The sequence below is a fragment of the Magnetospirillum sp. LM-5 genome, from assembly GCF_902729445.1.
GTDB lineage: Bacteria > Pseudomonadota > Alphaproteobacteria > Rhodospirillales > Magnetospirillaceae > Magnetospirillum.
Window position 1 is genome coordinate 1 of sequence record NZ_CACVCE010000073.1, and the last position, 112985, is coordinate 112985.

Below are 112985 nucleotides of genomic sequence, written 5' to 3' on the forward strand. Positions count from 1 at the left end.
AGCAACGCCGAGTTTTTCCGCAGCCTGTCAGCGCAGCGCGGCACTTTGGCTGGCGACAGCCAGCGGACCGTGCTGATGGGGCGAAAAGCCCATGCTGGGCGAGAACACCACCGCGAAAAAAACCGCGCCGGCATAAAACGACGTCAGCAGCAGGACCCGAAGGGCGTTGTCGGCCGAGAGGCCGTTGCGCGAGACTGGCGGCGAGACATCCTGGGGCATGACTTACTCTTAGGGTGTAGGTTCGTTGGGTGAAAACTTACCCTTTAGGAGTAGCGCCTGTCAATATCCTCATATTGCGAATGCGAAGCCGCCGGTCAGTCGCGCCGACGTTCGATCTCGATGCCGACCGAGGCCGCCTCGGCGTAGACGTCCAGCTTTTCCACCCGCACCCGCACCGAATTGACGCGGTCGTCGGTCAGGCACAGGGCGGCGATCTTGTCGGCCAGGGTCTCGACCAGATTGATGTGGCCGTTGGCCAGCATGGTCTTGATGCCCTCGATGATGTCCTCGTAGGACACGACGTTGGCGATGTCGTCCGATTGCGGGCCGGCCTGTTCGAACACCGCCATATCGACGTTGACGCGGACCCGTTGGGGGGCCAGCAATTCATGGGCATGGATGCCGATCGAACACTTCAAGACCAGGTCGCGGACCAGGATACGGTAAAGCTGGGTGTTTTCGCCCTTTGCGAACATTTGTTCCTCGTCTTGCGGTCAGGCGACCAACTCGCGCATCGCCATCTCGTCGGCCAAGCGGACGCCGTCGTCGGCGGGCAGGGCGTCAAGCAGTGTGCGGATGGTTTGGCGGTGGGTGGGGTGGATCGTCGATGCGGCGATGTCGGCCAGCGGGATCAGGGCGAAATGGCGCTCGGTCAGGCGGGGGTGCGGGATGACCAGATCGGGGCTGTCGATCACCATGTCGTCATAGAGCAAGATGTCGAGGTCGATCAGCCGCGGCCCATAGCGCACCGACGCGACCCGGCCGATGGCCGCTTCCAGGCGCTTCAGTTCGGCCAGCAAGGCCGGTGGCGTCAAGGTGGTCGACAGGCGCACCGCCATGTTCAGGAAGGCCGGCTGGTCGGTGACGTAAAGGGGCTGGGTTTCGTAGACCTTCGAGCGGGCCTCGACCCGGCCCAGCGCTCCAAGGGCGTCGATTGCCGCCCGCAGATTGGCCGGTCGGTCGCCCAGATTGGTGCCCAGACCCAGATAGACGATTGCCATGCCTTCTCACCGTCGGAATGAAGGGCGCATTAATCGGTCAGATCGAAGCCAAAGGCAAGCGCCGTGGATGACGGTCGTTCAGACCTGCATCGGCTGGGGCTGGGGCTGGGCGGGTGCCCAACCCGACGACATCGCGATGCGGACCGCCTGGGCGCGATTGGCGGCGCCGATCTTGCGGTAGACGTTGCGCAGGTGCACCTTGATGGTGATTTCCTGCAGGTCCAGGGCGATGGCGATTTCCTTGTTGGTCCGACCCTCGACCAGCAGCAGCAGGATTTCCGCCTCGCGCTTGGACAACTTGTCGAAGGGGGCGGGCACGCCGTTCGGCCGGCACAGATTGGGCGACGGCGGCATGCCGTTCAGGCCGCCCGGCGTCTCGAAGAAGGTGCTGGACGGCAGGTATTTCTCGCCCGACAGGACCAGGCGCAAGGCGTTGACCATGGCGGTGCCGCTGACCGTCTTGGGGATGAAGCCCGAGGCGCCGGCCTGGACGGCGGCGACGACGTGATCGCGGGTGGAAAAGCCCGACACCACCACCACCGGCACCGCCGGGTACTTGGTCTTGACGCGTTCGATCCCCTTCAGGCCGTCCATGCCGGGCATCATCAGGTCCAGCAGGATCAGGCCCAGACGGTCGGCCGTGGCGGCGGCGGTCAGGGCTTCGTCCAGGGTCGCGGCGTCCAGAATCTCGGCGGTCGGATCAAGCTCGTGCAAAAAAGGCTTCAAGCCGTCGCGCACCAGCTTGTGGTCGTCGGCGACAAGAATTTGCATGGATCGCACCTCCGCTTTCCGCCGCACCCGGCGACGGCGTAGCCGTACTATACTGGTGCGTTTGGGGGATGCCAACCAAAAGGAACGGCGTTTGGCGGCGGGGCGGCCCTATTCGCCGGGAGGTTGAAGGAAGTCGATGACGATGTCGCCCAGGCGGGCCAGGGCCACCGGTTTCTTCAGCACGGAGCAGCGATCGTCCTGCAGGTTCTCGGCCAGCCGCTCGGTGGCGCCCAGATGGCCGGTGACGATGATGATCGGCAAGAGCGGGTCGAAATCGCGCAGTCGTTCGACCAATTGCTCGCCGCCGCCGGCCGGCATGCGCAGATCGGTGATCACCACGTCGGCCGGGTCGCGCATGAAGGTCTCATAGGCCTGGCTGCCGCTGGTGCACAAGGTGACGCGGTGACCCAGTTCCTCGAGATAGCGCCCGACGGTGGCGGCGGCGGTCTTTTCGTCGTCGACCACCATGATATGGCCGGTCGCCGCCATCTGGTGTTGCGGCGTCGGCACCACTTCGGGGTCGTGGCCGATGCCGGTCAGGTCATCGACGGGAAGCGTGATGGTGAAGCAGGCGCCGATGGCGCGGTCCTGGATTTCCAGTCGCCCGCCCATCGAGTTGATGATGCCGAAGCTGACCGACAGGCCCAGGCCGGTGCCGCGTCCGGCCTCTTTGGTGGTGAAGAAGGGCTCGAAGATACGGGACCGCACCGCGGGCGGAATACCCGGGCCGGTGTCCTCGACGGTGATGACCAGTCCGTCGCCGCGGCGCCTTGCCGACACCGCCACGGTGGCCACCCAGCCGCCGGCCTGGTCGGCCTGCTTTTCCTTCAGCGCGTGGTGGGCGTTGGACAGCAGGTTCATGATCACCTGCTCGAGCTGGACCCGGCGCCCACGCACCGGCACCATCGCCTCGGGCAGATCGGTCTCGACCTCGATCTCGTCGGGTCGCATCTGGCCTTCCAGCACGGCCAAGGCCGACCGCACCGCGCCGATGGCGTCGAACACCTGGATCGGCGACGAATCGCGGCGCGAGAAGATGCGGATGTCGTCGATGATCTCGGCGGTGCGCTGCGACTGCTCGGCGATCAGTTCGAATTGCTGGGCCTGCCATTCGGGCGTGGCCTTGCCGCGCTCCATGAACAGCAGCGCCCCTTCGGCGGTCAGGCGGATGATGTTCAGGGGTTGCGACAATTCGTGCACCAGGCCGGCGGCCATTTCGCCCAGGGTGGCCAGCTTCGAGGTCTGCACCAATTGTTCCTGCACCTGACGGCGTTCGGTGACGTCGCGGATGACCAGGAACCGGGCCGGGTGGCCGTGATAGGCCACCGAGCTGCCGACCACTTCGGCGTCGAAGGGGGTGCCGTCGATGCGGCACATCGGGTGTTCGGCCAGCACCCGGCCTGTCGGCGGGTTGGCGACGCGCCGCGCGATGGTGTCGCGCATTTCGGTCGGGACCAGATCGACGACGTTCAGGCCGGTCATCGGGCGGCCTTCCGCCCCGAACACCCGCCCGGCCGCGGGGTTGGCGTACAAGATGACGCCCTTGGAATGGACCAGGATGGCGTCGGGGGTCATCTCGACCAGCGAGCGGTAGCGTTCCTCGCTTTCGGCCAGGTCGCGCACCGCCTTGTCGTGCTCGGCCTTGATGCGAAGCGCGCGTACGCCATAGGTCAGGTTGCGGGCGACGTCTTCCAACAGGCGCACGGTGTCGTCGTCGAAGGTGGTGGATTCCCCGGCATAGATGTTCAGGGCACCGACGATGTCGCCCACCTCGCCCAGCGGCAGCGACACGACCGCGCGAAAGCCGTGGCGGGTGGCGGCCTCGCGCCAGGGGGCGAAGTCGGGATGGGTCTCGATGGACCGGACCACCTGGGTCCGGCCGGTGCGAATGGCGGTGCCGACCGGCCCGCGCCCCAGCGGCCCGTCATCCCACGCCACGCTGATTTCCTGAAGATAGGTCCGGCCCTGGCCGGCGGCGGCGACCGCCGACACCTTCCTGTCCGGGCTGTGCTCGGGCATGCCGACCCAGACCAGGCGGTAGCCGGCGACATCGACGGCGATGCGGCAGATGTCTTCCAGCAACGACACCTCGTCGGCGGCCTTCAGCAATGCCTCGGTGGCGCGCGTCAGCGTCGCGACCGCACGGTCGATCATATGCAATTGGTCGGCGACGCCGTGCGCGAGCATGAGCGGGGGGATGCCTTTCCGGCTGAAGCAGTTCGTCGAACATGGTACTCGTACCTGTGCTCGATGCGAAAGGGTTCCTAGGGGTTAATACCCGAGACGTTCGGAAGGATTTGCGATGCGATGGCTGCTGGTGCTGGTAAGCGTGCTGATGTCGTTGGGGGCGGTGCCGGCCATTGCCGCCGAGCGGGCGCTGGATCTGCTGGATCCGGCCGTGTCCTACACGGCCGATTTCACCGTTTCCAGCGACAAGGGCACCTATAGCGGATTGCTGTGGCACCAGCCCGGCCGCGAGCGCCGGTCCTACATGACCAAGGGCGGCAGCCAGACCATCCTGATCCGGCGCGACCTTGATTCCGCCTGGATGATGAAGCCGTCGGGGAAGTGGTATGTCGGCCTTAGCCTAAGGGCCTTGGGGGTCATCGCCGGTGGAATCGACAATCTGACCGTCAGCCGCACCCCCTTGGGCGACGAGGATGTCAACGGCCATCGGACCACCCGCTACCGGGTGGTCGGGCAGGGGCCGCGCGGCGGGCGCTTCGACGGCGATGCCTGGTTCACCCGCGAGGGCATCATGATCAAGGCCGCCGGCACCCTGACCGATCCCGACGGCCGCCACATCCCGGTCCAGACCGAACTGAGCCGCCTGATGATCGGCCGCGTCGATCCAAAGAATTTCGAGCTGCCGTCGGGCTGGATGGGAATGGACCTGCGCTCGGTCCCGGCGGAATCGCTGGCCCAGGCGCTGGAAAGCCTGAAGCCGCTGCTGGAAGGGCGGTAGGGTCGGTCTGAGTTTGGTGGAACCGGATTTTCCGTTTCCCTTTGTCGTCACACTCGGGCTTGACCCACTGCTGTCCGGTCTAATCTTAAGCGTCGCGGCGCAAACGCTTGTGGCGCGCGCCTTTCAGCGCCTGGAGCCCGGAAGGGACGCGAAGCCTTCGCCCCACACTCCGTCATGCCCGTGCTTGACACGGACATCCACGCGGCGGCGTAAAAATCGATTAAAAACAGCGCGTTATGCGGATGCGCGTGGACGGCCGGGTCAAGCCCGGCCATGACGGGTGGAGAACGTGCGCATCAGCCTAAACAAGGCCGACCCTAAGCGCCCGCTTACCAGGTCCGAACGCGGCCGGTATCGATGTGGACGAATTGCGAGGCCGGATAGGTGCCGACGCCGCCGGCCTTCAACATCTTGGCGGCGCGGCCGACGATGCGGGTGCTTTGACCGGGCATGCGGATATCCACCGCCTTGCCGGCCATGTGCAGGCTGCCATGGGCGACGCCGTCGGTGGCGGACGCCAGCATGGCGTTGGTCTGCGGCGAACGGTAGCCGGAAATGATGTGGATGGCGCCCTTGTTGCCCAGCTTCTTGTGCACGGCGACCATCAGGTCCAAAAGGCGCGGGTCCATGGGATGGGTTTCACCCGAACGATGGTCGCGCAGCATGCGGTTCACCTGCGTCAGCGCCTTGGGCAGATAGCGCCCTTCCGCCCAATAGACGGTCTTCAGCCATTCGCCGGTATGAATGTTGTAAAGATGCAGCCCGCGTTCGGGCATGGCGCGGACGGCGGCCTCCACCGGGGAAACCAAACAGGCTCCGGCGATCGCGGCCAAGCCGCCCGCCAGAAACGAACGACGCGACAGCGCCCCTTCGTCTTTGTCTTGACCTTCGAAACCCATGACACCCCCCTGAGGTGAGGCGAAATTCATACCATCGATTGCGGGGTCTGAGTCAACCTCTCAGGTGAGTACCTTAGAGATGTTGCGCACACTCTAGTTGGCGGGGGCCAGCCGGGCCGGGCGTTTCAGGGCGGCCTTCAGGCGGGCATCATGGCCGTAAAGGTCGTCGCGGAAATGGACGGTGCCATCCTCGTCGGCCCAGGCGGTGAAATACATCAGATAGACCGTCAGCGCCTTGTCCAGCTTGATGGTCTTGGTGTCGGCGGCGCTGATCATCTCGGGCACCTTGTCGGCCATCTCGCCGCCGATCAGCGACTTGGCCAGGTCCAGCGGACGTTCCAGGCGCACGCAGCCATGCGACAGCGCCCGGAAGATGCGGCCGAAATATTGCCGCTTGGGGGTGTCGTGAAGATAGATGTCGTCGGAATTGGACAGGTTGAACTTGATCTGGCCCAGGGCGTTGTCCGGCCCGGGACGCTGGCGCAGTCGGCCGGGAAAGCGCGATTGCCGCGACCAGTCGATGCCGATGCCCTGCTGCTTGGCCGAATCGCCGTCGAAGGCGTCCAGGATGACCATGTTGTTGGCCACCAGATAATTGGGTTCCTTGCGCAGCTTGGGCAGGATTTCCTTGGTGGCGATGCCGGGCGGCACCGTCCAGGTCGGGTTCAGCACCATCGAACTGAGCGTGGTGGCCATGGTCGGCGTCGGGCTTTTGACGTCGCCGACGACGACGCGCATGGCCAGGTCGATGCGGCCCTCGCGCACCAGTTCCAGGTGGGCGGCCGGCAGATTGACGGCGATGTGCGACGAATCCAGCCGGTGCGGCATCCAGCGCCAGCGTTCCAGATTGGCCTGGATCTGGCGCATCCGCTCTTCCGCCGGGACGTTCAAGGCGGTCAGGGTCTGCTTGCCGACGAAGCCGTCGGGCTCGATGCCGTGGCGGTTCTGGAAGGTCTTCAACGCGTCGGCCAGCGGCTTGTCCAGGCGCTTGCCCTTGTCGTGGGTGGCCGCCAACTCGCCGGTCATGATCAGGCGGCGGCGCACCAGCAGCAGGCGTTCGTCCTCGGCCTCGGCCTTGATCGAGGTGCCATCGGGGATGACCGGCCAACCGCCGGCGGCGACCAGCTTGCGATAGCGCTCTAACGCCACCTTCAGGCGCTGATAGCCGGCATAGGGCGGCGGCAGCACTTCCAGCAGGGCGGCGACATCCTTGCCGGACGACAGGTCGATCAGGAAGCGGGTGGCGTCGAAGCTTGGCCGGGTGTCCGGCCCCATGCCGCCGACCGAGCGGGTGGGCGCGATGCGCCCGGTCGCCAGGTCGTGGCCGAAGCGGGCCAGGGCGTCGCTGATCAACAGGTCGCGGTCGATCGCCGAATTGGTGGCGGGAATGGCGTAATTGTCGGCCGACAGCCCCTCGCCGTCGGCGACGGCCAGGATATCGCCGACCACCCGCTCGCCCTTGCCGTCGGTCCAGGCCAAGCGGTGTCCGCGCTGGCGATAGAAGCCGGTCAGCGGGGCAGGGTCCAAGGTGCGGTCGCCGATCTTCGGCGCCGCCTCGGATTCCAGCCGCTTCTGCAGGTCCCCGGGCGTTTCGGCGGCGGACGCCGGCCAGGCGAACGACGCCAGGGCCAACGACAAGCCGATCAGGAAAGGACGAGCCAGGGACACGGGAAAACCACTCGGCATGAATAAGGATGGCGGCGCGGTTCATGGGTATCCGCCCCCTGCCGCCCGAAGTCAATCCTTGTGACAATTTTGCCCATTTACGCCGGTCGGGTGCGGCACAAGTGCCACATCCGACCTAGGTGGAAACCCTTATCCCTGAATCCACGGCAGTCCAGCCGCCTTCCAGCCCTGGGTGGCGCCGCGATGACGGGCTGTGTCCAGCGGGCCTTCGAATCCGTCGGTGATGTTCCAGCATTGGCTGTGGCCCAATTGGGTCATCAACTCGGCGGCGGCCTTCGACCGCACCCCCGACCGGCACAGGAACAGCAGCACGTCGTCGGCGGCGATGCGCTGGTTGACCAGCTGCTCGGCAAAGGATTCGTTGCGGAGCATGGCCGGAAACACCTGCCACGATATCAGGATCGGCTGCTTTTCCAGGGCGCTCAGGTCGGGCAGGCCGACATAGACCCACTCCGCCTGGGTGCGCACGTCGATCAGCTTGGCATTGGGGTCGGCCTGCAGGCGCGCCCAGGCGTCGGCGGGGGTGATTTCTCCGGCATAGGTCATGATGCTCTCCAGATTGTACGTTTAGTCTAGTGTTATAGGGTGTTAAATAACACAAAAACCTGTTGACTTTATAGACTGTGCAGCGCGATAACGTGAATACGAAATCAACATACACCTTGCGTGTGTGAAATAGAAGAGGACATCTCGATGCTCGACGCCGCCATCTCCGACCTGCCGATTTCCGAGCCGTTGGTTCGCCTGTCGGACCTGGACGAATACCGCGCCGGCTTGGCCCGGCACTTGTCCGGCGAATGGGACGGCGAGCGCTTCACCGCCCATCGTGTCCGTTTCGGCGTCTACGGCCAGAAGCAGCCGGGCGTGCAGATGGTCCGCATCAAGATTCCCGGCGGTCGCCTGCCGGTCGGCTGGCTGCGCACCCTGGCCGCGGTCAATCGCGATTTCGCCGAAGGCGCCTCGCACGTCACCACCCGCCAGGACGTGCAGATCTATTCGGTGGCGCTGGAAAAGACCCCCGACCTGCTCGAGGCGCTTTATTCCAACGGCATCACCACGCGCGAGGCCTGCGGCAACACCATCCGCAACCTGACCGCCTGCGCCCTGGCCGGGGCCTGCCCGCGGGAACTGGTCGATGCCGGTTTGGTCGCCGACCAGCTGTCGCGGGCCTGGCTGCGCCACCCGCTGGTTCAGCACATGCCGCGCAAGATCAAGATCACCGTGTCGGGGTGCGCCACCGATTGCGGCCATACCGCCATCCACGATCTGGGCTTCATCGCCATCACCAAGGGCGACCGTCCGGGGTTCCGGGTGATGGCCGGCGGCGGCTTGGGCTCGCAGCCGCGCGCGGCGGTCGAGATCGCCGACTTCGTCACCGAAGATGAGCTGCCGGCGGTGCTGGAAGCGGTGGCCCGGCTGCACCAGCGTTATTCCGATCGTCGCAACCGCAACGCGGCGCGCCTGAAGTTCGTGGCCAAGCGTTTCGGCGACGACAAGTTCCGCGCCCTGTTCGCCGAGGAATTCGAGCGCCTTCGCGGCCTGCCCCAGCGCCACTGGGCCGGTCTGGACTGGAACCATCCAGCCGAGGCCGCCATCTCGCGGGCTCCGGTCGGTCTGATCGACGCCCATGACGGGTCGGTCGCGGTGTCGGTGTCGGTGCCGCTGGGCATCGTGTCGTCCGAACAGTGGGAAGCGCTGGCCGATATCGCCGACCGGGTCGGCGTTGCCGAACTGCGCGCCACCCGCGACCAGAATTTGGTGTTCCTGGGGGTCGCCCGCGAGCAGACCCAGGTGGTGGTCGATGGCGTCCGGGCCATCGGCTTCGATGTGCCGGACCAAGCCGCCGACATCGCCACGGTGATTTCCTGCCCCGGCACCACCACCTGCCGGATCGGCATCACCAACTCGCAGGGTTTCGCCCGTGAAGCGCTGAATGCCGCCTTGGCCGATCCGCTGGCCAAGGGGACCAGCGTCCACGTCTCGGGCTGCCAGAATTCCTGCGGCCTGCACCATGTCGCCGATTTCGGCCTGCACGGCATGGCCAAGAAGATCGACGGCCAGCCGGCGCCCTATTACCAGCTGCATTTCGGCGGTGACGCCGCCAGTTCGACCATCGGCCTGACCGGTCCGATGATCGCCGCCCGCCATGCCGTCGCCGGCCTTGGTCTGCTGCGCCAGGCCTGGGCCTCGGGCCGCAAGGACGGCGAAGGAGTCAGGGCCTGGGCCGAGCGCCAGGGCAAGGACGGCATCGATGCCGTCCTGGCCGGCCTGGGCGAGGGTGGCGCCGACGGCCTGTTCGTCGATTGGGGCGACAGCCACGATTTCGCCGGTGCGCCGCAGGCCAAGGGCGAGTGCGCGGCGCCCTTCGCCGCCGCCGACCTGTATGAGGATCTGGCCGACGATTCCCTGATCACCCTGGACCGCGCCCTGGCGGTCGGCAACCAGGCCATCGCCGCCGAAGCGGCCGACACCGGCATCGAATATGCCGCCCGCCGGTTGCTGCACCTGAAGGGCGTGCCCAGCGAGGACGGCCAGAACCTGGCCGCCCACATCGCCGCGATCGGCGCCCATTGGGCCGATCAGGCCGACGTGGTCGATGCCGCCCGGACGGCTTTGGCCGCCCGCGGCGAGGGGCTCGAAGCCTTGCGCGAAGCGGTGGCCGTGCTGATCGACACCGCCCGCGACCTGGCCGCCAACCCGGCCCCGGTCGCGGCGGCGGTCGGCGACATCAACGCCTTGCTGGGAGCCGCCGAATGACCGTGATTGACCCGCGTGCGGCCTATGGCGCCCTGGAAGGCCGCGAACTGATCGAGGTGATGGCCAAGGACGTCTTTCCCGGCCGCATCGCCGTGACCTCGTCGTTCGGTGCCGAATCGGCGGTGCTGCTGGATCTGGTGGCCCAGGTCGATCCGGACCTGCCGGTGATCTTCCTCGATACCGGCGAGCTGTTCGACGAGACCCTGGAATATCGTTATCAGCTCGAGCGCAAGCTGGGCCTGACCAACGTGGTGGTGGTCCGCCCGACCGACGAGGATCTGAAGGCGGCCCAGGATCTTTGGCGCACCGATGCCGATCGCTGCTGCGAGTTGCGCAAGGTGTGGCCGCTGGCCCGCGCCGTCGCCCCTTATTCCGCTCTGATCGACGGCCGGAAGCGCGGCCACAGCCTGGAACGCCAGACCATCTCGACGGTCGAGCAGGCCGGCCTGGTCACCAAGATCAGCCCGCTGGCCAACTGGAGCGAAGACGCGATCGAGACCGCCTTCAAGCTGCGCGGCCTGCCGCGTCATCCGCTGGTCGAACAGGGGTACCGCTCGATCGGCTGCTGGCCCTGTACCCGGCCGACCAAGCCAGGCGAGCAGGCCCGTGCCGGTCGCTGGGCCGGGTCGGCCAAGTCCGAATGCGGAATCCACACTTTGAATTTCGGCACCGACGGTGCCGGCATCTGACGAGAAAGCGATGATCATGAACCATCTGGACCAATTGGAAGCCCAGTCGATCTACATCCTGCGCGAGGCCTTCAACCGCCTGGACAAGATCGCCATGCTGTGGTCGATCGGCAAGGATTCCAACGTCATGCTGTGGCTGGCCCGCAAGGCGTTCTTCGGCCATGTGCCGTTTCCGGTGCTCCATGTCGATACCCACCACAAGATCCCCGAAATGATCGAGTTCCGCGACCGCGTCGCCAAGGAATGGAACCTGCCGCTGATCGTCGGCGAGAACCGCGCCGCGCTGGATGCCGGCATGGGCCCGCACCAGGGCCGGGTCAATTGCTGCACCGCCTTGAAGACCGAGGGCCTGAAGGCGCTGCTGGCCCAGCACGGCTATACCGGCGTGATCGCCGGCATCCGCCGCGACGAGGAAGGCACCCGGGCCAAGGAACGGGTGTTCAGCCCCAGGAACGCCCAGGCCGAATGGGACGTGCGTGACCAGCCGCCCGAATTCTGGGACCAGTTCAAGACCGACTTCGCGCCCGGCACGTCCTTGCGCATCCACCCCCTGCTGGCCTGGACCGAGCTGGATGTGTGGCGTTACATCGCCCGCGAGAACATCCCCGTGGTCGATCTTTACTTCGCCAAGGACGGCAAGCGGTACCGCTCGCTGGGTTGCGCGCCGTGCACCGGCTCGGTCGCCTCGACCGCCTCGACTGTCGAGGAAATCATCGAGGAACTGGAAACCACCCGGATTTCCGAACGTTCGGGCCGCGCCCAGGACAAGGAATCCGAAGACGCCTTCGAACGGCTGCGTGCCGGCGGCTACATGTAAGCAGGGACAGGGATAAGATTATGAGCAATTCGCCCTTGAAGATCGTCGTCGTCGGCCATGTCGACCACGGCAAGTCGACCCTGGTGGGTCGCGTCCTGCACGAAACCGGCGCCCTGCCCGAAGGCAAGGTCGAGGCCTTGCGCGAGGTCTGCGACAAGCGCGGCATGCCGTTCGAGTGGGCCTTCGTCATGGACGCCCTGCAGGCCGAGCGCGACCAGGGCATCACCATCGACACCTCGCAGCTTTATTTCCACACCGGCGAGCGGCCGGTGCTGATCATCGACGCCCCCGGCCACAAGGAATTCCTGAAGAACATGATCACCGGCGCCGCTTCGGCCGAAGCCGCCGTGCTGGTGATCGACGCCCATGAAGGCGTCCAGGAACAGTCGCGCCGTCACGGCTATCTGCTGCATCTGCTGGGGCTGACCCAGATCGCGGTGGCGGTCAACAAGATGGACCTGGTCAACTGGGATGAAGCCCGCTTTAGGGAAGTCGAGGCGGAAATCCGCGCCTATCTGGCCGGAATCGGCGTGACGCCGACCCATGTCATCCCGGTGTCGGCCCGCAGCGGCGAATTCGTCCGCGAGAAAGGCCAGGCCGCCTGGTACAAGGGCCCGACGGTGATCGAGGCGCTGAACGGCTTCAATGGTGCCGCCCCGGCCACCGACCAGGCGCTGCGCCTGCCGGTGCAGGACGTCTACAAGTTCGACCAGCGCCGCATCGTCGCCGGCCGCATCGAATCCGGCCGCTTGAAGGTCGGCGACCGCCTGGTCTTCTCGCCGTCCGGCAAGTCGGCCCGGGTCGCCACCATCGAGGATTGGGCCGGCGAGCATGTCACCACCGTCGCCTCGGCGGCCGGCCGCTCGGTCGGTTTCACCCTGGACGAGCCGATCTTCGTCGAGCGCGGCCAGGTGGCGCACCTGGCCGACAACAGCCCGGTCCTGGCCCATGAAATCCGTGCCCGGGTGTTCTGGCTGGGCCGCGAGCCGCTGGTCAAGGGCGACCGCCTGAAGCTGAAGCTGGCCACCGCCGAGTATGCGGTCGAGGTGTCGGCCGTCGAACGCGTCGTCGATGTCGCCGATCTGGCCAGCCACGAAGCCGAGGTGGTGCAGAAGAACGCGGTGGCCGAGGTGGTGCTGCGCTCGCGTGCCGCCATCGCCTTCGACGCCTTCGGCGCCAACGCCCGCCTGGGCCGCTTCGTCCTGGTGCATGGCTTCGACATCGTCGGCGGCGGCATCATCGCCGAGGCGGCGGCGGCCAGCCGCAACATCTATGCCGTCGATCACAAGGTCACCGTCGATACCCGCGCCGTCGCCAACGGCCACAAGGGCGGCGTGGTGTGGCTGACCGGCCTGTCGGGCGCCGGCAAGTCGACCATCGCCATGGAACTGGAACGCCGCCTGTTCCAGAAGGGCTGGCAGGCCAGCGTGCTGGACGGCGACAATGTCCGCCACGGTCTGTGCTCGGACCTGGGCTTCTCGCCCGATGACCGCGCCGAGAACATCCGCCGGGTCGGCGAGGTCGCCCATCTGATGGCCAAAGCCGGCCTGCTGGTGGTGACCGCCTTCATCAGCCCCTATCGCGCCGACCGCGACCGGGTGCGCGCCATCGATCCCGACGCCTTCCACGAGGTCTATGTCGCCACCGACCTGAACGAGTGCGAACGCCGCGACCCCAAGGGCCTGTACAAGAAGGCCAGGAAGGGCGAAATCCCGGAATTCACCGGCATCTCGGCCCCTTATGAGCCGCCGGCCGAGCCCGAGCTGCACCTCGACACCACCGGCAAGTCCATCGACGAATCGGTGGCCGAGCTGGTGGCCTATATCGAGGCGCGTTTCGGCAATCTTGCGCTGGTGCAGGCCAGCGCCTGAGTTCGCCTATTAACCGAAAGAGGGGGCGGAGGTATTCCTCCGCCCCGCTTTTAATTCGGGTCTCGCGACCTTACCTTGACGTATGGATGGGTGAGCGAGGTGACGGCGGATGAGTCAATGCGGACCCCGCCACGGCAAACCGCCACGGACGACCGGGGCGCCATCCCGGGCGATTACCCGGCTGCGCGACCGGGTCAGCCAACTGGAACAAGCCAGGGCTGAGTTGCAGGCGGCCAAGACGGCCTTGCAGCAAAGCGAGGAACGCTACGCCCTGGCCATGCGCGGCCCCAACGAGGGCCTGTGGGACTGGAACCCCGTCACCAAGGAGCTTTACCTGTCGGCCCGCCTGCTGACCATCCTGGGATTCGGCTCGGACAATGTTCGCACCACCTCGAACGAGTGGCTGGAAATCGTCCATCCCGAGGACCGAGGGCGCTATCAGTCCGATCTGGTTCGCCACCTCAAGGGCCTGGACGAACATTTCGAATGCGAATATCGCGTCCGCGACCGGGCCGGCACCTATCGCTGGATGCTGGCCCGCGGTCTGGCGGTCAGGGGGGCTGACGGCATCGCCACCCGCATGGTCGGCTCGATCGGCGACATCACCGAAAGAAAGCAGCGCGAATCGATCCTTCGGGCCAGCGAGGCTCGGTTCCGCTCGCTGGTCGAGGCCGCCGCCAGCGTCATCGTGGTGATCGACGGCACCGGCCTGCTGCGCGAATTCAACCGCGAGGCCGAGCGGGTGTTCAATGTCCGCCGCGACGCGGTCGTCGATCAGCCGTGGAATGATGTGCTGACCATGACCGGCGGCGATTTCGGCGCGCTGCTGGCGGCGGTGCGGCGCGGGCATAGCGTGCGTGAGCAGGAATTGACCACCGCCGACGGCACCGTGTTGTCGTGGAACCTGGCCCTGTTGGACGACGGCGCCGGAATCATCGGCGTGGCCCAGGACGTGACCCGGCGCCATTGGGCGGAAAAGTCGCTGAGTTATGTCAACGAAAGCCTGGAACGCCGGGTCGCCGAGCGCACCCGCGAATTGGAGCGGGCCCGGGAAGAGGCCGAACAGGCCAGCAAGGCCAAAAGCGACTTCGTCGCCAATATGAGCCATGAATTGCGCACGCCGCTGAACGCCATCATCGGCTTTTCCGACGTCATGCGGCTTGGCGTGATGGGGCCGCTGGGCAACAGCCATTACTCCGATTACGTCGAGGCGATCTGGGATTCCGGCACCCACCTTTTGTCGTTGATCAACGACATCTTGGACATGGCCAAGATCGAGGCCGGCGAGTTCGTGGTGCGCCGCGAGCCGGTCAATCCGGTCTACATCCTGCATTCGGCCTGCCGATTGGTTCGCGACAAGGCCCGGGCGCACGAAGTCACCATGAAGCTGGCGGTTCACGACGATATCGGAACGGTCGAACTGGACCCCTTGCGGTTTCGCCAGATCATCTTGATCCTGGCGTCGAACGCCTTGAAGTTCACCCCCAACGGCGGCGAGGTCGAGGTGGTGCTGCGCCGCGACGACGACTTCCTGCACTTGAGCATCGCCGATTCCGGCATCGGCATGACGCCGGACGAAATCGCCCAGGCCATGCGCCCCTTCGTCCAGGTCGATTCCTCGCTGGCGCGGCGCTTCCAGGGGACCGGGCTGGGGCTGCCGCTGACCCAGAAGTTCGTCGACATGCATGGCGGCACCTTGTCGATCGAAAGCTGCCCCGGGACGGGAACGAAGGTGACGGTGGTGCTGCCGGTCAAGGATTCGGCTATAGTCGGGGTATGATCGACTACGACTTCCCGCTGTGGCGGCCACCATCCGAGGGCGACAACCTGATCATCCAGGCGACGCTGGGGTGTCGCTACAATCATTGCGCCTTCTGCTCGATGTACAAGGGCAAGACCTATCGCGCCCGACCGCTGCCCGAATTGTTCGCCGACATCGATGCGGCCGCCGCCGACTGGCCCGAGGCGCATCGCGTGTTCCTGGCCGATGGCGACGCCTACAACCTGCCGACCGAGACCCTGGCGGCCATCTGCGATCATCTGGCGGCCAGGCTGCCCAATCTGCAGCGGGTGACCGCCTATGCCACGCCGTTCAATCTGCTGGCCAAGTCGGTCGAAGAGATGCGGGCCTTGAAGGACAAGCGCCTGACCCAGGTCTATCTGGGCATCGAGACCGGCAACGACCGCCTGCTGAAGGTGATCGCCAAGGGCTCGCGCAAGCAGATGGCGGCGGCGCTGGCGCGGGCGCGGGAAGCCGGCCTCAAGGTGTCGGCGACGGTGATCACCGGCCTGGGCGGCCAGGCCCATTGGCAGGATCACATCGACGACACCGCCAGTCTGGTGAATCTGGCGCCGCCGACTTTCCTGTCGGTCCTGCAACTGGGGCTGGAGGAATCGGTCGCCAAGACCTTCTTCGCCCGCCAGGGCGAAGACTTCGCCTGGCAGGATGACCGCGCCGTGCTGGTCGAACTGCGCCGCCTGATCGAACGCCTCGACCCGCCGGCTCCGGTGATCTTTCGCTCGAACCACGCCAGCAACGCCCTGGCCCTGGCCGGCACCCTGCCCAAGGACAAGGACCGCCTGCTGGCGCAGGTGGACATGGCCCTGGCCGGCCAGGCCCGGTTGCGGCCGCGATGGATCAGGGGATTGTAGCTTCGGACGAAAGTCAGCTCGTCGCCGGGGCGACGTCGCTCGACAGGATTTGGCGCACCCGCGTCCGGGCCTCGCTCTCCAGGCTGCCGATCCGTTCGGCGTCCTTGGCCTCGATGGTGGCGATCTTGGCGGTGCGGATCACCGAAGGGGCCGGCAGGCCAGCCCGGCCGAGGTCGGTGATTTCCACGTCGCCGGGCCAGCCACGGTTTTCTGCGCTGGTGATCATCAGTACCCACAGCAATCCGTGGTGTTGTTGAACATTCCCGGCGGCGACGACCAAGGCCGGGCGCCGCTGACGAACCGGTCGGTCGGTATAGGGGAAGGGAACCTTGACGATATCCCAGGCATCAAAGGTTGGCATAGGCCCGCTGGTCCGCTTCCGACGACCACTCGCCGAAGGTGGCCAGCGGATCCTCTACCGGTTCCGTCGGCGCCCGCGTCAGCACCACGCGGCCAGCCTCGATCGAATAGGCGATTTCATCGCCCTCCTTCAAATGGAGCGCGATCCGCACCGGCTGCGGAATGGTGGTCTGTGCCTTGCTGGTCAATTTGCTGGTGATCACGGCAAAGCCTCGTAAGGAAATTCCTTCCTTGCCAGGGTAGGACGGTTCGAGCCGGTTATCAAGACATGATCGGGCGGTCAGCCCAGTTCGGGCAGCCAGCTGGCAGGCTTCTGGCCGCTTTGCGGCTTGGCCGGGGCGGCTGGCTTGGCCGCTGCCGGGGGGGCGCCGGGTGCCGGCGCGGCCGATGGGGCGGGTGTTCCCGCTTCGCCGTCCTTGGCGTCCTTGGCATCGCGGGCGGCCTGAACGGCCGCCGCCGCTTCGCCACCACCGCCACCGCCACCACGGCGCAGGCGGGCTTCCAGGGCGGCGATGGTGGCGCGGTCGGCTTCCACCGCCTTCTGCCACTCGGCCCGTTCGGCCTTCATTCCCTGTTCCAACGCCTCGATCCGGCCCAGCAGGGGCGCGGTGATGTCGTTCAGCTTGCTGGCATTCTCGGTGAACAGGTTGGTCTTGACCCGGTCGATATCTTCCAACAGGTCGCGCTTGATCCACTTGGACTTCTTGTCCAGGTCCTCGCCCATCTTGGACAGGCGTTCCTCGACCTCGGAATTGATCTGGACCTTGATCTCATAGGCCGACCTGACCAGGTTGGCCATGTACATCATCAGGCCGCCGCCGACCACAAGGATGACGCCGGCTGCCAGGCTGATGATAAGGACCGTCGAAAAACCCATGTTCGCCTGTCATATAGCAGGGCAGGGAAGCATTTCCCCTGTGTTTATCTAATTTCGTCCATGCGGCCTGGCAATGCAACAGGCTATGAAAAAAGTCGTGCGATTGGTTCACCGGATGCGAAGAAAATAGGCGCGCCCCCTTTTCGCCGTCGGCGCGAGCGACGATACTGGTGGCCAAGACAATCAACGACCGAGGGCTTCATGAACGTGTTCGCCGACTGGATCAAGGCCAACGGGGTCTCCGAGGTGGAATGCCTGGTGCCCGACATGGCCGGCATCGCCCGGGGCAAGATCGTGCCGGCGCAGAAGTTCGTTCACGCGGCGCAGTCCAGGGGGCTGCGCATGCCGGAGAGCATCTTCGTGCAGACGGTGACCGGCGAATATCCGGAAGAGGACGTCACCGGCGTCGCCAACGGCGACATCTACCTGATGCCGGATGCCTCGACGCTCCGCCGGGTGCCGTGGGTCGAGGAACGCACCGCCTGCGTCATCAACGATTGCTCCTATGCCGACGGCCGCGCCGTCGAGATCAGCCCGCGCCATGTGCTAAAAAGGGTGCTGGCCCTTTATGAAAATGCGGGCTGGCGTCCGGTGGTGGCGCCCGAGCTGGAATTCTTCCTGGTCAGCCAGAATACCGACAGCGACTATCCCTTGGTGCCGCCGACCGGCCGGTCGGGCCGGCCCGAGACCGGGCGGCCGGCTTACGGCGTCGATGCCATCAACGAGTTCGAGGGGCTGTTCGACCAGCTCTACGATTTCTCGGAGACCCTGGGCCTTGACGTCGATACCTTGTCGCACGAGGCCGGCAACGGCCAGATGGAGGTCAATTTCGACCACGGCAACGCGCTGGACCTGGCCGATCAGGTGTTCCTGTTCAAGCGCACGGTGCGCCAGGTGGCGCTGCGCATGGGGCTGTACGCCACCTTCATGGCCAAGCCGATGCAGAACGAGCCGGGCAGCGCCATGCATATTCACCAAAATCTGGTGGATTCCGTGTCGGGCCGCAACCTGTTCGCCGATGAAAACGGCGCCGACACCGAATTGTTCCGCTGGTATATCGGCGGGCTGCGCAAGTATTTGCCGCAGGCGATGCTGTTGTTCGCCCCCAACGTCAATTCCTATCGCCGGCTGGTGCCCGACTACGACGCCCCCATCAACGTCCATTGGGGCCGCGACAACCGTACGGTCGGCCTGCGCGTGCCGGAATCCGGCCAATCATCGCGCCGGGTCGAGAACCGCCTGGCCGGCGCCGACGCCAACCCCTATCTGGCCATCGCCGGCTCGCTGGTGTGCGGCTGGCTGGGCATTCAGAACAAGGTCGATCCCGGCGAGCCGATCAACGGTTCGGGCTACACCCGCGCGCATTCGCTGCCACGCCACCTGCCCGACGCCCTGGAGAAGCTGAAGGCCGCCCGCCAGGTGCGCGAAGCCCTGGGCGAGGATTTCTGCGCGGCCTTCATGTCGGTCAAGGAAGCCGAGTGGGATGCCTATCAGCGGGTCGTGTCCAGTTGGGAACGCGAGTATCTGCTGTTGAATGTATAGTCCCCACCCAGCCCGCGATGGTGTCGGCGTTTAATTATCGTTTAAATACGCACTTCTTGCGCACACATTAAACTTCCGTTAATGTATCAACGGGATGGGAGGGCGCATGTTTGCGCCATGGAGGGGCGTGCATGGGTGACGAGGCCGGAATGGTCGAGAAGCTGAAGGCGCAGCGCGATCGCTTCATCGCGTTCGCCTTCGCCGGCGCCGACCTGCTGTTGGAAGTCACGGAACAAAATCAGGTCGCCTATTCGGCCGGTGCCGGCGAAGCGCTGTACGGACTGACCGACAACGACCTGATGGGCAAGCCGCTGGGTGACCTTGTCCACCCCAAGGACCGCAAGCGTTTCGACGAATCGATGCAGCGGCTGAAGAATACCGGCCGCCTTGATCACACCCCGCTGATGCTGGTCGGCTCGGCCGGCACGGTCACCCGCATGCGCATGGCCGGCATCCGTTTGCCGCAATTCCCCAAGACCTATCACGTCGTGCTGTCGCGCGTGCCGCCGATCGCGATGGCCGAGGCCGACCGCGTCGTCGGTGACGTCGATCACAAGGCCAAATTCATCGAGATGGTGCGGACCCGTCTGAACGAGGCCAACCGCATCGGCACCGACTACACCTTGACCCTGTTCGACCTGTCGGCGACCAATTTCAACGCCATCGAGCCGGCCATCGCCCAGACCTTTCTGGCCACCGTGCAGCACACCTTGGACGAATGCTCGGTCAAGGGGGCCTCGGCCGGGGCGCTGTCGGCCTCGTCGTTCGGCCTGGTCCACGACGACAAGACCAGCGCCGCCGAGGTGCATAAGCGGGTGTCGGCGGTAGCCGACAAGTTCGCCGGCAAGACCAACGGCGCCGCCTCGGTCAAGATGCGCACCGCATCCTTGGAAATGGAAGATTCCGCCCTGTCGGACGAAGACATTTCCAAGGCGCTGACCTATATCGTCAACGGCTTCGTCAAGGACAGCGCCCGCTTCGCCCTGAAGTCGCTGGCCGAAGGCGCCCGCGTCGCGGTCGAGGACACGCTGATCCGCGTGCGTAATTTCCGCAAGATGATCAAGGGCGACGACAAGCTGATCTTCCTGTTCCAGCCGATCGTCAACGTCCGCACCGGCGCGGTGCTGCAATACGAGGCCTTCAGTCGCATCCAGCACAACGGCGCCTTCTTCACCCCCAACCAGATCATCCCGTTCGCCACCGATGTCGGGGTGATCGGCGAGTTCGACCTGATCGCGGTGACCAAGGCGCTGAAGATCTTGAAGGAACCGGGCGAGGTGTCGAGCCTGGCCAACATCGCCGTCAACATCTCGGGCCAGTCGCTGGGCAATCCCGGTTTCTACCATTCGCTGTTGAAGCTGATGGACCAGTACAAGTCGGTGCTGGGCCGTCTGGTGCTGGAAGTCACCGACGCCACCGACATCTATAATCTGGACGAGGCCAAGCGTCTGCTGATGCGCATCCGCAAGATGGGCACGCGCATCTCGCTGGACGATTTCGGCTCGGGCGGGTCGGCCTTCGACCTGCTGCGCATCCTGCCGGTCGATTTCGCCAAGTTCGATCACGATTATGTGCGCGGCGCCCACGACCCCAAGGGTCGGTCGGTTCTGAAGGCGATGACCAGCCTGTGCCACGATTTGGGGATCGTCACCATCGGCGAATGCGTCGAGGACGCGGGGATGCTGCGGAATTTGGCCGATATCGGCGTCGATTACGCCCAGGGCTATTATTTCGGTCAGCCGGCCGCCGACGCCGCCAAGCGCATCAAGTATTTCACCGACCACGTCAAGCAGGCCGGCACCGCCCAGCCCGGTCTGGCGATGGGCGGCTGACCCCTGGTCAGGGCCGGCGGCTGACGGTATAAAACGCGCATGCGCGCGCCCATCCCCGTCTTTGACCTCACTCCCTTCGAGGCCCGTATCGAGGCCGCCACCTTGCGTGAGCAGGTGGGGCGCTGGGATATCGCCTATCACCGAAACGATGCCCCCGAGGTGGACGACGCCACCTACGATGCCGCACGGCGTCGCCTGGGCGAGATCGAGGAACGTTTCCCCGAACTGGTCACCGGCGATAGCCCCATCGGCCGCGTCGGCGCCGCTCCGGCCGAAGGGTTCGGCAAGGTCCGCCATGCGGTGCCGATGCTGTCGCTGGACAATGCCTTCTCCGACGACGACGTGCGGGAATTCGAAGGGCGCATCCGCCGCTTTCTGGCCTTGACCCCCGATCAGGCGATCGATTTCGTCGCCGAGCCGAAGATCGACGGATTGTCCATCAGCTTGCGCTACGAGGACGGTCGTTTCGTCCAGGCCGCCACCCGCGGCGACGGCGCCGAGGGCGAAGACGTCACCGTTAATATCCGCACCCTGATCGCCCGGGGCAAGCTGCCGGAAACCATCGATGGCGCCCCGCGCGTGCTGGAAGTCCGGGGCGAGATTTACATGGCCAAGGCCGACTTCCTGGCTCTCAACCAGCGCCAGGAGGAAGCCGGCGACAAGCTGTTCGCCAATCCCCGGAACGCCGCCGCCGGCTCGTTGCGTCAGTTGGACCCGGCCGTCACCGCCAGCCGGCCGCTGTCGCTGTTCGTCTATGCGCTGGGCGATTGTTCCGATCAGGTGGCCGACAGCCATGCCAGCTTCCTGGACCGCCTGCGCGGTTGGGGTTTCCCGGTCAATGACCGGATCGAAACGGTGACGGGTGCCGACGGGCTGTTGGCGGTCTATGGCCGATTGGGGATCGACCGCGCCGGGCTGGATTACGACATCGACGGCATCGTCTACAAGGTTGACCGGTTCGACTGGCAGGCCCGGCTGGGCTTTGTCAGCCGCAGCCCGCGCTGGGCCATCGCCCACAAGTTCCCGGCCGAGCAGGCGACCACCCGGCTGGAAAGAATCGAGATCCAGGTCGGCCGGACCGGGGTGCTGACGCCGGTGGCCCATCTGCAGCCGGTCAATGTCGGCGGCGTGGTGGTGTCGCGCGCTACCCTTCACAACGAGGACGAGATCGTCCGCAAGGATGTCCGGGTTGGTGACGTCGTGGTGATCCAGCGGGCCGGCGACGTCATCCCCCAGGTGGTATCGGTGGTGCTTGACCAGCGCCCGGCCGACAGTTCCGCCTTCATCTTCCCCGACACCTGCCCGGTCTGCGGTGCGCATGCCGTCAGAGCCGAGGGCGAGGTGGCCAAGCGCTGCACCGGCGGCCTGTCGTGCAAGGCCCAGGTCAAGGAGCGGCTTCGCCATTTCGTGTCCAGGAACGCCTTTGATATCGAGGGATTGGGCGACGAGAACATCGAGTTCCTGGTCGAGCGCGGCTGGGTCAAGGGGCCAGGCGATATCTTCCGCCTGGACGCAGTGAACACCGCCAGCCTGACGCCCTTGAAGAACTTCAAGGGCTGGGGCGAGAAGAAGGTGACCAAGCTGTTCGCCGCCATCGATGCCCGGCGCACTATCGGGTTGGAACGCTTCATCTTCGCGCTGGGCATCCCCCAGGTGGGCGAGGCCACCGCCAAGCGGCTGGCCCGTCATTACGGCAGTTTCACCCGCTGGCGCGAGTCCATGCTGGCGGCGATGGCGCGCGAGAACGAGGCCTATCACGAGCTGACCTCGATCGAGGATATCGGCCCCAGCGTCGCCGGCGACCTGCTGGCCTTCTTCGCGGAAGAGCATAATCTGCGGGTGCTGGACGAATTGTGTGGCCCTGCCGTGGATTGCCGGGTCAAGCCCGGCAATGACGACACGTCAGATACCGTCATGCCCGGACTTGATCCGGGCATCCCGGCACCGCCGTTGTTGACCATCACCGACGCCGAGATCATCGCAGCCTCCAATTCTCCGGTCGCCGGCAAGGCGGTGGTGTTCACCGGCGAGTTGGTGACCATGACCCGGGCCGAGGCCAAGGCCCGCGCCGAAAGTCTGGGCGCCAAGGTGGTGGGATCGGTGTCGAAGAAGACCGATTACGTGGTGGCCGGGGCCAATGCCGGCTCGAAGCTGACCGACGCCCAGAAGCTGGGGGTGACGGTGCTGACCGAGGACGAGTGGCAGGCGCTGGTAAAATAAGCGCCCGCCGGGTTTCCCAGGCGGGCGCCAGTGGGGCTGGCCGGTCTTAAGCGGCCATGACCTCGATGTGGTGCTCGGTGAAGAACCGGGCCATGTCGTGGTCTTCATGGGCGAAGTGGGCGCGGGTCCATCCGGCCAGGAAGTCGAACAAGGCGGTGGTCGAATCCGGCTTGCCTTCCTCGATGGCCCGTTTCAGCGCGACGAACTTTTCGACGAACAGGCGATGGTTGGCCTGATGCTCGGCCAGGGCCGGATAGGCGGCCCGGGTCATGGCCCGCTCCTCGTTGGCGAAGTGGGTCTTCATGTCGCCCAGCAGGGTCGGCAGCACGCGGACGATTCCCTTGCCGCCGTCGCCGGTCATCATGTCTGCGAACAGTTTGTTGATCTGTTTAAGGTAGGCGCGGTGCTCGGAATCGATCGCCGGGATACCGGTTTCATACTCGTCCTTCCAGGTCATCAGTTCCATCTGATCCTTGTCGGAACGAACCTGATCCAGGAAGCGTTTGACCTCGCCTTGCAGATATTCCGCCTGCTCGGACAATTCGGTCGCCGACATGCGGATCTGCTCGGCGGCACCGCCGGTATCGTTGGCGGCCTGCTGGACCACCACGATATTGGCCGAGACCTCCTGGGTGCCGAGCGAGGCCTGTTCGACGTTGCGGGCGATCTCGCCGGTCGCTGCGGACTGTTCTTGGACTGCCGCCGACACGGTGGCGCTGATCTCGTTGACCTCGCGGATGACCTTGGAAATGCTGTCGATGGCGGTCACCGCTTCGCGGGTTCCGTCCTGCACCGCGTGGATATGCGCGGTGATTTCTTCGGTCGCCCGGGCCGTCTGGCTGGCCAGGCCCTTGACCTCGCCGGCCACCACCGCGAAGCCCTTGCCGGCGTCGCCGGCACGCGCGGCCTCGATGGTGGCGTTCAGCGCCAGCAGATTGGTCTGGCCGGCGATGGCGTTGATCAGTTGCACGATCTGACCGATCTGGCCGACCGCGGTCGCCAGGTTCTCGATCATTTCGGTGGTATGGCGCGCTTCGCTGTCGGCCTTGGCCGCGACTTGCAACGAACGCTCGACCTGATGCGAGATTTCGTTGATGGACGCCGCCAATTCCTCGGTGGCCGACGCCACTGTCTCGACATTGGTCGAGGCCTGCTGCGACGACGCAGCTACGGCGGTGGCCTGATGGCTGGTCTCGGTGGCGGTAGCGGCCATCTGGCTGGCCGACGCCTGCAACTCGGTCACCGCACTGGTCACCGTACCGACCACCTTGCCGACGCTGGATTCGAACGCATCGGCCATGTGATGCATGGCGGCGCGGCGATCGGCCTCGGCCTGGCGTTTCTGTTCCTCTTGCTCCGCCTCAAGCTGGCGGACGCGGATCATTTGCGCTTTGAAGTGATCGACCGACTTGGCCATGGCGCCGATTTCGTCGGCGCGGTCGGTGAAGTGGACCTCGACGGCCAGGTTATCGGCGGCCAGCTGCCCCATCACCCCGGTCATGGCGGTAATCGGCGCATAGATCGAACGGGCGATCACGGTGCCGATCAACACCATCACCACCAATCCACCGATCATCACGCCGACCATGGTCCGCCCGGCCAGAGCCTCGATCGCATGGGAATCGGCGTTAGCGGCATGCATCTGTTCTTTTGACGCAGCTTCCAACTGGTCGATCAGCGGATCGACGGCAGCATAGATTTCGGCCAGCGACTTGGTCTGGGTGGCGACGTCCAGCGCCCCATTGGCGGCGGCGGTGAAATCGCGGTGATAGGCGGCCAAGGCGGCCAGCATGTCGGCCCGGTCCTTGACCGGAACCGCCGAATTGGCCAGGACCTTTTCAAAGTCGGCGACGTTTTGCGTCATCTCGTCGATGTATTTAGGGTCGAGACGGGTGAAGAAGTCCTTCTCGTCTCGACGCATCGACAACATCGCCACCGACAGGCGCAGATCCTGGTGTTCCTGCAGCTCGGCCTCGATGGCGTGTACCGACGTCCGCAAGGCACCCATCAGCCCATCGGCCGGGGTCAGCCCGACCCGGGTCTGGGTGGCGGTCACAATATTGAACGCCTCGGCATAGCGATCGACGCCTTTGGAAACGAGATCGATCTGCTGCTGACGGGAATCGGCGGGGTCCATCGCCGCCAGGATTGCGGTGACGTCGGCCCTTGCGGCCTCAACCGCTTCGTTCTGCTTCTTGGCGTCCTTGACGTCCTTGCGCAGCAGGAAGTCCTTTTCATGCCGTCGGGCATTCAAGAGATCGATGGCCAGGGTGTCGGACTTTTCACCGATGACGGATTCTCGTTCCGCGACCGCTCCGGCCTTGTCGATGGCGGATTGGCTGACGAGATTGACCGTCAACAGTGCCGCCAGGATCAACCCGGCCAGGGCGACCAGCGAACCGATCTGGATTTTCAGCGAAAATCGCGAGAGTGGGTTTTGCATGGCACGCCCCTATGAACTGACGCCGGGGCGGGCTGGGGTCAACGGGGCATTGACGGTTCGAATTCCACGGGTCCCGGCGGCGGTATTATCCCCAGGAAAGATGTCGTCATTATACCCTGAATTGATTGTCTGCTAAACAGACGTGCGTGCAGATCAGCCGTGTGGGGATAGTGAATACAAACGCCCGCCCGGCAAAACCGGGCGGGCGTCTGCGACGGGAGGGCTCAGGCGGCGATCACATCGATCCTTCGTTCGACGAGGAACCGGGCCATGTCGTGGTCGTCGTGAGCGAAATGCTCGCGGGTCCAACTGGCCAGGAAATCGAACAAGGCGGTACCGGCATCCGGTTGATCCTGCTCGATCGCCCGTTTGCCCGCCTGGAACTTTTCGACGAACAGGCGATGGTTGGCCTGATGGGCTTCCAGTTCGGGATAGGCGGCCCGGGTCATGGTCCGCTCCTCGTTGGCGAAATGGGTCTTCATTTCTTCCAACAGGGTCGGCAGCACCCGGACGATGCCCTTGGCGCCGTCGCCGGTCATCATGTCGCCGAACAGCTTGTTGATCTGCTTGAGGTAGGCGCGGTGTTCGGAATCGATCACAGCGATACCGGTTTCATACTCGGGCTTCCAGGCCATCAGTTCCAGATTGTCCTTGTCCGAGCGGACCTGATCGAGGAAGCGGCCGACCTCGCCGCGCAGATATTCGGCCTGCTCGGACAATTCGGTCGCCGACATGCGGATCTGTTCGGCCGCGCTGCCGGTGTCGTTGGCGGCCTGCTGGACCACCACCACGTTGGCGCTGACTTCCTGGGTGCCGACGGCCGCCTGTTCGACATTGCGGGCGATTTCGTCGGTGGCCGCCGTCTGTTCCTGCACCGCCGAGGCCACCGTGGTCGAGATCTCGTTGACCTCGCGGATGACCTTGGAAATGCTGTCGATGGCCCTGACCGCTTCCTGGGTGCCTTCCTGCACCGCATGGATGTGGGCGGTGATCTCTTCGGTGGCTTTGGCGGTCTGGCTGGCCAGGCCCTTGACCTCGCCGGCGACCACCGCGAAGCCCTTGCCGGCGTCGCCGGCACGCGCCGCTTCAATGGTGGCATTGAGCGCCAGCATGTTGGTCTGGCCGGCGATGGCGTTGATCAACTGCACGATCTGGCCGATCTGACCCACCGCGTCGGACAGGTTTTCGACCATGGCGGTGGTGTGCTTGGCTTCCTCGTCGGCCTTGGCGGCGACTTGCAGCGACCGCTCGACCTGATGCGAGATTTCGTTGATGGACGCCGCCAGTTCCTCGGTGGCCGACGCCACCGTCTGGACATTGGTCGAGGCCTGTTGCGAGGACGCCGATACGGCGGTGGCCTGCTGGCTGGTCTCGGTGGCGGTGGCCGCCATCTGGCTGGCAGACGCCTGCAGTTCGGTCACCGCGCTGGTCACCGTACCGACTACCTTGCCGACGCTGGCTTCGAACGCGTCGGCCATGTGGTTCATGGCGGCGCGGCGATCGGCCTCGGCCTGGCGTTTCTGTTCCTCTTGTTCCGCTTCCAACTGACGGACACGGATCATTTGGGCCTTGAAATGATCGACCGACTTGGCCATCTCGCCGATTTCGTCGCCGCGGTCGGCATAGGGAACATCGACAGCCAGGTTGTTGGCGGCCAGTTGGCCCATCACCCCGGTCATGGCGTTGACCGGACCCACGATCGAGCGGGCGATCAGGAAGGCGCCGGCCAGGCCGGAGGCCAGGGCGCCGACCACGACGACCATGGTGACCATGCTTTGGGTCGCCAGCAGATGTTCAATCCCCTCGCGAAGCGTGTCGAGATAGGCCTGCTGCGATTCTCGCGTGGCCGTGCCCAACTCACCAAATTCTTGACCCAACTTCGGCATGGTGATGGTCACCAGCTCGTTGCGGGCGATGATCGTCTGCGCGGTCTCGCGGAAAGCGTCCTCATAGGTGTTCAGTGCGGTCATGGCCTCGGTGATCTTGGCCCTTTGCACCGGGTTGCGAGCCTCGGCCAGGGCGGCTTTGGCATCTAGAACGGCATCGGCCTCGAATTTCTCGACCTCGGCCATCAGGGCCGGGTCGGGGTCGGCCAGGAACTTGGCGGCGTTCAGCCGCGTCAGCAGCAGCGCTTCCTGGATCAGTCCGACATGGGCGGCGACGTCGTATTCGTTGCGCGACATCGCATCATCAATGACGCCGCTCAAAAGTTTGCGGGCCTCGGCGCCGAGCGGGTTCAGCGTGCCATCGACCAGGGCGTCGCCCTTCTCACGCAATGCGGACAGCTTATCGAAATTGGCGGCATACTCGTCAACCAGCCGCATCATGCGTTCCAAGTTGGCCTTGCGGCCGGGATCGTTGGTTGCCGCGATGGCGGTCGGCAGATCGCTTTTCAACCCCGCAATCAATTCCTTGATGCGGACCAGATAGCTCTTGTCGCCGGTATGGCTGTAGCCCAGGACGTTGCGTCGCATCCCGACGACATTGCGTTCGATGGTCGCCACGCGCAACGCGTTATCGACGACGGTATCAAAGGCGAGGACGTCGTTGGTGACCTGTCGGCCGCCGACGATCGAAAATCCTCCGACCACCAGCAGTAAAACGAGAATTAGACCATCGAGCCTTTAATCTGGTTCACACCCTCTGCCGTCACCCCCGGACTTGATCCGGGGGTCCATGCTGCCGGAGGCAGCTTCGCCACCATGGATTGCCGGGTCAAGCCCGGCAATGACAATCAAGAAAGGCTGATCCGGGCTTTATGCTCGCGGCTCTAAGACACAGATGAACACAGATAAACACAGATGAAATTATTTACTTTTCATTTCATCTGTGTCCCGCGAAGCGGGTATCTGTGTTCATCTGTGTCTGAACTCCCGCCCTCTACGACGAGATGGTTGAGCCTTTAATCTTCTATGGACGTGATCCAGTGGTCCATGGATTGCCAGGTCAAGCACGGCAACGACGATCAAGAAATGCTGATCCGGATTTTAGGCTCGGCGCGATAACACGAAGCCGCCCCAAATCCGGGCCTTGACGGACAGTGTCTTAGAGATAGCCATCACAGCCTCCCCAGGTCGGCGCCGGGGCGGGGGGATCAACGGGGCATCGATCAACCCACGTCCGAGGTCCCGGCGCGAGAAACGCCCCCACGGTGATGGTGGGTATTATACGAAGTATTGGCTGGACTCAGTATGTACTGGCTGGGCAGGGCTGACATGCAGCCAGGGCGTGGGTATTCAATGCACCGTGCACACCATGCAGGGGTCGAAACTTCTGACCACATGCTGGACGGCGACCGGATTGGCGTCACCCGAAGCGACCGGGGTGTTGACCAGAGCGGCCTCGAGCGGGCCGGGGCGGCCCATCACGTCGCGCGGGCTGAAATTCCAGGTGGTCGGCGCGATGATGCGGTAATCGGTGATCTTTCCGGCCTGGATGGTCAGCCAATGGCCCAGGGCGCCGCGCGCCGCTTCCACCAGCCCGATTCCGTCACCGCGCAGCGGCAGCGGGCTTTCGACGCAGAAAGGTTCGGCCGGATGGATCGCCTTGATCCAGCCTTCCATGGCGACGACCAGGCGGGCCAGTTCGACCAGGCGCATCACCACGCGGCCCAGCACCGAGCCGCCGCCGGCGGCCAATTCCAGCGCCAGCGGGTCGCCGGCCACCGCCTGGCGGGCCAGGGCGCCGACCTCGGCGGTGGCACCATTCAGGCGCGGCGCCTTGCACCAGGTGTAGGCGCCGTCCTTGTCGGCGTCGGGCAGGGTGGGGCCGGCCATCCAGGCATGGCTCAGATCCTCGGAAACTGCGGCCGGGTCGAACGGCCCGACTTGGCCGGCGGCCAGGATGCCGGCCGGCCATAGCCCGAAAGAGCCGTGGGACAGGAAGGTGGTGGGCCCGCGCCCCAGATCGGCCAAGGCCAGGTCACGGGCGATATGCAGGAACAGCCGGAAATCGCCGTGATCCTGGGGGGCCGCCGCGGCCCACGCCCACAAGGCGTCGGCCGAGCCCAGACCTGCCACATGCTCCAGCCGGTCGGCGAACAGGTGGGTTTCCAGCGCCTCGCGGAACTCGGCCAGGATCGACAGCAAACGGATGCGTTCGCCGGAATCGACCCCCTTGGTCACGCCGCCCGGCTGTAGCGCCAGCGAATGCGGCCATTTGCCGGCCAGCAGGCCCATGATGTGGAGAAAACGCGCCCGGGCCGGCAGCAGGGCGCGGGCACAGCCACCATCCTGCGCGGCAAACCGCTTGCGGGCGATCTCGAACCATGGACGCTCGGCATAACAGGCCCGGGCGAAGTCGGGCATGAAGAACAGCATGAAATGGGTCAGGTGGTCGGCGGCGTTTTCGGTCGCCAACACCAGATCGGCGACCAGGCGGCCATTGGCCGGCATCGCGACGCCGGCGATGGCGGCCAGCGCGCGGGCGGCGGCGGTCGATTGCGACACCGAGCAGATGCCGCAGATGCGCGGCGCGATCACCAGCGCGTCCTCCGGCGCGCGGCCGGCCAGGATCTGCTCGAAGCCGCGATAAAGCGGTGCGGTGACGCGGGCCTGGCGCACGGCGCCGTCCTCGACGTCCAGTGTCACCTCCAGGTCGCCCTCGACGCGGTTGAACGGGCCAAGGATCAGGCGGCGGGTCTGTTCGGTCATGGCAATTTCGGCGGGCGGCGGGCGGGCGGGACGATGACGTGGTCGGCGTGGGCGTTGGTGCGCACCCGCTGCGGCGTCGCCGATTTCGACAAGGCCGCCAATGCTACGAACCACGCCTTGGGCATGTCGACCGGCAGGCCGACCGGAATGCCGGCGATCTTGGCGGTTTCCAGGAAGGGCGCGCCGGAATCCTGGAAGCCCGGGGTGGTGCAGCTGATACAGGCATAGCCGGCATCGGTGCACGAGCCATAGCCGTTCCAGCGACGCAGATTGCAGTCGCCCGGCGCCTGGGTCGCCTTGCAACCCAGATTTTCCATCAGGCAGCCGCGATCCGATGCCCGTGCCGCCGAGGCCTTGAATTCATAGAATTCGTTGCGGCCGCAACCGTGATGGGCCAGATGGTCGGCGAAGGCGCGCGGCCGGCCCAGGCTGTCCAGGGCGCAGGTGCCGCTCATCGACAGTTCGACCAGGGTTTCGACCAGCCAGCCGGGATGAGGGGCACAACCGGCGACGTTGATCACCGGCAGGCCGCCCTGGCCCGTGAAGGTGCGCGGCAGCAGGCCGGCGCCGTCGAAGCCCTGGAACTGCAGGCCGACCGCGTCGGTAGGGTTGCCGCCGGCCATGGGAATGCCGCCGAATGCCGCGCACGTCCCCACCGCCAGCACATGGCGGGCATGGACGGCGATGGTGGCGATCCAATGGGCCATCGAGCGGTTGGTGCCCGACATCATCTGGAAGCGCCCGGTGCCGTGGGGACCGGTCAGGACCGAGCCCTCGACGCACAGGGCATCGACGGCGACCCGTCCCTCGGCCGCGTCGGTCAGGATGGCCAGGGCCTCGGGCCCGGATTCCACCGACAGCGACGGGTGCCACAACAGGCGGATGCCGAACCGTTCCAGCGAACGCACCAAGCCGACATCGTCGGCGGCCAGCGCCGACATGGTGCAGCCGCCGCAGCTTCCGGCTTGCAGCCAAAGGACATTGAAGGAACCGCTCATGGCCGAAGCTTAGACGGGCCAAGCTTCGCCATGCAAGCCCGCGATCACTCCGCCGGGTGCGGCGTGGCGCCGTGCGGGGCCGTTTCCCCCGGATGGGGCTTCGACGGCAAGGTCGAGATGACCGAGGCCACCAACGCGGCCAGGAACGGCATCGACTGCACCACCAGCACGAAGGCCCACAGACGGACCTCGGGGTCATAGAAATTGTGGCGCGGGATCAACACGGCGATGGCCAGGACCCAGTGGGCGGCCATCAGCGAGGTTTCCTCCAGCGTCATCATCACCGCGTCCTTCAGCCCGACCTTGTCGGCCATCTTGGGCGTGCGCATGAAGGGGGTGTGCTTGGTGAAGATGCCTTGCCACATCGCCCAGGCGATGGCGTAGGTCAGGCCCATGCCGGCCACCGCCGACAAGATGCGCCGCTTCCACGAACATTTGACCCGGGTGGTGTACAGGAAGATGTGGTGCACGATCTTGGCGCAGAACACGCCGACCGTCGGCAGGATGAAGAAGGCCAAGGGGGTGTCGAAATAGCGTGGCGCCAGGATCATGCCGATGGTCCACAGCAACGCGGTGATGCAGAACATCAGATAGAAGCCGTCGGCGAACCACGGCAGCCAGCCCGACACGAAATGGTATTTCTGGCCGGCGGTCAGGCCGGTCTCCTTGAACGGGATCAGCGAGCGCCAGTGCGCCTTCAGGATCTGCACCGCGCCATAGGCCCAGCGGAAGCGCTGCTTCTTGTAGGCCATGAAGCTGTCGGGGACCAGGCCGTGGCCCATGCGCTCCTGGATATAGACCGATTCATAGCCCAGCTTCATCATGCGCAGGCCCAGCTCGGCGTCTTCCACGATGCACCATTCGGCCCAGCGGCCGGCATCCTCCATCGCCTTCTTGCGCACCAGGGTCATGGTGCCGTGCTGGATGATGGCGTTGGCCTCGTTGCGATAGACCATGCCGATATCGAAGAAACCGGCATATTCCCAGTTGATCATTTCCTTGAACAGGTCGCGTTCCCAGTCGCGGTGATCCTGGGGGGCCTGGACGTGGCCGACCTTCTCGTCCTCGAAATAGGGAATCAGCGACGACAGCCAGTCCTTGCGCACCTGATAGTCGGAATCGACCACGCCGATGATCTCGGCGTCCTCGGCGGTCTGGGTCAGGCCGAAATTCAAGGCGCCGGCCTTGGCCCCCGGCCACGGCGCCAGGTGGAAGAACTTCACCCGCTCGCCCAGGGACGCGCAATATTCCTCGATCGGCTTCCAGACCTCTTCCTTCTTGGTGTTGTTGTCCAACACCAGGATCTCGAAATTGGGGTAATCCAGCGCCATCAGGGAATCGATGGTCAGCTTGACCATCTCGGGCGGCTCGTTATAGCAGGGCAGGTGAAGCGATACCTTGGGGAAGCGCTTGATGGTCCCGGGCGGATGCGGTTTGTGGCCGCGTTTCAGGCGCCCGGCCCAGGTCAGTTCGGTCAATTCGATGCCGTTGATCAGCACCACCGCCAACAATAGGGCCAAGGCTGGGAACAGCACCCCCATCATCAGTCCGGTCGAGGGGGCGAGGTCGCGCACCACCGGGGTCGACATGGTCCAGATGACCAAGGTGGCGGCGAACTGGACCAGCATGGCGAAGAAGATGCGCCCGGCCAGACGCAGTTCCTTCCACTTGCCCAGGAACCAGATCACCGGCAGCACGGCGATCAAGGTGGCGGCGACGGCCTGGAACGGCCATTCCTTGAACTCGATGACCGGGCCCATCCAATCGAACTTGGGCTTGCGTTCGACGGTGAAGACGCCCCAATGCTTTTCCGACGCCGTCCCGTCCAGGTTGATCTTCCACGGCTGGTCGAAGGCCTCGACCACGTTGTAATCCAGGCCTTCGGAATTGGCCCAATTCAGGAACTGACGCAGGAACAGGGCCTGGTTGACCAGGCTGGGCTCGGCGCGGCCGAAGCTTCTGCCCGCCGATGGCCAGCCCACTTCGCCGACGAACAAGGGCTTGTCGGGATAGGCCGCCTTGACCTCGCGCACCATGCGCTGGGTGAAGGCCAGCGCCTCGGAAATATCGACGCGTTCCCAGAAGGGCAGGGTGTGGATGGTGATGTAATCGACTTCCTGGACGACCTCGGGATGTTCCAGCCAGATCGACCAGGCTTCTGCCGTGCTGATCTTGACGTGCGCGGGGATGGCCGCGCGGACCCTGCGGATATAACGGATCATCTGCTCGGGCGTCAGGCGGTGCAGCGTCAGGTTTTCGTTGCCGACCATGACGCGGTCGACTTCCGGATTGTCGCGGACGATGCGGATGATGTTGGCGATCTCGCGCTCGTTCCTGGCCAGGCGTTCGTCCAGCCAGGCGCCGGGCAGCGCCTTCAGCCCATGCTTGGCCGCCAGTTCCGGCACCTGGTCCAGCCCCTCCAGGGTCGAATAGGTGCGGACCTGGCCGACCTTGCCGGCCAGCATGGCCAGATCTTCCTCGATCTCGGCGCGGGTCGGCAGCAGGGTTTCGTCCAGATGGGGCATTTGACGCACCACTGTCGGGTCGTCGTCGGCCCGGCTGGGGCTGAACGACACCGAGGCGATGGAACCGGCCCACGGCAAACCGGTCTTGGGCTGGTTGATGGCCGCCCAGAAACCGAGATTGGCGAGAACGATGGCGAGCAGGACGAGAAAGCCCGAAAGGCGCATGGGGCGGAAGTCCAACTTGAAAGAGTCATCAGGGCCAAGCCCCGCTGGCGAATCATCGCACCAACCGGGCCTTGGGGAAAGAGGCCGCGAAGAGTAGCGCCTTGGCGCCGAAGTGTTAAGGACCAAAAGTATGTCGTTGTGATGGTGCGCGGTTGGCGCTACATCCTGGCACCCCCTTCGTCGCCGTCAGGAGCCATGATGCCAGTGCTGCCCCCCGTGACCGTCCGTATCGCCACCGAGCTTGGCGTCCGCGATTCCCAGGTCGAGGCGGCGGTCCGGTTGTTGGACGAAGGCGCCACGGTGCCGTTCATCGCCCGCTACCGCAAGGAAGCGACCGAGGGGCTGGACGACACCCAGCTGCGCAACCTGGAAGAACGGCTGACCTACCTGCGCGAGCTGGAAGACCGCCGCGCCGCCATCCTGAAATCCATCGACGAACAGGGCAAGCTGACGCCTGAACTGAAGGCGCTGGTCGAGGCGGCCGAAAGCAAGGCACGGCTGGAAGATTTGTACCTGCCCTACAAGCAGAAGCGCCGCACCAAGGCGCAGATCGCCCGCGAGGCCGGGCTCGAGCCCTTGGCCGATTCCTTGCTGGCCGATCCCGCCCTGTCGCCCGAGGCCGAGGCGGCCAAATACCTGAACGAAGCGGTGCCCGACATCAAGGCGGCGCTGGACGGTGCCCGCCAGATCCTGATGGAGCGCATGGCCGAGGACGCCGAACTGCTGGGGGCTTTGCGCGAGCATCTGTGGCAGACCGGCGTGCTGGTGTCGTCCATGGCCGAAGGCATGGCCGAGAAGGGCGCCAAGTTCAGCGATTATTTCGATTACCGCGAGCCGCTCCGCCAGATCCCCTCGCACCGCGCCCTGGCCTTGTTCCGCGGGCGTAACGAGAACGTTCTGCATCTGAAACTCTTGACCGCCGAGGAAGCGGCGCGGGCGGAAGGCGCGGTTTCCAGCGTGATCGGCGCCGCCGAGCTGAAGATCGCCCGGCGCTTCAACGTCGCCGATCACGGCCGCCCGGCCGATGCCTGGCTGGCCGAGACGGTGCGCTGGGCCTGGCGGGTCAAGATTCATCTGCATTTGGAGTTGGAGCTGACCGGCCGCCTGCGCGAGGCCGCCGAGGAAGAGGCCATCCAGGTGTTCGCCCGCAACCTGCGCGCCCTGCTGCTGCAGGCCCCGGCCGGTCTGCGCCCGACCCTGGGCCTTGATCCGGGCATCCGCACCGGGGTCAAGGTGGCGGTGGTCGATGGCACCGGCAAGGTGGTCGAGACCAGCACCGTCTATCCGTTCCCGCCCAAGCAGGATGTGATGGGGTCGTTGATGGCCCTGGCGTCCCTGTGCCGCAAGCACAAGGTCGAACTGGTGGCCATCGGCAACGGCACCGCCAGCCGCGAGACCGACCGCCTGGTCGCCGAGTTGATGAAGCGCCATCCCGAGTTGAATCTGTCCAAGGTGGTGGTCAACGAGGCCGGCGCCTCGGTCTATTCGGCATCGGAACTGGCGGCGCAGGAATTCCCGCAGATGGATGTGTCCTTGCGCGGTGCGGTGTCCATTGCCCGGCGCCTGCAGGACCCGCTGGCCGAACTGGTCAAGATCGACCCCAAATCCATCGGCGTCGGCCAGTACCAGCACGACGTCAACCAGCAGCGACTGGGCAAGTCGCTGGACGCCGTGGTGGAAGATTGCGTCAACGCCGTCGGCGTCGAGGTCAACACCGCCTCGGCCCCGTTGCTGGCCCGTGTCGCCGGCCTGTCGGCCTCGGTGGCCGCCAACATCGTCGCCTTCCGCGACGCCCACGGCGCTTTCTCCAGCCGCGACCAGCTGAAGCAGGTCGATCGGCTGGGGCCGAAGGCCTTCGAACAGGCGGCCGGCTTCCTGCGCATCCATGGCGGCGTCAATCCGCTGGATGCCTCGGCGGTCCACCCCGAGGCCTATCCGGTGGTCGAACGCATCGTCGCCCGCACCGGCCGCAAGGTGGCCCAACTGGTCGGCGATGCGGCCTCCGTGCGGGGCCTGAGGGCCGCCGATTTCACCTGCGACCGCTTCGGCGAGCCCACCGTCAAGGACATCTTGAAGGAACTGGAAAAGCCCGGCCGCGATCCGCGGCCCGAGTTCAAGACCGCCACCTTCCAGGACGGCGTCGAAGACATGAATGATCTGAAGCCGGGCATGGTGCTGGAAGGCACGGTGACCAACGTCACCAATTTCGGCGCCTTCGTCGATATCGGCGTGCACCAGGACGGGCTGGTCCACGTCTCGGCCCTGGCGGATCGCTTTGTCAAGGACCCGCACGAGGTGGTCAAGCCCGGCGATGTGGTCCGCGTCAAGGTCATCGAGGTGGATTTGAAGCGCAAGCGCATTGCGCTCTCGATGCGGATGGGCGACAGTCCCGGCAAGGAACAGGCCCCGGCCCGGCGCGAACCGGCTCAGGCCGCCCCCCGGGCCAAGGCGCCTTCGCCCGCCCCGGCCGGCGGCGGCGCCTTCGCCGAGGCCTTCGCCCGGGCCAAACGGAAATAGGATCACCGATGCGGCGTGCCGCCCTTGCCGTGATGTTCGCCGTGCTGACCGTGGCCGCCGGCCCGGCCGCCGCCAGCTCGGGCGCGCGCGACCCGTCCATCGTCGTCGGCATCCTGGCCACCCTGACCGGGGCGGGCGCCATCGCCGGCCAGGATGTGGTCGATGGTTTCAACGTCGCCCTGAAGCAGGTCGGTGGCCGCTTCGCCAACCAGGAAGTCCGGGTGGTGGTGGCCGACGACAAGGGCTCGCCCGATGTCGCCCGCCAGCAGGTCAAGCGCCTGCTGGAACGCGAGCGCCTGGATCTGGTGGTCACCGCCGTCTCGTCGGCCTCGCTGGCTGCGGTGCTGCGCCCCCTGATCGAGGCCAAGCTGTTCGTCTTGAACGTCGATAACGCGCCTTTGGCCCTGGCCGGGCCGGACTGCAGCCAGTGGGTGTTCGAGATCGGCGCGCCGCCCTCGAGCCGGATGGAGGTGCTGGGGCAATACCTGACCCAGGAACGCATGCGCCGGGTCATGGTGGTCGGCCCAGACTTGCCGCCGACCGCCGAGATGGTGGCGGAACTGCAAAGGACCTTTGCGGGCGAGATCTTGCTGCACAAGGTCAAGCCGGGCGAGGCCCGCTATGGCGATCAGATCGAGCGGGCGGCCAGCCTGCAGCCCGACGCGGTGGTGTCGCTGCTGTCGGGCGGCATGGGCACCGCCTTCCTGCGCGCCTGGGGCGAGACCAATCTGAAGCGGGACATTCCCGCCTTCGCCCCGTGGCGGTCGCTGGAACGCACGGTTCTGCCGGCGCTGGGCGACGGCGGATTGGACGTGATGGCGGTGGCGACCTGGAGCCCCGACCTGGACAATCCCGCCAACAAGCGGATGCAGACGGAATTCGATGTCGAATATGGCCGCCCGTCCACCACCTGGTCGGCGCGCGGTTACGACGCGGCCGTGTTGCTGGAAGGTGCGCTGAAGGCCACCGGCGGGCGCACCGCCGATCCCGACGCGCTGAGGGCCGCCCTTCGCCGTGCCGACTTCCATTCGGTGCGCGGGCCGTTCCGGTTCGCCAGCAACCATACCCCGATCCAGACCTATGTGCTGCGCAAGGTCGCCCGCGACGCCAAGGGCCGCCTGACCAACGAAACCCGCCAAGTTCTGGCCAAGGATTGGCGCGATCGCCAGGCTGGGTCCTGCCCGATGCGCTGGGAAGAAGAAGTCCCGCCGCCGCCGCCCCCTGCGGCCAAGAAGCCGGGATAGGCGCATAAGAAAACCCCCGGGGGCAAGCCTCCCGGGGGTTTCTTCATTTCCGATGATCAGGCCGCGTCAGCGGCCGCGGGCATGGGCCTTGGCGCCGTGGGGCTTGGCGCCCGGGGCGGCAGCGTGCGGCTTGGCCCCGTGGCCGCCCAGCGGCTTGGCGCCTTGCGGCGGCCGGGGCTTTTGCTGGCCGCGCACCGGCGGGCGCGGTACCGGGCCGCCGGGACGGGCCGCCGCCGTGGCCAGACGGGCGATCGGCTCGGCATGCCAGGCGTGGTCGTGCTCGACCGGCACCGACTGGCGGATGGTCTTCTCGATCTGGCGCAGATAGGCCACTTCCTCGGCGTCGCAGAACGACAGGGCGATGCCCTCGGCACCGGCGCGCGCGGTGCGGCCGATGCGGTGGACATAGCTTTCGGGTTCCACCGGCAGCTCGAAATTGACGACGTGGGTCACGCCGTCCACATCGATACCGCGGGCGGCGATGTCGGTCGCCACCAGGGCGCGGACCTTGCCGCTGCGGAAGTCTTCCAGGGCGCGTTGGCGGGCGTTCTGGCTTTTGTTGCCGTGGATGGCGTCGGCGGTCACGCCCGACTTGGCCAATTGCTCGGCGACGCGGTTGGCGCCGTGCTTGGTGCGGGTGAAGACGATGGCGCGGTTGACCGAGTTGCCCTGAAGCACGTCCAAGAGCAGGTTGCGCTTGTTCTCGCGCGTCACGAACATCACCTTCTGGTCGATGCGATCGACGGTCGAGGCGACCGGGGTCACCTCGACGCGGACCGGATCGCGCAGCAGGAACGAGGCCAGATCGGCAATCGGCTTGGGCATGGTGGCCGAGAACAACAGGGTCTGACGGCCCACCGGCAGCTTCGAGGCGATTTTGCGCACCGCCGGGATGAAGCCCATGTCCAGCATGCGGTCGGCTTCGTCCAGGACCAGGGTGGTGACCTGGTCCAGGCGGATGTGGCCCTGGTCCAACAGATCGATCAGGCGGCCGGGGGTGGCCACCAGCACGTCCAGGCCACCGGCCATGGCGCGCACCTGCGGTCCCTGGCCGACGCCGCCGAACACCATGGCGCGGCGATAGCGGATGTTGCGGCCGTAGGTCCCGAAACCGTCGGCCACCTGGACCGCCAACTCGCGGGTCGGCACCAGGATCAGGGCGCGCACGGTGCCCGGCGCGGCGCGGCGCTTTTCCAGGGTCAGGCGATGGAGAATCGGCAGGGCGAAGGCAGCGGTCTTGCCGGTGCCGGTCTGGGCGATGCCCAGAACATCATGGCCGGCCAGCAATTGCGGGATGGCCTGGGTCTGAATCGGGGTGGGGGTGGCATAGCCCTCGGCTTCGAGGGCGAACAACAACGGCTCGGCCAGGCCGAGCTCAGCAAAAGTGGTCATGGAACTCTTTCAAACAGGCGACCGGCCGCAATCTGGTCTAGCGGCGGCGGGTCTGCGGGCGAGGCCCGGCCGTGGGAACGGCGCGCTCGTCCTTGTGGCGGAAATTGATCCGGCCCTTGGTCAAATCGTACGGCGTCATTTCCACGGTCACGCGGTCACCGGCCAGGATACGGATGCGGTTCTTCTTCATGCGTCCCGAGGCATAGGCCATGATGTCGTGACCGCTATCCAGCGTCACCTTGAATCGCGAATCGGGCAGCACTTCCGCCACCACGCCCTCGAACTCAATCAGGTCTTCCTTAGCCACGAGGCGCCTTTCCTAAACGCCCGAGCAGGCCGAAATCGGCCGAAAGACGGGCGGTTGCAGGGAGTCGAACCAAGGCCGATGGGAAAGACCGGGGTGGCCGTTTGAACGGCCAAGCGATCGACGGGCAAGCTTCGACGCCCGGAACATGAAGGTTTCCATGCGAAGAAGCAAGAGAAAAGCGACGGCTGCCTATGACTTCGCCAGCACCCGGACAATCTTTTCCTTCAGGGCCGGCGGCAGGATCGGCTTGGCCAGGAAGGCACCGATGTCGAGTTCCTTGGCCCGCGCCACGGTTGCGGCGTCGGTATGGGCGGTCAGCATGATCACCGGGGTATGGCTGACGGCCGGTGTCGTCCGCAGCATCTTGATGAAGCCGAACCCGTCCATCGGCCGCATCTGCACGTCGCAGATCACCAGATCGGGTGCGTCGCGCACCACGGCGGCCAGGCCGCTGTTGCCGTCCTGGGCTTCCAGCACCGCCTGGACACCCAATTGCTGCAGCATTTTCTTGACGATGGTGCGGACGAATTCTTGGTCGTCGACCACCAGAACTTTCAACGACGTGAAATCGACCTCGTCGGCCATCGCTCCATCCCCTTCCTGCACCGCCCCGAACAGTACCAGCGTCGCGCGCAAAGCGAAAGGGGGAGGCGCAGGCCTCCCCCTTGTGCAAAGGAATGAGCCTGCCCTATCCGTTTGCCGCCTTCCCGAGGGCGCTGGCGGCCCGTTCGGCGGCGGCACGGCCCATTTCGAAGGCCTTCTGGTTGGCCTCGACCATGGCCGGCTTGCGCGCCCGGAAGCGGCCGATGATCTGTTCCTCCAGATCGGCGGCCGGGAAGGGCAGGTAGTCGGCGATGGCGCCCAGCATTACGGTGTTCACCAGCTTGAGGTCGCCCAGTTCCCGGGCGATGGCGCCGGCGTCGAAATCATAGACGGTGACGCCGGCGGCCCGCATCTGCGCCACCGGGTCGTCGGGATACTTGAACAGGCCGATGGAAACCACCGGCGGGGTCAGGCGAATGGTGTTGACCATCGCCACGCCGCCCGGGCGCAGCATGTCGGCCCAGCGCGAGCCTTCCGCCACCTCGAACCCGACCAGGATGTCGGCGGTGCCGGGCGTGATGACCGGCGACCACACTTTCTTGCCGAAACGGACGTGGCTGGTGACCACGCCGCCGCGCTGGGCCATGCCGGCGACTTCCGACTTCTTGACGTCGTAGCCCTTGGCGATGGCGGTCTGGGCCAGGATTTCGGCGGCGGTCATGACGCCCTGGCCGCCAATGCCGCAGACCAGGATATTGGTGATGACGTCGTTGTTCATGAAGGCCATTCCTTTCACTGCACCAGGACCGGGACCGCCGGCACGATGGCCTTGGGTCCGCAGGATTCGACACACATGTGGCAGCCGGTGCACATGGCGGTGTCGATGGTGGTGAACTTCAGTTCGTTGACCTTGCCGTCCGGCCGGGTCTTGGATTCGCTGCGCGAGACGGTGATCGCCGGACAGCCGACATTGATGCAATTGCCGCAGCCGGTGCAATCCTGATCGACCACCTTGTAGGGCTTGAACTTCTCGTAGAACTCGGAGAGCACGCAGGGCTGGTCGGTGATGATCACGCTGGGCTCGTGCTGTTCGATTTCCTCGCGGATGGCCTTGAACAGGACCGGCAGCTGATAGGGGTTGACCTTGCGGACCCGCTCGGGCTTGACGCCCAGGGCCTCCACCAGCTTGACGAAATCGACCCGGGGGGCCTCGCCGCCGTCCAGGGCCTTGCCGGTGCCGGCATGGTTCTGGCCGCCCGTCATGCCGGTGGTGCGGTTGTCGAGGATCAGGGCGGTGACGTTGCCCTTGTTGTAGACGATGTCCAAGAGGCCCTGCATGCCCATGTGCAGGAAGGTGGAATCACCGATGACGGCGACCACCGCCTTGTCCTTGGTCTCTTCCGAGCGGGCCTTGTCCATGCCCAGAGCGATGCCCATGCTGGCGCCCATCGAGATGGTGGAATCCAGCGCGTTCCACGGATGGCCGGCGCCCAGGGTGTAGCAGCCGATATCGCCCGAGATCTGCACCCGCTTCCTCAGTCGCGACAAGGTGTAATAGACGCCCATGTGCGGGCAGGCCGGGCACATGGTCGGCGGACGGGGGAAGGGGTCGATCTTGGGATAGGTGGTGGCCGGCGGCGGCGTCTCGCCCCGGAAGCCGAAGATAGCCGGGATCAGGATGTTGGGGGTCAACTCGCCCAGGCGCGGCAGGATGTCCTTGCCATGGACGTTGGTCAGGCCGGCCGCCTTCAACTCGTTCTCGATCAGCGGCTCGGTTTCCTCGGCCACCACCAAGGTCCCGACGCTGGCCTGGAAGGCGCGGATCTTCTCGACCGGGACCGGATAGGTGAAGCCCAGCTTCAGGACCGGCGCCTCGGGGAAGCTTTCCTTCAGATGCATGAAGGCCGGCCCGGACGTGACGAAGCCGATGCGGCGGTCCGAGCCGTCGTCGATCACGTTCAGGGGCGAAATCTCGGCGGCGGCGCGCAGCTTGCCCTCGCGCTCCATCTGCTTGGGCAGCATGCCCTTGGCGTTGGCCGGCGTCATCACCCAGCGCTTGGCGTCCAGCTTGAAGCCGGAAATGGCGCGCGGATCGCGTTCGCCCACCGTCACCATCGCCTTGACGTGGCAGACCCGGGTGGTCAGACGCATGATGACCGGAGTGTTGAATTCCTCGGACAGGTCGAAGGCCAGCTTGACCATGTCATAGGCTTCCTGGCTGTCGGCCGGTTCCAGCACCGGGACATGGGCGAAGCGGCCCCAGAAGCGGGAATCCTGCTCGTTCTGCGACGAAGACAGCCCGACATCGTCGGCCACCGCCACCACCAGGCCACCGACCACGCCGGCCAGGGTCTGGGTCATGAAGGCGTCGGAGGCGACGTTCATGCCAACATGCTTCATGGCGCAGAAAGCCCGCGCCCCCGACATCGAGGCGCCGATGGCGACCTCCATCGACACCTTCTCGTTGACCGACCATTCGGCATAAAGGTCGGGATAAAGGGCGACGTTTTCCAAGATCTCGGTGGACGGCGTTCCGGGATAGGCGGCGGCGACCTTGCAGCCGGCCTCCCACACACCTCGGGCAATGGCTTCATTACCGGACAACAGCAGGCGGCTGGCGGCTTTGGCCTGAACGGCAGCGGACATGGACTCTCCTCACCCTCTTTGACAAAGGCTGCCCCGTCCTGCACCGTTTGCCGACGTCCGCCGATGCGGCGTGTCATCGAAAACGGCTAAAAACAAGGGCTTGGCCCGGCTTGACGTCCGTAATGACGTGATACGGATTTCGCGGCGACGACACTATCATCGTTGCACGCTTGCTCCCAAGAGGAATGCGCATCGGCCAAGGTCGCCTTGATTTCAGGCAAGGGGAGGATCAGGTGAACCGCTTCAGGGCGCCGAGTTCAGACACCAATTCCTCGAAGGTGGTGCGCTTGTACAAGGAGGCGGCGGCGCCGTTGGCCAGGAATTCCTCGCGGTCGCGCTGGCGTTCCGAGCCGGTGACGATCACCACCGGCACATCAGGGCGCACGGAATCGGTCTTGATGCGGCGCAGGACCTCAAGGCCGGGCTCGCCGTCCAGGATGCCGTCCAGCAGGACCAGATCGACCGGCGCCGCGCCTAAATGGGCGATGGCTTCGTCGCCATTGATGGAACGGTGAACGATCGAAGGAAAATCCTGCTCCGCCAGGGCGATTTCCTCCAGCAGCGCGTCGCCGCTGTTGTCTTCGATGATCAGGACGTTCAATGGAGCCTGTTCCATCGTCCCCACCACATAGTCGTATTTCCATCCCCAACAAAAAAGGTACCCCCGAAAGAATGGGGTGTGAACCAAATTGTTGAGGAAGCATGGCGGCAATGCGCGTAGCGCAACTGTCGGTGTGGCGGGCATAAGAAAAACGCGCTGCCTTGCGGCAGCGCGTCGTTTTCGGACCGGTCTTTCCTTCGCGGGCGTTTAGCGCGAATAGAATTCGATGACCAGGTTGGGTTCCATCTGGCAGGGATAGGGAACGTCGGAAAGCTTGGGGGCGCGGATGAACTTGCCCTTCATTTCCTTGTGATCGACTTCCAGATATTCCGGGACGTCGCGCTCGGGGCTGCCGGCGGCTTCCAGGATGATGGCCAGGTCCTTGGACTTCTGCTTGATCGAGACGACGTCGCCGTCCTTGATCTGGTAGCTGGCGATGTTGACGCGCTTGCCGTTGACCTGCACGTGGCCGTGATTGACGACCTGACGGGCCTGGAACGGGCTGACGGCCAGCTTCATGCGATAGATGACGGCGTCCAGGCGGCGTTCGAGCAGCTCGATCAGGTTCTCCGAGGTGTCGCCACGGCGGCGCACGGCCTCGTCATACAGCTTGCGGAACTGCTTTTCCGAAATGTTGCCGTAATAACCCTTCAGCTTCTGCTTGGCCATCAGCTGGGTGCCGAAGTCGGAAGGCTTCTTCCGGCGGGCGCCGTGCTGTCCGGGCGGGTTTTCCTTGCCGCGAGCCAGCGGGCTCTTGCCGCGGCCCCACAGGTTGACGCCCAGGCGGCGATTGATCTTGAACTTTGCTTCAGCGCGCTTGGTCATTCCAAGGGCTCCTTATAAGTCTGTCCCGGCTGTCGCCGGTTGGGGTTTGTCCCGATAGGCCTTGGTCCGGCATCCCTGCCGGGGCGGGATGGACGCATGGCTGCGCCACCCTCGTTCTCGGGAATGAAGCGCGGCTTATAAGGGGGCGGGATGGGGCTTGTCAACAACAACAGGCAGGGCGGCGCGGTCCGGAGCCGGGCGGACCACCTGCTCATTTCGCAACTGCACAATGAATGAGCATGACCCCCGAACGGGTGGGCGCACAACAAATTGGCATTTATTTCTGTTGGGCGGCAGTCAATACATGCCTTCTACCCGAAAAGGCAGGTTCACTGCAGTTCATGCTTCGAATATGGCAAAAAAATGTCTAGTCTTCCTGCGGCGAGTCTTGCAAGATGGCGCTGCATTGCAATACGATACCGAAATCGGTACCGGAATGCTGAATTTATGTATTGATGCTGAATCGCATCGCGCTGCGTGACGGCCTTCGGGGGCTGTCGTTGGTTACTTAAGGTCTGGAGGGTTGCCGTTCATGTCCGTGACGTTCACTCGCCGTCGTGCGATTACCGTGCTGGCCGCCGCCGCCGGTCTGCCGCTGTTGCTGAAGGCCACCGGCGCCGAGGCGCGGCTGGTTCGCTGGGAAGGCACCACGCTGGGGGCCAAGTCGACCATCCAGCTGTATCATAAGGACGAGGCCAAGGCCCGCGCCGCCATCGATGCCGCCCTGGCCGAGCTGGCCCGGCTGGAAGCCATGTTCAGCGTCTATCGTGCCGATTCGGCGCTGTCGGCCCTGAACCGCGACGGCGTGCTGGCCGACGCGCCGGCCGAGTTCGTCGAGATGCTGACCCGCGCCCTGCACCTGGCCGAGATCAGCGGCGGCATCTACGACCCGACCATCCAGCCGGTGTGGCAGACCTATTTCCGCCACTTCACCAGCCCCGGCGCTTCGGCCTCGGGTCCGACCCAGGCCGATCTGGCCGCCGCCATGGCGCTGGTCGACTGGAAGGGTGTGAGGATCGACGGCAATCGTGTGTCGTTCGCCAAGCCGGGCATGGGCCTGACGCTGAATTCCGGCGCCCAGGGCTTCATCACCGATCGTGTCGCCGCCGTTCTGCGCGACCACGGCTTTTCGCAGATGCTGGTGGACATGGGCGAGCCCCGCGCCATGGCGCCCAAGCCCGACGGTTCGGCCTGGCGCATCGGCATCGCCAATCCGGCCAACCCGGACCAGGCGATCACCCATCTCGACGTGGTCGATGCCTGCGTCGCCACCTCGGGCGGCTATGGCACCGTGTTCGACGACGCGGCCCGCTTCACCCATCTGATCGACCCGCGCACCGGCGCCACCGCTCCGGCCCTGGCCAGCGTCTCGGTGGTGGCCAAGACCGCCACCCAGGCCGACGGCCTGGCCACCGCCATGCTGCTGGCCGAGCCCGAGAAGCGTCAGGCCATCCTGAAGGCCGGCGGCGGCGAACGGGCCCTTTACGTCACGCCGGCGGGCGTGGTCGCCTCGGTCGAGGCGTAAGACGGATGCAGGCCTCGGGCTCGACCCTGCCCAGTCCCGACGATCGCGAACTGATCGAGGGCTTCGCCCGCGTCGTTGCGGTCGAGCCGGGCCGGGTGTGGCTGGAGCCCGAGCAGACCAGCTCGTGCGGCGGCTGTCATTCGGCCGGCCTGTGCGGGGTGGGCAGCCGCAACCCGAAGCGGCTGGAACTGCGCCGGTTCGCCCTGGGCGGCGATCTGGGCCTGAGAATGGGCGAGCGCGTGGTGGTCGGCATCCCCGAGACCTCGCTGTCCAGGGGCGCGCTGGTCGCCTTTGGCGTGCCCTTGGTGTTCCTGGCGGCCGGCGGCATCGCCGGTCAGGAATTGGGAAGAAGTGACGGCCTGGCGTTTGTCGGTGCCGTGGTCGGTTTGGCGGTGGGATTGCTGGTGTCGCGTGTTCTGGCTTCTGTGATGACCGCGCGTGGCCAGTTGACGCCCCGGTTCCTGCGGCGGGCCTATCAGCCCGCCCAAGGGGCGAGCTGTACACCGGATCAAGGATAAGGGAAGGTCTTCGATGGAACATTATATCCTGCTGTTCATCAGCGCGGCCTTGGTCAGCAACGTCGTCCTGATGCGGTTTTTGGGTCTGTGCTCGTTCATGGGTGTCACCACCCGGGTTGACACGGCTCTCGGCATGGGCGCCTCGACGACCTTCTGCATCACCATTTCGGCGATGATCGACTGGGGCATCGAATATTACCTGCTCGAACCCTATGGCCTGGGCTATCTGCGCACCGTCACCTTCATCCTGGTGATCGCGGCCGCCGTGCAGTTCACCGAAGCCACCGTGCGCAAGGTGTCGCCGACGATGTTCCAGCTTCTGGGCATCTATCTGCCGCTGATCACCACCAATTGCGCGGTGCTGGGCGTCAACCTGCTGCTGGTCGAAGGCCATATGAACTTCATCGAGAGCACGCTGTTCGCCCTGGCCTCGTCCTTGGGCTACAGCCTGGTGATGGTTCTGTTCGCCGGCCTGCGCGAGCGTCTGGCCCTGGCCGATGTGCCTAGGCTGTTCGCCGGGCCGCCGATCGGCTTCATCACCGCCAGCCTGCTGGCCCTGGCCTTCATGGGCTTTTCCGGCATGAGCACCAACTAGGAGGACCGCGATCATGTTGTTGGATGTTGGAAGTTTGGCGGTCATGGGTGTGACCCTGGGGGCGGTGCTGGGAACGGCGGCGAAGCTTTTGGCGGTGCCGACCAACCCGCTGGAGGACGAGTTGCAGGCCCTGCTGCCCGGTTCGCAGTGCGGTCAGTGCGGCTTCGTCGGCTGCTCGCAATATGCCGCCGCGCTGGCCAAGGGCGACACGCCGATCACGCTGTGCGCGCCGGGCGGCAAGGGCACCATCGAGGCCCTGGCCAAGAAGCTGGGCGTCGAAGCCAATGCCGACGACCACGAAGAGCAGGCCCCGCAGCACGCCCACATCAAGGAAGATCTGTGCATCGGCTGTCTGCGCTGCGTGCAGGAATGCACCTCGGACGCCATCGTCGGTGCCAACAAGCAGCTTCACACCATCATCGTCGACCAGTGTCACGGCTGCGCCAAGTGCTTCAAGGTCTGCCCGACCGAAGCCATCGAGATGTGCACGGTGCCGGTGACCATGGCCGCCTGGCACTGGGGCAAGCCCCAGTCCGAGTCGGCCCACCACTGACGGGAGCGTTGTAAGATGAAACTGTTTCCCGTTCGCGGCGGCATCCACCCCGAATATCGCAAGGAACGCACCGCCGAGCAGGCGATCGTGACCCTGCCGATGCCGGCCGCCCTGTATATCCCGCTGCAGCAGCATATCGGCGCCGCCTCGGAAGCGATCGTCGCGGCCGGCGACACCGTCAAGAAGGGCCAGGTCATCGCCAAGAGCGGCGGTGTGGTCTCGGCCACCGCCCACGCGCCGACCTCGGGCAAGGTGGTGGCGGTGACGGAAGTGACCGCGCCGCACGCCTCGGGTCTGCCGCTGATCACCATCATCATCGAGCCGGACGGCAAGGATGAATGGGCCAGCGACCTGCCGGCTCCGATTGCCGATCCCTTTGCCGCCGATTCCAAGGTGATCCGCGACCGCGTCGCCGCCTCGGGCATCGTCGGCATGGGCGGCGCCGCCTTCCCCAGCGCGGTCAAGCTGAACCTGGGCACCCAGCACAAGCTGGAAACCCTGCTGATCAACGGCGCCGAGTGCGAGCCCTATCTGACCTGCGACGACCGCGTGATGCGCGAATTCGCCGACGAGGTCATCGACGGTGCCCGCATCATGGCTCACGCCCTGGGTGCTCCGAACATCGTCATCGGCATCGAGACCAACAAGCCCGCCGCCATCGAGGCGATGGGAAAGGCCGCCGCTGCCCACACCAACATCACCGTGGTCGGCGTGCCGGTGCAGTACCCGATGGGGTCGGAACGCCATCTGGTCCAGGCCATCACCGGCCTGGAGACTCCGGCCCGCAAGCTGACCGCCGATCTGGGCGTGGTGGTGCACAACGTCGCCACCGCGCGCGCCGTGCACAAGGCGGTGCGCTTCGGCCAGCCGCTGGTGCGCCGCGTCATCACCGTCTCGGGCGGGGCGGTCGCCAAGCCGGCCAATGTCGAGGTGCCGCTGGGCACCATGGTCGCCGATCTGGTCGCCTTCTGCGGCGGCTTCACCCAGCCGCCGCGCCGGGTGGTCAATGGCGGCCCGATGATGGGCCAGCCGCTGCCCAGCCTGGAAGTGCCGGTGGTCAAGGGCATGTCGGGCATCCTGGGCCTGACCACCGAGGAAACCGGGGAAGAGCCCTCGAAGCCCTGCATCCGCTGCGGTACCTGCGTCACCATCTGCCCGTGCGGGCTGGTGCCGGTGGAAATGGCCCGCTTCATCAAGCACGACAAGCTGGACGACGCCGCCAAGTGGGGCGTGACCGATTGCGTGTCGTGCGGCAGCTGTTCCTATGTCTGCCCGTCGCACATTCCGCTGGTCCATTACTTCAACTATGCCAAGGGTGCGCTGTCGGCCGCCGACCGCGAACGCCGCCGGCTCGACACCATCAAGGGCCTGGTCGAGAACCACAACGCCCGTATCGAGAAGCAACAGGCCGCCAAGAAGGCCGCCGCCGCCGCGGCTGCCGCCGCCAAGGCGCAGGCCGCCCAGGCTTCGACCACCGATGACGACAAGGCCAACGCATGACGACCGCATATAACGACCGCGCCGCGCCGTTCACCCACGCCCCTGTCAACGTCTCGAAGACGATGTTCACGGTGCTGGCCGCACTTGCGCCCGCGACCTTGTTCAATCTGTGGATGTTCGGCTGGCCGGCCATCTTCTTGTTCCTGGTCACCGTCGGCGCCTGCGTCGCCTGCGAGGTGATCTGCGTGCGCCTGTCCGGCGGATCGGCCGATAGCGCCATCGGCGACGGCTCGGTGCTGATCACCGGCTGGCTGCTGGCGGTGTCGTTGCCGCCGTGGGCTCCGTGGTGGATCGGGGTGGTGGCCGCCGTGTTCGGCGTTGCCCTGGCCAAGCATGCCTTTGGCGGCCTGGGCCAGAACGTCTTCAACCCGGCCATGGTCGGCCGCGTGGTGGTGTTGGTGTCCTTCCCGGTGCAGATGACCGCCTGGGTGGCGCCCAAGCCGCTGTTCGCCGCCGGTTCGCCCGGGTTCCTGGAAAGCCTGCACTACACCTTCGGCCGCGACGTCAGCCTGGATGCCATCAGCCAGGCCTCGCCGTTGGGCTTCATCAAGACCGAGCTGGCCCGCGGCATCGCCGTCGATCAGTCGATGGCCAATGCGCCCGGCCTGATGGACCTGATCCTGGGCTTCCATCCCGGCTCGATGGGCGAGGCGTCCGTCCCGCTGGTCCTGGCCGGCGGTCTTTACCTGATGTGGAAGCGCATCATTTCCTGGCACATCCCGGTGTCGTTGCTGGGCACGCTGTTCGTGATGGGCGCATTGTTCAACCTGGTCGATCCGGCCCGCTTCTCGGGCGGCCTGTTCCACCTGGTCACCGGGGCGTCGTTCCTGGGCGCCTTCTTCATCGCCACCGACTATGTGACCTCGCCGGTGTCGAAGAAGGGCCAGATCGTCTTCGGTGTCGGCATCGGCCTGCTCACCTGGATCATCCGCACCTTCGCCGGCTATCCCGAGGGCATGGCCTTCGCGGTGCTGCTGATGAATTCGCTGACGCCCATCATCGATCAACATTTCCGTCCGCGCGCGTTCGGCCGCACCTCGAAGGGTGAGCCGCTGCCGGTCAAGGGGGGAGAGCAATGAGCGCCCACGCCATTAAGCCGACCTGGGTCCACGCCTTCATCCTGGGTGCCTTCTGTACCGGGTTCGGGGTATTGCTGGCCGCCACCGACATCGTCACCCAGGAGCCGATCAAGGAACGCGCCCTGGAAGACAAGATGAACTCACTGGGCCTGGTTATTCCCAAGTCGATCCACGACAACAATCCGGTGACCGACGCCGTCACCTTTACCGGCACCGACGGCAAGGCCCAGACCGTCTACCGCGCCATGAGGGCCGGCAAGGTCACCGGCGTCGCCTATGAGGTGATCGCCCATGGCGGCTATGCCGGTCCGATCCGGCTGATGCTGGGCGTCGATCCCGACGGCAAGATCCTGGGCGTGCGGGTGATCGCCCACAAGGAAACCCCCGGTCTGGGCGACAAGATCGACGCCGCCAAGAACGAGTGGATCACCCGCTTCACCGGCCTGTTCCTGGGCAATCCCCCGGCCGAGAAGTGGAAGGTCAAGAAGGATGGCGGCCAGTTCGACCAGTTCTCGGGCGCGACCATTACGCCGCGCGCCGTGGTCGGCGGGATCCGCCACGGTCTGGAATATTTCGCCGCGAACAAAGCTAGCATGATGGAGGGGCGCTGATGTCCACCAGCTACGGACGAATCGTCAAGGATGGCCTGTGGGACAATAACGGCGTGCTGTGCATGCTGCTGGGCATGTGCCCGACCATGGCCATGACCGGCACAGCCACCAACGGCTTCGGCATGGGCATCGCGACCGCGGTGGTGATGGCGGCGTCGAACATGATGGTGGCGATGTTTCGCAACTACGTCACCCACGAGGTGCGCATCCCGGTCTACATCCTGATCGTGGCGGCCAACGTCACCTTCGTCGATCTGGGCATGAATGCCTGGATGCACGAGCTTTACAAGGTGCTGGGCCTGTTCATCCCGCTGATCGTGTCCAACTGCCTGCCGCTGGCCCGCCTGGAAGCCTTCGCCGCGAAGGAGCCGGTATTGCCGTCGCTGGTGGACGGCACCTTCATGGGCCTGGGCTTCACCCTTGCCCTGACCGCCATCGGCGCCGTGCGCGAACTGATCGGCCAGGGCACCTTGTTCGCCGACGCCTCGCTGCTGCTGGGGCCGGCCTTCAAGTTCCTGGAAATGCGGGTGATGCCGGAAGACATGGGCATCCTGGTGCTGATCCTGCCGCCGGGTGGCTTCCTGGTCGCCGGCTTGATGGTGGTGGCCAAGCGTATGGTCGATCTTGCCATGGGCAAGGAGATCAAGATGGCCGGCGCCCACAGCGTTTAAGGAGAGGGCGGATTATGAAGATCACCATCGTTTACGCCCTGCCTGCCAAGCAGACCGTGTTGTCGGTCGAGGTGCCGGACGGCGCCACCGTTCAGCAGGCGTTGGACAAGTCGGGCATCCTGACCCGCTGCCCCGACATCGACCTGGAAACCCAGAAGGTCGGCATCTGGGGCAAGGTGGCGGCTTTGGACGCGGTGCTGGAAGACGGCGCCCGCGTCGAAATCTACCGCGCCATCACCGCCGACCCCAAGACGGTCAAGCGCCGGCCGCCGCCGGCCAAGCCTGCCGCCCCTGCCGAAGAGGGCTGACGCTTCGAAATAAAATGGCCGGGTCACCCCGGCCATTTTTATTTGGGCAATCCGTCGGCCCACAATTGCGCTTCGCGATCGCGCCGGCCGCGCAGGCCGTTGCCGTCGGGCCACAATCGTTTCATCGCCTGAAATTGGGCCGGGACCTGGGCCAGCGAAGCCGCGTCGCCGGCCTGGACCAGATCGCGGATCGCCCGCATTTCCACGCGGCGGTCGCCCTTCAGGCTGGGACCGCGATTGTAGACCAGGCTGACCAGCGCGCTTTTGCACAGGCCCGGCAATTTGTCGGTGCCGGGAAAGGCGTCTTCAGTCTGGTCGACATAGACCGGGATGGTGTCGGCGCAATAGACCGGCCAGGCCAGGCTATAGGGCACCACCACGTTCTTCAGGCTGTCGGCGCCGGCCTGGCTTCCCTGCTTGCCCAGCCACGGGATCAAGGCGTCCTGCACGTCCTGGTTCAGCTTGCCCCAGGCCCGGCTGAAGGTGGTCTGATCGGCGAAGCGCAGGTCGAAACCGATGCCGATGGTGATGCCGCTGTCGCCGCCCGGCCACACCGGGTGGCAGAACGCCTGTTCATAGCGGGTGCGCGAGCCGATTTCCTCGGTGGCGATGAAGGTGACCCCGCGGGTCGGCAGCAACGGCTGCGGCTCGGGCTGGGTCATCAGCCGATTCCACAAGGCCGCATCGACGGTACCGGTGGGGTCCAGGCCCAGCACGGTCTGGGCGTAGCGCACGGCGGCGGCGGTCCCCTTGCCGAAATCGCCGTCCTCGGAGATCAGCGCCCCCATGCGGTTCAACGCCTGCTGCAGCGTCACGACGTCCGGGCCGTCCTGGCCCTGGGAAAGTGGGAATGCGACCATAAGGCGTCCCTTTTCGAAGTTAGTGCGCGGAACGATAGCACGCCGTCCAGCCCCGTGCCAACAGGAAGGGAGCCCTGCGGAAGGTGCGGTGGAAATCCGCAAGCGGTGGACTATACTTGTCGGCAAGCAATCCATGTTCCGTCGCATCCCATCGGAGGCAAGGCCATGGGCGTCCTGATTCACCGCACTGCCGCCATCGGCGGGGCCGACGAGCTGGATTTCAGCCGCTGCCACGTCGTCGTCCTGGACCCGTTCATCGCCACCCGCCGCCTGGTCACCGACATCTTGGTGCGCGACATGCGGGTCGGCGCCGCGCGCGCCTGCGCCACCGCCGAAGACGCGGTGCGTCTGCTGCTGGAAGGCGGCTGGAACATCGTATTCGCCGACTGGTCGGCCGCCACCAACGCCATCGCCTTGCTGAAAAGCTTGCGGGTGCAAGGCAGTCCGTTCCGTTTTCTGCCGGTGGTGGTGATGAGCGGCTTTTCCAGCGCCGACCACATCAAGGCGGCCCGCGATGCCGGCATGACCGAGTTCATGCTGAAGCCGTTTTCGGCCCAGGTGATCCAAAGCCGGCTGAAATCCATCACCCAGGCACCCCGTGTCTATGTCGAATCGCCCGATTTCTTCGGGCCGGACCGCCGGCGTCGCCACGACAGCTTCGAGGGCTTCGAGCGGCGCCATCACACCAACACCCGTTTCGCCGACCGCCGGCAGGCCAATTTCCCCCATGTCGGCCCCGAACGCCGGCAGGGCATTCCCGGCTACCATGCGGCCGACCGCCGCCAGGGTGCTCGCTGATTCCATTTCCCCAGCCGGCGGGCTATGGTGGGGCATGATCGCCGCCGCTTCCTTGTTCGAACAGGCCCGCCCGCCGGTGCCGCCCGCGCCGTTCCTGCCGATGTCCTTGGCCGAGATGGACCGGCTGGGGTGGGAGGCGTGCGATGTGGTGCTGGTCACCGGCGACGCCTATATCGATCATCCCAGCTTCGGCATGGCCATCGTCGGACGTTTGCTCGAGGCCCACGGCTTCAAGGTCGGCATCATCGCCCAGCCCGACTGGTCGGGGCCGGAAGCCTTCACCGTCCTCGGTCGGCCGCGCCTGTTCTTCGGCATCACCGCCGGCAACATGGATTCGATGGTCAACCGCTACACCTCGGACAAAAAGCTGCGCCACGACGACGCCTATACACCGGGCGGCGAGGGGGGCAAGCGGCCGGATCGGGCCGCCATCGTCTATGCCCAGCGTGCGCGCGAGGCCTTCAAGGACGTCCCCATCGTCCTGGGCGGCATCGAGGCCAGCCTGCGCCGTATTGCCCATTACGATTACTGGTCGGACAAGGTGCGCCGGTCGATCCTGATGGATGCCAAGGCCGACATCTTGCTGTTCGGCAACGCCGAGCGGGCGTTGGTCGAAGTGGCGCACCGCGCCGGGGCCGGCCAAACCATCCGCTCGATGACCGATATCCGCGGCACCGCCCAGGTGGTGAACGCGCCCCCCAAGGCCTTCCGGGTCGCCGACTGGACCGACATGGACGGCGCGTCCCCGGACCTGGCCGGCGGCAAGGTGGCGGTGCGGCTGCCGTCCTACGAGCAGGTGGCCGCCGATCCCGCCCTGTACGCCCACACCTCACGGGTCCTGCATCTGGAAAGCAATGCGTCGAACGCCCGGGCCTTGGTGCAGGCCCATGGCGACAAGGATGTGTGGCTGAACCCGCCGCCGGTGCCGCTGACCTCGGCGGAACTGGACGCGGTCTATGAATTGCCGTTCGCCCGCGCCCCCCATCCGTCCTATGGCGATTCCCGCATTCCGGCCTGGGAGATGATCCGCTTCTCGGTGTCGATCATGCGCGGCTGTTTCGGCGGCTGCGCCTTCTGCTCGATCACCGAGCACGAGGGCAGGGTGATCCAAAGCCGGTCGGAAGGATCGGTCCTGCGCGAGATCGAGCGGGTGCGCGACCTGACCAAGGGCTTCACCGGCACCATTTCCGATATCGGCGGCCCGACCGCCAACATGTACCGGCTGGCCTGCAAGGATGATGGCATCCAGGCCATGTGCCGGCGGCTGTCTTGCGTCTATCCCGACATCTGCAAGAATCTGGGCACCGACCATGGCCCGCTGATCGCGCTGTACCGCAAGGCCCGCGCCATCAAGGGGGTCAAGCGGGTGCTGGTGGCCTCGGGCCTGCGCTACGATCTGGCGGTGCGAAGCCCGGATTATGTGCGCGAACTGGTGGCCCATCATGTCGGCGGCTATCTGAAGATCGCCCCCGAACATACCGAGGCCGGCCCGCTGTCCAAGATGATGAAGCCGGGCATCGCCGCCTATGAACGGTTCAAGGAATTGTTCGACCAGGCGGCCCAGGCGGCCGGCAAGAAGTACTATTTGATCCCCTATTTCATCGCCGCCCATCCCGGCACGTCCGACCGGGACATGATGAACCTGGCCTTGTGGCTGAAAAGGAACGGCTTCAAGGCCGACCAGGTCCAGACCTTCCTGCCGTCGCCGATGTCGCTGGCGACCGCCATGTATCATTCCGGGCGAAACCCGCTGAAGCCGGTGCGCCACAGCGGATCGGAAGAGGTCGAGGCCATCAAGGGCTTGCGCCAGCGCCGCCTGCACAAGGCCTTCCTGCGCTATCACGATCCCGAGAATTGGCCGATCCTGCGCGACGCCCTGAAGGCCATGGGCCGCGCCGACCTGATCGGGCCGGGCGCGCACCAATTGGTTCCCGGCGGCACCGCCGCACCCGCCGCCAAGGCTGGCCCATCCAGGCCGTTCCGCACCCAGCACACACGCTCCAGGCCCTTGCAGCGGCGCTGATCGTCGCCACTTGTCAGGAAAGCCTGAACAAGGTGCGCCATGCCAGCAGCGTCGTCCTCACCGGCCTCGGCCGACTTTCCATCCTTCGACCATGTCCGGGCCGCCGCCCCCGGCGCCATCAAGCGCTGGCTTCGCCTGGGCTGGTCCGACCTTCGGGCCGCCGGCTGGGTCAGCCCTGCCTATGGCGCCATCTTCGCCGTCGGCGGCTTCGTCATCACCTTCGGGCTGGTGCTGGTCGGCATGCCCTATCTGATCACCCCGATGATCGGCGGATTCCTGCTGATCGGGCCGCTGCTGGCGCTGGGGCTTTACGACATTTCCGACCGCCACGAAAAGGGCCAGGCCGCCAGTTTCGTCCATGCGTTGCTGGCCTTTCGCCGCAACCGCTTCCACATCCTGACCGCCGGCTTGGTCCTGATGCTGGTGGTGATGATCTGGGCCAGGCTGTCGGCGGTCTTGTTCGCCATCTTCTTCCCCTACCAATCGATGACGCTGGCAAGCTTCCTGGCCCAGATCGTCACCTTCGACGGCATCGTCTTCACCGTGATGATGGTGGCGCTGGGCTTCGTGTTCGCCACGGCCGTCTTCGTCACCCACATGGTCAGCCTGCCGATGATGCTGGATTGCAAGGTCGATATCTTCTCGGCCGCCATCTGGTCGGTGATGGCGGTGGTGCGCAATCCGGTCACCTCGGCCCGGTGGGCGGCGACCATCGCCCTGGTGGTCGGCGCCGGCATGCTGGCCTGTTTCGTCGGCCTGGCGGTGGCGTTGCCGCTGATCGGCCATGCCAGTTGGCATGCCTATCGCGAGATGATCGGGCTGGATCGGGTTTGATCTGGGCGGCGCTTCGTATAGGTTAGTGTTTACTAACCTAACGGAGGACCGCGCGGTGAAGCCGATATTCCTGGTGCTGGGCGGACTGGCGGCTGTGGTCGCGGGCGGCGTGGCGCTGTCTCGGATGACGGGCGAGGGTCCCCAGCCGGTGGTGGCGGCCCATGCCGCCGCCCCGCGCGACGGCCGGGTCTACGGACTGGGCACGGTGGAAGCCCGCCTGCTGTCGCGTCTGGGCTTCGAGGCGGCGGGCACCCTTTCGGAAATCCTGGCCGATCAGGGCGACCGGGTCACCAAGGGCCAAGTGCTGGCGCGGCTGGGCCTGGCCGACCAGCAGGCCCGCGTCGCCCAGGCGGAGGCCGGCGTGCGTCAGGCCCAGGCTGCCCTGGTCCAGGCCAATGCCCGGCTGGACCGCGCCCGCGCCACCCGCGATCAGCGGGCCAACGTCAACCAGCGCCGCCAGACACTGGCGTCACGCGGCACGGTGTCGGTCGAGGCGGCCGAGGACGCCCAGGCCACCTCGGCGGTGGCGGTGGCCGACGTGGCGGTGGCCGCGTCCGATGTCGAGGCGGCCAAGGGCGGCATCGAATATGCGGTGGCCAAGCTGGCCTTGGAACGGGCCTTGCTGGACAAGCTGACCCTGGTCGCGCCGTTCGACGCCTTGGTGATCGAGCGCGCCCGCGAGCTGGGCAGCGCCGTCGCTCCCGGCGGCACGGTGCTGACCATCGCCGACCCGGCGACCATCTGGGTCACCGCCTTCGTCGACGAGGCGCTGGCCGGCCGCGTCGAGGTGGGCCAAGCGGCCGAGATCACCCTGCGCTCGCGCCCCGGCCAGCCCTTGGCCGGCAAGGTGGCGCGCATCGATCTGGAAAACGACCGCGTCTCGGAAGAGCGCCGGGTCCAGGTGGCGTTCGAGATTCCGCTCTCGCCGTTCACCCTGGGCGAGCAGGCGGAAGTGCTGATTTCGGCCAAGCGCCCATGAATCTGGCGATCCGCGACATCCGCCATCATTGGGGCCGCTTCGTGCTGACCTGCCTGGGGCTGTCGCTGCTGCTGGGCGTGGTCATCTCGATGATCGGCATCTATCGCGGCCTGGTGGCCGACGCGCTGGTGCTGGTCCGTGCCCCGGCGGTCGATCTGTGGGTGGTCGAGGGCGGCACCAAGGGGCCGTTCGCCGAGGCGTCACGCATTCCCCGCGACACGCGCAACGCGGTGGCCCGCATCGATGGCATCGCCCACGCCGGCATGGTCACCTATCAGTCGATGCAGATCGACACCGCCAAGGGCGTGGGCCGGGTGTTGGTGGTCGGCTTCGAACCGGGCCGGCCGGGCGGCCCGGCAACCCTGGCCGCCGGCCGCACCCTGGAACGCAGCCATTTCGAGATGGTCGCCGACATCAAGACCGGGCTGGAACTGGGGCAGATCATCCGGCTGGGCAACGACGATTACCGGGTGGTCGGCCTGACCCGGGGGCAGGTCGATTCCGGGGGCAATCCGCTGATCTATCTTTCCCTGCAGGACGCCCAGCGGCTGCAGTTCGAGCTGGAAGGGGCGGCCGCCCGCAATCAGGCGGCGCGCGGCGAGCGGGCCAACACCAATCAGGTCAACGCGGTGCTGGCGACGATTCATGGTGATGCCGACCTTGATTCCGTGGCTCGCTCGGTCAGCCGCTGGAAGCATCTGTCGGCGCTGACCCAGGCCGACCAGGAAGCCATGCTGCTGTCGGCGGTGGTGGACAAGGCCAGAAAGCAGATCGGCATGTTCACGGTGACGCTTCTGACGGTATCGACGGTGATCATCGCCCTGATCGTCCACACCATGACCCTGGACAAGGCCCGCGAGATCGCCACCTTGAAGCTGATCGGAGCGCCTGACCGCACCATCCTGGCCCTGATCATCCAGCAGGCCCTGGCCATGGGGGCGATCAGCTTCTCGCTGGGGGCGACCCTGATCACCCTGGCGGCCGACCGTTTTCCCCGCCGCGTCATCGTCGAGGCGCCCGACATCGCCATGCTGGCGGCGGCGGTCGGCCTGGTGTGCGTGATCGCCAGTCTGGCGGGCGTGCGCCATGCGCTGTCCATCGACCCGGCCCAGGCCTTGGGGGGCTGATCGATGTCGGCTCCCATCGTCAGCCTTAAGGGCGTGTCGAAGCATTACGGCGACGGGCCGACCCGGGTCGATGCGGTGCGCGACCTCGATCTCGACATTCATGCCGGCACCGTCGCCGGATTGCTGGGGCCCAGCGGCTCGGGCAAGAGTACGGTGCTGAACCTGATCGGCGCCATCGTCGATCCCAGCAAGGGCCAGATCAGCCTGGACGGCGAGATGGTGTTCGACGGTCGTTGGCTGCGGCCCGATCTGCGGCGGCTGCGGCTGGAAAAGATCGGCTTCATCTTCCAGTTCCACAATCTGATCCCGTTCCTGAACGTGGCGGAAAACATCCAGGTGGTGCTGGATCTGGCCGGCTGGCCCCGTCCCAAGGCCCAACGCCGGGTGGCGGAGTTGCTGGATTATCTGCAGGTGGCCGACCGCGCCCACGCCTGGCCGGCGCAATTGTCGGGCGGCCAGGCCCAGCGGGTGGCCATCGCCCGGGCCTTGGCCAACAATCCGCGCATCATCCTGGCCGACGAGCCGACGGCGGCGCTGGATTCCGAGCGGGCCGGCCGGGTCATGGACCTGCTGCGCCAGGTGGCGGTCGAGCAAGGGGCGGCGGTGATCGTGGTCACCCACGACGACAAGGTCATGGCCCGTTTCGACGTCCGTCACGCCTTGGCCGACGGTCGGTTGGTCGGGGGCTGACGGCGGGGCGGGATCAGCCCTTCCCCTTATCCTTGAAGGTGAAGGACTGGATGATCCGCTCGGCATCGGCCTGGTTGCGGTCGTAATAGTAAAGCGCGGTTCCGACATAGTGGATCAGGTAAAGCTTTTCGTCGAACACCGCGCCGACGCCGAAGCCCTTGCGGCGGACCTGATCCTTGCCAATGAAGGCGTATTCGAAGCGAAAGCCCGGCTTGCCGCCCAGGGTGGCCGGCGCCAGTTGGGTGGACTCCACCTTCGCCCCGGTGATTTTCGACATGCTGGCGGTAAACAGATCGACGATCTCGTGCTCGGTCATGCGCTTGTGGAAGCGGAACGACACCTCGTCGGGGACCTTGCCGAACCACACCAGCAGCGGATGGAATCCGGCCTCGACGTCCAGGGCCTCCATGATGGTCTTGCCGTCCTTGACCCCCATATGGAAGACCATCTCCTGCAGATTGGGGCCATCCAGGGTCCAGGTGTGGACGATATCGATGGGGCGCCAGTTCCAGTCGATCGGCGTCTCGACGGTGCCGTGGTCCGAGAATTCGACCTTGCCGGCCGGAATCAGCTGATAGGGTGTGCAAGACGCGATCAGCAGGATGATCGCCAGGGAAATGAGACGGTTCATCAGGCCCCCGACAGGTATTTGCGGATCATGTCGCTGTCGCCGGCTTGGGGCGCGCGGTCGAGATAGCGTCGGAAATATTCCCGCGCCAGGTCGGTCTCGCCCCGCCGCCAGCGGATCAGGCCGACGCCTCGGAAGGCCTCGGCCGGTGGATCGGCGGCCTCGCAGGATTCGTGATAGAAGCCCAGCGCGACCGCCTCGTCGCCATCCTTGTTGCGGCGCCGATATAGTTCGCCGCGATAATAAAGCGCCCCGGCCGGGTCGTTGCCGTCGGCGGCCAGCCGGCCCAACAATTTCTCGGTCCGCTTGAAACGGCCCTGATTGATCTCGTCTTCCATGAAGCCGCGGCGCAGGTGGCGGATGGCCTGGTCCAGGCGGTTGGGCGGCGACGTCTTGGGGCGCCCGCGCTGCTCGGCCAGTTGCTGCAAGGTTTCGATGCGTTCCTTGGTGGCCGGATGGGTGCTGAGGAAGAAGTTGAAATCATGTTTGACGTCGCCGGCCTTGTCCTCATCGATCAATTGGCGCCACGTTTCGGCGCAGGCGAAGGGGTCATAGCCGGCGTCGGCCATCATCACCAGGCCCATTTCGTCTGATTCCCGCTCGTGATCGCGCGAGAACATCGAGATCGAGGCCATCCGCACGTCGCTGCTGATGTCCCACATGGTCTTGGCCAAAGGCCCCTGCAGCGTGAATTGCATGAAGGCCATCATGTCGTCCCACTCGCGCTTGTCGCGCATGCGCTGCAGGCTGTGCCGCCTGAGGTAATGGGCGATTTCGTGACCCAGCACGCCGGCCAGCTGCGATTCGTCCTTGCAGCGCAGCAGCAGCCCCGACCACACGCTGACCATCCCGTTGGGAGAGCAGGTGGCATTGAATTCCGGAACCCGAACCAGATAGGGCCGCAGCTCGGGGCAGCGGTCGCCGGCCAGGCGGCAGATGATGTCTTGCACCAAGGCGTTGGCCGCCTGGTCGCGGATGCGCGAGGGCGAGCGCTTCTGGGTCTGCTCGACCTTGTCGACGGCAAGCCACAGGCCGGCCTCGTCGCTGTCGGGCGGCGGCCGGTAGCCCTTGGTGGTCGCGGGCAGTCCCGTCGCCGGGCCGCTTTGATGATGGGTGGCGCAGCCGCCCAGCAGCGAGGCCAGCCCCAGGGTGAAGGCGCGTCGGCTGATCATTTCGGCATCCGGTCAAGCAGCAGGCGGGTGGTGGCGCGACTTTCCTCTAGCGTCCGCATGTCGCCGGATTCGCGCGGCAGCAGGGCGTTGAACCACACCACCTGTCCGGTCTTGAGATCGACCAGCGAGCACAAGCCTCGTTGCTCCCCGCCGCTGACCGGGACGCCGACAACCAACGCCGCCACCACCTTCAGAGCCATCCGACCCGGCGAGGAGTAGCTGTCGCGCAACCACACGAACAAGGCGTAGTCGGCCTTGCCATGCTCGGCCAGTTTGGTGACCTCGGGACCCAGCGACCAGTCGAACTGGCCCTTCTTGGCCGGCAGCCGCAATGCCGGCACGAAATGGTAATCGAGGATCGTTTGACCGACGGTTGCGTGCAAGCTCTGGAGCTCGTCCAGCAGCGGGGCGTTCTCGCTGGCATCGTCCGGCGGCAGGTACTCGACGAAATCGGCGCCGATGCTGGTCAGATGTTCGCGCAAGGCGGTGGCGAAATGCGCCTCGGCCGCCTTGGTCCAGGCGGCGTTGAGCTCGTTGCTTCCGCCCGCGGTGCGTTCCGACAGCTCGATGTCGGGCGGCATCAGCATGATGCGGGGATGGGCGTCGGTCCGCACCAGCCGCTCGGTGGTGCGATAGGATTGTGCCCCGCAGCCGCTCAGAAGCACGGCCGCCAGAACGATCAATGTGCCAGCGGTCCTTCTCATCTGCCCGGCTCCAGGTTGCAACCTTATAATACCGGTTGTCGGTCTCTAGGCAACTGTAGAGGGGGCAGGCTACCTCTTTCGAGTACTTGAAATGCACAGGTCTTCGCGCGCCATACTATTCGACCAAAAAAATAAGCTGGGCGTCGGTCTCCGAGGTTCTGGCCGACCGGTGCCCATCGGAAGAGGGAGGGGTGCCATGTCCGTCGAGACAATGTTGCTTGCCGTCACTGCCGCCACGCTGCTGGCCGCCGTGTTGGCGATGCGTGAACTGCCGCTGATCCTGGCGGTGGTCGGGTATGCCGGCATGATCGTCTGGCAGGTCGGGCACGACATGACCTTGCTGTTGCCGTCGATCGGAGTGGGAATCGGGATCGGCATCCTTGCCCTGGTCGTGGTGGTTCGTCGCGAGGTCAGGGGCTGGGTTTCGGATGAAGGCGGCGACCGCTACATTCCGTCACAACAGATCACAAATAAATCTGTGCACATCTGACTGTGTGGCGCCGGCCAATATTGTTTTGGGCTGCACTTGTTGTTAGTCTTCATTCATCGAATGGAATGGAGCGAGGCGGCCATGACGCGGGAGGTCGGTAATACAGATTGCTTCGGCCGCCGTGTCGAGCATGCCGGCCATCTGGTCGCCCACGGCCAATGGGCCAGCGGCCACGCCATCGCCTCGAGCCTGCTGCGGTGCGCGTCGGCCGGCGGCTGCCCCTGCCAGGCGGATTGCGCCCGCCAGGCCCAGTCGGTCATGGGGTCGATCCGCGCCTTGTTGGCCAATTAAGGCCTTCTGAAAATTTCAGAGCTTTTATAATGTGACGCTGTCGGCGCGGATACGCCATGGTCCGCGCCACGTGCGTCTGCCGGCGGACCGGCGCTCTGCCTTGTGTGTTCGCCCCGTCATGCCATGTTTTCGGAACAAAGCGGTTCAGAAAACAAGGGTGTGCAAAAGAAAAACGTATCACTAAAGCGGCCGTATTTCGCCATTCCGAGGGGACCGGCAAGACAAAACCTCTTCTGTTTAACGGTAATCCGGTACTAGAATGCGTATAACGGCGCCGACACGAGCGCTGCCTGCGAACGAACCGATCGAATGGGAGGTTGACGATGAAAGTTTTGCGTTGGGCCGGAGCCGGCCTTACGGCGCTGTCGCTTGCTTTGGCCCCGCTGTCGGTCAAGGCGGCCGACGAAATCAGGGTTGGCGCTTTTCTGGCGGTGACCGGTGTGATGTCGCTGATGGGCGACCCCGAAAAGAAGACGCTGGAAATGGAGGTCGAGAAGATCAACGCCGGCGGCGGCCTGTTGGGCCGGCCGATCAAGCTGATCCTTTACGATGACGCCTCGGACCCGGAAAAGTCGGTCACCAGCGTCAAGCGCCTGATCGAGAACGACAAGGTCGATGTCATCATGGGCGGCTCGGGAACCCCGCAAAGCATGTCGGTGTTGCCGCTGATGGAAAAGGCCGAGATGCCCTATCTGTCGATGGGCGGCGGCGTCGGCATCGTCGAGCCGGTGCGCAAATGGACCTTCAAAACCCCCCAGACCGACCGCATGGCGGCGGAAAAGGTGTTCCTGGACATGAAGCGGCGCGGCATCAAGAAGTTCGCGCTGCTGTCGGAAAATGTCGGCTTTGGCAAGTCCGGTCGCGACCAGACCCTGGCCTTGGCGCCGTCCTATGGGCTGGAAGTGGTGGCCGACGAGGTCTATTCGCCGCGTGACGTCGATGTCACCCCGCAATTGACCAAGATCCGCGGCGCCGCCGGCGCCCAGGCGCTGTTCGTATTCGGCACCGGCCAGGGGCCGGCGGTGGTCACCCGCAACATCAAGCAGCTGGGTATCACGTTGCCGACCTATCAGTCGCATGGCGTCGCCTCGAAGGAGTTCGTGAAGCTGGTCGGCGCCGCCGCCGACGGCACCCGTCTGCCGGCCGGCGCCCTGGCGATCGCCGACAATCTGCGCCCCGAAAACCCGCAGCGCGGCCTGGTCCAGGGCTTCAAGAAGGATTTCGAAGCGCGCTGGAAGATGGACGTCAACACCCTGGCCGGCCATGCCTATGACGCCCTTTACCTGTATGTCGATGCGGTCAAGCGGGCCGGCTCGACCGACAAGGCCAAGGTGCGCGACGCCCTCGAGAAGACCCAGGGCTTCATCGGCACCGCCGGTCTGGTCAACATGAGCCCGACCGACCATATGGGCCTGTCGCTGTCATCCTTCAGCATGGTCGAGATCAACAAGGGCGATTTCACCATCGTCGAGTAAGGAGCACTCATGAACGCCGCCGACCTGATCCTGGGGCCGGCGCTGGCGGCAGGGCGGGGGGACACCCCCGCCCTGTTGGCGGGCGACCGTGTCGTGACCTATGCTCAACTGGACCGGCTTGCCAATCGGTACGGCAACGCGTTGCTGGCTTCGGGCCTGACCCGGGGCCAACCGGTTCTGTTCGTCCTGGACGACGACGTTTTGCTGGTGGCCGCCTATCTGGGCGCCATGCGGGCGGGCCTGGTGTCGGTGGCCCTGAATCTGCGCATGTCGGCCAAGGAACTGGCCTATGCCATCGCCGATTCCGGCTCGGCCCTGCTGATCTGCGAAAGTGCGCTGGCCAGCATCGCCGAGGAGGCCGCCCGCCAGGCCGGCACCTCCATCCGTATCGTGCTGTCCGATCAGGTCGATTCCTTTCTGGGCGATGCCGGCGAGGACTTGGCGTCGGCCGATCTGACCGCCGACGATCCCTGTCTGTGGATGTATACCTCGGGCACCACCGGCCAACCCAAGGGCGCGGTCCACCGCGTCGGCGCCATCCCGGTCGGTGTGCGCCATGTGGTCGAGAATCTGGGCGTCAAGCCCGGCGACAAGATGTTCGCCACCTCGAAGCTGTTCTTCGCCTACGCACTGGGGCATTGCCTGATCGGCGGCCTGATGGCCCAGGCGACCCTGGTGCTGCACCAGGGCTGGCCCGACGCGGCCGCCGCCGCCGGAATCATCGCGCGACACCGCCCGGACGTGGTGTTGTCGGTGCCGGCCCTCTACCGACTGATGCTGCGCGAAGGCCATGCCCTGGGCGAGGCGTTTCGGGCACCACGCTGCTATGTCTCGGCCGGCGAGGCCTTTCCGGCCGAATTGTGCCGCGAGTGGAGCGAAGTCACCGGTCGGCCGGTCTATGAAGGCATCGGCGCCACCGAGGCCCTGTTCCTGTTCATCGCCAACCGGCCCGGGCTGGTCAAGCCGGGCACCACCGGCCAGCCGTTGCCGTGGGCCAGGGTGATGCTGACCAATCCCGACGGCACCGCCTTCGACGAGCCCGGCCGAGCCGGCGATTTGTGGGTCAAGGTTGAATCCCTGTTCGTCGGCTATCACAACCGCCCCGACGTCACCGCCCGCGTGCTGGTGGACGGCTGGTGGCGCACCGGCGACGTCTTCTCGGTCGATGCCGATGGCTTCTGGTCGCCGCAGGGGCGTTCGGACGACATGATCAAGGTGTCGGGCCAATGGGTCAGCCCGGCCGAGATCGAGGAAGTGGCGCTGACCGTGCCGGGAATCGCCGATGTCGCCGCGGTCGGGGTGGCCAATGCCGAAGGGCTGGTGCGGCTGGTTCTGTACGCTGTCGCCGCCCCCGGCGAGCGCGAGCCGGCCCTGGAAGCCCGCGTGGTGGAAACCTTGCGCTCGAAGCTGGCGGTCTATAAATGCCCGCGCAACGTGCGCTTCCTCGAGGTGATTCCGCGCACCGCCACCGGCAAGGTCCAGCGCTTCAAGTTGCGTGAGCTGGGGATGTGACGGTGCGTCCCGTAAAGCGGAGTTGACTCGACCGCGTCAGGCCGCAAATATCCGCCTGCCGCCACTGCCCATTTTTGCGCCCAACTTGGGGGGTCGAATGAACACTTCCATGATCCGTATCGCCGTCGCCTGCACGATGGCCGTCGCCGCCTCCGCCGCCAACGCCGAGGATAAGGTGGTCAACGTCTACAATTGGTCGGACTATATCGCCAAGGATACCCTGGCCAAGTTCACCGCCGAGACCGGTATCAAGGTCAAGTACGACACCTATGGCGAGAACGAGGAACTGGACGCCAAGCTGATGGCCGGAAAGTCCGGCTATGACGTGGTGTTCCCGTCGGCCTCGCCGTTCTTCGCCGCCCAGGTCAAGGCCGGCGTGTTCCAGAAGCTGGACATGGCCAAGATCCCCAACGCCGCCGGCCTCGACAAGGTCGTGCTGGCCAACCTGGCCAAGGTCGATCCGGGCAACGCTTACGGTCTGCCCTACATGATGGCCGCCACCGGCATCGGCTACAACATCGACAAGGTCAAGGCGCTGCTGCCGGCCGCCCCCACCGATTCGTGGGCGATGCTGTTCGATCCGGCCGTCGCCGCCAAGCTGAAGGCGTGCGGCATCTCGGTGCTGAACACCCCGATCGAGGCGGTGCCGGCGATGCTGGCCTATAAGGGCATGGACCCGCAGGCCCAGACCACCGAGGCGCTGAACGCCGCCATGGACGGGTTGATGCCGCTGCGTCCCAACTATCGCTATGTCCATTCCGAGAAGTATCGCGCCGATCTGGCCAATGGCGACATCTGCGTCGCGCACGGCTATGTCGGCGACCTGGTGCAGTCGCGCAACCGGGCCAAGGAAGCCAAGAAGAAGCAGAATATCGGCATCCTGATCCCCAAGGAAGGCGCCCAGGTCAATATCGACATGATGGCCATCCCCGCCGCCGCCCCCCATGCCGAGGCCGCGCACGCCTTCATCAACTTCATCTTGCGCCCCGACATCATCGCCGCCATCACCAACGAGACCGGCTATGCCAACGCGGTGCCGTCGTCGCTGGACAAGGTCGATCCCGACATCGCCAAGGACCCGGTGATCTTCCCGCCGGCCGCCGTGCAGGCCAAGCTGTTCACCTCGCCGCCGCCGGCCCCCAAGGAGTTCGACCGCGCCCGCACCCGGGCCTGGGCGAAGTTCCGCTCGGCCAAGTAAGGGTGGGCAAGAAGGCCGCCATTCGGTTGGCGGCGGTGGAAAAGCGCTTCGGCGCCACCGCCGCCGTCGACGGTATCGACCTGACCATCGAGGAGGGGGAATTCTTCTCCCTGCTCGGTCCGTCGGGTTGTGGCAAGACCACATTGTTGCGCATGCTGGCCGGCTTCGAGACCCCCACCTCGGGGCGGATCGAGATCGCCGGCCAGGACATGACCGCCGTCGCCCCCTACGAGCGGCCGGTCAACATGATGTTCCAGTCCTATGCCCTGTTCCCGCACATGAGCGTGGCCGACAACGTCGCTTTCGGCCTGAAGCAGGACGGGGTGAAGAAGCCCGAGATCGATACCCGCGTCGCCGAGGCGCTGGATCTGGTCCGCATGGGCGATTTCGGCAAGCGTAAGCCGCATCAATTGTCGGGTGGCCAGCGTCAGCGCGTCGCCCTGGCCCGCTGCCTGGTCAAGCGCCCGCAGGTGGTGCTGCTGGACGAGCCCTTAAGCGCGCTGGACAAGAAGCTGCGCGAGCAGACCCAGTTCGAACTGGTCAATATCCAGGAACGTGTCGGCATCACCTTCGTCATGGTCACCCATGACCAGGAGGAGGCGATGACCATGTCGTCCCGGGTCGCGGTGATGGATAAGGGCCGCATCCTGCAGGTCGGCCGCCCGCACGAGGTCTATGAATATCCCGCCAACCGTTTCGTCGCCGACTTCATCGGTACCGCCAATTTCTTCGCCGGCCAGGTGACCGCCGGCGGCTGCTTCCAAGCCGACGGCATCGCCCGGCCGATGGTGGTCGATCCGGGCGAGGCGGTGGGTGCGGCCACGGTGATGATCCGGCCCGAGAAGCTGGCGATGTCCCGCGAAGCGCCGGCCGATGCCGCCAACCTGGTCGCCGGCACGGTGGTCGAGATCGCCTATCTGGGTGACGTCTCGATCTATCATGTCCGGCTGGAATCGGGCCAAATCGTCCTGGCCACCGCCGCCAACCTGCGCCACTCGGCCGAGCCCGGCCTGACCTGGGACGACCGGGTGTTCCTGTCCTGGCATCCGGCCAATCAGGTGGTGCTGCGATGAGAGTGGCGGGTCCCCGGCGCGACTGGGGCCGCCTGCTGGTGGTCGGCCTGCCGTTCCTGTGGCTGGGGCTGTTCTTCCTGGTGCCCTTGCTGATGGTCGGCAAGATCAGCCTGTCGGAATCGCGTTCAGGCATCCCGCCCTATGAACCGCTGTTCGAATTCGCCGACGGCGCCCTGGTCATGGTGCGCGCCTCGTTGGCCAATTTCGCCCTGTTGTTCGAGGACGATCTGTATGTCGGCGCCTATTTCCAGTCGCTGACCATCGCCGGGCTATCGACCGTGATCTGCCTGCTGATCGGCTATCCCATGGCGCTGGGGATCGCCCGGGCCAGGGCCGATCGGCGCGGGCCCTTGCTGCTTTTGGTGATCTTGCCGTTCTGGACCAGCTTCCTGATCCGCGTCTATGCCTGGATGGGCATTCTGAAGGACGAAGGCCTGCTGAACGGGTTGCTGCTGGCCCTGGGCCTGATCCACGAGCCCTTGATCATCCTGAACACCGATTGGGCGGTCTATATCGGCATCGTCTATTCCTATCTGCCCTTCATGGTCCTGCCGCTTTACGCCAGCCTGGAAAAGCTGGACCCCTCGCTGCTGGAAGCCGCCGCCGATCTGGGGGCGCCGCCGTGGCGGGCCTTTCTGGCGGTGACCCTGCCCTTGTCGCTGCCCGGCATCGTCGCCGGTTCGATGCTGGTGTTCGTGCCCGCCGTCGGCGAATACGTCATCCCCGATCTGCTGGGCGGCGGCGACACTATGATGATGGGCAAGGCCTTGTGGGACGTCTTCGCGCAGAACCGCGATTGGCCGGCGGCCTCGGCGCTGGCGGTGGCGATGTTGGCCGCCTTGGCCCTGCCGATGGCCTTGTTCCATCACCTGCAGGGCCGGCTGGAAGGTGACGGGCGGTCATGAAGCGCTCGGCCTTCCTGATGTCGGCGCTGGCTTTCGGTTATGCCTTTCTGTACGCGCCGATCGTGCTGCTGGTGACGTGGTCGTTCAACGAATCGCGCGTCGCCAACATCTGGGGCGGCTTTTCGACCAAATGGTATGGCGAGCTTTGGGACAATTCCGAGTTCCTGGATGCCGCCTGGCTGTCCCTGCAAGTGGCCGCCACCAGCGCCACCGCCGCCCTGGGGCTTGGCACCCTGGCGGCGCTGGCCTTGGTTCGCTTCGGCCGTTTTCCCGGCCGCGGGCTGTTTTCCGGCCTGCTGGCCGCCCCCCTGGTGATGCCCGAGGTGATCCTGGGCCTGGCCCTGCTGTTGCTGTTCGTGGCGCTGGAAGATTTGATCGGCTGGCCCGACGGGCGCGGCTTTTCCACCATCGTCATCGCCCATACCACCGTGGGGCTGGCCTATGCGACGGTGGTGATCCGCTCGCGCTTGGCCCAGATGGACCGCAGCCTGGAAGAGGCGGCGATGGATCTGGGGGCGCGGCCGGTCAAGGTGTTCTTGGTCATCACGCTGCCGGTGATCGCGCCGTCGCTGGCGGCTGCCTGGCTGCTGGCCTTCACCTTGTCGCTGGACGATGTGGTGGTGGCCTCGTTCGTCACCGGGCCGGGGGCATCGACCCTGCCCATCGAGGTGTTCTCGGCGGTGCGCCTGGGGGTGTCGCCCCAGGTCAACGCGCTGGGTTCGCTGATCGTCGCCGTCGTGGCGGTGATCATCGTCACGGGCTGGTGGCTGGCTGGACGTCGGGCAAGGTGAAGAAGAAGGTGGCGCCGTCACCGTCGGACTGCAGCCAGATGCGTCCGCCGTGGCCTTCCACCACCCGTCGGCACAAGGCCAGCCCGATTCCGGTTCCGCTTTCTTGACCGGGCTTGTTGAAGCGGCGGAATATTTCGAACACCGCCTGGTGGTATTCCGCCGGAATGCCGATGCCGTTGTCGGCCACCGAGAACAGCCAGAACTCACCTTCCTTTCGGGCATCGATGGAGATGCGCAAGGCCCGATCCGGGTGGCGGTAGCGCAACGCGTTGCTGACCAGGTTCAGGAAGACCGCGCCGATCTGGACGCTGTCGCAGACGATGGTCGGCATCGGCCCCGACACGATTTCGGCGCCGCAAGAATCGATGGCGCTTTTCAGGCTGGCCCGGACGCTGGCGACCAATTCGCCCAGATCGACCGATTCAGGCGTCAGCAGCGCCCCGCCCGAGCGTGAATAATTGAGCAGGCTCAGGATGTTGGCCCGCATGCGCTGGGCGCCCTGGACGGCGAAGCCGATATAGTCCCGCGCGTCCTGGTCCAGATTGTCGCCCAAGTGGCGTTCCAGCATCTGCAGGAACAATTGCACGGTTCGCAGCGGCTCTTGCAGATCGTGCGAGGTGACATAGGCAAAGCGTTCCAGTTCGTCGTTGATGCGTTCCAGCTCGTGGCTGCGTTCCGACAAGGCCTGCTCGGCGTCGCGGCGTTTGGCGATCAGGCGGTTGGCCGCCACGGCGAAGCGTTCGTGCTCGGCGAAGGTAAGCCCCCCGAGGTCGATGTCCTTCAATTGGTCGGACGCGACCGTCAGCGCGCTTTCCAGGCTTTGCGAATCCCGCGCGGCCCGTCGGCTGACGGTGCGGATCACCACCACCATCACGCCGCCAAGCATGGTGGCGACAGCCAGGCCGATCGCCAGCTTGACCATCACGCCCTGACTGAGCGCCACGGCTTGCGCCGCCAGCAAGGCGTTGTCGCCTTCGACATAGGTGGTGGCGCCGATGGTCCAGTCCCAGTCGGGCACGTCCAGCACATAGGCGGCCTTGCCGGCCGGGCGCTGTCCATAGCCGGCCGGCATGTCATAGGTGACGATGCCGCCCCCCGCCTTCGCCGTCTCCTGGAACCGTCGGATCAGGTCGGCGGCATTCTTGTTGCCTTCGACAACCGGATTGCGGCCGGCATGCGGGCCGACCACCGAATGGCCGTCGCCCCGGGTGACGAACAGATAGCCATCCTCGCCGAAGCGAACGGCGGACAGCCGGCTGGCCACCTCGGCCCGGATCGATTCCTCCATGTCGCCGACATACTCGCCGGTGCCCAGCACCCAGCCCAGCGGCTCCAGCGTCCGGACATAGGAAATCTTCAGATGGTCGTTGCCGGGTTTGCCGGGCTGGGTCCAGTAATAGCGGGTGAAGCCGCTGCCATGGGCGCGCACGATATCGAGCATGTCGCGCACGACGAATTCGCCGCGGGCGCCGGTCAGGCCCAGCATGTTCTTGCCTTCCAGCTCGGGCCGGGCGGCGAACAACTGCTCGACGCCCTCGGTATTGAAGGCGAAGTAATAGCCGCGACCGTCGTTGAAGCGGATCGGACGAAGCGATTCGCGAACCAATGCTTCCAGGTCCGGGCGGGACATTTTCGACCCGAACAGGGCGATCTGGCGCATGGCGATGGCGTGGGCCTCGTCGACCCGTTCGCGCAGGATCTGCTCGACGCGGTCCTCGGTGCGACGGCGCTCGTACTCGATCATGGCGGCGGCGTCAGAGACGATCTGGTGAAGTTCGTTCTTCAGGCGGGCTTGGCCATCGGCGCGAATCTGCTCGGATGTGGCGCGGAAATCGGCATATTCCGACGCCATCCACAATCCGCTCAGCACCACCAGGGCCGCGAATATCGCAGCGCTCAGGCGGACGGACAATTGGTCGATCAGGCTTGGCTTTACGGCCACTCGGATGTCTCTTCCCACCCAGCGATGGTTGGTCTTCCCCCAAGGGGAGGGCATTATCCCACGATTCTTGACCGGGACAAGGACCAGCGCGGTATAAGGTGTGGTCATGGATACCAGCCTCGCCCGCGCCCGTTCGGCGCTGTCATTCTCGTGCCTGGGCCATCTTTACGCCCATGTGTTCGAGCCGATCTTCTATATCGTCGCCCTGGTGCTGCCGGGCGAGCTGGGCCTTCCTTACGAAGAGGTGCTGGCCCTGGTGATCGGCGGCAAGCTTTTGTACGGATTGCTGGCCCCCGGGGCCGGCTGGCTGGGCGATCGCTGGAGCACCGTCGGCATGATGGCGCTGTTCTTCATCGGCCTGGGGCTGGCGGCGATTTCGGTCGGCTTCGCCACCTCGGCCTGGACCATCGGCCTGACCCTGGGCCTGGTCGGGCTGTTCGGCTCGATCTATCACCCGGTCGGCATTTCCTGGCTGCTTCGGAACGCCGTCGATAAGGGAAGCGCCATCGGCCTTAACGGCGTGTTCGGAGGCATCGGGCCGGCGGCGGCTGGCCTGCTGGCCGGCGGGCTGATCGAACTGGCCGGCTGGCGGGTGGCCTTCATCGTGCCGGGAATCGTCGTGTTGCTGACCGGACTGGCGTTTCTTTACTTCCTGGCCAAGGGCTGGGTCATCGAGACCAAGGCCGATCGCGCCCCGGTGGCGGCGCCCAGCAGGGGCGACACCGTGCGGGCCGGCATCGTGCTGTCGGTGACCATGCTGTGCGCCGGCCTGATCTATCAGGCGACCCAGCCGGCGCTGCCGAAATTGTTCTCGGAGCGGCTGGGCGAGGGCGGCAGCGTCGGCGACGCCGCCCTGGCGGTGACCATCGTCTATCTGGTCGCCGGCCTGACCCAGGTGGTGGCCGGCCGTCTGGCCGACCGCTATCCGCCCAAATGGGTCTATGTGCTGTCCTATGTCGCCCAGGGGCCGCTGCTGGTGGCGCTGGCCTGGCTGGCCGGGGTGCCGCTGGTGATGGCGGCCATGCTGGCGGTTGCGCTGAACATGGCCGGCATCCCGGCCGAGAACCTGCTGCTGGCCCGCTATACCCCGGCCAAATGGCGCGGCACCGCCTTCGGGCTGAAATTCGTGCTGTCGTTCGGGGTGTCGGGCCTGGGAGTGCCGCTGGTGTCGTTGCTGCGCGGCCTGACCGGCGGGTTCGAGATGCTGTTCTTCCTGCTGGCGGCCTCGGCCATGATGGTGGCGGCCGCCGCCTTGCTGTTGCCCGCCGAAAAAGAAACCGCCGCGCCATAACGGGGCGCGGCGGTGAAGGTGGGGGGATCAACAGGGTTAATGGATCAGGTGGTCTTGGCCTTGGGCAGGGCGGCGCGGACCAGCGCCTTCAACTTGCCGACCGCGGCGGATTCGATCTGACGGACGCGTTCGCGGCTGATGTTGTAGCGCTGGGCCAGATCTTCAAGGCGCAGCGGATTGTCGCGCAGCGTGCGATGGGTGACGATGTCGCGCTCGCGCTCGCTCAGGCTGCCCCAGGCCTGCTTCAGCAATTCGCGGCGATACATCAGCTCCTGGCGCTCGCCCAGGACCTCCTCGACCGAGGGACGGTCGTCGGGCAGCAATTCGCCATAGGGCACGCCGCTTTCGCCGACCGGCATGTCCAGCGAGCGCGGCTGATGGGCCAGCAGGCGTTCCATCTCCGAGACCCGTTCGGTGCGCACGCCCAGTTCGGTGGCGACCTGATGGGTTTCCTCGGCCGACAGGCTGTTGCCCGACGGGCCGGTCAGGCGGGCCTTCAAGCCGCGCAGCTTGAAGAACAGCTTCTTGCGCTCGGCCGACAGGCCGAAGGTCACCGGGGTCGAGAATTTCAGCACATATTCGAACATCGCCGCGCGCACCCACCACTGGGCATAGGTGGAAAAGCGCAAACCGCGATCGGCCTCGAACCCTTCCAGGGCGCGGACCAGGCCAAGATTGCCCTCGGCGATCAGGTCGGCGGTGGACAGGCCATAGCCCTTGAACTGGCCGGCGGTCTTGACCACCAGACGCAGGTGCGAGGCCAGCAGGCGCTCGCGGGCGGCTTGGTCCTGGTTGGTTTGCCAGCGCTCCATCAGCAGGATTTCTTCCTCGGCGCTCAGCATCGGCGTCTCGCGGACCGCACGGAAGAAGGCGGCGGCGGGATCGGTCGAGGGGCGGGGAGTGGACATTGCGGTCTCCAGCACAGGTCAGCCTTGGTTGCTTTACAAGATAGGGAGTGGCCATTGATAAAGCCAATCGATAAACCTTGTCGAAATGATAGGCGTTGGTTATTAATTGGTCTATGACGACCTTGCGCAAACTGCAATGCCTGGCCGCCCTGGCCGAGCTTCTTCACTTTCGCCGCGCCGCCGAGCGGGTCGGGATGTCGCAGCCCGCCCTGTCGGCCCAGATCGCCCAGCTCGAGGAGCAATTGGGCGTGTTGCTGGTCGAGCGCACCCGGCGCAGCGTGCTGATGACCCCGGTCGGGCGCGAGGTGGCGGCGCGGGCGCGCACCATCCTGCGCGATGTCGGCGACCTGGAAGATGTCGCCCGGCTGGCCGGCAAGCCGCTGGCCGGGACCTTGCGCGTCGGCGTGCTGCGGACCCTGGGGCCCTATTTGCTGCCGCACATCCTGCCGGTGTTGAAAGAGCGCCACCCCGCCCTGAAGCTTTACCTGCGCGAGGAGCCGGCCCCCCGCCTGCTGGCCGAGCTGCGCCAGGGGGAACTGGATATCCTGCTGATCGCCGCCATTCCCCCCGACGACCAGCATCTGACCTTTGTTCCCCTGTTTCGCGAGCCTCTGTGGCTGGCCTTGCCGCTGGATCATCGCTTGGCCGGCACCACCGACCTGGCACCGCGGGAATTGGCCGGCGAGCGGTTGATCCTGCTGGAGGTCGGCGACGGTATGCGCGAGCCGGCGCTGGCCTTATGCACCCGGGCAGGCGCCACCGAGCATCCCGACTACCGCGCCACCTCGCTGGATTCGCTGCGCCAGATGGTCGCCACGGGGCTGGGGGCGACCTTCCTGCCGGCCCTTTACGTCGAGGCCGAGGCCCAGGCCGACGACCAGATCTGCGTGCGCCGCCTGCAGCCGGACCCGCCGGCGCGACCGATCCACCTGGCCTGGCGCCGGACCACCTCGCGCGCCGACGAATTCAGATTGCTGGCCCGGTTGATCCTGGAAAACCTGCCGGATTCGGTCGAGCGGCTGTGATCAGGCGGCCATCATCCCCTCGCGGATGGCGATCTTGTAAAGCTCGTGCCGATTGGCGACGATGACGCGAAAGATCGACGGGTCCAACTCGCCGGCGGTGACCATGGTCTGCATGATGGCGACGACGTCATCGACCGGCAGGCGACCGCGATAGGGCCGGATCTGGCACAGCGCCTGGAAGATGTCGCACATGGTCAGAATCCGGGTCTCGGTGTCGATCCGCTCGGCGGTCCAGCCGAACGGATAGCCCGAGCCGTTCAATTTCTCGTGATGCTGCGACGCCCATTTGGCGATCGGCGTGCCCGGAAACAGCGAGGCCAGGACCAATTTGCTGTCCAAGGGATGGCGCAGCATCAGGTCGCGTTCTTTCGGCAGCAGCGCGCCGGGCTTTTCCAGAATCTCGTCGGGGGTACGCAACTTGCCGATATCGTGCAAAAGGCCGGTCAGCCGAAGCGCCAGGCGCCTGTCGGGGTCCAGGCCCAGCAAGCCGCCCAGGGCATAGACCAGGTCGGCGACACGCAGGCTGTGGTAATGGGTGAAATGGCTTTTGGCATCGACGATCTGCGAAATCATCTCGCCCAGGGCCATGATGTCGTCGAAGGCCAGGATGGTGGAATGGTCCCAGAAAGACAGCGTCTCGAAGATCGCCTGATCCAGGAATTCCTCTTCCAGCTCGATGAAGAAGCTGTCCTTGCGGATGGCCTCGCGCATGGCCTCGAACAGGGCGGGCGAGAACAAGGTGCCGCTATGGGGGCGAAGGGTTTCGACCAACTCGTCGCGGGCGCGAAAGACATCGTGGGGCTGGTGGCTGGTGCCATACACCGCCAGGACGACGTCGAAGCGGTCCATCAGAAACACCAGGTTGGTGAATTGCCGCTCGAGCGGCGCCATCGAGTCCGGCAGCGACTGCCACCTTGTGTGGTGATGTCGGCAGGTCTGGGCATATTGCGCAAAGGGGGCGAAGCCCTGCAGGAAATCCGCGCCGCGCACGCAATGCCCGTCGGCGCCAAACCATTCCAGCTCGTCGACCAGCTTCTGGTGCGAGGTGGTCGATGACACGCCGCAATCGTGCAGCATTCCGGCGATCAGCATGAAATGCCGTAATTCCCGGTTCCAGCCCAGGATATGGGCGACGCGGTGGCACATCAGCCCGACCCGACGACCATGGCTTTTGTCATCGACGCCGACATAGTCCAAGGCCTTGGTGACGGTGTGGGCGACCTGGCCCAGATCCAGGCTCATGACCTGGCTTCGAAAGGTAAGGCCGCAGGCTGCATTCATCGCCGGGTATCCTTGTTCGACACCTGTGGAGGCCCCTTTTAGCTTGGGCGATGAAATCCGAATTTCCAGGGGCTAACAAAGTATTAGCCGTGGTGGCGCCCCGCCGACCGGTCAGTCGTGGGACGGGCGGTCGCGGCGCAGCGCCTTGGTTTGGCCGCGCTTGCCCTTGCTTTCCAGCCGGCGTTCCTGGCTGCCCTTGGTCGGTCTGGTCGGGCGGCGCTTGGGCGGCGGCGGCTTGGCCGCCTCGCGGATCAGCTCGACCAGCTTGGTCAGGGCCGAAGCGCGATTGCGATCCTGCGAGCGATGTTCCTGGGCGGTGACGATCAGCACGCCGTCAAGGGTCAGGCGCCGCCCGGCCAGTTTTTCCAGCCGGGCCTTGACCTCGTCGGGCAAAGACGGGCTGTTGCGCACGTCGAAGCGCAACTCGACCGCCGTCTCGACCTTGTTCACATTCTGTCCGCCGGGGCCCGACGACCGCGAGAAGCTTTCTTCGATCTCGCGGTCGTCGAGTTGGATACGGCGGGTAATGGGGATCAATATTGCTTGTCCGTCCACATGTCCGGGTTGAAGCGGATGACCCGGTTGCGGCCGGTTTCCTTGGCCTGATACAGGGCGACGTCGGCGAACTTGACCGCCTGCCAGAAGGTGTCGCTGTCGTTGGGGAAGTCGGCAACGCCGATCGAGATGGTCTTCTTCAGCGACACGGTGCCGGCGTGAATCTCCATCGCCTCGACCGAGGCGCGGATCTTCTCGGCGATCAGGTCGACATCCTCGGGCGGTGCATCGACCAGCACGATCATGAATTCCTCGCCGCCATAGCGGATCACCATGTCCGAGGTCCGCACGGTCTGGCGCAGCACCTTGGCCAGGGTCTTGATGACGACGTCGCCGACATCGTGGCCGTAGGTGTCGTTGACCATCTTGAAGAAGTCGAGATCCAGCATCATCACGCCCAGGCGACCCTTGCGGCGCTGGACGTTGGAAATCAGCGTATCGACATATTCTTCCAGGAAGCGGCGGTTGTTCAGCCCGGTCATCGGGTCCTTGAGCGAGGATTCGCGCAAGGTTTCCATCAGCTTCTTGGTCTCGAGCACCGGCGCGGCCTCGCGCAGGTAGACCGAGACATAGGGAAGCAGGCCCTGGATGCGCGTCTCGTCGGCATCCTTGGTGACGATCTGCAAGACGTTGCCGACCCCGCCCGACTGGATCACCGGCAGGCAGATGTGATTGCGGCCGGTTTCGCCCTCGGGCGGCAGGAAGGAATAGCAGATGCCGGGGTTCAAGGTGCCGTCGACCACATGGCCGGTGCGGCGCGCCCGGCAGCCTTCGCTGCGCACCAGGATCTGCGGGTCGCACCAGCGGCAGCTGTCGGAGGAAACGCCATCGACGAACAGCGGCGTCATCTGGTTCTTGTTGGCCACCATCTCGTAGATGGAATACTCGTTGATGCCGAATTCGCCGCTCAGCGCCTTGGCCAGACGCTGATGGATCTCGGCCTTGGTCTCGTCCTCTTCGATCGCCTGCTTGAAGTGGGCGGCCTTGGTCAGTCCCTCGACCATGTCGATGGTGGCGGTCAACTGGTTCTCGTCGGGCGACGGCGTCCGGCTGGTCAGGCGGGCGACGTTGGCGCCGATCCGGTTCAGGCCGTCATCAAGGAAGTTCAGCAGCCGGTTCATGTCGGTGGCGATCTGTCCCAACTCGTCGTTGGTCAACTGATCGACCTTGGCCTTGAAGTCACCGCGCAGCGCGCGCTGCACCGCGACCTCGACGTTCTCGGCGGTCGTCGAGATCGGCTGGATCATGCGGCGGATCAGCATGATCGCCACCAGCGAGAACAAGGTGACGACCACGACGATGCCGCCGACGGTCAGCAAGGCCTTGTTCTTCAGGCTGCCGATCGAGACCTGCATGGTGACCGCGCCCAGCACCATGCCTTCCTGAACCTGATGGCATTCCAGACAATTGGGCGAACCGCGGTTGGTGGCGATGAAGGGGATGGTGCCGCGGATCAGGGTGTCGTCCGAGGTCTCGACGATCTCGTACTGGGCCTTGCCGTCGCGCAGCACCTGGATTTCGATGTCGTCGGACGCGGTTTCCTGGCTCAGGCCCTTGCCGAACTGCTGCTCGACCATGGGCGAGCGCACCACCCGGGCCGAAGCCAGGCCCTGCACCTCCATCAGGCGCTTGAGGAAGCTCTCGCGCTTGTCGATGACGCCGTTGATCATCGATTCGGTCAGGTGGACGCGAACGATTTCCGCTGCCGTACGGATGTGTTCCGACGACGAGACGATCGAAAAACTGCGGAAGGCGTAAAGGCTGATGGCCACCAGGATGACCAGCAGGCCAATGGACATCGCCGCAAAAAACATCGTCACTTTGGCGTTGAGATTCATCGCCGACTGTCTCCCCCAAAAGAATGCCGGCGGACTTCCCTCGAATTCGCCGCAACGTCCCTGTTCCGCTGCGGAGAATAATCGGCCCGGCTGCCGAGGGCAACGGCTGGGTGAGCCTGCATGGCCGCCATGTCTTTGGAATGATTCTTCACCAGCACTCGCCATGCATGGCTGATCTGCGGCACCGACCCTTGCGCATCCATACCTTTGGTATTAGCGTGCAAGTAATAGGGGTTCGGAAGGCGCGGTAAGCAATCGCCAGTTACCATTTGTTTGCGCTGCGTTGACAATTCATTCACCCCGGGGCGACTCGGAACCTTAGAAGGTGGCTCAATGAACGTCGTTCTTCCCGAACTGGGGTCCCGCCTGGCCGAGTCGCTTTATGACGAGGTCATGGACATTGCCTGTGACCTGCGCGCTCTTTTGCGCGGCGGCATTCCCGCCGGCATCCAGGGGGCCGAGAATTGCCTGTCCTATGTCCGTGCGACCGGAACAGTGACGGCCGAGATTATTTCGTTGGTGTGCTGGGCCTGCGCCTATCGGGCGGTTCAGGGACGCGACATGGAGGTCGAGCCGTTCGTGGCTTTGGCGCGCGAATTGGGCGAGATCCATCCGGGTGAGGTCGGGACCCCGGGTGACGACGATTACCAATGTCTGGAAGGTCTTGATCATCTGCGATGCCGGATCGAGACGGTGGCGGCTCGGGTCCGGCGATTGGAGAATGTCTCGGACTGACCGAGCGTTGTCGGGCATCGTGGCTGGGGGGATATTAGACTTGGGGTTGACGAATTTTGCGCCTCGGTCCATACCGACGGTGGGGGATGGCGCGGAATGAATTTTCAGTCCTTCGGGTTCAGCTGGGTTGGCACGGGGCGGCGTCATGTCCTGCCCTGGCTGGCCGCCTGTGTGGTCTGTCTTCTGTGCGGTGCCGCCCTTCTTCACGTCGATAGGGTCGAGCGCCAGCGTTGGCGCGAGGCCGAGCGGCTGCGCGCGATGGTCCAGCTCGACACCATCCGGTCGCGGCTTGAAGCCGGCTTGTACGACCCGCTTCTGCGTATCCGCGGCATGGCCGCCCAGATCATCGCCCGCGGCGACATCACCCAGGCCGAGTTCGACCGCGCCGCCGAGTATCTGCTGCGCGGCCATCGCAATGTCCGCAACATGGTGGTCAGCCGTGGCATGGTGATCGCAATGAGCTATCCGCTGGCCGGCAATGAAAGCGTGATCGGCGTCGATTACCGCTCGATCCCGGCCCAGTACGCCTTGGTGGTGAAGGCGATGGAGACCCGCAAGGCGATCATGCAGGGGCCGATTCCGCTGATCCAGGGCGGCACCGGCCTGATCGCGCGTCTTCCGGTGTTCGTCGACGGCGACAGCCGGTTCTTCGGCATGGTCAACATCATTCTGGACGTTCCGGCAACCTTGGCCGACGCCGGCCTGCAAAGCGACGACCTGCCGATCGAAGTGGCCATCCGCGGCCGCGACGGCCTGGGCGCCGCCGGCGCGGTGTTCCATGGCCGCGAAGGGCTGTTCGCCCAGTCCCCGGTCGAGGCCGACGTGCGCCTGCCCTATGGCAGCTGGCGGCTGGCGGCGATCCCGAAAGGCGGCTGGGACAAGAACGATCCCGCTCTGGTTCGGTCGCGCTTGCTGTTGGCGGGGATGTTCGTCCTGGTGGTGCTGTTCAGCTTCGCCACCGCCCGCTACATCATCGACCGCGAGATCCGCAGCCGGGCGCTGGGCTTGAAGACCCGCGAGCTGGAGCGGTCGAACGCCGACCTTGAACGCTTCGCCTATGTCGCGTCGCACGACCTGCAGACGCCGCTGCGCACCATCGGCAGTTTCGCCCAGTTGCTCGAGCGCCGCTATCGCGGGCGGCTGGATTCCGAAGCCGACGAATTCCTGTCCTTCATCACCGACGGAGCCCACCGAGTCAGTCAGATGGTGATCGATCTGTTGAACTATGCCCGGGTGGAAGGCGCCGGCCGCGAACTGGTTCCGGTGCCGACGGCCGAGTTGTTGGACGACATCCTGTCCTATACCCGGACCGACATGGATCAGATCGGCGCCACCATTTCGGTCGGGCCGCTGCCGACGGTGATGGGGGACCCGACCCAGTTGGTCAGCCTGTTCCAGAACCTGATCGACAACGCGGTCAAGTACCGTGACCCGACGCGCCCGCTGGAAATCACCGTTTCCGCGCGGCCGGCCGCCGACGGCACCTGGGAATTCTGCGTCGCCGACAACGGCATTGGCATCGATCCGCAATATTCCGAGAAGATCTTCGAGTTCTTCCAGCGCCTGCACCCGCCCGGCACTGGCAGCGGCGCCGGTGTCGGGCTGGCCCTGTGTCGGCGCATCGTCCACCGCCTGGGCGGCGACATCCGCGTCGAATCCAGCCTGGGGCAGGGGGCCCGCTTTCTGTTCACCCTGCTCGATCCGGCCGAGGCGGCACGCCGGGCCGGTTGACGGCAACCGTTCCGGCATGCGACCTTGCCGGCCAGATTTGATCTTCAGAAGTGGGAGGCCCCGTCATGTCCGGTGTTCTGGTCGGTTTCATCGCGTTCCTGGTGGCCAGTGGCGCGATCTATCTGTTGGTCCAGTGCATCGGCCCGGCGGCTGGCGCCGATGCCGGCCATGGTCACGGCCACGGTCACGGTCATCACTAAGCGACAAAGCTTGGTCGAACCACGAAAGGCCGCCCTTGGGCGGCCTTTTGTTTATGAGGGGCCGTCGTCGCCGGAAAATTCGACCACCAGCGCCATCACCGCGATCAGCGCCGCCCAGCCGCCGAACAGCCACAGATACAGCAGCGGGATGCCGGCGATGGCGTGATCCTTCGACGCCACCGCCAGGAAGGGCGGGAAGAACAGCGCCAGCCCTAGCAGGAAGGCGGCGGTCAGCCGCTCTTTGCGGCCCGATGGCCGGGCCAGGCGCAGACGTTGCGGGCGAGCCGGCCGGGCCATGTCAGTCGGCCCCAATGGTGGCGTTGATGGCGCAGGAATCGCGGGCGGCGGCGAGCACCTGGCCCAGGGTGACCAGGCCACGCGCTTCCAGCCGCTCGACCAGCCTGACCAGGACGTCGGCGGTGGTCAGCGCGTCGGCCAGGGCCGAGCGATGGGGCGGCACCGACACGCCCAGCCGGCGGGCCAGGGCGTCCAGGCTGGAATCGGCGCCGGGATCGGCCAGGCCGGACAGCAGCATGGTATCGACCACCGGGGCCGAGATCGGGGGCGCTTGGCCGGCCAGCAGGAAGCGAAGGTCGAAGGCGGCGTTGTGGCCGGCCAGGATCGATCCGGCGGCGAAATCCAGGAATTGCGGCCGGACCACCGACAGGGGCGGCTTGTCCTTGACCATCGCATCGGTGATGCCGTGGAAAATGGTGCTGGATGGCGGGATCGGCCGGCCGGGATTGATCAGCCGGTCGAAGGTGTCGGTGGTCAGCACCTTGCCGCCGGCCACCCTGACCGCGCCGATCTGGATGATGGCGTCGCCGTCGTCGGGGCGCAGGCCGGTGGTTTCGCAATCGAACACCACGAAGGACAAGGCGGACAGACGGGTGTCGGACAGCGGGCCGGCGTCGCAATGGGCGCGCATCAGGGCGAAATCGTGGAATTCCGGCCGTGGCGCCGACCGCTGGTCGGACGGGGTGAATTGCAAGCGCTCGGGGGCCGGGAAGGGCAGGCGCAGGATGGCGCGGTCCTTGCCCTTGAGCACCTGGCTCCAGGGTTCCGATCCATGCTGGTCCAAGATGTCGCGCAAGGATCGGCGGTCGGACGAGCCGTCGGGCGTCCGGCTCAGCCAGGCATCCAGGCTGGACGAGGCGATGGCCGGGCCGGACCACGAGATATCCAGATAGACGTGGCGGTCGGCCAGCAGGGCCTCGACATCGAAGCTGGTGCGCCCGGTTTCGTGGCGCAGGCGCAGGATCAGGGAATGAAGGACCAAGGGCAGCGACTGGGCGTCGCCTTTCAGCCACAGCGGGATTCCCTCCATGGTCAGGCCGATGCGGTCCCTGGCGCAGTCGCGCGCCAGGCAATTGAACAGGTCCAGCGAATAGATGTCGGCCATCACACCCTGGGCGTCCGAGCGGGCCAGGAAGTCGGATTCCAGTTCCTCGATACGCTGGGACAGGATGGTCGATTCCTCGACCACCACCTCGTCGAAGGCGGCGCGCTCGCGCGCGGTCATGTCGGGGAAGGTGGAAATGGTCTCGGCGGCGGCGCGCAGGTTGGCGATCGGGCGGCGCAGGTCCTGGGTGATCGCCTTTCTAAGCGCATTGTCGCGCTCCAGCGCCGCGTCGTCCCGGCCGGAATCGGACAGGCGGATCAGATAGCCGCCGAATCCCGCGATCACCGTCAGCCGGCCGTGCAGCAGGCGGCTGGCGTCGGTGGTGGCGCACACCATCGCCGCCGACCTGGCCGAGGGATGGCCGGGCATCGACAATTGCGCCAGGACATGCAGCACCGGCTCGCGGGTCACCAGCGCAAACAGCGGCTGTCCGGGCGCGATATCCTCGCCCAGCAGGCGGGCGGCGGCCGGGTTGGCCTGGATCACCCGGTGGTCGGTGGCCACCACCAGGATTCCGTCCGACAGGTCGGCCAGCACGGCATCCAGCCACGATTGCCGCTCGGCCAGCTGGGCACTGGTGCGGGACGCCGCCGCTTCGGCCTGATGACGGTCGGCCCGCAGGCGGTCGAGCAGACGGAGCAAGGGGGCCAGCACCGACCCCAGACCGTGGCCATCGGCAAGATGGAGGGCGCGCTCGCCGTGGCGCTGCTCGGCGATGGCGGTCAACTCGGCCGACAACGCCGCCAGCGGGTCGAACAAAAGCACCGACAGGCGTTGCCACAGCAAGGCCAGGGCCGCCGCGATCAATCCGGCGCCGGCCAGGGCCAGCATCAGCGCGCTGTCGCGGTCCATGTCGCGGGCCAGCAAGGCCGTGCCTGCGACCACCACGGCGGCCAACGCGCCGACGCCGCCGATCCGAAGGGCGACCTTGGCGCGATCGGGCATGGCTGGGCTCCGATCCCTAGGGGGTGCCGAGAATTTGACGGACCTTCTCGACCACGTCGCGGGTCGAGAAGGGTTTGGTGACGTAATCGTCGGCGCCCAGCGCCAGGCCCTTTTCGCGCTCGACCTCGCGGCCGCGCGCAGTCAGCATGATGACGCGGATGTCGTTCCAGTCGGGATTGGCGCGGATGGTCTGGCAGACGTCGAACCCGTCACGCTTGGGCATCATCACGTCCAGCAGGACCAGGCCGGGCTTGAACTGGGCGACCGCCTCCAGCGCCGCTTCGCCGTCGCGGGCGACATGCACGGTGTAGCCGACCTGCTTGAGCAGGAATTCCAGCGACAAGACGATATTGGGTTCGTCGTCCACCACCAGGACCGATGCCGCCACGCTTCACTCCTCCTGTCTGTCCGCCATCGTCTGCCGCGATGGTCGCAAGGTCCCGACTCTAACACGCATTCCTGGGCCTGTCATGGGCCGGCCGCCTCCAGGAAGGCCAGGGCGGCGCGCCACAGGATCACCGCGTCGGACAGCCCGCTCGGGCGCAGTTCGGCATGGGCCAGTTTGGTGGGCACGAACAGCTGGGCCCGGGGCGCCATGCGAGCCAGGGCCGCACTTTCGGTCCATGGGATGATGCGGTCGTCCTGGCCGTGCACCAGGATCAGCCGGGCCGCCAGGGGCGACAGGTCGCGGGGTGCCAGGTCCAACTGGGCGATCTCGGCCTTGATGCGCGGCGGCAACTTGTCCAGCAGGGCCGGCACGCGGGCCGGGTCGGTATTGTCGAGCAGGGCCATCACCGCCCGACCCTGCGGCTTCAACAAGCCGACCAGATCGTCGATGCCGGCGGCGGAATCATTCAGGCGCCGTTGGGCGATGCCGTCCAGGGCGGCGCGATCGGCCGAATCGTCCAGACGTCCCAGGTTCGAGCGCACGAACACCCACTTGCCATAAGCATTGGGGACCGCGTGCATCCAGTCCTGCCCGGGCCCCTGGCGATAGGCCCCGGTGGTGAAGAAGGTCGCCGCAGCCTTCAGGTCATAGGCGCCGCCGATGCCCAGCAGAAAGGTCACCGCTGTCTGCTCCAGGGCGGCATGCACCGCCGGCAGCACCCCATAGGACACCGCCACCACGCCGACGCGGTCCAGATGACGTTCGCTGGCCAGCCAGCCTGCTGCGGCGGCGATGGGGCGGCGGTCGGCGCCCGACAATTCCAGGCGGCGCAGGTTGGCGATGTCGGGGACCACGACCAGGAAGCGCAGGCGGGCCAAGGTCTCGGCCAGGGCCACCAGGCGGGGATGGTCCTTGCCCGAGCGGTCGGCGCCCGGCACCAGCACCAGCCCGGCCCGAGCCTTTTCGGCCGGCAGGTAAAGATCGGCATGGGTGTCGCCGATGGTCACGCTTTGCCGCGCCGGCCGGGCGGTCACGCGCTGCAACAGGCTGGGCTTTCCGTCGGCCAGAAGGTCGCCCAGCAGCAGGGCGGCATCAATGGCGCGGGGCAGGGTGCCGCTGGCGGTGGCCCAGCCGGCGATGGCCAACAGCACCATCAGGACCAGCGCGGTCTTCTTCACAGCAGGCCGACCTCTTCCATCTTTTCCTTCAGGCGCTCCTCTTTCTTGCGAAGGGCGGCCTCCATGCGCTTGATGCGCAAATCCAGGGCCTCGATGTTGGCCAGGCGCTCGGCCCGCTTGTGCTTGGACCATTCCGCCGAGGCCCGCTTCAGGCCCCATTCGCCGGCGAAGAACAACAGCATGGCCCCAGCCGCCAGCGCCACCAGGGCGGCGGTGCCGCCATAGGACCGATCGACCGCCACCACCGCGCCCCAGAAGCCGATGCTGACCATCGCCCCCGAGCCCAGCAGCGCGATGCGGCTGATGGTGCGGTCGCGGTCGACATGGCGCTTCTCGGCATCGCGGATGGCGTTGGCGATTTCCTCTTTGGCGATGGCCTGCCAGGTGCGAAAGCTCATCCCCTTGACCGTGCGGTTGTCGCGGATGACTTGTTCCATCTTGCGCACCAGATATTCGGCCTGCTGTTCCGGCGTCGGTCCGTCCGACATGCGTCCCCGTCTGATCTGCCTTGTGTGACGCGACTGTAGCATCATCCGTGCCGACACCGTATAGAGCAGGCCGATGGAAAACGATCTTATCACCCTGGCGCCCTTGGCCGGGCTGCTGCTGGCGGCCGGCGCCTTTGCCGGAATCGTCGCCGGGCTGCTGGGAATCGGCGGCGGTTTGGTGCTGGTGCCGGTGCTGTTCACCATTCTGGGCCAGGTCGGCGTGGCCGATAGTGTGCGCATCAAGGTGGCGGTGGGCACCTCTCTGGCCACCATCGTCGCCACCGCCTGGTCGTCGGCCCGCGCCCATTGGCGGCAAGGCAATGTCGATTCCGCATTCTTGAAGAGCTACGGCCCGGTGATCGTCGCCGGCGTGCTGGCGGGATCAGCGGTGGCCGCCCACCTGCGCGGCCCGTTGCTGACGGCCATCTTCGCCATCGTCGCCTGTGTTCTGGCCGTCCAGATCGCGCTGGGCAATCCGGACTGGAAGCTGGGGGATCGTTTGCCCTGCGGAATCGGCCGCCTGGTGATCGGCGGAACCATCGGCATGTTGTCGGCCCTGATGGGGATCGGCGGCGGCACCATGACCGTGCCGGTGATGACCATGTACGGCACCTCGGTCCATCGCGCCGTCGGCACAGCCGCCGCCATGGGCTTCATCATCGGCGTTCCCGGTGCCCTGGGCTTCATCGCAGGCGGCTGGGGCAATCCCGATCTGCCGCCCTTCAGCCTGGGTTACGTCAGCCTGGTGGGATTGGCGCTGATCGTGCCGACCTCGGCCGCCTGCGCGCCATTCGGGGCCAGGTTGGCACTGAAGTTGGATCGCATGGTGCTGCGCCGGGTGTTCGCCGTGTTCCTGGCCGTCACCGCCGCGCGGATGATCTGGACTTTAATTTTCTAAGCCCGAGTGGCGACTGAACCGCCCGGCACGGGCGCGCCAAAGGCAGCCCTTAGCGCACCGGGATCGCCGCCGGCACGAAGCCGATCAGGCGGTCGTTGCCTTCGTTATAGGGCTGCGAGTAGCAACTGGGCTTGGCGATCGAGGCATAGCAATAGACCTGCGCCGGCGGCGATGGCGGCGCCGGCCAATCGACGCACCACACGCCCTCGCGCTGGGCGCGGACGGTCGAGCAATCCTTGCCGGTGATCCAAGTGGCGACATGGTCGCCCATGGTCTTTCGGGTGTTGATGACGCTCAACACCTCGAGATTCATGAAGAGATTGAAGTCGCCCACATTGGCGACCTCGGTCTCGATGCCTTCGCGCCCGACGAAGGCGCAACTGGACAGAAGCAGTACGGCTGCCAGAGGGGCGGCCAGGGGGGCGCAAAGCCTGATCATGTTCTATGACCCCATGTCATGTTGACTTATAGTGAGCGCGAACGCCGGATCGGGTCAAAGGAATTGTAGGCCAAGGCCGGCAAACAAAGGCTTAACGGACGAGGCGAGGCGATGGCGGTCGAGACCCCCTTGTGTGATTTCGGATGGAAGGCCCCGGATTTCCGCCTGCCGGGAACCGATGGCAAGCTTTGGTCGCTGGCCGACATTCAAGGCCCCAATGGGACCTTGATCATGTTCATCTGCAATCATTGCCCCTATGTCCAGGCCATCGTCGATCGCCTGGTGCGCGACGTTGCCGGCTTGCAAGGCCAGGGCATCGGCGTGGCGGCGATCATGTCCAACGACACTGCAGCCTACCCCGAGGATTCGTTCGACAACATGGCGCTTTTCGCCGCCAGCCACGGCTTCACCTTTCCCTATCTATTCGACGAGACGCAAGCGGTGGCGCGGGCCTATGACGCCGTCTGCACCCCGGACTTCTTCGGTTTCGACGGCGCGCTGGGGCTGCAATATCGCGGCCGGCTGGACGCCTCGAAGCGCGAGGCCGGCCCGGCCGACGCCCGGCGCGAGCTGTTCGACGCCATGACCCAGGTGGCGCGAACCGGGCGAGGGCCGGCCGAACAGGTCGCCAGCATGGGCTGCTCGATCAAATGGAAGAGTTAGATTTGCTTCCGGCCAAGGCGGCAGCTATGGTACCGCCGTTCGTTCCCGGGAGAGACATGCCTTGACCAAACCGACCGATGATGCCGCCACCGACCTTCTGATCAAGGAGGTTGACGAGGATCTTAGGCAAGAGCGGCTGGAATCCCTGTGGAAACGCTATGGCGGTCTGTTCGTCGCCGCCTCGGCGGTGCTGGTGATGGCCGTCGCCGGCTTCCAGGGCTGGAACGCCTGGGATTCCAAGCAGCGCCAGCAATCCAGCGTCCATTTCAACGAGGCGACCCGGCTGATCGAGCAGGGCAAGCGCGACCAGGCCCAGACCATCCTGGGCAAGCTGGTCGTCGACGGCACCAAGGGCTATCGCGTGCTGGCCGAGCTGAAGCTGGCCGACCTCAGTCAGGAAGCCGGCGACCTGGGGGGCGCCGCCGCCTTGTACGAGAAGATCGCCGCCAGCAGCGCCGACGCCACCTATCGCGACGTCGCCCGCCTCAAGGCGGCCTATCTCAAGCTCGACAGCGCCGATCCGGCCGCCATCGAGAAGCTGGCCGAGCCGCTGTCGGTGGAATCCTCGGCCTGGCGGCATTCCGCCCGCGAGATCCTGGCCCTGGCCGCCGCCAAGAAGGGCGACAATGCCAAGGCCGCCGACATCTACCGCAAGATCGCCGACGACCAGGCGGCGCCGCAGGGGTTGCGCGCCCGCGCCGCCGAAATGCTGGCGGCCCTGGGCGGCGCCAAGTAAGGGGGGGCTGGGCATGATGCGGCGACTGGCATGTTTGGTGGCGGCGACGGTCATTTTGTCGGGCTGCTCCTGGGTGGGTGAAAAAGAGGCGCCGCCCCTGCCGGGCAAGCGCGTCTCGGTGCTGTCGCGCGAAAAGGCCATCGAGCCCGAGATCAAGGGCGAGCCGGTGGAAATCCGCCTGCCGCCGCCGGAACCCAACGACGATTGGCCGCAATCGGGCGGCTATGCCAACCATGCCATGCATCACATGGAGGTCGGCGACCGCCTGGACCGCGTGTGGCGGTCGGGCATCGGCACCGGTTCGAGCAAGCGGGCCAAGCTGCTGTCCCAGCCGATCATCGCCGACGGTCGCGTCTTCACCCTGGACGCCGATACCGAGGTGCGTGCCTTCGACGTCCGCACCGGCAAGAAGCTGTGGGCGGTGGATATCACGCCGAAGGGCGAGGGTGACACCTTCTCGGGCGGCGGCATCGCCTATGAGGACGGGCAATTGTTCATCTCGACCGGCTTCGCCCAGGTGGTGTCGTTGGACGCCGCCTCGGGCCAGGTCCGCTGGCGCCAGACCCTGTCGGGACCGATGCGCGGCGCGCCGACCGTGCGCGGTGGCCGGGTGGTGGTGATCACCGTCGATAACCAGACCCATTGCCTTGCCGCCGAGGATGGCGGCGTGCTGTGGACCCATCAGGGCATCGCCGAGGTCGCGAGCGTCCTGGGCGGCAACAGCGCGGCCATCGACGGCAACACCGTGGTCGTACCCTATTCGTCGGGCGAATTGTTCGCACTGCGCCTCGAGAACGGCTCGGTCCTGTGGCAGGAGCAATTGGCCGCGGTGCGCCGCACTGAAAGCGTCGGCTCGCTGATCGCCATTCGCGGCCGTCCGGTGATCGATCGCAACCGCGTCTATGCCATCGGCCATGCCGACATGATGGTCGGGCTGGACCTGCGCTCGGGCCGCCGTCTGTGGGAACGCGAGATCGGCGGCATTCAAAGCCCGTGGGTGGCCGGCGACTTCCTGTTCGTCATCACCAACAACAACGAGGTGGTGGCGATGGACGCCAAGACCGGTCAGTTGTTGTGGGTGACCCAGGTGCAGATGTGGAAGGATATCGAGGACCGTGAAGGCCGCATCATCTGGGCCGGGCCGGTGCTGGCCTCGGACCGCCTGATCGTCGCCAGTTCGCACGGCAAGCTGCTGTCGCTGTCGCCCTATACCGGGCAGGTGTTGGGCAGCCTGTCGATCTCGGACGGCGTCACGATCTCGCCGTCGGTGGCCTTGCAGACCTTGTTCTTCTTGACCGACGACGCCGACTTGGTGGCTTATCACTGACATGACTTTCACCGTAGCTATCGTCGGCCGGCCCAATGTCGGCAAATCGACCCTGTTCAATCGTCTGGTCGGCCGCCGGGTCGCCATCGTCCACGACATGCCCGGCGTCACCCGCGACCGCCGCGAGGGCGACGCCACGCTGTTGGGCATGGATTTCCGTGTCATCGACACCGCCGGCTTCGAGGACGCCACCGGCGATTCCATCGAGGCGCGCATGCGCCGCCAGACCGATCAGGCGGTGGCCGAGTCCGATGTCGTCTTGATGCTGATCGACGCCCGCGCCGGCGTCACCCCGCTGGATCGCCATTTCGGCGACCTGCTGCGTCGGTCCAAGACCCCGGTCATCCTGGTGGCCAACAAATGCGAGGGCAAGGCCGGCGCGCCCGGCCTTTACGAATCCTACGCTCTGGGCCTGGGCGAGCCGGTGCCGCTGTCGGCCGAGCACAACGAGGGCATGGCCGAACTGTTCGACGCCTTGATGCCCTATGCCAAGGCGGCCGGCGCCCTGGACGACGAGGACGAGGAAGAAGAGCCGTTCCCCGACGAGATCGTCGTCGATGACGAGGAGATCACCACCGAGGACCGGCCCGAACGGCCGCTGCAATTGGTGATCGTCGGGCGGCCCAATGTCGGCAAATCAACGCTGGTCAACCGCCTGCTGGGCGAGGACCGCATGCTGACCGGCCCCGAGGCCGGTCTGACCCGCGACGCCGTCACGGTGGAGTGGGAGCATCGCGGCCGGCGTTTCCGGCTGGTCGATACCGCGGGCCTGCGCAAGCGCGCCAACATCGACGACCCGGTCGAGAAGCTGTCGGTGTCCAACACCCTCGAGGCGATCCGCTTGGCCGAGGTGGTGGTGCTGGTGCTGGATCAGGCGGCGATCCTCGACAAGCAAGACCTGACCATCGCCCGCATGGTCATCGAGGAAGGCCGCTCGTTGGTGCTGGCCATCAACAAGTGGGACGCGGTCGATAAGCCGGAAGAAGCGCTGAAGCGCCTGAAGGATCGCTGCGAAACATCGCTGCCGATGGCCCGCGGCCTGGCGGCGGTGACCATCAGCGCTTTGACCGGCAAGGGCATCCCCCGCCTGATGGATGCCGTGCAAGATACCCACGCCGTGTGGAATCGCCGCATCCCGACCTCGCAGTTGAACCGTTGGCTGGAAGAGGTGGTCAGCCACCATCCGCCGCCGGCTTTGCCGGGCGGGCGGCGCATCAAGATCCGCTATATGACCCAGACCAAGGCACGGCCGCCGACCTTCGTGATCTTCGCCTCGAAGCCCGAGGAATTGCCGGAAAGCTATAGCCGGTACCTGATCAACGGCCTGCGCGAGAGCTTCAAGCTGCCGGGCGTGCCGATCCGCCTTTACGTGCGGGCCGGGCGCAATCCCTACGCCAACAAGGGCTGACCGCCTATTTGTGCGGGCTGAACAGGTCGATGGTCTTGCAGATCAACGACCCGATCGGCCTGGCCTTGGGGGGCGGCAATTTGGCGGCCAGGAAGCCGTCGATGGCGGCGCGGGGGTCTGTTTCGGCGGTCAGTACCGCTTCGACGCCACGCTTGGCCATGTGCTTCAGGAACCCGTCGCCGGCCGATTGGGCGATCAGGACGGTGATGCCGTCCAAGGGATGGGCCTGGTCGTCAGGATGGTGGTGGAAGACCTGATCGGCGCCGAACTCGACCCGTTCGGGCCCGGTCACCGCGCCGTCTTCGGCGACGGCGAACACCAGCCACTTGCGGGCGCGCCCGGCATGGCCGCTGACTTTGGTGAAATCGGCACTGGCGACGGCGATCTTCATTGCTCAAAAATTCATCTATGATCAACTATGACTAAATATTGCCCACATGAACTAATGGTGCAAGGATTGTTCTATGCGCGGGGGCGTTTTCACCCCTCGATTCCCCCTCACGAATCGTGCATGGTTGCGGTTGAGCAGCCACTGATCAATCTGGCGGAGGTATAAGGCGTGCCCGTTCGAATCCTGATCGCCGAGGATCAGCTTTTGGTCCGTCAAGGGCTGGCGGCTTTGCTGAAGCCGGAAGATGTCGAGATCGTTGGTGAAGCCGAAGATGGCGAAGCTGCCGTGGCGATGGCCCGGACCCTGCGCCCCGACATTGTGCTGATGGATCTGACCATGCCGGTCCTGGACGGTGTCGAGGCGACCCGACGCATCAAGCGGGTGGCGCCGCAGGTCCGCGTTCTGGTGCTGACCATCGCCAATTGCGAGCGTCGCGTCGCCGAGGCCCTGGCGGCCGGCGCCGATGGTTATGCCTTGAAGAAGCTGGGGCACGAGGAATTGATGGCGGCCATCAGTTCGGTTCGTGCCGGCAAGAGCTATCTGGGGCCGGGGATCGACGCCGCCCTGGTCAAATCCCACCTGGAGGAGGGCGACGCCAACCCGGTGTCGCTGACCGGCCGCGAAAGCGAGGTCCTGCGCCTGATCGCCCAGGGCCTGAAGAATCGCGAAATCGCCGACAGCTTGTCCATCGCCGTCAAGACCGTCGAGACCCATCGCACCAAGATCATGCAGAAGCTGGATCTGCACAATTCGGCGGAATTGGCGACCTACGCCATTCGCCGCGGCCTGATCGACTAGTGTGTGCCGATTTCTCGTTCGTTTGGACGAGGGATCGGTCGAAAGGACGAGCGTCCTCGTTCCTTCGCAATCTACCGCTCCGCCCCGTTCGTAGTGTTTCCTGGCGATGCCACGTGGCAAGCAGGAGGCCATCCGCGGTGGGAGCCGACGGCAGCGATTTTCACACCCAGGCCGCAATCCTGGCGGCATTGCCCGATCCCATCGTGGCGATCGATGGCGATGGACGTCTGGCCTTCGCCAATCTTGCGGCACAGGATTGCCTGCGGGACCGGACGGCTTTGTTCGCCGATTTGGGGGCGCTTTGCGATCGGGTGCGGTCGGAAGGGCAGCCACAGTCGGCGGTCATCGGCGGCGAATGGGAATGGCGGGCGCGGCCGGCCGGTGGCGGGCTGGTGGTGGCATCGCCGCGTTCGGTGCCGGCGGATCTGGCCGCCGAGCTGGCGGCCATCCAAGACGATAACCGCGCCTTGCTGCAAGAGATTCACCATCGCGTGAAGAACAGCCTGCAGGTGGTGTCGGCGATGCTGCGGATGCAATCCTGGCGCCTGGGCGACAGCCCGATGCGCTGGCCGTTCGAGGAAGCCTGCAGCCGGATCCTGACCTTGGCCTCGGTCCACGAGGTGCTGTATCGCCAAGGCAGCCCGGGCGCGGTGGACTTCGCCGCCATCCTGGCCCCCCTGGTCGAGGGTTTGGCCCGCCAGCGTGAGGACGGTCGGCCCTTGCCGACGGTGACCATCGGGGGCGGCAAATTGCTGCTGACCATCGACAGGGCGATCCCCGCCGCTCTGATCGTCCAGGAATGGTTGTCGGTCGCCAGGGGGGCGGTCTCGATTACCTTGTCTCCGGGCGGCCCGATCGTGGTGTCGGGCCTGGCCGGGCTCGACCCGGCGAGCTTGGGGGCGCGCATGGTGGCGGTTCTGGTGGCGCAATTGCGCGGGCGGGTCGAGGTCCTATCCGGTCCGCCGGGCGGCCTGGCCTTGCACCTAAAGCAGCAGGATTTCGGGGCGATGGCCGGTAGCGGCCAGGAAACGGCGGAAATCGGCGCTGGCGATGGTGGTGGTCATGTCGTTGCGTAGCGGGTGGTAGTTCAACAGCGGTTGATCCATCATCCAGGAATCCAGCACCGGGGTTACCCTGTGGTGCTGGTCGTTGATCAAGGCGAACGGCGTCACCGAGCCCGGTTCGACCCCCAGCACCTCGCCCAGCAGTTCGGCCGAGCCGAAGGACAGCCTGGCGGCGCCGATGGCGCCGGGCAGACGCTTCAGGTCGATCCGCTTGTCGGCCGGCGCCACCACCAGCCACAGCCGCCCCTTGCCGTCCTTCAGGAACAGGTTCTTGCAATGGATGCCGGGGATGTTGCCCCACACTTCGTTGCCCTGCTCGACGGTGAAGGCCGGGGCGTGGCGGTGGGTGGTGACAGTGATCCCCAACTCGCCAAGGTGGGCCAGTAATGCTTCGGGCGTAAGGGGCAAGGTCGGTCGATCTCCGGTGTCAATGGCGGCTTTGGATAGATCATCATAGTCGCGGCGCCGACGCAACGGTGGGCCGGGCGGTCTTCCGTCGGAGGGGAATTGGGGGTACCATTTCCATCCAACACGGGCGGAGTCCGCTTCATGACCGGATGGCAATTCTGGATCGACCGGGGCGGGACCTTCACCGACATCGTCGCACGGTCCCCCGACGGGGACCATCTGACCCTGAAATTGCTGTCGGAAAGCCCCGGCCATTACGACGATGCCGCCCTGGCCGGCATCCGCCGTTTCCTGGGCCTTTCCGCCGGTCAGCCCATCGAGCCGGGTCTGGTCGATTGCGTCAAGATGGGGACCACGGTGGCCACCAACGCCTTGCTGGAACGCAAGGGCGACCGGGTGGCGCTGGCGGTTACCGCCGGCTTCGCCGACCTGTTGCGCATCGGCACCCAGAACCGTCCCGACATCTTCGCCCGCGCCATCCGCCTGCCCGACATGCTGTACGAGCGGGTGATCGAGATTCCCGAACGGATCGGCCCGAAGGGCGAGGTGCTGCGCCCGCTGGACCGCCTGACGGCGACGCAGGGGCTGCTGGACGCCTATGATGCCGGCATCCGCTCGGTGGCCGTCTTGTGTCTGCACGCCTATCGCTTCCCCGAGCACGAGCTGGAAATCGGCCGCCTGGCGCGCGAGATCGGCTTCACCCAGGTCAGCCTGTCGCACCAGGCCAGCCCGTTGATGAAGGCGGTCGGGCGCGGCGACACCTGTGTCGCCGACGCCTATCTGTCGCCGGTGCTGCGCCGCTATGTCGATCGCGTCGCCGCCGATCTGGGCGGCACGCGGCTGATGTTCATGCAATCCTCGGGCGGGCTGACCGACGCCCGGCGCTTCCAGGGCAAGGACGCCATCCTGTCCGGGCCGGCCGGCGGCGTGGTCGGCGGCGTCGCCACCGCCCGATTGGCCGGGTTGGACCATCTGATCGGCTTCGACATGGGCGGCACCTCGACCGACGTCTGGCACTGGGACGGCGCCTTCGAACGCAGTTTCGACACCCAGGTCGCCGGCGTGCGTATTCGTGCGCCGATGATGCATATTCACACGGTGGCGGCCGGGGGCGGCTCGGTGCTGGAATATGACGGCGCCCGCTTCCGGGTCGGTCCCCATTCGGCCGGCGCCCATCCGGGGCCTGCCTGCTATGGCAAGGGCGGGCCGCTGACGGTGACCGACTGCAATCTTTTGCTGGGCAAGCTGAACCCCGACTTCTTCCCGCAGGTGTTCGGCCCCGACGGCGCCCAGCCGCTGGATTTGGCCGCCACCCGTGCCGCCTTCGACGCCCTGGCCGGGCGCATCGGCGATGGCCGCTCGCCCCAACAGGTGGCCGAGGGCTTCCTGTCCATCGCCGTGCTCAACATGGCCAACGCCATCAAGCAGGTCAGCGTGGCGCGCGGCTATGACGTCACCACCTATGCCCTGGCCTGTTTCGGCGGTGCCGGCGGCCAGCATGCCTGCCTGGTGGCCGACGCCCTGGGGATGGAGATTGTGTTCCTGCATCCGCTGGCCGGCGTGTTGTCGGCCTATGGCATGGGGGTGGCCGATCTTTCGGTGCTGAAGGAACGCGCCATCGAGGCGGCGTTGGACGGCGAATGCGCGCCGCTGCTTAACCGCGCCTTCGCCGATCTCGAGGCCGAGGGCCGCTGCGAGTTGGAACGCCAAGGAATCGAACGGGCCGACATGCGCACGACGCGCAAGGTGTTCGTGCGCTATCAGGGTTCGGACACCGCGCTGGAGGTGCCGGCGGCCGAACCCGAAGCCCTGGCCCAGGCCTTCGAGCTGGCCCACCGTCAGCGCTTCGGCTTCGTCATGGACCGCGCCCTGGTGGTCGAGGCGGTGTCGGTCGAACTGACCGGCGGCGGCGAGCCCCCGTCCGAGCCCGTGCTGCCCGACCGAACCGGCACCCCGCCGGCTCCGGCCGGCGAGGTCATGATGTTCAGCGGCGGGGTCAGCCGGCCGGCGCCGGTTTACCGTCGCGAACACCTGGCCCCGGGCGATCGGTTGCCGGGGCCGGTGATGATCGTCGAGGCCACCGCCACCACCATCGTCGAGCCCGGCTGGCAGGCCGAAATGAACCCTTACGGCCATCTGATCCTGCGCCGGGTCGAGCCCCGGCCGCACATGGTCGCCGCCGGCACCGAAGTCGATCCGGTGCTGCTGGAAGTCTTCAACAACCTGTTCATGAGCATCGCCGAGCAGATGGGCGCCGTGCTGGCCAACACCGCCCATTCGGTCAACATCAAGGAACGCTTGGATTTCTCTTGCGCGCTGTTCGACGGCTCGGGCGGCCTGGTGGCCAACGCGCCGCACATCCCGGTTCATCTGGGCAGCATGGGCGAAAGCGTGCGGGTGGTGCTCGAGCGTTTCGGCGACACCATCCGGCCGGGTGACTCCTTCGTGCTGAACTCGCCCTATGCCGGTGGGACCCATCTGCCCGACGTCACAATCGTCACCCCGGTCTTCGATGGGGACCGGCCGCTGTTCTTCGTCGCCTCACGCGGGCACCACGCCGATCTGGGCGGCATCACGCCCGGCTCGATGCCGCCCTTATCGACCAGCGTCGATCAGGAAGGGGTGCTGATCGAGCCGATGCGGCTGGTGGATTCCACCGGCTTTCGCGAGCAGGCCATCACGGACCTGCTGACCAAGGGCCCTTGGCCGGTGCGCAACCTGCGCCAGAACCTGGCCGACCTGCAGGCGCAACTGGCCGCCAACGAGACCGGCTTGCGCGAATTGCTGGCCATGACCAGGCGCTACGGCGCCGACACCGTCGCCGCCTATATGGGCCACGTCCAGGCCAACGCCGAGGAATCGGTGCGGCGCGCGGTGGCCGGCCTGGATAGCGGGAGCTTCGAGACCCGCATGGATGACGGCGCGGTGATCCGGGTCGCCGTCACCGTCGATCCGGTCACCCGATCGGCGGTGATCGACTTCACCGGCACCTCGGACCAGCGGCCGGGCAATGCCAACGCGCCCACCGCCATCGCCCGGGCCGCCGTGCTGTATGTCTTTCGCACCCTGGTCGACGATGCCATTCCGCTGAACGAAGGCTGCATGAAGCCCCTGACCCTGGTCATCCCCCCGGGCTCGATGCTGGCACCGCGTCCGCCCGCCGCGGTGGTCGCCGGCAATGTCGAGACCAGCCAGGCCATCGTCGATTGCCTGATGGGGGCGCTGGGCGCCATGGCCGCCAGTCAGGGCACCATGAACAACCTGACCTTCGGCGACGACCGCCACCAATATTACGAGACCATCTGCGGCGGCGCCGGGGGCGGGCCGGGTTTCGACGGCGCCTCGGCGGTGCACACCCACATGACCAACTCGCGGCTGACCGATCCGGAAGTGCTGGAATGGCGCTTCCCGGTTCTGGTGGACGGCTTTTCCATTCGCCGAGGGTCCGGCGGCGTGGGTCTGCATCCCGGCGGCGATGGGGTGGTGCGGCGGCTGAAGTTCCTGGAGCCGATGACCGCCGCCATCTTGTCCAACCGCCGGTCGGTGGCGCCGTTCGGGCTGGCGGGCGGCGGCGACGGGATGAAGGGCGCGAACCGGGTCGAACGGGCCGACGGGTCCGTTCAGGACCTGGCCGGCACCGCCTTGGTCGAGATGAATGCGGGCGACGTGCTGGTGATCGAGACGCCGGGCGGCGGCGGCTATGGGGGCTGTTAGGGAACTGTCGGCTTGGGCTTGCCGAGCGCCAGAATCCCCATGCCCGGCCAACTGCTGCAATCGCCGCTGATGCAGATGGCCTCGGGATAGAAAAGGCTGGCGCCGTAAAGGCCGACGTTAAAGCCCCTTCTCGAAGTCGGCCGGCGCACGCAGATAGGCGCCGAAGACGTCGGGCAGGCGGCGCTTCAGATCCTCGATCGGATCGTTGGGGTCCAGCGGCGTCTTCGAGGTCTTCTCGCAGAACATCTTGATCAGCTTCTTGTTGCCGGGCGGGCCGAAGATGTCCTTGAACTTCTCCTCGCCCAGCTTGTCCAGCGCCACTTCCAGGAAGACCGGGATCTGGTGGAATTGCAGGAAGCGGACGATCTGGTTGATGGTTTCGCCGGAAATCAGATGCAGCCAGGCGGACATCTGCTCCAGGTCCTTGGCGTTTTGCACCTCCATCGCTTCCAGGCGGTCGCAATCGACGCAGACTTCCCAGAACTTGTCGCCGATACGCTCGTAGACGGCGCCATGCAGGAACTCGTAACGCTCCTTGCCCAGGAAGGCCACGCCCTTGGCGGCCAGCGGCTGGGTGTCCAGCATCTCGCGCATCATGTCGTCGGACAGGATCTTGCGGGCCGAATCCATCGAATGACGGCCGATGTCGGCCAGGGCGGCGATGCCCTCGGGGGTGCGCAGCGTCGTGACGCCGCGACCCAGTTCGTTGATCAGCTTGATGGGGATTTCGGCGAAATACGGGATCAGCGGCACCTGCCAGTCGTAATCCAGATGATCCTTGATGGCGGCATAGAACTTGTCGCCCTGGGTGGCGCTGGGCTTGGGAACTTCCGCCTCGCTCCACTTGCCGCGGACCAGTTCGCTCAGCTTGTCCAGGATCGACTTGGTTTCCGGCTTGTGGACGATCTTGGCGGCCGGCGTATGGGCCGAGCCCCAGCGCTTGTCGGAATAGGCCTTGGCAGCCGAACGCACCACCATGCCGACGATCTGATCGACCGAACGGTCGCAGCGCAACGGCGTCTGGTCGTCCATCACCGGATCGCCGGCGGTATTGACCAGGAATTCCTGGAACTTGTCGCGCCGGGTCTTGACCAGGGTCAGGCAGGCGAACAGCAGATCGGGCGTCGCCAGGATGGTGCCATAGGGGTCTTCATAGGCGGCGAAGGCGGGGATCAGTTCGAGCAGGCGGTCGGTGACCGGCCCCTTGATGGTGCGGATGATTTCCTTGCGCTGAGCCGCGTCCTTATCGACAGGCTTGGCAGCCGGCTTTCCCTTGTCAGCCATCCCTTCCCAGATCCCCTTTTGCCGTCGTCGCGTTGACGGACTATTCGTTCAGCATGGTCGCCGGCAGATCGTTCATCTTGGCCAGGAGATATTCCAGATCGTCGTTTTCGAACTGGACCCCCAGGTCGCCATACTGGGTCAGGATACGCTCGATCATGCGCCGGGAAAAGCGCTCGCGATCATTGGGGCCGCCGTCATATTCCATCTCGTAGGACACGTCGATGGCGGCGCGCATGGCCTGATAGAACGCCTTGGGCAGACCGGCCTTGTCGAACAGCGCCTCGAAACCGCGACGCCCGGCGTCGTGGATCAGGGTGCGGGCGTTCTCCAGCTTGATGCGGGCCAGCTTGGCGATCGACGATTCGAAGAAGGTCATGTCGCCCATGCACACCGCGCGCAGGATGATCGACGGCGTCAGGCGGCCGTTGCGGTACAGGTGATCGACCAACTTGTGGACGTCGGTATCGGCCTCGGCCAGGCCAAGCACCGCCAGCTCGCGGGCCTGGATCAGCATGTTGGCGGCCGCTTCCGGCGACAGGTCCTGCCGGTTCATCAGCGACTGGCGCAGATTTTCCGAGACCTTCAGCATCAGCCGTTCGGCCACGGTGACCGGCAGCGACTTGCGGCCGATCAGGGTCCTGCCGACGCTGTCCGATGCGCCGAATTCCTCGGCGACCTTGGTCAGGGTCCGTTCCGAGATTTCGGCGCCTTCGTTGGACACCAAGGTCGCGACGACCGCTTCGTCGCGGGTATCGACCAGGGCTTCCGACAACTGGGCCGAGACGTGGGCGCGGTTGGCCACCGCCACCTGCTTGTCGTGGCTTTGGCTTTTGACGATCTCGATCAGGTCCTCGTCGTTCAGGACCTCGGAAAATTGCAGCATCGGCAACGCCACCGATTCGACGTCGCGGGCCAGCGAGACGGCCACGTCGTGCGGAACCAGCGGGTTTTCCTTCAGCTGCTTGGCCAGCGCCTCGCGCACGCGGACCTCGGCGTCCTTGACCATCAGGCGGAAGATTTCCTCGGCCATTCGGCGCTGGTCGGCGCTCAGGTCGGGGTGCTGGCTGGCAATCTTGCCGGCGATTTCGGCGCGGACGTCCGGTGTCGGGCTGGCCAGCAGCCGCGAGACGTCTGCTTCGTTCAAAGTCTGCTCAACCAAGGTCTTCTTCCGTCCGTTAAGCGCGCCGCGTGATAATCCCCAAGATCACCACTATCGACGCTCCGGGTTGACGAATAGTTACACACATACCTGATCAAGCCAACGCCCCAGCATGACGGCGCCTGCCGCTTCCATGCGTGGGGCGTGGGCCGCCGTTTGTTGCCTCAGCTGCGACACCGAGGTTTGTGGGGTGGCGCCGATCTCGCCGGCATGGCCGACGAACCAGCGTTCCAGGCCGATCTGGCTGGCTTCGACGTGGAATTGCAGGCCCAGACCCTTCAATCCCCATGAAAAAGCCTGGTTGGCGGTTGCCGGCGTCGAGGCCAGTCCTTGCGCGCCGTGCGGCAGATCGAAGGTGTCGCCGTGCCAGTGCAGCACCGCCAGCCCGTCGATGGCGGCCATGGTCGAGTTGCGCCCGGTCTCGGTCAGGGTCAGGGGCGCCCAGCCCAATTCCTTGCCGTTGGGGTTGGGATAAACCCTGGCGCCCAGGGCGCGCGCCATCAATTGGGCGCCCAGGCAGATGCCCAGCGTCGGGCGGTCGGCGGCCAGGCGGGCCTTGAGCAGGGCGATTTCCGTGGTCAGGAAGGGGTAGTCGGCTTCGTCATAGACGCCGATCGGGCCGCCCAGCACCACCCACAGGTCGGCCGCCAGCGGGTCCAGGCCGGTCAGGTCCGCGGTGGGCGCGTCCAGCATGGTCACCTTGAAGCCCCTGGCCGCCAGCACGGGGGCCAGGCAATCCAGATCCTCGAAGGCGACATGGGAAATGGCGACGCAGGTCTTCATGGTCCTCCCCCTGAAGGAGCCGCATTGAACCACGATTGCGAAAACTAGTCGAGCAGCCGCAAGGATTCGGGCGAGTCGGGATGGCGCTTGGCTTCCAGCCGGTAATAGCTGGCCAGCAGGTCGGTCTCGATGCCCAGCTCGGCCCGCAGCTCGCCCAAAGGGTGCGCGCCAAAGTGGGTGAAATCGACCCGGTCCAGGCGCCGGCAGGCCGAGATCCAGGCCAGCCGCACGGCGTCGCGGAACACCCGGACGTCGTCGTCGTCAAAGCGGAAGATGCCGGGATAGAGGTGCTTGGCGATGGCGGTGAACAAGGTCTCCTCGATTCCGGACACCTTGCGGGTCGAGCCCATGGTGAAGCCGATGACGAAGGCCTCGTCCTTCTGCAGCAGGCCGCGCCCCAGCACAAGGTGGATGCAATCATGGTTGACCAGGTCCACCGCCCCGTGGATCAGGTCGAGTCCGGGAATGTCGTAGCGCGGATTCTCCATCAACTGGACGATGAACGGAATCTCGTCCTGGTCGGCCCCGACCCGGGCCAGTTCGGCCAAGCCCTCGGCCAGGGTGGTGGTGCCGCGCGACAGCGGCAGGTGCCAGGTGCGCCAGTCGGTCGTGCCCATGGGGGCCTCCATTGCCTTGGATATGGGAATGGGCGGCCGGGCCGGGAAGGGGGCGTTCCCCCCGGCCGGCCGATGGCGTATCATCGCGGGCGTGCATAGCAAAGGATACGAAGATGGTCTGTCGCTGCTGTAATCCCGGGCGCCGCCGGGTGGTGGGAGGTCTGTTGGCCACCGGATTGGTACCGCTGGCCGGCGGCTTGGTCCAGGCCGCGCCGCCGGCCAGCCGCATGCGCGCGGTCAAGGGCGAGGTGCGCGTCAACGGCAAGCGGGCGAAGGAAGGCATGGCGGTGGCGCCGGGCGACCGCATCACCACCGGCACCACCGGCCAGGCCACCTTCACCCTGGGGGACGACGGCTTCATGGTGCGCCCCGTCACCCAGGTCGCCATCGCCGATCTGGGCCGCGACCCGGCCAGCGGTCAATTGATCCGCCAACTGGACCTGGAAGTCGGCGGCATCTTGTCGGTGTTCGGGCCGAAGCAGATCACCTTGAAGACCCCGCACGTCAATGTCGGCATCCGCGGCACCGCCGCCTATCTGGAGACCGATGCCTGGACCACCAATGTCTGCGTCTGCTACGGCCATGCGGTGATGGTTCCCGAAGGCGCCCCCGCTTTGGCCGAGGAGGTGCGGACCCGCCACCACGACGCGCCGCGTCTGCTGTCGCTGAAGGACGGCAAGACGGCGATGGAGCCGTTCATGGTCAAGAACCACAACGACCAGGAACTGATCGCCCTGGAGCGGCTGTTCGGACGGGTGCCGCCGTTCAAATAATGGGGGGCGGCAATGTTCTCGTCATGTTCTTGTCTTTTTGCGCGTTTTGATGTATGGTGGCCTAGTCGTTGACTCCTTTTGCGGAAAGGAAGGCTGGCGCCATGCTTAACCTTAAATCCCCCGTCGGGACCAATTACCGTCTCGATCCCAACGACCTTATGGACACCAAGCGTGTCCTCAATCGTCTCGGCTATTACGACGTTCCACCCGAACGGGGCATCGATGATTGGACCGACGACGCGATGTTCGATGGCATCAAGCGGTTCCAGAAGGACAATGGCTTGAAAGTTGATGGCTTCATGCGACCGGAAGGGCCGACGGAACAAACAATGAACGCTAAAATGGCCGCCGCGCAGGATAGCGATGATTGGGAGTATGCGGGTGACGTTGACAAGAATAACTCCCGCGATGTAATCACCAACGGCCCCGCAAAGGTCGAAATCCATAACCCTGGACCATCTTGGAATGGGTTGGAATACAAAGTGGATTGGTATGGTCTGGATAAAGAGGGAAAGGTCATCCCTGAATTCCGCCGTCCAGATCATGACCAGCGAAATCCGTCTCAGGGTGGGATCATTTTGAAACCTCGCACGGAAAAGGTATTTGAACCACCGTTTGAGAATCCTAATGGCTACAACTTCCGGGTGACCTATCCCCCACAAGGGGAGTACAGTCCGTTCGAGGGATCTCCTCACATCAAGGTTTACCGGACGAAGAAGCGCTAAATCAGATGTCTCGCAAATGGTTCGTCGGGCTGGCAGGAGTACTCCTTGCCGCCATCGCGGCTGGAGTTTGGAGAACTCAACTCGATGAGCAGCGCCCCATCGACCCGGCTCCACTGAATAAGTACCGCGAGACATTCGTCGCCAAGTACCGGCGAGAGGAATGCCTTGTCCGTATCGATTTCACTTATAAAGGAGAATGGACCGACAAGCTGAACGAACGCGTATTTCGCAATCTTATGCGCTTCATTGCCGAAGATCGTCCGCAGACCGGTGGATTCTGGTGGACACTGAGCCCAGCCGAAGGACAGATGTTCGTTCAGATTTCGGACGATTGCCCACGTCGTTACGACCACATGCGGGACTGGGCAGCCAGCTTCGCCCGACGACACGATAACCCGCGCTTCACCGTCAGCGATGACCACGTCAAGCCGGGACCGGACACGCTGGACCATAGGACGGAAGATTGGCTGGATTAGGAGCGCCCGAGCTTGCGCCATGTAAGCTCGCCTCGCCCAAGCCGTTTCGGTTGGCGTCCGCCCCCCTATCCATTATGCTGCTGCTCCCCAAGCGTGGGGCAACGTCTTTCGCCGGAACAGTTGAAGCCCGATGACCAACAGCAATCGCGTCTATATCTACGACACCACCCTTCGTGACGGCGCCCAGACTCAGGGCGTGGATTTCTCGGCCGCCGACAAGGCCAAGATCGCCCGCGAACTGGACGCGTTGGGCATTGATTACATCGAAGGCGGCTGGCCGGGGGCCAATCCGACCGACGACACCTTCTTCGCCGACCCGCCCAAGCTTTCCCGTTCGCGCTTGACCGCATTCGGCATGACGCGCCGGGCCGGCCGCTCGGCCGCCAACGATCCGGGCCTGAACGCGCTGCTGGCCCACCCAAGCCTGGGTGCCGTCACCATGGTCGGCAAGTCGTGGGACTTCCAGGTCACCGTGGCCTTGGGCGTCGAACTGGACGAGAATTTGCGCATGATCGGCGAATCGGTGGCGCACTTGAAGCCCCGCGTGCCGGAAGTGATGTACGACGCCGAGCATTTCTTCGACGGCTACAAGCGCAATCCCGAATATGCGCTGAAGGCCTTGCGCGCCGCCTATGACAATGGTGCGCGCTGGATGGTGCTGTGCGACACCAACGGCGGCTCGCTGCCCGAGGACATCACCCGCATCGTCGGCGAGGTGGTGGCCGCCGGCATTCCCGGCAGCCATCTGGGCATCCATTGCCACAACGATTCGGAAAACGCCGTGGCCAACTCGCTGGCCGCCGTGCGGGCCGGCGTGCGTCAGGTCCAGGGCACCATCAACGGCCTGGGCGAGCGTTGCGGCAACGCCAACCTGATCTCGATCATCCCCAACCTGATGCTGAAGATGGGGTTCGAGACCAACATCGCCCCCGCCGACCTGAAGAATCTGGTGCGCGTCAGCCGCGCGCTGGACGAGGTGCTGGACCGCACCCCCAACCGCAGCCAGCCCTATGTCGGCCGCTCGGCCTTTGCCCATAAGGGCGGGCTGCACGTCTCGGCGGTGGCCAAGGACCCCAGCTGCTACGAACATATCGACCCGGCCCTGGTCGGCAATGTCCGTCAGATCGTGGTGTCGGACCAGGCCGGGCGTTCGAACATGGTCGCCCGCATGACCGATTTGGGGCTGGAGATGGAAGCGGTCAGCCGCGATTCCCTGGTCCGGGTGGTCGAGCAGATGCAGGTCAGCTTCGACCCGCGCGAGGTCACCGACCTGGTCGATCTGGTCAAGCGCCTGGAACACGAGGGCTATGCCTACGACACCGCCACCGCCAGCTTCGAGCTGCTGGTGCGCCGCGCCCTGGGCCAGGTGAAGCGTTATTTCACCCTGGATCGCTACCGCGTCATCGACGAACGCCGCCGCAACGCCATCGGCCAGTGGGTCACCCTGTCGGAAGCGACCATCAAGGTCGAAGTCGGTGGCTCGGAATACATGGAAGTGGGCGAGGGCGACGGCCCGGTCCACGCCTTCGACACCGCGCTCAGGAAGGTGCTGACCGGGGCCTATCCGCAGCTGGCGGCCCTGGAATTGGCCGATTACCGCGTGCGCATCGTCGAAAGCACCGCCGGCACAGGTGCCCGCACCCGCGTCACCATCGAAAGCACCGACGGCAAGGGCAACCGCTGGACCACGGTGGGCGTGCACACCAACGTCCTCGAGGCCTCGCTGGAGGCCTTGCAGGATTCCATCGCCTATATGCTGTACCGGTTCGGCGAGGGCTGATCCGATGGTCGCCAGCGGGGGATTGTCGGAAGTTCTGGACTGGGTGTCGGTCCACGTCCCCGGGCCGATGCGGACCGAAGTGATCGGCGTCCTGAACACCGCCACCGCCGAGGATGGCGGCCCGGCCTCGACCGTCGATTTCTGGCGCACCCTGGCCGAGTGGCTGGTGGCCAAGGGCCATCTGGACATCGCCCGTGAAGCGATCCGCCGCTGGCAGACCCTGGTGCCGGCCGATCATCCGATCCATGCGGTGATGGGCGGCCCGCCGCCGCCCGACAAGCCGGCCGTCACCGAGGCGCCGCCGCCGCCCAAGAAGGAAGAGCCCAATTCCCGCATCGTCCGGGTGATCGACACCACCTACACCTTCCGCCGCATCGAGCCGCAGATGGACAAGGTCCAGGGCAAGAAGGTGGTGACCGCCTGGGAAGTGTTCCTGGTGGACGACGACCCGACCTCGCGCGCCGTTCTGAACGGCTTCGATGACGGCACCTATGGGCCGTGGGCGGTGTCGGGAGTGTTTTCCGACTTCGCCGGTGCCGCCGCCGTCGAGGTGGTGGTGCGCTCGATGCAGCGCCATTACGTCTTCACCGTCAAGAAAGCCGACCGTATCCGCAAGATTCTGGGCGGCTTCGGCCTGCCCTTTACCGCCGTGGTCGGCGTGCTGATCGGCTATGTCATGGGTGTCATCCACTAAATGTCTTCTGGTCCCGCCATCATCCTGGTGCGTCCGCAATTGTCGGAAAATATCGGCACCGCCGCCCGCGCCATGCTCAATAACGGACTGACCGACTTGCGCCTGGTGGCGCCCAAGCCCGACTGGCTGTCGGATCGGGCCATCGCGGCGGCATCCGGTGCCGACCGGGTGGTGCTGGGGGCCAAGGTGTTCGACACCACCGCCGAGGCGGTGGCCGATCTGAACCGGGTGTGGGCGACCACCGCGCGCAACCGCTTCATGGTCAAGCCGGTCGATACCCCGCGCACGGCCGCCGCCGCCATGCTGGACCTGACCGCCCAGGGGGTGAAGTTCGGCGTGCTGTTCGGGCCGGAACGGACGGGATTGGAAAACGACGACATCGTCCAGGCCGACACGGTGGTCACCGTGCCGCTGAACCCCGATTACTCGTCCCTGAACCTGGCCCAATGCGTGCTGCTGATCGCCTATGAATGGTACCAGGCGCAAGGCCCGGAACTGCCCGAGCGCCACATGACCAAGGGGGCGGCCGACATCGCCACCAAGGAAAAGCTGGAAGGCTTCTTCCAGCATCTGGAACGCGAACTGGACGAATGCGGCTTCCTGCGCATCGCCGACAAGCGCCCGGTGATGGTCAGGAACATCCGCAACCTGTTCCAGCGCGCCCATCTGACCGGGCAAGAGGTCCAGACCCTGCACGGCATCGTGCATGAACTGGTGACCTATCGGCACCGGAAGGGTCAGGGGACGACCTGACCGGGGTCAGGTCTGTTCCTTCAGCATCGTCGTCTGCGCCGCCGACAGGTCAAGGTCGGTTCGGCTCGACAGGCAATAGTGGAAATAGTTGCAATGCAGGCAGTGGTCGCCGTTGGCGGCGACCAGGTCCCGGGTGAATTTCGCCCGTGGTCCGGTCCAGATTTCCTCGAGGGTCTGCTCCAGCAGGTTGCCGACCAGGAAATGGTTGTTGCACAGATAGACATGGCCGTTCCATCGGATGCGGACTTCGGTCATCGGCGCGGCACAGCGGCCGGGATGGGGGTCGGGTGGGGTGACGGGCGGCAGTGGATCGGGCAGGGCCGAGTACATGATGCGGTTGTGGTAGAGGTGGCCGAAGCGTTCGGCGAAGCGCGGCGTCATCATCAGCGAGCCTGACAGCTGGATGCGCCGTTGGGAATCGATCAGATGCTGGGCCGCGCTCTCGGTCGCCTGATAGAAGCTCTCGGGGTCACTGGCCAGCATCTGGTCGTGTAGGAAGGTGTTGTTCTGGCGGTCCGATGAAACCATCAAGACCAGCCCATCGACCCCGATGTCGTCCCACATGTCGACGGCGGCGTTGATGTCGCAAAGATTGGCCCGCAGCATGGTGTAGTTGGCGTGGATTGCGGTGCGGCTGCGGTCCAGGCGGGCGATGAAGGCCTTGATACGCTCCAGGGTCGGCTGGAACTTGGCGCCGACCCGCAGATATTCGTACAGGTCGGGCGTCGCCGCATCGAACGACAGGTTGACGGACTTGAACACCGAGTAATCGGCAATGCCGTCCAGCATGCGATCGGTCAGCAACGTCCCGTTGGTGGTCAGGCTGACCTGGTACCCCAATTCACCCAGTACATTGAGCAAGGTGGGAAATTCTGGATGGGTGGTCGGCTCGTGCGTCGTGCCCACCTTGCAATGGGCGCCGTCCCGCACGCCAAGCTTGGCGATCGCCTCGATGGGCAGCGCCACCTTGGTAAGTTCCTCCTGAGGCACATGGCAAGAACGGCACCGCAGGTTGCAATTGTGGACCGGTTCAAGGTCGATGAGCGTCGGGCTCTCTGCCAAGGATATCGGGGCCAGGATACTCGGGAGTGGTTCCATCGATCCTCGTTTCGCGCTTCACGTGGGCTTTGATCGTCACGCTACTCCGGATGGTCGGCTGCGTCCACGAAGTGGTGACCTGTCGGCGCCGGAAGGGCGGGGCGGACATGAACCTGTAAGCTCCCTTTGACAGGCTTGGGACCGGCGGATGGTCAATCCATTGATAGATAACAAATAAGACGTTTGGCCGAGGTTTTGCATTTAATGCCGATGACGATGGGGCGACGCCCTTTCATTTCGGTTCAAGATGCTGGACGGGATGCCGACATGAGAAAGTCCTTGATGATCGGGGCCTTGGCCCTTTCCTTCGGCGCCGCAACGGCTTTACCGGCCTTGGCCTCGCCGATCACCATCACCAATGTCGGAATTACCCATTTCGAGAAGATCACCCTGACCGGAGGCGCCTTGGGGGGCGCTACCTGGAACGGGGTCTATAGCGGCCAGATCGAGTTGATGACCCCCGGCGGCGAGTTGGGGGTATGGTGCGTCGATCTGTTCCACGACATCTATCTGGGGCACCAATACAGTGGCACGGTCGTCGCGTTGACCACCGACAACAGGGATTCACCCGCGGTCCTGACCACGGATCAGAAATCCAGGATCGCTGCCATCGCCGCCTTTGGCAATGCCGTGTTGGATTTGCGCGACCCTAAAAGCTTTGATGCCGTCACCCTGGCGGCATTCACCGCCGACCTCGACCGTTTCAAGGCCGACCACCCAGCGGATTATTCCATGCTCGATACGTATTCCAGTGCGGCTTCCGCCGCCGTCCAAGCTGCGATCTGGGAGGTCGAGTATCGCCTGACGGCCACCAGCGCGGACGCGAATTTCGGTGCGGCGCTGGCCGTGATCAAGGCCCAGGCATCGAACTATTTCGGCAATATCGGTGGCCATGCCCTGGCCATCGCCGACCCCGCCCACCCCAACGTCCGGGTTCAGACGCAGTGGGTTTCCCAGGTTCCCGAGCCATCATCGCTGTTGGTGTTCGTCGCAGCCCTGGTGGGATTGGCGATCCGGTACGCCCTCCGCGCCAAGGCGATCTGAAACCCGGCCATCCCGGCAGGGAAGATCGCAAAAAGTGCAATGCAGATATAGCCCTGGCGGTTGTCCGGTGGCACGGATGGCAATGATACGAAAATTAAATAATCCGTAGCTCATGTGTATCGCCTGCATTTCCATCATGGCCGTATGCGTGGCGCTTCCAGGGGAAAACGTTGCATCCTCCGCTGAAATACGGTAATAGGTATTGAAATACCAAATTAGCCGACAGCCACAACAAGATCGGCAACCGGGAGGAGGACACGCGCATGCATGAAGTGCGCATCCATGGCCGTGGCGGCCAGGGCGCGGTGCTGGCGTCGGGCATTCTGGCTGCGGCGCTGGTGGGTGAGGGGCGGCACGTCATGGCCATCCCCGCCTTCGGGTTCGAGCGGCGCGGCGCCCCGGTGGTGGCGTTCCTGCGCTTCGACGATCACGAGATCCGTCGCGTCACCAACATCTATGCCCCCGACACGGTGATCGTCATTGATCCCACCGTGGCGCGCTCGGTCGATGTGTTCGCCGGCATGAAGCCTGGCGGCACCCTGGTTCAGTCCACCAAGAAGGCGGCGGCCGACATGGTGCTGCCGTCCCATCTGGCCCGCGTGGCTCTGTGCGACGCCGTCGGCATCGCCATGGCCATCTTCAAGCGGCCGATCACCAACACCATCATGCTGGGCGCCTTCGCGCGTGCCACCGGCCTGGTCGGCATCGACTCGCTGGTGGCGGCGCTGGAAGCCACCGACTTCCGCGACGCCGGCCTGAAGCAGAACATCGAGGCGGTCCGGCGCGGCTTCGACGAAACCATCATCACCCAACTGGCGGCGCAAGCGGCATGACCCGAAACGCACCCGACAACCTTTGTCCCATCGCGGTCAACCTGTCCGAGATGCTGACCGGCGACTGGCGCGCCATGCGCCCGGTGGTCGATCGCGACCGCTGCGTCAAATGCGCCACCTGCTGGCTTTACTGCCCGGTCCAGTGCATCACCGAGAAGCCGACATGGTTCGACGTCAACCTGGCGACCTGCAAGGGCTGCGGCATCTGCGCCACCGAATGCCCGCACCGCGCCATCACCATGGTCGAAGAGACGGAAGACTGACATGAGCGCACCCGCCACCCTGAAGGCCACCAGCCGCACCATGGTCATCGACGGCAACGAGGCCGCCGCCTGGGGCGCGGCTTTGTCCCGTCCCGACGTCGTCGCCGTTTATCCGATCACGCCGCAATCCTCGCTGGTCGAGTATCTGGCCAAGTTCATCGCCGAGGGCAAGATGGACGCCGAGTTGATGGACGTCGAGGGCGAGCATTCGGTCCTTTCGGTCCTGCACGGCGCCTGCCTGGCCGGCGGGCGGACCTATTCGGCCACCTCGGCCCAGGGGCTGGCCTATATGTTCGAGCCCTATTTCCGCACGCCCGGCCTGCGCCTGCCGATGGTGGTGTCGCTGGTGACCCGCGATTCGGTGACGCCTTGCTGCGTGTGGGGCGGCCAGCAGGACGCCATGACCGTCAAGGAAGTCGGCTGGATCCAGATGTATTGCGAGACCCAGCAGGAAATCTGCGACTCGATCCCCATCGCCTACAAGGTGGCGGAACATGCCGACGTCATGCTGCCGGTCAATGTCTGCCACGACGGCAACTACCTGTCCTACGGCGTCGCCCGCGTCGATCTGCCCGAACAAGAGGTGGTCGATGCCTTCCTGGGCGAAAAGAACGTCAACTGGCATGCCTGCCTGGACCCGGAACGGCCGATGGCGGTCGATCCGCTGACCGGCGGGGCCGGCGGCATCGGGCCTTCGACCTTCGTGCGCTACCGCAAGGGCCAGTGCGCCGGCATGGCCTCTGCGCTTGATGTCATCGTCGCGGCCCACGAGGATTGGGGCCGGCGCACCGGCCGCTATTGGTCGCCCCTGATCGAGGAATACCGCATGGAGGATGCCGAGGTGGCGCTGGTCACCATCGGCTCGATGACGGGGGCCGCCAAGGACGCGGTGGACGATGCCCGCCTGGACGGCCGCAAGGTCGGCCTGGTCAAGATCAAGACCTTCCGGCCGTTCCCGGCGAAAGTCATCGCCAAGGCGCTGTCGAAGGTCAAGGCGGTCGGCGTGGTCGATCGCGCCGTCAATTTCGGCTGGAATTGCGGCCCGGTCTTCCAGGAGGTGCTGGCCGCCCTGTACGCCAACCCGACCCGCGTGCCGCTGATCAGCTTCATCGGCGGCCTGGCCGGAGCCGACATCACGCCCGAGCATTTCGGCCGCGCCATCGCCGACACCGTGCGTGTCGCCGCCGGCGAGACCATGTCCTCGCCGATCTGGCTCAACGAATTCGATCAATAGGGGACCGACCATGCCCGAAGCCAAATATCTGCTGGTCGGTTCGTCCCATGCCGGCCTGGAAGCCCTCCGGGCCATCCGCCGGCTGGATTCCGACGGCAGCATGGCCATGCTGACCAAGGATAGCCAGCTGCCCTATTCGCCGACCGTGCTGCCCTATGTGATGAGCGGGCGTTCGAAGCCCGACGCGGTGATCTTGCGCGATCAGGCCTTTTTCGACGAAACCGGCTGCGTGTATGCCCCGGGCCAGGCGGCCCAGTCGCTGGACACCAAGGCCCGGGTGGTGACGCTGGCCGATGGCGTCCAATGGCGCTACGAGCGGCTGCTGATCGCCACCGGGGCGGCCCCGGCCATCCCGCCGATCCCCGGGCTGCAATCCGTGCCGTTCCATGTGCTGCGCACCCTGGACGACGCCGTTACCTTGCGCACGCGCATGGGCCTGGCGCGGCGTGCCGTGGTGCTGGGCGCCGGCCTGGTCGGCCTGCATGCCGCCGAAACCCTGGCCGAGGCCGGCCTGGCGGTGAGCGTGATCGAGATGAAGACCCAGGTCTTGCCCGGCTATATCGACGCCAAGGCGTCCGCACGCATCGAGGCGGCCTTCGCCAGCCATGGCATCAAGCTGCTGCTGGGCCGCACCGCGACCCAGGTGGCGGCTCTGGACGGCGGCGTCGGCGTGACCACCGATGACGGCCGCGCCATCGAAGGCGACATGCTGCTGGTCGCCACCGGCGTCAGGTCCTGCACCGAATGGCTGGCCGGATCGGGGATCGAGATCGATCGCGGTGTTCTGGTGGATGATCGCATGCGCACCTCGGCCCCCGACGTGTGGGCGGCCGGCGACGTGGCGCAGGGGCTGGATTTCGCCTCGGGTGAGCGACAGGTGTTGGGCATCATCCCCACCGCCGTCGAACAGGGCCGCATCGCTGGCTTCGACATGGCGGGTGATGCCAAGCAAAAGCCGTGGGTCGGCGGCCTTCCGGTCAACACCTATCGCTTCTTCGGCCGTCCTGCCGTGTCGGTGGGGCAGGCGGCAGCGGTTGGCGACGGCTTCGAGGTGGTCGAGCAGGAGCAGCCCCGCACCTATCGTCGCATCGTGCTGGCCGACAACCGGCTGGTCGGCATCATCACCGTCGATGATCCGTTCGACGCCGGCATCATGGGCGAACTGATCCGCCGCCGCGTCGATCTGGGCGCCGTCAAGGAATCCTTCCTGGCCGATCCGACCCAGGTCGGGCGCCGCCTGATGAGCGAGATGTGGAGATAGTCATGTCGATCGCCTACGACACCATTGCCTTCAGGCCTTCCAAGTGCGACGGCTGCGGCGAGTGCATGACGGCCTGCAGTTCGGTCAAGCAGGGCACGTCGCGCATTTCCATCGTGCCGGGCGCCAAGGCCGGCGCCTTCGAGATGGCGCTGTGCCGCCAGTGCGGCGATCCCAAATGCGTGATGGTCTGTCCGGCCGGGGCGCTGGCCAAGAACGGCGCCTCGGGGGTGATCGACTGGAATTCCGACAAGTGCGTCGATTGCCTGCTGTGCACCTCGGGCTGTGCCTATGGGGCGATTTCCGCCGATCCGGTCGGTGGCCGCGTCATCAAGTGCGACCAGTGCGACGGCGATCCGGCCTGCGTGGCGGCCTGCCCTTCCAGCGCGCTGGAATGGGGCGGGGCCGGCAGCATCTATAACCGTTTCGGCGAGATGGAGGACATGTTCGTCCCCGGTCTGGCCGGCTGCCAGGGCTGCAATTCCGAACTGATCATGCGCCACGTCATGCGCCGCGTCGGCCGCAATTCGGTGCTGGCGACGCCGCCAGGCTGTATCCCCGGCATGGGCTCGGTCGGCTATAACGGCAAGACCGGCACCAAGGTTCCGGTGTTCCATCCGCTCTTGACCAACACCGCCTCGATGCTGGCCGGCATCCGGCGCTATTACGACAAGGTCGGGCGCAAGGATATCGTGGTCATGGCCCTGGCCGGCGACGGCGGAACCGTCGATTGCGGCTTCCACGCCGTGTCGGGTGCGGCCGAGCGCGGCGAGAAGATCTTGTATGTCTGCGTCGATAATGAAGGCTACATGAATACCGGCATGCAGCGTTCGGGGGCGACGCCTTACGGCTCGTGGACCTCGACCACGCCGGTCGGCGACAAGCTGAAGGGCAAGACCCAGGACGCCAAGAACATGCCGATGATCATGGTGGCCCACCGGGCCGCCTATGTCGCCACGGCGTCCACCGCCTACATGGAAGAGCTTTACGACAAGCTCGACCGCGCCATCGAGGCCTCGTTCAAGGGCTTTTCCTATCTGCACATCTATTCGCCATGCCCGACCGGCTGGCGTGTCGCCTCGAACAAGGTGATCGAGGCCTGCCGCATGTCGGTGGAATCGAACTTCGTGACCCTTTGGGAATACACCCCGGAAGCCGGCCTGCGCTTCACCCGCTCGCCCGATCGGCCGATTCCGGTGGCCGATTACGCCAGGACCATCGGCAAATACCGCCACTTGGACGCCGACCAGCTCGCCCACATTCAAGCCAAGGTGGACGAGCAGGTGGCGCTGCTGAAGCGGCTGGCGGGTGAAGTCGCCACCGCGCCGGCAGCGCTTGCGGCGGCTCCGGCCCGGACCTCCACACCGGACGGGGCCGCCACACCCCCCTTGCGACACGAGACCTTCCGGCCGTGATCGGAAAGGGCCGTCCCCCGGGGCGGCCCTTATTGCGTTGTCCGTCCATTCACAGCGCGTTGTGCGTGCGTTGGCTGCCGCCGCGAACGGCGTTTATGACGAAAGGTTAGGATGGTG

General features: G+C 65.6%; 105 protein-coding genes. 60 read left to right on the top strand and 45 right to left on the bottom strand.

What is annotated here, in order from left to right:
- Positions 1–27 precede the first annotated feature (27 nt).
- The 5 genes from MTBLM5_RS17890 to MTBLM5_RS17910 all read right to left on the bottom strand — a co-directional run bounded on the left by MTBLM5_RS17890 (position 28) and on the right by MTBLM5_RS17910 (position 4178).
- Positions 28–219, bottom strand: coding sequence for a hypothetical protein (locus MTBLM5_RS17890; protein WP_173977405.1), 192 nt, complete (start codon positions 217–219; stop codon positions 28–30).
- 95 nt (positions 220–314) lie between these two features.
- Positions 315–695 carry a dihydroneopterin aldolase gene (locus tag MTBLM5_RS17895; RefSeq protein ID WP_173977406.1) on the bottom strand — a complete coding sequence of 127 codons (381 nt, stop codon included), beginning with the start codon at positions 693–695 and terminating at the stop codon, positions 315–317.
- Positions 696–713: 18 nt separating this feature from the next.
- On the bottom strand, positions 714–1220 hold the full coding sequence (folK, locus tag MTBLM5_RS17900; RefSeq protein ID WP_173977407.1) for a 2-amino-4-hydroxy-6-hydroxymethyldihydropteridine diphosphokinase: 507 nt from the start codon (positions 1218–1220) through the stop codon (positions 714–716).
- A gap of 78 nt (positions 1221–1298) precedes the next feature.
- The gene (locus MTBLM5_RS17905) at positions 1299–1991 is read right to left on the bottom strand and encodes a response regulator transcription factor (protein ID WP_173977408.1); all 693 of its coding nucleotides are present in this window, start codon (positions 1989–1991) and stop codon (positions 1299–1301) included.
- Positions 1992–2099: 108 nt separating this feature from the next.
- Complete coding sequence (locus tag MTBLM5_RS17910) at positions 2100–4178, bottom strand: ATP-binding protein (RefSeq protein ID WP_173977409.1); 2079 nt, start codon at positions 4176–4178, stop codon at positions 2100–2102.
- A gap of 115 nt (positions 4179–4293) precedes the next feature.
- Between MTBLM5_RS17910 and MTBLM5_RS17915 the strand changes: the two genes are divergently transcribed.
- Positions 4294–4956 carry a hypothetical protein gene (locus MTBLM5_RS17915; protein ID WP_173977410.1) on the top strand — a complete coding sequence of 221 codons (663 nt, stop codon included), beginning with the start codon at positions 4294–4296 and terminating at the stop codon, positions 4954–4956.
- Positions 4957–5285: 329 nt separating this feature from the next.
- On the opposite strand, the gene MTBLM5_RS17920 is transcribed toward MTBLM5_RS17915, so the two are convergent.
- The 3 genes from MTBLM5_RS17920 to MTBLM5_RS17930 all read right to left on the bottom strand — a co-directional run bounded on the left by MTBLM5_RS17920 (position 5286) and on the right by MTBLM5_RS17930 (position 8087).
- Complete coding sequence (locus tag MTBLM5_RS17920) at positions 5286–5855, bottom strand: DUF882 domain-containing protein (RefSeq protein WP_173977411.1); 570 nt, start codon at positions 5853–5855, stop codon at positions 5286–5288.
- 93 nt (positions 5856–5948) lie between these two features.
- On the bottom strand, positions 5949–7523 hold the full coding sequence (locus MTBLM5_RS17925) for a murein L,D-transpeptidase (protein ID WP_173977412.1): 1575 nt from the start codon (positions 7521–7523) through the stop codon (positions 5949–5951).
- Positions 7524–7670: 147 nt separating this feature from the next.
- A complete protein-coding gene (locus MTBLM5_RS17930) occupies positions 7671–8087 on the bottom strand; it encodes a rhodanese-like domain-containing protein (protein ID WP_173977413.1) in 417 nt (138 codons plus the stop codon).
- Positions 8088–8234: 147 nt separating this feature from the next.
- Between MTBLM5_RS17930 and MTBLM5_RS17935 the strand changes: the two genes are divergently transcribed.
- From MTBLM5_RS17935 to MTBLM5_RS17960, 6 genes are all read left to right on the top strand, one after another.
- Positions 8235–10298, top strand: a complete 2064-nt coding sequence (locus MTBLM5_RS17935; protein WP_173977414.1) for a nitrite/sulfite reductase — start codon at positions 8235–8237, stop codon at positions 10296–10298.
- Positions 10295–10987 (top strand): phosphoadenylyl-sulfate reductase, encoded by a 693-nt coding sequence (locus MTBLM5_RS17940; RefSeq protein ID WP_173977415.1) that lies wholly within the window; start codon positions 10295–10297, stop codon positions 10985–10987. The genes MTBLM5_RS17935 and MTBLM5_RS17940 overlap by 4 nt, the downstream gene beginning before the upstream one ends.
- Positions 10988–11003: 16 nt before the next feature.
- Positions 11004–11804 carry a sulfate adenylyltransferase subunit CysD gene (cysD, locus tag MTBLM5_RS17945; protein WP_173977416.1) on the top strand — a complete coding sequence of 267 codons (801 nt, stop codon included), beginning with the start codon at positions 11004–11006 and terminating at the stop codon, positions 11802–11804.
- A 20-nt stretch (positions 11805–11824) separates the two neighbouring features.
- Positions 11825–13675, top strand: coding sequence for an adenylyl-sulfate kinase (cysC, locus tag MTBLM5_RS17950; protein ID WP_173977417.1), 1851 nt, complete (start codon positions 11825–11827; stop codon positions 13673–13675).
- A gap of 109 nt (positions 13676–13784) precedes the next feature.
- Positions 13785–15455 carry a PAS domain-containing sensor histidine kinase gene (locus MTBLM5_RS17955; protein ID WP_173977418.1) on the top strand — a complete coding sequence of 557 codons (1671 nt, stop codon included), beginning with the start codon at positions 13785–13787 and terminating at the stop codon, positions 15453–15455.
- Positions 15452–16327, top strand: coding sequence for a radical SAM protein (locus MTBLM5_RS17960; protein ID WP_173977419.1), 876 nt, complete (start codon positions 15452–15454; stop codon positions 16325–16327). The genes MTBLM5_RS17955 and MTBLM5_RS17960 overlap by 4 nt, the downstream gene beginning before the upstream one ends.
- 13 nt (positions 16328–16340) lie before the next feature.
- Here MTBLM5_RS17960 and MTBLM5_RS17965 read toward each other — a convergent pair whose 3' ends face one another.
- The 3 genes from MTBLM5_RS17965 to MTBLM5_RS17975 form a co-directional block, all read right to left on the bottom strand.
- A complete protein-coding gene (locus MTBLM5_RS17965) occupies positions 16341–16688 on the bottom strand; it encodes a type II toxin-antitoxin system PemK/MazF family toxin (RefSeq protein WP_173977420.1) in 348 nt (115 codons plus the stop codon).
- On the bottom strand, positions 16675–16890 hold the full coding sequence (locus tag MTBLM5_RS17970; protein ID WP_173977421.1) for a type II toxin-antitoxin system PrlF family antitoxin: 216 nt from the start codon (positions 16888–16890) through the stop codon (positions 16675–16677). The genes MTBLM5_RS17965 and MTBLM5_RS17970 overlap by 14 nt, the downstream gene beginning before the upstream one ends.
- A gap of 77 nt (positions 16891–16967) precedes the next feature.
- Complete coding sequence (locus MTBLM5_RS17975) at positions 16968–17564, bottom strand: hypothetical protein (RefSeq protein WP_173977422.1); 597 nt, start codon at positions 17562–17564, stop codon at positions 16968–16970.
- A gap of 201 nt (positions 17565–17765) precedes the next feature.
- On the opposite strand from MTBLM5_RS17975, the gene MTBLM5_RS17980 reads away from it, so the two are divergent.
- From MTBLM5_RS17980 to ligA, 3 genes are all read left to right on the top strand, one after another.
- Entirely contained in the window at positions 17766–19106 is a 1341-nt protein-coding gene (locus tag MTBLM5_RS17980; protein WP_173977423.1) for a glutamine synthetase family protein, read from the top strand.
- A 131-nt stretch (positions 19107–19237) separates the two neighbouring features.
- Complete coding sequence (locus MTBLM5_RS17985; protein WP_173977424.1) at positions 19238–20938, top strand: EAL domain-containing protein; 1701 nt, start codon at positions 19238–19240, stop codon at positions 20936–20938.
- A 39-nt stretch (positions 20939–20977) separates the two neighbouring features.
- Entirely contained in the window at positions 20978–23158 is a 2181-nt protein-coding gene (ligA, locus tag MTBLM5_RS17990) for an NAD-dependent DNA ligase LigA (protein ID WP_173977425.1), read from the top strand.
- A 46-nt stretch (positions 23159–23204) separates the two neighbouring features.
- Here the strand turns inward: ligA and MTBLM5_RS17995 are convergent, their stop codons facing one another.
- The 5 genes from MTBLM5_RS17995 to MTBLM5_RS18015 form a co-directional block, all read right to left on the bottom strand.
- Complete coding sequence (locus MTBLM5_RS17995; protein WP_173977426.1) at positions 23205–25601, bottom strand: bacteriohemerythrin; 2397 nt, start codon at positions 25599–25601, stop codon at positions 23205–23207.
- A gap of 224 nt (positions 25602–25825) precedes the next feature.
- Positions 25826–28192: a bacteriohemerythrin gene (locus MTBLM5_RS18000; RefSeq protein ID WP_254431121.1), complete on the bottom strand. Its 2367-nt coding sequence runs from the start codon at positions 28190–28192 to the stop codon at positions 25826–25828.
- Positions 28193–28837: 645 nt separating this feature from the next.
- Entirely contained in the window at positions 28838–30253 is a 1416-nt protein-coding gene (locus MTBLM5_RS18005; protein ID WP_173977427.1) for a nickel-dependent hydrogenase large subunit, read from the bottom strand.
- Positions 30250–31251 carry a HupU protein gene (locus MTBLM5_RS18010; protein ID WP_173977428.1) on the bottom strand — a complete coding sequence of 334 codons (1002 nt, stop codon included), beginning with the start codon at positions 31249–31251 and terminating at the stop codon, positions 30250–30252. The genes MTBLM5_RS18005 and MTBLM5_RS18010 overlap by 4 nt, the downstream gene beginning before the upstream one ends.
- Positions 31252–31295: 44 nt before the next feature.
- Positions 31296–33941, bottom strand: a complete 2646-nt coding sequence (locus MTBLM5_RS18015; protein WP_173977429.1) for a glycosyltransferase — start codon at positions 33939–33941, stop codon at positions 31296–31298.
- 198 nt (positions 33942–34139) lie between these two features.
- On the opposite strand from MTBLM5_RS18015, the gene MTBLM5_RS18020 reads away from it, so the two are divergent.
- Both MTBLM5_RS18020 and MTBLM5_RS18025 read left to right on the top strand, forming a co-directional pair.
- Positions 34140–36458 carry a Tex family protein gene (locus MTBLM5_RS18020; protein WP_305792058.1) on the top strand — a complete coding sequence of 773 codons (2319 nt, stop codon included), beginning with the start codon at positions 34140–34142 and terminating at the stop codon, positions 36456–36458.
- Between the two features lie 8 nt (positions 36459–36466).
- Complete coding sequence (locus MTBLM5_RS18025) at positions 36467–37702, top strand: ABC transporter substrate-binding protein (protein WP_173977431.1); 1236 nt, start codon at positions 36467–36469, stop codon at positions 37700–37702.
- 66 nt (positions 37703–37768) lie between these two features.
- On the opposite strand, the gene MTBLM5_RS18030 is transcribed toward MTBLM5_RS18025, so the two are convergent.
- From MTBLM5_RS18030 to rpsD, 7 genes are all read right to left on the bottom strand, one after another.
- Positions 37769–39094 (bottom strand): DEAD/DEAH box helicase, encoded by a 1326-nt coding sequence (locus MTBLM5_RS18030; protein ID WP_173977432.1) that lies wholly within the window; start codon positions 39092–39094, stop codon positions 37769–37771.
- Between the two features lie 37 nt (positions 39095–39131).
- Positions 39132–39401, bottom strand: a complete 270-nt coding sequence (gene infA / locus MTBLM5_RS18035; protein ID WP_068497215.1) for a translation initiation factor IF-1 — start codon at positions 39399–39401, stop codon at positions 39132–39134.
- A 189-nt stretch (positions 39402–39590) separates the two neighbouring features.
- Positions 39591–39986 carry a response regulator gene (locus MTBLM5_RS18040; RefSeq protein WP_173977433.1) on the bottom strand — a complete coding sequence of 132 codons (396 nt, stop codon included), beginning with the start codon at positions 39984–39986 and terminating at the stop codon, positions 39591–39593.
- A gap of 103 nt (positions 39987–40089) precedes the next feature.
- Complete coding sequence (locus MTBLM5_RS18045; RefSeq protein WP_173977434.1) at positions 40090–40722, bottom strand: indolepyruvate oxidoreductase subunit beta; 633 nt, start codon at positions 40720–40722, stop codon at positions 40090–40092.
- A 14-nt stretch (positions 40723–40736) separates the two neighbouring features.
- Entirely contained in the window at positions 40737–42590 is a 1854-nt protein-coding gene (locus tag MTBLM5_RS18050) for a thiamine pyrophosphate-dependent enzyme (protein WP_173977435.1), read from the bottom strand.
- A gap of 229 nt (positions 42591–42819) precedes the next feature.
- Positions 42820–43206: a response regulator gene (locus tag MTBLM5_RS18055; protein ID WP_173977436.1), complete on the bottom strand. Its 387-nt coding sequence runs from the start codon at positions 43204–43206 to the stop codon at positions 42820–42822.
- Between the two features lie 192 nt (positions 43207–43398).
- Positions 43399–44016 (bottom strand): 30S ribosomal protein S4, encoded by a 618-nt coding sequence (gene rpsD / locus MTBLM5_RS18060; RefSeq protein WP_068504280.1) that lies wholly within the window; start codon positions 44014–44016, stop codon positions 43399–43401.
- 532 nt (positions 44017–44548) lie between these two features.
- Between rpsD and MTBLM5_RS18065 the strand changes: the two genes are divergently transcribed.
- Genes MTBLM5_RS18065 through MTBLM5_RS18105 form a run of 9 tightly spaced genes read left to right on the top strand, consistent with a single transcriptional unit; the run spans position 44549 to position 51376 of the window.
- Entirely contained in the window at positions 44549–45541 is a 993-nt protein-coding gene (locus tag MTBLM5_RS18065) for an FAD:protein FMN transferase (protein WP_173977437.1), read from the top strand.
- Positions 45542–45546: 5 nt separating this feature from the next.
- Complete coding sequence (locus MTBLM5_RS18070; RefSeq protein ID WP_173977438.1) at positions 45547–46059, top strand: SoxR reducing system RseC family protein; 513 nt, start codon at positions 45547–45549, stop codon at positions 46057–46059.
- 13 nt (positions 46060–46072) lie between these two features.
- Positions 46073–46654 carry an electron transport complex subunit RsxA gene (gene rsxA, locus MTBLM5_RS18075; protein ID WP_068504284.1) on the top strand — a complete coding sequence of 194 codons (582 nt, stop codon included), beginning with the start codon at positions 46073–46075 and terminating at the stop codon, positions 46652–46654.
- A gap of 13 nt (positions 46655–46667) precedes the next feature.
- Positions 46668–47207, top strand: coding sequence for an RnfABCDGE type electron transport complex subunit B (locus MTBLM5_RS18080; RefSeq protein ID WP_173977439.1), 540 nt, complete (start codon positions 46668–46670; stop codon positions 47205–47207).
- Positions 47208–47222: 15 nt separating this feature from the next.
- Positions 47223–48707, top strand: a complete 1485-nt coding sequence (rsxC, locus tag MTBLM5_RS18085; RefSeq protein WP_173977440.1) for an electron transport complex subunit RsxC — start codon at positions 47223–47225, stop codon at positions 48705–48707.
- Entirely contained in the window at positions 48704–49786 is a 1083-nt protein-coding gene (locus MTBLM5_RS18090) for an RnfABCDGE type electron transport complex subunit D (protein WP_173977441.1), read from the top strand. The genes rsxC and MTBLM5_RS18090 overlap by 4 nt, the downstream gene beginning before the upstream one ends.
- Entirely contained in the window at positions 49783–50397 is a 615-nt protein-coding gene (gene rsxG, locus MTBLM5_RS18095; RefSeq protein WP_173977442.1) for an electron transport complex subunit RsxG, read from the top strand. Before MTBLM5_RS18090 ends, rsxG begins: the two co-directional genes overlap by 4 nt.
- Positions 50397–51068 carry an electron transport complex subunit E gene (locus tag MTBLM5_RS18100; RefSeq protein WP_068504292.1) on the top strand — a complete coding sequence of 224 codons (672 nt, stop codon included), beginning with the start codon at positions 50397–50399 and terminating at the stop codon, positions 51066–51068. Before rsxG ends, MTBLM5_RS18100 begins: the two co-directional genes overlap by 1 nt.
- 14 nt (positions 51069–51082) lie before the next feature.
- The gene (locus MTBLM5_RS18105) at positions 51083–51376 is read left to right on the top strand and encodes an RnfH family protein (protein WP_173977443.1); all 294 of its coding nucleotides are present in this window, start codon (positions 51083–51085) and stop codon (positions 51374–51376) included.
- 38 nt (positions 51377–51414) lie between these two features.
- Here MTBLM5_RS18105 and MTBLM5_RS18110 read toward each other — a convergent pair whose 3' ends face one another.
- On the bottom strand, positions 51415–52236 hold the full coding sequence (locus MTBLM5_RS18110; protein WP_217425058.1) for a peptidoglycan-binding protein: 822 nt from the start codon (positions 52234–52236) through the stop codon (positions 51415–51417).
- A gap of 165 nt (positions 52237–52401) precedes the next feature.
- Here MTBLM5_RS18110 and MTBLM5_RS18115 point away from each other — a divergent pair, with 165 nt between their 5' ends.
- Genes MTBLM5_RS18115 through MTBLM5_RS18140 form a run of 6 tightly spaced genes read left to right on the top strand, consistent with a single transcriptional unit; the run spans position 52402 to position 58687 of the window.
- A complete protein-coding gene (locus MTBLM5_RS18115; protein ID WP_173977445.1) occupies positions 52402–53034 on the top strand; it encodes a response regulator in 633 nt (210 codons plus the stop codon).
- Positions 53035–53068: 34 nt separating this feature from the next.
- Entirely contained in the window at positions 53069–55057 is a 1989-nt protein-coding gene (locus MTBLM5_RS18120) for a YgiQ family radical SAM protein (protein ID WP_173977446.1), read from the top strand.
- 39 nt (positions 55058–55096) lie between these two features.
- A complete protein-coding gene (locus MTBLM5_RS18125; RefSeq protein WP_173977447.1) occupies positions 55097–55891 on the top strand; it encodes a DUF2189 domain-containing protein in 795 nt (264 codons plus the stop codon).
- A gap of 55 nt (positions 55892–55946) precedes the next feature.
- A complete protein-coding gene (locus MTBLM5_RS18130; protein WP_173977448.1) occupies positions 55947–56870 on the top strand; it encodes an efflux RND transporter periplasmic adaptor subunit in 924 nt (307 codons plus the stop codon).
- The gene (locus MTBLM5_RS18135) at positions 56867–57997 is read left to right on the top strand and encodes an FtsX-like permease family protein (protein WP_173977449.1); all 1131 of its coding nucleotides are present in this window, start codon (positions 56867–56869) and stop codon (positions 57995–57997) included. The genes MTBLM5_RS18130 and MTBLM5_RS18135 overlap by 4 nt, the downstream gene beginning before the upstream one ends.
- A 3-nt stretch (positions 57998–58000) precedes the next feature.
- Complete coding sequence (locus MTBLM5_RS18140; RefSeq protein WP_173977450.1) at positions 58001–58687, top strand: ABC transporter ATP-binding protein; 687 nt, start codon at positions 58001–58003, stop codon at positions 58685–58687.
- A 13-nt stretch (positions 58688–58700) separates the two neighbouring features.
- Here the strand turns inward: MTBLM5_RS18140 and MTBLM5_RS18145 are convergent, their stop codons facing one another.
- The 3 genes from MTBLM5_RS18145 to MTBLM5_RS18155 are packed head-to-tail and all read right to left on the bottom strand — an operon-like array spanning position 58701 to position 61191.
- Entirely contained in the window at positions 58701–59318 is a 618-nt protein-coding gene (locus MTBLM5_RS18145; RefSeq protein ID WP_173977451.1) for a hypothetical protein, read from the bottom strand.
- Positions 59318–60487 carry a M48 family metallopeptidase gene (locus tag MTBLM5_RS18150; RefSeq protein ID WP_173977452.1) on the bottom strand — a complete coding sequence of 390 codons (1170 nt, stop codon included), beginning with the start codon at positions 60485–60487 and terminating at the stop codon, positions 59318–59320. The genes MTBLM5_RS18145 and MTBLM5_RS18150 overlap by 1 nt, the downstream gene beginning before the upstream one ends.
- Positions 60484–61191, bottom strand: coding sequence for a hypothetical protein (locus MTBLM5_RS18155; protein WP_173977453.1), 708 nt, complete (start codon positions 61189–61191; stop codon positions 60484–60486). Before MTBLM5_RS18155 ends, MTBLM5_RS18150 begins: the two co-directional genes overlap by 4 nt.
- 196 nt (positions 61192–61387) lie before the next feature.
- Here MTBLM5_RS18155 and MTBLM5_RS18160 point away from each other — a divergent pair, with 196 nt between their 5' ends.
- The 8 genes from MTBLM5_RS18160 to MTBLM5_RS18195 all read left to right on the top strand — a co-directional run bounded on the left by MTBLM5_RS18160 (position 61388) and on the right by MTBLM5_RS18195 (position 68926).
- Positions 61388–61681: a hypothetical protein gene (locus tag MTBLM5_RS18160; protein WP_173977454.1), complete on the top strand. Its 294-nt coding sequence runs from the start codon at positions 61388–61390 to the stop codon at positions 61679–61681.
- Between the two features lie 81 nt (positions 61682–61762).
- On the top strand, positions 61763–61972 hold the full coding sequence (locus MTBLM5_RS18165; RefSeq protein ID WP_173977455.1) for a hypothetical protein: 210 nt from the start codon (positions 61763–61765) through the stop codon (positions 61970–61972).
- Positions 61973–62295: 323 nt separating this feature from the next.
- Entirely contained in the window at positions 62296–63447 is a 1152-nt protein-coding gene (locus tag MTBLM5_RS18170; RefSeq protein WP_173977456.1) for an ABC transporter substrate-binding protein, read from the top strand.
- A 9-nt stretch (positions 63448–63456) separates the two neighbouring features.
- Positions 63457–64959 (top strand): AMP-binding protein, encoded by a 1503-nt coding sequence (locus tag MTBLM5_RS18175; protein ID WP_173977457.1) that lies wholly within the window; start codon positions 63457–63459, stop codon positions 64957–64959.
- A gap of 109 nt (positions 64960–65068) precedes the next feature.
- A complete protein-coding gene (locus tag MTBLM5_RS18180) occupies positions 65069–66157 on the top strand; it encodes an extracellular solute-binding protein (RefSeq protein WP_173977458.1) in 1089 nt (362 codons plus the stop codon).
- A gap of 2 nt (positions 66158–66159) precedes the next feature.
- Positions 66160–67230, top strand: a complete 1071-nt coding sequence (locus tag MTBLM5_RS18185; protein WP_254431122.1) for an ABC transporter ATP-binding protein — start codon at positions 66160–66162, stop codon at positions 67228–67230.
- Positions 67227–68135, top strand: a complete 909-nt coding sequence (locus MTBLM5_RS18190; protein WP_173977459.1) for an ABC transporter permease subunit — start codon at positions 67227–67229, stop codon at positions 68133–68135. Before MTBLM5_RS18185 ends, MTBLM5_RS18190 begins: the two co-directional genes overlap by 4 nt.
- On the top strand, positions 68132–68926 hold the full coding sequence (locus tag MTBLM5_RS18195) for an ABC transporter permease subunit (RefSeq protein WP_173977460.1): 795 nt from the start codon (positions 68132–68134) through the stop codon (positions 68924–68926). The genes MTBLM5_RS18190 and MTBLM5_RS18195 overlap by 4 nt, the downstream gene beginning before the upstream one ends.
- Here the strand turns inward: MTBLM5_RS18195 and MTBLM5_RS18200 are convergent.
- The gene (locus MTBLM5_RS18200; protein WP_173977461.1) at positions 68889–70868 is read right to left on the bottom strand and encodes a cache domain-containing protein; all 1980 of its coding nucleotides are present in this window, start codon (positions 70866–70868) and stop codon (positions 68889–68891) included. The two genes, MTBLM5_RS18195 and MTBLM5_RS18200, sit on opposite strands and share 38 nt — an antisense overlap.
- A gap of 106 nt (positions 70869–70974) precedes the next feature.
- Between MTBLM5_RS18200 and MTBLM5_RS18205 the strand changes: the two genes are divergently transcribed.
- On the top strand, positions 70975–72159 hold the full coding sequence (locus MTBLM5_RS18205; RefSeq protein ID WP_173977462.1) for a nitrate/nitrite transporter: 1185 nt from the start codon (positions 70975–70977) through the stop codon (positions 72157–72159).
- 44 nt (positions 72160–72203) lie between these two features.
- On the opposite strand, the gene MTBLM5_RS18210 is transcribed toward MTBLM5_RS18205, so the two are convergent.
- A complete protein-coding gene (locus MTBLM5_RS18210; RefSeq protein ID WP_173977463.1) occupies positions 72204–73067 on the bottom strand; it encodes an RNA polymerase factor sigma-32 in 864 nt (287 codons plus the stop codon).
- Positions 73068–73180: 113 nt separating this feature from the next.
- On the opposite strand from MTBLM5_RS18210, the gene MTBLM5_RS18215 reads away from it, so the two are divergent.
- Entirely contained in the window at positions 73181–74092 is a 912-nt protein-coding gene (locus MTBLM5_RS18215; RefSeq protein WP_173977464.1) for a LysR substrate-binding domain-containing protein, read from the top strand.
- Here MTBLM5_RS18215 and MTBLM5_RS18220 read toward each other — a convergent pair whose 3' ends face one another.
- The 3 genes from MTBLM5_RS18220 to MTBLM5_RS18230 form a co-directional block, all read right to left on the bottom strand.
- Positions 74093–75334 carry an HD-GYP domain-containing protein gene (locus MTBLM5_RS18220; protein ID WP_173977465.1) on the bottom strand — a complete coding sequence of 414 codons (1242 nt, stop codon included), beginning with the start codon at positions 75332–75334 and terminating at the stop codon, positions 74093–74095. It abuts the gene before it with no gap.
- Positions 75335–75484: 150 nt separating this feature from the next.
- On the bottom strand, positions 75485–75910 hold the full coding sequence (gene arfB, locus MTBLM5_RS18225; RefSeq protein WP_068501084.1) for an alternative ribosome rescue aminoacyl-tRNA hydrolase ArfB: 426 nt from the start codon (positions 75908–75910) through the stop codon (positions 75485–75487).
- A complete protein-coding gene (locus MTBLM5_RS18230) occupies positions 75907–77766 on the bottom strand; it encodes a diguanylate cyclase (RefSeq protein ID WP_173977466.1) in 1860 nt (619 codons plus the stop codon). Before MTBLM5_RS18230 ends, arfB begins: the two co-directional genes overlap by 4 nt.
- 333 nt (positions 77767–78099) lie before the next feature.
- On the opposite strand from MTBLM5_RS18230, the gene MTBLM5_RS18235 reads away from it, so the two are divergent.
- The 3 genes from MTBLM5_RS18235 to MTBLM5_RS19080 all read left to right on the top strand — a co-directional run bounded on the left by MTBLM5_RS18235 (position 78100) and on the right by MTBLM5_RS19080 (position 80432).
- Positions 78100–78501: a hypothetical protein gene (locus tag MTBLM5_RS18235; RefSeq protein WP_173977467.1), complete on the top strand. Its 402-nt coding sequence runs from the start codon at positions 78100–78102 to the stop codon at positions 78499–78501.
- 96 nt (positions 78502–78597) lie between these two features.
- Positions 78598–80232, top strand: coding sequence for an ATP-binding protein (locus MTBLM5_RS18240; RefSeq protein WP_173977468.1), 1635 nt, complete (start codon positions 78598–78600; stop codon positions 80230–80232).
- Positions 80233–80297: 65 nt separating this feature from the next.
- Entirely contained in the window at positions 80298–80432 is a 135-nt protein-coding gene (locus MTBLM5_RS19080; RefSeq protein WP_256367186.1) for a hypothetical protein, read from the top strand.
- 51 nt (positions 80433–80483) lie between these two features.
- Here the strand turns inward: MTBLM5_RS19080 and MTBLM5_RS18245 are convergent, their stop codons facing one another.
- The 5 genes from MTBLM5_RS18245 to MTBLM5_RS18265 form a co-directional block, all read right to left on the bottom strand.
- Positions 80484–80729: a hypothetical protein gene (locus MTBLM5_RS18245; RefSeq protein WP_173977469.1), complete on the bottom strand. Its 246-nt coding sequence runs from the start codon at positions 80727–80729 to the stop codon at positions 80484–80486.
- Between the two features lies 1 nt (position 80730).
- On the bottom strand, positions 80731–82779 hold the full coding sequence (locus MTBLM5_RS18250; RefSeq protein ID WP_173977470.1) for an exonuclease domain-containing protein: 2049 nt from the start codon (positions 82777–82779) through the stop codon (positions 80731–80733).
- A gap of 16 nt (positions 82780–82795) precedes the next feature.
- Positions 82796–83167: a response regulator transcription factor gene (locus MTBLM5_RS18255; RefSeq protein ID WP_068501068.1), complete on the bottom strand. Its 372-nt coding sequence runs from the start codon at positions 83165–83167 to the stop codon at positions 82796–82798.
- An 80-nt stretch (positions 83168–83247) separates the two neighbouring features.
- Complete coding sequence (locus MTBLM5_RS18260; protein ID WP_217425060.1) at positions 83248–84345, bottom strand: S9 family peptidase; 1098 nt, start codon at positions 84343–84345, stop codon at positions 83248–83250.
- On the bottom strand, positions 84342–84833 hold the full coding sequence (locus tag MTBLM5_RS18265) for a hypothetical protein (protein WP_173977471.1): 492 nt from the start codon (positions 84831–84833) through the stop codon (positions 84342–84344). Before MTBLM5_RS18265 ends, MTBLM5_RS18260 begins: the two co-directional genes overlap by 4 nt.
- A 73-nt stretch (positions 84834–84906) precedes the next feature.
- Here MTBLM5_RS18265 and MTBLM5_RS18270 point away from each other — a divergent pair, with 73 nt between their 5' ends.
- Positions 84907–85731: a sulfite exporter TauE/SafE family protein gene (locus MTBLM5_RS18270; RefSeq protein WP_173977472.1), complete on the top strand. Its 825-nt coding sequence runs from the start codon at positions 84907–84909 to the stop codon at positions 85729–85731.
- A 49-nt stretch (positions 85732–85780) separates the two neighbouring features.
- Here the strand turns inward: MTBLM5_RS18270 and MTBLM5_RS18275 are convergent, their stop codons facing one another.
- Positions 85781–86170 (bottom strand): hypothetical protein, encoded by a 390-nt coding sequence (locus MTBLM5_RS18275; RefSeq protein WP_173977473.1) that lies wholly within the window; start codon positions 86168–86170, stop codon positions 85781–85783.
- Between the two features lie 111 nt (positions 86171–86281).
- On the opposite strand from MTBLM5_RS18275, the gene MTBLM5_RS18280 reads away from it, so the two are divergent.
- The 4 genes from MTBLM5_RS18280 (at position 86282) to der (ending at position 90304) form a co-directional block, all read left to right on the top strand.
- Positions 86282–86833 carry a thioredoxin family protein gene (locus tag MTBLM5_RS18280; RefSeq protein ID WP_173977474.1) on the top strand — a complete coding sequence of 184 codons (552 nt, stop codon included), beginning with the start codon at positions 86282–86284 and terminating at the stop codon, positions 86831–86833.
- A 61-nt stretch (positions 86834–86894) separates the two neighbouring features.
- Positions 86895–87569: a tetratricopeptide repeat protein gene (locus MTBLM5_RS18285; RefSeq protein WP_173977475.1), complete on the top strand. Its 675-nt coding sequence runs from the start codon at positions 86895–86897 to the stop codon at positions 87567–87569.
- Between the two features lie 13 nt (positions 87570–87582).
- Positions 87583–88896 carry a PQQ-binding-like beta-propeller repeat protein gene (locus MTBLM5_RS18290; RefSeq protein WP_173977476.1) on the top strand — a complete coding sequence of 438 codons (1314 nt, stop codon included), beginning with the start codon at positions 87583–87585 and terminating at the stop codon, positions 88894–88896.
- Position 88897: 1 nt separating this feature from the next.
- Positions 88898–90304, top strand: a complete 1407-nt coding sequence (der, locus tag MTBLM5_RS18295; protein ID WP_173977477.1) for a ribosome biogenesis GTPase Der — start codon at positions 88898–88900, stop codon at positions 90302–90304.
- Positions 90305–90308: 4 nt separating this feature from the next.
- Here the strand turns inward: der and MTBLM5_RS18300 are convergent, their stop codons facing one another.
- A complete protein-coding gene (locus MTBLM5_RS18300) occupies positions 90309–90695 on the bottom strand; it encodes a NifB/NifX family molybdenum-iron cluster-binding protein (protein WP_173977478.1) in 387 nt (128 codons plus the stop codon).
- A gap of 168 nt (positions 90696–90863) precedes the next feature.
- Here MTBLM5_RS18300 and MTBLM5_RS18305 point away from each other — a divergent pair, with 168 nt between their 5' ends.
- Positions 90864–91493 carry a response regulator transcription factor gene (locus tag MTBLM5_RS18305; protein ID WP_173977479.1) on the top strand — a complete coding sequence of 210 codons (630 nt, stop codon included), beginning with the start codon at positions 90864–90866 and terminating at the stop codon, positions 91491–91493.
- A 137-nt stretch (positions 91494–91630) separates the two neighbouring features.
- Positions 91631–92569 (top strand): sensor histidine kinase, encoded by a 939-nt coding sequence (locus MTBLM5_RS18310; RefSeq protein ID WP_173977480.1) that lies wholly within the window; start codon positions 91631–91633, stop codon positions 92567–92569.
- Here the strand turns inward: MTBLM5_RS18310 and MTBLM5_RS18315 are convergent.
- On the bottom strand, positions 92477–92965 hold the full coding sequence (locus MTBLM5_RS18315; RefSeq protein WP_254431123.1) for a prolyl-tRNA synthetase associated domain-containing protein: 489 nt from the start codon (positions 92963–92965) through the stop codon (positions 92477–92479). The genes MTBLM5_RS18310 and MTBLM5_RS18315 overlap by 93 nt on opposite strands.
- Positions 92966–93106: 141 nt before the next feature.
- Between MTBLM5_RS18315 and MTBLM5_RS18320 the strand changes: the two genes are divergently transcribed.
- Complete coding sequence (locus MTBLM5_RS18320) at positions 93107–96679, top strand: hydantoinase B/oxoprolinase family protein (protein ID WP_173977482.1); 3573 nt, start codon at positions 93107–93109, stop codon at positions 96677–96679.
- Between the two features lie 117 nt (positions 96680–96796).
- Here MTBLM5_RS18320 and MTBLM5_RS18325 read toward each other — a convergent pair whose 3' ends face one another.
- The 4 genes from MTBLM5_RS18325 to MTBLM5_RS18340 all read right to left on the bottom strand — a co-directional run bounded on the left by MTBLM5_RS18325 (position 96797) and on the right by MTBLM5_RS18340 (position 100522).
- Complete coding sequence (locus tag MTBLM5_RS18325; protein WP_173977483.1) at positions 96797–97963, bottom strand: hypothetical protein; 1167 nt, start codon at positions 97961–97963, stop codon at positions 96797–96799.
- Positions 97964–98003: 40 nt separating this feature from the next.
- Positions 98004–99122, bottom strand: a complete 1119-nt coding sequence (locus tag MTBLM5_RS18330) for a DUF2336 domain-containing protein (RefSeq protein WP_173977484.1) — start codon at positions 99120–99122, stop codon at positions 98004–98006.
- Positions 99123–99200: 78 nt separating this feature from the next.
- Positions 99201–99905, bottom strand: a complete 705-nt coding sequence (locus MTBLM5_RS18335) for a glutamine amidotransferase (RefSeq protein ID WP_173977485.1) — start codon at positions 99903–99905, stop codon at positions 99201–99203.
- A 44-nt stretch (positions 99906–99949) separates the two neighbouring features.
- Positions 99950–100522, bottom strand: a complete 573-nt coding sequence (locus MTBLM5_RS18340) for a hypothetical protein (protein ID WP_173977486.1) — start codon at positions 100520–100522, stop codon at positions 99950–99952.
- Between the two features lie 164 nt (positions 100523–100686).
- Between MTBLM5_RS18340 and MTBLM5_RS18345 the strand changes: the two genes are divergently transcribed.
- The 6 genes from MTBLM5_RS18345 to MTBLM5_RS18370 all read left to right on the top strand — a co-directional run bounded on the left by MTBLM5_RS18345 (position 100687) and on the right by MTBLM5_RS18370 (position 105723).
- Positions 100687–101295 (top strand): FecR domain-containing protein, encoded by a 609-nt coding sequence (locus tag MTBLM5_RS18345; protein WP_254431124.1) that lies wholly within the window; start codon positions 100687–100689, stop codon positions 101293–101295.
- 101 nt (positions 101296–101396) lie between these two features.
- Complete coding sequence (locus MTBLM5_RS18350; RefSeq protein WP_173977488.1) at positions 101397–102020, top strand: peptidoglycan-binding domain-containing protein; 624 nt, start codon at positions 101397–101399, stop codon at positions 102018–102020.
- A gap of 5 nt (positions 102021–102025) precedes the next feature.
- Complete coding sequence (locus tag MTBLM5_RS18355) at positions 102026–102496, top strand: hypothetical protein (RefSeq protein WP_173977489.1); 471 nt, start codon at positions 102026–102028, stop codon at positions 102494–102496.
- A 130-nt stretch (positions 102497–102626) separates the two neighbouring features.
- Positions 102627–104276 (top strand): citramalate synthase, encoded by a 1650-nt coding sequence (gene cimA, locus MTBLM5_RS18360; protein WP_173977490.1) that lies wholly within the window; start codon positions 102627–102629, stop codon positions 104274–104276.
- A 4-nt stretch (positions 104277–104280) separates the two neighbouring features.
- Positions 104281–104970 carry a hypothetical protein gene (locus MTBLM5_RS18365; protein WP_173977491.1) on the top strand — a complete coding sequence of 230 codons (690 nt, stop codon included), beginning with the start codon at positions 104281–104283 and terminating at the stop codon, positions 104968–104970.
- Positions 104971–105723, top strand: a complete 753-nt coding sequence (locus MTBLM5_RS18370; RefSeq protein ID WP_173977492.1) for an RNA methyltransferase — start codon at positions 104971–104973, stop codon at positions 105721–105723. It abuts the gene before it with no gap.
- A gap of 6 nt (positions 105724–105729) precedes the next feature.
- Here the strand turns inward: MTBLM5_RS18370 and MTBLM5_RS18375 are convergent, their stop codons facing one another.
- Positions 105730–106821, bottom strand: coding sequence for a radical SAM protein (locus tag MTBLM5_RS18375; protein ID WP_173977493.1), 1092 nt, complete (start codon positions 106819–106821; stop codon positions 105730–105732).
- 183 nt (positions 106822–107004) lie between these two features.
- On the opposite strand from MTBLM5_RS18375, the gene MTBLM5_RS18380 reads away from it, so the two are divergent.
- The 6 genes from MTBLM5_RS18380 (at position 107005) to padI (ending at position 112868) form a co-directional block, all read left to right on the top strand.
- Positions 107005–107865 (top strand): hypothetical protein, encoded by an 861-nt coding sequence (locus MTBLM5_RS18380; RefSeq protein ID WP_173977494.1) that lies wholly within the window; start codon positions 107005–107007, stop codon positions 107863–107865.
- A 263-nt stretch (positions 107866–108128) separates the two neighbouring features.
- Positions 108129–108698: an NADH-dependent phenylglyoxylate dehydrogenase subunit gamma gene (gene padE / locus MTBLM5_RS18385; protein WP_173977495.1), complete on the top strand. Its 570-nt coding sequence runs from the start codon at positions 108129–108131 to the stop codon at positions 108696–108698.
- A complete protein-coding gene (padF, locus tag MTBLM5_RS18390) occupies positions 108695–108961 on the top strand; it encodes an NADH-dependent phenylglyoxylate dehydrogenase subunit delta (protein ID WP_068503643.1) in 267 nt (88 codons plus the stop codon). Before padE ends, padF begins: the two co-directional genes overlap by 4 nt.
- A 1-nt stretch (position 108962) precedes the next feature.
- Entirely contained in the window at positions 108963–110195 is a 1233-nt protein-coding gene (gene padG / locus MTBLM5_RS18395; protein WP_173977496.1) for an NADH-dependent phenylglyoxylate dehydrogenase subunit alpha, read from the top strand.
- Positions 110196–110205: 10 nt separating this feature from the next.
- Positions 110206–111456, top strand: a complete 1251-nt coding sequence (padH, locus tag MTBLM5_RS18400) for an NADH-dependent phenylglyoxylate dehydrogenase subunit epsilon (RefSeq protein WP_173977497.1) — start codon at positions 110206–110208, stop codon at positions 111454–111456.
- A gap of 2 nt (positions 111457–111458) precedes the next feature.
- Positions 111459–112868, top strand: a complete 1410-nt coding sequence (padI, locus tag MTBLM5_RS18405; protein ID WP_173977498.1) for an NADH-dependent phenylglyoxylate dehydrogenase subunit beta — start codon at positions 111459–111461, stop codon at positions 112866–112868.
- Positions 112869–112985 lie beyond the last annotated feature (117 nt).

What these genes read in the sequence shown, in the direction of transcription:
- padE (WP_173977495.1), top strand. Translation starts at nt 108,129, where the DNA reads ATGCATGAAGTGCGCATCCATGGCCGTGGCGGCCAGGGCGCGGTGCTG.
- der (WP_173977477.1), top strand. Translation starts at nt 88,898, where the DNA reads ATGACTTTCACCGTAGCTATCGTCGGCCGGCCCAATGTCGGCAAATCG.
- MTBLM5_RS17895 (WP_173977406.1), bottom strand. Translation starts at nt 695, where the DNA reads ATGTTCGCAAAGGGCGAAAACACCCAGCTTTACCGTATCCTGGTCCGC.
- MTBLM5_RS18275 (WP_173977473.1), bottom strand. Translation starts at nt 86,170, where the DNA reads ATGATCAGGCTTTGCGCCCCCCTGGCCGCCCCTCTGGCAGCCGTACTG.
- MTBLM5_RS18080 (WP_173977439.1), top strand. Translation starts at nt 46,668, where the DNA reads ATGTTGTTGGATGTTGGAAGTTTGGCGGTCATGGGTGTGACCCTGGGG.
- MTBLM5_RS18120 (WP_173977446.1), top strand. Translation starts at nt 53,069, where the DNA reads ATGATCGCCGCCGCTTCCTTGTTCGAACAGGCCCGCCCGCCGGTGCCG.
- MTBLM5_RS18125 (WP_173977447.1), top strand. Translation starts at nt 55,097, where the DNA reads ATGCCAGCAGCGTCGTCCTCACCGGCCTCGGCCGACTTTCCATCCTTC.
- MTBLM5_RS18135 (WP_173977449.1), top strand. Translation starts at nt 56,867, where the DNA reads ATGAATCTGGCGATCCGCGACATCCGCCATCATTGGGGCCGCTTCGTG.
- padG (WP_173977496.1), top strand. Translation starts at nt 108,963, where the DNA reads ATGAGCGCACCCGCCACCCTGAAGGCCACCAGCCGCACCATGGTCATC.
- padH (WP_173977497.1), top strand. Translation starts at nt 110,206, where the DNA reads ATGCCCGAAGCCAAATATCTGCTGGTCGGTTCGTCCCATGCCGGCCTG.
- MTBLM5_RS18170 (WP_173977456.1), top strand. Translation starts at nt 62,296, where the DNA reads ATGAAAGTTTTGCGTTGGGCCGGAGCCGGCCTTACGGCGCTGTCGCTT.
- MTBLM5_RS18090 (WP_173977441.1), top strand. Translation starts at nt 48,704, where the DNA reads ATGACGACCGCATATAACGACCGCGCCGCGCCGTTCACCCACGCCCCT.
- MTBLM5_RS18340 (WP_173977486.1), bottom strand. Translation starts at nt 100,522, where the DNA reads ATGGGCACGACCGACTGGCGCACCTGGCACCTGCCGCTGTCGCGCGGC.
- MTBLM5_RS18140 (WP_173977450.1), top strand. Translation starts at nt 58,001, where the DNA reads ATGTCGGCTCCCATCGTCAGCCTTAAGGGCGTGTCGAAGCATTACGGC.
- MTBLM5_RS18220 (WP_173977465.1), bottom strand. Translation starts at nt 75,334, where the DNA reads ATGAGCCTGGATCTGGGCCAGGTCGCCCACACCGTCACCAAGGCCTTG.
- folK (WP_173977407.1), bottom strand. Translation starts at nt 1,220, where the DNA reads ATGGCAATCGTCTATCTGGGTCTGGGCACCAATCTGGGCGACCGACCG.
- MTBLM5_RS18150 (WP_173977452.1), bottom strand. Translation starts at nt 60,487, where the DNA reads ATGATCAGCCGACGCGCCTTCACCCTGGGGCTGGCCTCGCTGCTGGGC.
- MTBLM5_RS18110 (WP_217425058.1), bottom strand. Translation starts at nt 52,236, where the DNA reads ATGGTCGCATTCCCACTTTCCCAGGGCCAGGACGGCCCGGACGTCGTG.
- MTBLM5_RS17910 (WP_173977409.1), bottom strand. Translation starts at nt 4,178, where the DNA reads ATGCTCGCGCACGGCGTCGCCGACCAATTGCATATGATCGACCGTGCG.
- rpsD (WP_068504280.1), bottom strand. Translation starts at nt 44,016, where the DNA reads ATGACCAAGCGCGCTGAAGCAAAGTTCAAGATCAATCGCCGCCTGGGC.
- MTBLM5_RS18190 (WP_173977459.1), top strand. Translation starts at nt 67,227, where the DNA reads ATGAGAGTGGCGGGTCCCCGGCGCGACTGGGGCCGCCTGCTGGTGGTC.
- ligA (WP_173977425.1), top strand. Translation starts at nt 20,978, where the DNA reads ATGCGCGCGCCCATCCCCGTCTTTGACCTCACTCCCTTCGAGGCCCGT.
- padI (WP_173977498.1), top strand. Translation starts at nt 111,459, where the DNA reads ATGTCGATCGCCTACGACACCATTGCCTTCAGGCCTTCCAAGTGCGAC.
- MTBLM5_RS17995 (WP_173977426.1), bottom strand. Translation starts at nt 25,601, where the DNA reads ATGCAAAACCCACTCTCGCGATTTTCGCTGAAAATCCAGATCGGTTCG.
- MTBLM5_RS18055 (WP_173977436.1), bottom strand. Translation starts at nt 43,206, where the DNA reads ATGGAACAGGCTCCATTGAACGTCCTGATCATCGAAGACAACAGCGGC.
- MTBLM5_RS18010 (WP_173977428.1), bottom strand. Translation starts at nt 31,251, where the DNA reads ATGAGCGGTTCCTTCAATGTCCTTTGGCTGCAAGCCGGAAGCTGCGGC.
- MTBLM5_RS18155 (WP_173977453.1), bottom strand. Translation starts at nt 61,191, where the DNA reads ATGAGAAGGACCGCTGGCACATTGATCGTTCTGGCGGCCGTGCTTCTG.
- MTBLM5_RS17985 (WP_173977424.1), top strand. Translation starts at nt 19,238, where the DNA reads ATGGGTGACGAGGCCGGAATGGTCGAGAAGCTGAAGGCGCAGCGCGAT.
- MTBLM5_RS18240 (WP_173977468.1), top strand. Translation starts at nt 78,598, where the DNA reads ATGAATTTTCAGTCCTTCGGGTTCAGCTGGGTTGGCACGGGGCGGCGT.
- MTBLM5_RS18175 (WP_173977457.1), top strand. Translation starts at nt 63,457, where the DNA reads ATGAACGCCGCCGACCTGATCCTGGGGCCGGCGCTGGCGGCAGGGCGG.
- MTBLM5_RS18020 (WP_305792058.1), top strand. Translation starts at nt 34,140, where the DNA reads ATGCCAGTGCTGCCCCCCGTGACCGTCCGTATCGCCACCGAGCTTGGC.
- MTBLM5_RS18265 (WP_173977471.1), bottom strand. Translation starts at nt 84,833, where the DNA reads ATGTCGGACGGACCGACGCCGGAACAGCAGGCCGAATATCTGGTGCGC.
- cimA (WP_173977490.1), top strand. Translation starts at nt 102,627, where the DNA reads ATGACCAACAGCAATCGCGTCTATATCTACGACACCACCCTTCGTGAC.
- MTBLM5_RS18245 (WP_173977469.1), bottom strand. Translation starts at nt 80,729, where the DNA reads ATGGCCCGGCCGGCTCGCCCGCAACGTCTGCGCCTGGCCCGGCCATCG.
- rsxC (WP_173977440.1), top strand. Translation starts at nt 47,223, where the DNA reads ATGAAACTGTTTCCCGTTCGCGGCGGCATCCACCCCGAATATCGCAAG.
- MTBLM5_RS18350 (WP_173977488.1), top strand. Translation starts at nt 101,397, where the DNA reads ATGCTTAACCTTAAATCCCCCGTCGGGACCAATTACCGTCTCGATCCC.
- MTBLM5_RS18335 (WP_173977485.1), bottom strand. Translation starts at nt 99,905, where the DNA reads ATGAAGACCTGCGTCGCCATTTCCCATGTCGCCTTCGAGGATCTGGAT.
- MTBLM5_RS18050 (WP_173977435.1), bottom strand. Translation starts at nt 42,590, where the DNA reads ATGTCCGCTGCCGTTCAGGCCAAAGCCGCCAGCCGCCTGCTGTTGTCC.
- cysD (WP_173977416.1), top strand. Translation starts at nt 11,004, where the DNA reads ATGAACCATCTGGACCAATTGGAAGCCCAGTCGATCTACATCCTGCGC.
- MTBLM5_RS17955 (WP_173977418.1), top strand. Translation starts at nt 13,785, where the DNA reads ATGAGTCAATGCGGACCCCGCCACGGCAAACCGCCACGGACGACCGGG.
- MTBLM5_RS17890 (WP_173977405.1), bottom strand. Translation starts at nt 219, where the DNA reads ATGCCCCAGGATGTCTCGCCGCCAGTCTCGCGCAACGGCCTCTCGGCC.
- MTBLM5_RS18100 (WP_068504292.1), top strand. Translation starts at nt 50,397, where the DNA reads ATGTCCACCAGCTACGGACGAATCGTCAAGGATGGCCTGTGGGACAAT.
- MTBLM5_RS18160 (WP_173977454.1), top strand. Translation starts at nt 61,388, where the DNA reads ATGTCCGTCGAGACAATGTTGCTTGCCGTCACTGCCGCCACGCTGCTG.
- MTBLM5_RS18365 (WP_173977491.1), top strand. Translation starts at nt 104,281, where the DNA reads ATGGTCGCCAGCGGGGGATTGTCGGAAGTTCTGGACTGGGTGTCGGTC.
- MTBLM5_RS18025 (WP_173977431.1), top strand. Translation starts at nt 36,467, where the DNA reads ATGCGGCGTGCCGCCCTTGCCGTGATGTTCGCCGTGCTGACCGTGGCC.
- rsxG (WP_173977442.1), top strand. Translation starts at nt 49,783, where the DNA reads ATGAGCGCCCACGCCATTAAGCCGACCTGGGTCCACGCCTTCATCCTG.
- MTBLM5_RS18180 (WP_173977458.1), top strand. Translation starts at nt 65,069, where the DNA reads ATGATCCGTATCGCCGTCGCCTGCACGATGGCCGTCGCCGCCTCCGCC.
- cysC (WP_173977417.1), top strand. Translation starts at nt 11,825, where the DNA reads ATGAGCAATTCGCCCTTGAAGATCGTCGTCGTCGGCCATGTCGACCAC.
- MTBLM5_RS17905 (WP_173977408.1), bottom strand. Translation starts at nt 1,991, where the DNA reads ATGCAAATTCTTGTCGCCGACGACCACAAGCTGGTGCGCGACGGCTTG.
- MTBLM5_RS17930 (WP_173977413.1), bottom strand. Translation starts at nt 8,087, where the DNA reads ATGACCTATGCCGGAGAAATCACCCCCGCCGACGCCTGGGCGCGCCTG.
- rsxA (WP_068504284.1), top strand. Translation starts at nt 46,073, where the DNA reads ATGGAACATTATATCCTGCTGTTCATCAGCGCGGCCTTGGTCAGCAAC.
- padF (WP_068503643.1), top strand. Translation starts at nt 108,695, where the DNA reads ATGACCCGAAACGCACCCGACAACCTTTGTCCCATCGCGGTCAACCTG.
- MTBLM5_RS18045 (WP_173977434.1), bottom strand. Translation starts at nt 40,722, where the DNA reads ATGAACAACGACGTCATCACCAATATCCTGGTCTGCGGCATTGGCGGC.
- MTBLM5_RS17975 (WP_173977422.1), bottom strand. Translation starts at nt 17,564, where the DNA reads ATGGGTTTTTCGACGGTCCTTATCATCAGCCTGGCAGCCGGCGTCATC.
- MTBLM5_RS18215 (WP_173977464.1), top strand. Translation starts at nt 73,181, where the DNA reads ATGACGACCTTGCGCAAACTGCAATGCCTGGCCGCCCTGGCCGAGCTT.
- MTBLM5_RS18005 (WP_173977427.1), bottom strand. Translation starts at nt 30,253, where the DNA reads ATGACCGAACAGACCCGCCGCCTGATCCTTGGCCCGTTCAACCGCGTC.
- MTBLM5_RS17940 (WP_173977415.1), top strand. Translation starts at nt 10,295, where the DNA reads ATGACCGTGATTGACCCGCGTGCGGCCTATGGCGCCCTGGAAGGCCGC.
- MTBLM5_RS18230 (WP_173977466.1), bottom strand. Translation starts at nt 77,766, where the DNA reads ATGAATCTCAACGCCAAAGTGACGATGTTTTTTGCGGCGATGTCCATT.
- MTBLM5_RS18195 (WP_173977460.1), top strand. Translation starts at nt 68,132, where the DNA reads ATGAAGCGCTCGGCCTTCCTGATGTCGGCGCTGGCTTTCGGTTATGCC.
- MTBLM5_RS18375 (WP_173977493.1), bottom strand. Translation starts at nt 106,821, where the DNA reads ATGGAACCACTCCCGAGTATCCTGGCCCCGATATCCTTGGCAGAGAGC.
- MTBLM5_RS18070 (WP_173977438.1), top strand. Translation starts at nt 45,547, where the DNA reads ATGCAGGCCTCGGGCTCGACCCTGCCCAGTCCCGACGATCGCGAACTG.
- MTBLM5_RS18320 (WP_173977482.1), top strand. Translation starts at nt 93,107, where the DNA reads ATGACCGGATGGCAATTCTGGATCGACCGGGGCGGGACCTTCACCGAC.
- MTBLM5_RS18205 (WP_173977462.1), top strand. Translation starts at nt 70,975, where the DNA reads ATGGATACCAGCCTCGCCCGCGCCCGTTCGGCGCTGTCATTCTCGTGC.
- MTBLM5_RS18270 (WP_173977472.1), top strand. Translation starts at nt 84,907, where the DNA reads ATGGAAAACGATCTTATCACCCTGGCGCCCTTGGCCGGGCTGCTGCTG.
- MTBLM5_RS18165 (WP_173977455.1), top strand. Translation starts at nt 61,763, where the DNA reads ATGACGCGGGAGGTCGGTAATACAGATTGCTTCGGCCGCCGTGTCGAG.
- MTBLM5_RS18030 (WP_173977432.1), bottom strand. Translation starts at nt 39,094, where the DNA reads ATGACCACTTTTGCTGAGCTCGGCCTGGCCGAGCCGTTGTTGTTCGCC.
- MTBLM5_RS19080 (WP_256367186.1), top strand. Translation starts at nt 80,298, where the DNA reads ATGTCCGGTGTTCTGGTCGGTTTCATCGCGTTCCTGGTGGCCAGTGGC.
- MTBLM5_RS18290 (WP_173977476.1), top strand. Translation starts at nt 87,583, where the DNA reads ATGATGCGGCGACTGGCATGTTTGGTGGCGGCGACGGTCATTTTGTCG.
- MTBLM5_RS18250 (WP_173977470.1), bottom strand. Translation starts at nt 82,779, where the DNA reads ATGCCCGATCGCGCCAAGGTCGCCCTTCGGATCGGCGGCGTCGGCGCG.
- MTBLM5_RS18145 (WP_173977451.1), bottom strand. Translation starts at nt 59,318, where the DNA reads ATGAACCGTCTCATTTCCCTGGCGATCATCCTGCTGATCGCGTCTTGC.
- MTBLM5_RS18235 (WP_173977467.1), top strand. Translation starts at nt 78,100, where the DNA reads ATGAACGTCGTTCTTCCCGAACTGGGGTCCCGCCTGGCCGAGTCGCTT.
- MTBLM5_RS18105 (WP_173977443.1), top strand. Translation starts at nt 51,083, where the DNA reads ATGAAGATCACCATCGTTTACGCCCTGCCTGCCAAGCAGACCGTGTTG.
- MTBLM5_RS18210 (WP_173977463.1), bottom strand. Translation starts at nt 73,067, where the DNA reads ATGTCCACTCCCCGCCCCTCGACCGATCCCGCCGCCGCCTTCTTCCGT.
- MTBLM5_RS18300 (WP_173977478.1), bottom strand. Translation starts at nt 90,695, where the DNA reads ATGAAGATCGCCGTCGCCAGTGCCGATTTCACCAAAGTCAGCGGCCAT.
- MTBLM5_RS17980 (WP_173977423.1), top strand. Translation starts at nt 17,766, where the DNA reads ATGAACGTGTTCGCCGACTGGATCAAGGCCAACGGGGTCTCCGAGGTG.
- MTBLM5_RS17935 (WP_173977414.1), top strand. Translation starts at nt 8,235, where the DNA reads ATGCTCGACGCCGCCATCTCCGACCTGCCGATTTCCGAGCCGTTGGTT.
- MTBLM5_RS18370 (WP_173977492.1), top strand. Translation starts at nt 104,971, where the DNA reads ATGTCTTCTGGTCCCGCCATCATCCTGGTGCGTCCGCAATTGTCGGAA.
- MTBLM5_RS18040 (WP_173977433.1), bottom strand. Translation starts at nt 39,986, where the DNA reads ATGGCCGACGAGGTCGATTTCACGTCGTTGAAAGTTCTGGTGGTCGAC.
- MTBLM5_RS18280 (WP_173977474.1), top strand. Translation starts at nt 86,282, where the DNA reads ATGGCGGTCGAGACCCCCTTGTGTGATTTCGGATGGAAGGCCCCGGAT.
- MTBLM5_RS17915 (WP_173977410.1), top strand. Translation starts at nt 4,294, where the DNA reads ATGCGATGGCTGCTGGTGCTGGTAAGCGTGCTGATGTCGTTGGGGGCG.
- MTBLM5_RS18355 (WP_173977489.1), top strand. Translation starts at nt 102,026, where the DNA reads ATGTCTCGCAAATGGTTCGTCGGGCTGGCAGGAGTACTCCTTGCCGCC.
- MTBLM5_RS18325 (WP_173977483.1), bottom strand. Translation starts at nt 97,963, where the DNA reads ATGGCTGACAAGGGAAAGCCGGCTGCCAAGCCTGTCGATAAGGACGCG.
- MTBLM5_RS18065 (WP_173977437.1), top strand. Translation starts at nt 44,549, where the DNA reads ATGTCCGTGACGTTCACTCGCCGTCGTGCGATTACCGTGCTGGCCGCC.
- MTBLM5_RS18015 (WP_173977429.1), bottom strand. Translation starts at nt 33,941, where the DNA reads ATGCGCCTTTCGGGCTTTCTCGTCCTGCTCGCCATCGTTCTCGCCAAT.
- MTBLM5_RS17965 (WP_173977420.1), bottom strand. Translation starts at nt 16,688, where the DNA reads ATGCCAACCTTTGATGCCTGGGATATCGTCAAGGTTCCCTTCCCCTAT.
- MTBLM5_RS17960 (WP_173977419.1), top strand. Translation starts at nt 15,452, where the DNA reads ATGATCGACTACGACTTCCCGCTGTGGCGGCCACCATCCGAGGGCGAC.
- MTBLM5_RS18115 (WP_173977445.1), top strand. Translation starts at nt 52,402, where the DNA reads ATGGGCGTCCTGATTCACCGCACTGCCGCCATCGGCGGGGCCGACGAG.
- MTBLM5_RS17920 (WP_173977411.1), bottom strand. Translation starts at nt 5,855, where the DNA reads ATGGGTTTCGAAGGTCAAGACAAAGACGAAGGGGCGCTGTCGCGTCGT.